At 53.9% G+C, this 115,343-nt stretch carries 97 protein-coding genes and 2 pseudogenes (1 of these 99 only partly in view); 38 read left to right on the top strand and 61 right to left on the bottom strand.

What is annotated here, in order from left to right; all coding sequences use genetic code 11:
- The 3 genes from feoB to J4728_RS15775 all read left to right on the top strand — a co-directional run.
- Positions 1-1,819, top strand: partial view of a Fe(2+) transporter permease subunit FeoB gene (gene feoB, locus J4728_RS15785; protein ID WP_208212044.1) — the 3' portion only. Its footprint begins 500 nt before the window's first position; only the last 1,819 of its 2,319 coding nucleotides appear in the window; the start codon falls outside the window, past its left edge; it ends in the stop codon at positions 1,817-1,819.
- A gap of 12 nt (positions 1,820-1,831) precedes the next feature.
- On the top strand, positions 1,832-2,068 hold the full coding sequence (gene feoC, locus J4728_RS15780; RefSeq protein WP_000157590.1) for a [Fe-S]-dependent transcriptional repressor FeoC: 237 nt from the start codon (positions 1,832-1,834) through the stop codon (positions 2,066-2,068).
- 234 nt (positions 2,069-2,302) lie between these two features.
- A complete protein-coding gene (locus J4728_RS15775) occupies positions 2,303-3,217 on the top strand; it encodes an Rpn family recombination-promoting nuclease/putative transposase (protein ID WP_000235955.1) in 915 nt (304 codons plus the stop codon).
- A gap of 35 nt (positions 3,218-3,252) precedes the next feature.
- Here J4728_RS15775 and bioH read toward each other — a convergent pair whose 3' ends face one another.
- On the bottom strand, positions 3,253-4,023 hold the full coding sequence (gene bioH / locus J4728_RS15770) for a pimeloyl-ACP methyl ester esterase BioH (RefSeq protein WP_000998144.1): 771 nt from the start codon (positions 4,021-4,023) through the stop codon (positions 3,253-3,255).
- A 37-nt stretch (positions 4,024-4,060) separates the two neighbouring features.
- On the opposite strand from bioH, the gene gntX reads away from it, so the two are divergent.
- The 3 genes from gntX (at position 4,061) to gntT (ending at position 7,071) form a co-directional block, all read left to right on the top strand.
- Positions 4,061-4,744, top strand: coding sequence for a DNA utilization protein GntX (gene gntX, locus J4728_RS15765; RefSeq protein WP_000958740.1), 684 nt, complete (start codon positions 4,061-4,063; stop codon positions 4,742-4,744).
- A 58-nt stretch (positions 4,745-4,802) separates the two neighbouring features.
- Positions 4,803-5,378 carry a Fe-S biogenesis protein NfuA gene (gene nfuA, locus J4728_RS15760; protein ID WP_000619387.1) on the top strand — a complete coding sequence of 192 codons (576 nt, stop codon included), beginning with the start codon at positions 4,803-4,805 and terminating at the stop codon, positions 5,376-5,378.
- Positions 5,379-5,754: 376 nt separating this feature from the next.
- Positions 5,755-7,071, top strand: a complete 1,317-nt coding sequence (gene gntT / locus J4728_RS15755; RefSeq protein ID WP_208212043.1) for a gluconate transporter — start codon at positions 5,755-5,757, stop codon at positions 7,069-7,071.
- Between the two features lie 118 nt (positions 7,072-7,189).
- On the opposite strand, the gene malQ is transcribed toward gntT, so the two are convergent.
- Together malQ and malP are read right to left on the bottom strand one after the other, a co-directional pair.
- Positions 7,190-9,268, bottom strand: a complete 2,079-nt coding sequence (gene malQ / locus J4728_RS15750) for a 4-alpha-glucanotransferase (RefSeq protein ID WP_208212042.1) — start codon at positions 9,266-9,268, stop codon at positions 7,190-7,192.
- 9 nt (positions 9,269-9,277) lie between these two features.
- On the bottom strand, positions 9,278-11,671 hold the full coding sequence (gene malP, locus J4728_RS15745; protein ID WP_208212040.1) for a maltodextrin phosphorylase: 2,394 nt from the start codon (positions 11,669-11,671) through the stop codon (positions 9,278-9,280).
- Positions 11,672-12,264: 593 nt separating this feature from the next.
- Here malP and malT point away from each other — a divergent pair.
- Positions 12,265-14,970, top strand: coding sequence for an HTH-type transcriptional regulator MalT (gene malT, locus J4728_RS15740; protein WP_208212038.1), 2,706 nt, complete (start codon positions 12,265-12,267; stop codon positions 14,968-14,970).
- Positions 14,971-15,111: 141 nt separating this feature from the next.
- On the opposite strand, the gene J4728_RS15735 is transcribed toward malT, so the two are convergent.
- The 4 genes from J4728_RS15735 to J4728_RS15720 form a co-directional block, all read right to left on the bottom strand.
- Complete coding sequence (locus J4728_RS15735; RefSeq protein WP_000220924.1) at positions 15,112-15,672, bottom strand: hypothetical protein; 561 nt, start codon at positions 15,670-15,672, stop codon at positions 15,112-15,114.
- Positions 15,669-16,703, bottom strand: coding sequence for an RNA 3'-terminal phosphate cyclase (gene rtcA, locus J4728_RS15730; protein WP_208212036.1), 1,035 nt, complete (start codon positions 16,701-16,703; stop codon positions 15,669-15,671). The genes J4728_RS15735 and rtcA overlap by 4 nt, the downstream gene beginning before the upstream one ends.
- Before the next feature lie 3 nt (positions 16,704-16,706).
- Entirely contained in the window at positions 16,707-17,921 is a 1,215-nt protein-coding gene (gene rtcB / locus J4728_RS15725) for an RNA-splicing ligase RtcB (protein ID WP_208212054.1), read from the bottom strand.
- A 347-nt stretch (positions 17,922-18,268) separates the two neighbouring features.
- Positions 18,269-19,822 carry a TROVE domain-containing protein gene (locus J4728_RS15720; protein WP_208212034.1) on the bottom strand — a complete coding sequence of 518 codons (1,554 nt, stop codon included), beginning with the start codon at positions 19,820-19,822 and terminating at the stop codon, positions 18,269-18,271.
- Positions 19,823-20,011: 189 nt separating this feature from the next.
- Here J4728_RS15720 and rtcR point away from each other — a divergent pair, with 189 nt between their 5' ends.
- On the top strand, positions 20,012-21,595 hold the full coding sequence (gene rtcR, locus J4728_RS15715) for an RNA repair transcriptional activator RtcR (RefSeq protein WP_208212032.1): 1,584 nt from the start codon (positions 20,012-20,014) through the stop codon (positions 21,593-21,595).
- Here rtcR and J4728_RS15710 read toward each other — a convergent pair.
- The 3 genes from J4728_RS15710 to glpE form a co-directional block, all read right to left on the bottom strand.
- Entirely contained in the window at positions 21,592-22,350 is a 759-nt protein-coding gene (locus J4728_RS15710; RefSeq protein WP_000815085.1) for a DeoR/GlpR family transcriptional regulator, read from the bottom strand. The two genes, rtcR and J4728_RS15710, sit on opposite strands and share 4 nt — an antisense overlap.
- Before the next feature lie 93 nt (positions 22,351-22,443).
- Positions 22,444-23,274, bottom strand: a complete 831-nt coding sequence (gene glpG / locus J4728_RS15705) for a rhomboid family intramembrane serine protease GlpG (protein ID WP_000928702.1) — start codon at positions 23,272-23,274, stop codon at positions 22,444-22,446.
- Positions 23,275-23,349: 75 nt separating this feature from the next.
- Positions 23,350-23,676 (bottom strand): thiosulfate sulfurtransferase GlpE, encoded by a 327-nt coding sequence (glpE, locus tag J4728_RS15700; RefSeq protein WP_000434523.1) that lies wholly within the window; start codon positions 23,674-23,676, stop codon positions 23,350-23,352.
- A gap of 198 nt (positions 23,677-23,874) precedes the next feature.
- Here glpE and glpD point away from each other — a divergent pair, with 198 nt between their 5' ends.
- On the top strand, positions 23,875-25,383 hold the full coding sequence (glpD, locus tag J4728_RS15695; protein ID WP_000448178.1) for a glycerol-3-phosphate dehydrogenase: 1,509 nt from the start codon (positions 23,875-23,877) through the stop codon (positions 25,381-25,383).
- 47 nt (positions 25,384-25,430) lie between these two features.
- Here glpD and J4728_RS15690 read toward each other — a convergent pair whose 3' ends face one another.
- The 3 genes from J4728_RS15690 to J4728_RS15680 form a co-directional block, all read right to left on the bottom strand.
- On the bottom strand, positions 25,431-25,976 hold the full coding sequence (locus J4728_RS15690) for a hypothetical protein (protein WP_000390367.1): 546 nt from the start codon (positions 25,974-25,976) through the stop codon (positions 25,431-25,433).
- A gap of 9 nt (positions 25,977-25,985) precedes the next feature.
- Positions 25,986-27,482: a PstS family phosphate ABC transporter substrate-binding protein gene (locus J4728_RS15685; RefSeq protein ID WP_243771292.1), complete on the bottom strand. Its 1,497-nt coding sequence runs from the start codon at positions 27,480-27,482 to the stop codon at positions 25,986-25,988.
- Between the two features lie 157 nt (positions 27,483-27,639).
- Positions 27,640-28,749, bottom strand: a complete 1,110-nt coding sequence (locus J4728_RS15680; protein WP_208212030.1) for a glycerol dehydrogenase — start codon at positions 28,747-28,749, stop codon at positions 27,640-27,642.
- 337 nt (positions 28,750-29,086) lie between these two features.
- On the opposite strand from J4728_RS15680, the gene J4728_RS15675 reads away from it, so the two are divergent.
- The 3 genes from J4728_RS15675 to J4728_RS15665 are packed head-to-tail and all read left to right on the top strand — an operon-like array spanning position 29,087 to position 33,082.
- A complete protein-coding gene (locus J4728_RS15675) occupies positions 29,087-30,421 on the top strand; it encodes an MFS transporter (protein WP_001518078.1) in 1,335 nt (444 codons plus the stop codon).
- A complete protein-coding gene (gene ilvD / locus J4728_RS15670) occupies positions 30,418-32,133 on the top strand; it encodes a dihydroxy-acid dehydratase (RefSeq protein WP_000078494.1) in 1,716 nt (571 codons plus the stop codon). The genes J4728_RS15675 and ilvD overlap by 4 nt, the downstream gene beginning before the upstream one ends.
- A 43-nt stretch (positions 32,134-32,176) precedes the next feature.
- Positions 32,177-33,082 carry a dihydrodipicolinate synthase family protein gene (locus J4728_RS15665; RefSeq protein WP_000192193.1) on the top strand — a complete coding sequence of 302 codons (906 nt, stop codon included), beginning with the start codon at positions 32,177-32,179 and terminating at the stop codon, positions 33,080-33,082.
- A gap of 43 nt (positions 33,083-33,125) precedes the next feature.
- Here J4728_RS15665 and J4728_RS15660 read toward each other — a convergent pair whose 3' ends face one another.
- From J4728_RS15660 to asd, 7 genes are all read right to left on the bottom strand, one after another.
- Positions 33,126-33,881, bottom strand: a complete 756-nt coding sequence (locus J4728_RS15660; RefSeq protein ID WP_000724553.1) for an IclR family transcriptional regulator — start codon at positions 33,879-33,881, stop codon at positions 33,126-33,128.
- A 177-nt stretch (positions 33,882-34,058) separates the two neighbouring features.
- Entirely contained in the window at positions 34,059-36,506 is a 2,448-nt protein-coding gene (gene glgP / locus J4728_RS15655) for a glycogen phosphorylase (RefSeq protein WP_000993424.1), read from the bottom strand.
- 19 nt (positions 36,507-36,525) lie between these two features.
- The gene (gene glgA / locus J4728_RS15650) at positions 36,526-37,959 is read right to left on the bottom strand and encodes a glycogen synthase GlgA (protein WP_208212028.1); all 1,434 of its coding nucleotides are present in this window, start codon (positions 37,957-37,959) and stop codon (positions 36,526-36,528) included.
- Positions 37,959-39,254 carry a glucose-1-phosphate adenylyltransferase gene (gene glgC, locus J4728_RS15645; protein WP_000253995.1) on the bottom strand — a complete coding sequence of 432 codons (1,296 nt, stop codon included), beginning with the start codon at positions 39,252-39,254 and terminating at the stop codon, positions 37,959-37,961. Before glgC ends, glgA begins: the two co-directional genes overlap by 1 nt.
- 14 nt (positions 39,255-39,268) lie before the next feature.
- A complete protein-coding gene (glgX, locus tag J4728_RS15640; protein ID WP_000192490.1) occupies positions 39,269-41,245 on the bottom strand; it encodes a glycogen debranching protein GlgX in 1,977 nt (658 codons plus the stop codon).
- Positions 41,242-43,428: a 1,4-alpha-glucan branching enzyme gene (gene glgB, locus J4728_RS15635; RefSeq protein ID WP_000098553.1), complete on the bottom strand. Its 2,187-nt coding sequence runs from the start codon at positions 43,426-43,428 to the stop codon at positions 41,242-41,244. Before glgB ends, glgX begins: the two co-directional genes overlap by 4 nt.
- Positions 43,429-43,805: 377 nt before the next feature.
- Positions 43,806-44,912, bottom strand: a complete 1,107-nt coding sequence (gene asd / locus J4728_RS15630) for an aspartate-semialdehyde dehydrogenase (RefSeq protein WP_000799937.1) — start codon at positions 44,910-44,912, stop codon at positions 43,806-43,808.
- 126 nt (positions 44,913-45,038) lie between these two features.
- Between asd and J4728_RS15625 the strand changes: the two are divergent.
- A pseudogene (locus tag J4728_RS15625) lies at positions 45,039-45,413 on the top strand (MarC family protein); the annotation flags it as partial.
- Here J4728_RS15625 and gntU read toward each other — a convergent pair.
- The 5 genes from gntU to J4728_RS15600 form a co-directional block, all read right to left on the bottom strand.
- Positions 45,336-46,676 (bottom strand): gluconate transporter, encoded by a 1,341-nt coding sequence (gene gntU, locus J4728_RS15620; protein ID WP_000105950.1) that lies wholly within the window; start codon positions 46,674-46,676, stop codon positions 45,336-45,338. The pseudogene J4728_RS15625 and the gene gntU sit on opposite strands and share 78 nt — an antisense overlap.
- The gene (gene gntK / locus J4728_RS15615; protein ID WP_023238369.1) at positions 46,673-47,206 is read right to left on the bottom strand and encodes a gluconokinase; all 534 of its coding nucleotides are present in this window, start codon (positions 47,204-47,206) and stop codon (positions 46,673-46,675) included. The genes gntU and gntK overlap by 4 nt, the downstream gene beginning before the upstream one ends.
- A gap of 138 nt (positions 47,207-47,344) precedes the next feature.
- Positions 47,345-48,340, bottom strand: a complete 996-nt coding sequence (gene gntR, locus J4728_RS15610) for a gluconate operon transcriptional repressor GntR (protein ID WP_208212026.1) — start codon at positions 48,338-48,340, stop codon at positions 47,345-47,347.
- A gap of 129 nt (positions 48,341-48,469) precedes the next feature.
- Complete coding sequence (locus tag J4728_RS15605; RefSeq protein WP_000639789.1) at positions 48,470-49,165, bottom strand: pirin family protein; 696 nt, start codon at positions 49,163-49,165, stop codon at positions 48,470-48,472.
- Positions 49,166-49,288: 123 nt separating this feature from the next.
- Positions 49,289-50,326: an oxidoreductase gene (locus J4728_RS15600; protein ID WP_208212024.1), complete on the bottom strand. Its 1,038-nt coding sequence runs from the start codon at positions 50,324-50,326 to the stop codon at positions 49,289-49,291.
- A 467-nt stretch (positions 50,327-50,793) separates the two neighbouring features.
- Here J4728_RS15600 and yhhY point away from each other — a divergent pair, with 467 nt between their 5' ends.
- The 5 genes from yhhY to J4728_RS15575 all read left to right on the top strand — a co-directional run bounded on the left by yhhY (position 50,794) and on the right by J4728_RS15575 (position 55,594).
- Positions 50,794-51,282 carry an N-acetyltransferase gene (yhhY, locus tag J4728_RS15595; protein ID WP_001290277.1) on the top strand — a complete coding sequence of 163 codons (489 nt, stop codon included), beginning with the start codon at positions 50,794-50,796 and terminating at the stop codon, positions 51,280-51,282.
- A gap of 264 nt (positions 51,283-51,546) precedes the next feature.
- Positions 51,547-52,761, top strand: a complete 1,215-nt coding sequence (locus J4728_RS15590) for a PfkB family carbohydrate kinase (protein WP_000667440.1) — start codon at positions 51,547-51,549, stop codon at positions 52,759-52,761.
- Positions 52,762-52,776: 15 nt separating this feature from the next.
- Positions 52,777-53,538, top strand: a complete 762-nt coding sequence (locus tag J4728_RS15585; protein ID WP_001066509.1) for a glutamine amidotransferase — start codon at positions 52,777-52,779, stop codon at positions 53,536-53,538.
- A 53-nt stretch (positions 53,539-53,591) separates the two neighbouring features.
- The gene (locus J4728_RS15580; RefSeq protein ID WP_001038948.1) at positions 53,592-54,563 is read left to right on the top strand and encodes a DMT family transporter; all 972 of its coding nucleotides are present in this window, start codon (positions 53,592-53,594) and stop codon (positions 54,561-54,563) included.
- A complete protein-coding gene (locus J4728_RS15575; RefSeq protein ID WP_001522156.1) occupies positions 54,560-55,594 on the top strand; it encodes a phosphotriesterase in 1,035 nt (344 codons plus the stop codon). Before J4728_RS15580 ends, J4728_RS15575 begins: the two co-directional genes overlap by 4 nt.
- 44 nt (positions 55,595-55,638) lie before the next feature.
- Here J4728_RS15575 and ggt read toward each other — a convergent pair whose 3' ends face one another.
- Positions 55,639-57,381 (bottom strand): gamma-glutamyltransferase, encoded by a 1,743-nt coding sequence (gene ggt, locus J4728_RS15570; protein WP_023193921.1) that lies wholly within the window; start codon positions 57,379-57,381, stop codon positions 55,639-55,641.
- Positions 57,382-57,506: 125 nt separating this feature from the next.
- Between ggt and J4728_RS15565 the strand changes: the two genes are divergently transcribed.
- Entirely contained in the window at positions 57,507-57,923 is a 417-nt protein-coding gene (locus J4728_RS15565; protein WP_000826041.1) for a DUF2756 family protein, read from the top strand.
- Positions 57,924-57,935: 12 nt separating this feature from the next.
- On the opposite strand, the gene ugpQ is transcribed toward J4728_RS15565, so the two are convergent.
- The 12 genes from ugpQ to livK form a co-directional block, all read right to left on the bottom strand.
- A complete protein-coding gene (gene ugpQ / locus J4728_RS15560) occupies positions 57,936-58,676 on the bottom strand; it encodes a glycerophosphodiester phosphodiesterase (RefSeq protein ID WP_202099980.1) in 741 nt (246 codons plus the stop codon).
- Positions 58,673-59,743, bottom strand: a complete 1,071-nt coding sequence (locus J4728_RS15555) for a sn-glycerol-3-phosphate import ATP-binding protein UgpC (protein ID WP_000907838.1) — start codon at positions 59,741-59,743, stop codon at positions 58,673-58,675. Before J4728_RS15555 ends, ugpQ begins: the two co-directional genes overlap by 4 nt.
- 1 nt (position 59,744) lies before the next feature.
- A complete protein-coding gene (gene ugpE / locus J4728_RS15550; RefSeq protein WP_000572196.1) occupies positions 59,745-60,590 on the bottom strand; it encodes a sn-glycerol-3-phosphate ABC transporter permease UgpE in 846 nt (281 codons plus the stop codon).
- Entirely contained in the window at positions 60,587-61,474 is an 888-nt protein-coding gene (ugpA, locus tag J4728_RS15545; protein ID WP_208212022.1) for a sn-glycerol-3-phosphate ABC transporter permease UgpA, read from the bottom strand. Before ugpA ends, ugpE begins: the two co-directional genes overlap by 4 nt.
- A 104-nt stretch (positions 61,475-61,578) precedes the next feature.
- Entirely contained in the window at positions 61,579-62,895 is a 1,317-nt protein-coding gene (gene ugpB / locus J4728_RS15540; RefSeq protein WP_000624747.1) for a sn-glycerol-3-phosphate ABC transporter substrate-binding protein UgpB, read from the bottom strand.
- Positions 62,896-63,153: 258 nt separating this feature from the next.
- Positions 63,154-63,522: a type II toxin-antitoxin system death-on-curing family toxin gene (locus tag J4728_RS15535; RefSeq protein WP_000174966.1), complete on the bottom strand. Its 369-nt coding sequence runs from the start codon at positions 63,520-63,522 to the stop codon at positions 63,154-63,156.
- Positions 63,519-63,740 carry a type II toxin-antitoxin system Phd/YefM family antitoxin gene (locus tag J4728_RS15530; protein WP_001535398.1) on the bottom strand — a complete coding sequence of 74 codons (222 nt, stop codon included), beginning with the start codon at positions 63,738-63,740 and terminating at the stop codon, positions 63,519-63,521. The genes J4728_RS15535 and J4728_RS15530 overlap by 4 nt, the downstream gene beginning before the upstream one ends.
- 131 nt (positions 63,741-63,871) lie before the next feature.
- Complete coding sequence (livF, locus tag J4728_RS15525) at positions 63,872-64,585, bottom strand: high-affinity branched-chain amino acid ABC transporter ATP-binding protein LivF (protein WP_000416114.1); 714 nt, start codon at positions 64,583-64,585, stop codon at positions 63,872-63,874.
- A 1-nt stretch (position 64,586) separates the two neighbouring features.
- Positions 64,587-65,354, bottom strand: a complete 768-nt coding sequence (gene livG, locus J4728_RS15520) for a high-affinity branched-chain amino acid ABC transporter ATP-binding protein LivG (protein ID WP_000082080.1) — start codon at positions 65,352-65,354, stop codon at positions 64,587-64,589.
- A complete protein-coding gene (gene livM / locus J4728_RS15515; RefSeq protein ID WP_000803764.1) occupies positions 65,351-66,628 on the bottom strand; it encodes a branched chain amino acid ABC transporter permease LivM in 1,278 nt (425 codons plus the stop codon). Before livM ends, livG begins: the two co-directional genes overlap by 4 nt.
- Complete coding sequence (gene livH / locus J4728_RS15510; protein WP_000003007.1) at positions 66,625-67,551, bottom strand: high-affinity branched-chain amino acid ABC transporter permease LivH; 927 nt, start codon at positions 67,549-67,551, stop codon at positions 66,625-66,627. The genes livM and livH overlap by 4 nt, the downstream gene beginning before the upstream one ends.
- 59 nt (positions 67,552-67,610) lie before the next feature.
- Positions 67,611-68,720, bottom strand: coding sequence for a high-affinity branched-chain amino acid ABC transporter substrate-binding protein LivK (livK, locus tag J4728_RS15505; RefSeq protein ID WP_000822976.1), 1,110 nt, complete (start codon positions 68,718-68,720; stop codon positions 67,611-67,613).
- A gap of 421 nt (positions 68,721-69,141) precedes the next feature.
- Here livK and panM point away from each other — a divergent pair, with 421 nt between their 5' ends.
- Both panM and J4728_RS15495 read left to right on the top strand, forming a co-directional pair.
- Positions 69,142-69,525, top strand: a complete 384-nt coding sequence (gene panM, locus J4728_RS15500) for an aspartate 1-decarboxylase autocleavage activator PanM (RefSeq protein ID WP_000778873.1) — start codon at positions 69,142-69,144, stop codon at positions 69,523-69,525.
- Complete coding sequence (locus J4728_RS15495) at positions 69,503-69,637, top strand: hypothetical protein (protein ID WP_001517957.1); 135 nt, start codon at positions 69,503-69,505, stop codon at positions 69,635-69,637. The genes panM and J4728_RS15495 overlap by 23 nt, the downstream gene beginning before the upstream one ends.
- An 83-nt stretch (positions 69,638-69,720) precedes the next feature.
- Here J4728_RS15495 and livJ read toward each other — a convergent pair whose 3' ends face one another.
- From livJ to ftsY, 5 genes are all read right to left on the bottom strand, one after another.
- On the bottom strand, positions 69,721-70,824 hold the full coding sequence (gene livJ / locus J4728_RS15490; protein ID WP_001839269.1) for a branched chain amino acid ABC transporter substrate-binding protein LivJ: 1,104 nt from the start codon (positions 70,822-70,824) through the stop codon (positions 69,721-69,723).
- A gap of 321 nt (positions 70,825-71,145) precedes the next feature.
- On the bottom strand, positions 71,146-72,000 hold the full coding sequence (gene rpoH, locus J4728_RS15485) for an RNA polymerase sigma factor RpoH (protein WP_000159621.1): 855 nt from the start codon (positions 71,998-72,000) through the stop codon (positions 71,146-71,148).
- A 245-nt stretch (positions 72,001-72,245) separates the two neighbouring features.
- Positions 72,246-73,301: a permease-like cell division protein FtsX gene (gene ftsX, locus J4728_RS15480; RefSeq protein WP_001081707.1), complete on the bottom strand. Its 1,056-nt coding sequence runs from the start codon at positions 73,299-73,301 to the stop codon at positions 72,246-72,248.
- Positions 73,294-73,962, bottom strand: a complete 669-nt coding sequence (gene ftsE, locus J4728_RS15475; RefSeq protein WP_000617729.1) for a cell division ATP-binding protein FtsE — start codon at positions 73,960-73,962, stop codon at positions 73,294-73,296. The genes ftsX and ftsE overlap by 8 nt, the downstream gene beginning before the upstream one ends.
- Positions 73,963-73,964: 2 nt before the next feature.
- Positions 73,965-75,440, bottom strand: coding sequence for a signal recognition particle-docking protein FtsY (ftsY, locus tag J4728_RS15470; protein ID WP_001118683.1), 1,476 nt, complete (start codon positions 75,438-75,440; stop codon positions 73,965-73,967).
- A 125-nt stretch (positions 75,441-75,565) separates the two neighbouring features.
- Here ftsY and rsmD point away from each other — a divergent pair, with 125 nt between their 5' ends.
- Together rsmD and J4728_RS15460 are read left to right on the top strand one after the other, a co-directional pair.
- Positions 75,566-76,162, top strand: a complete 597-nt coding sequence (rsmD, locus tag J4728_RS15465; RefSeq protein ID WP_000743275.1) for a 16S rRNA (guanine(966)-N(2))-methyltransferase — start codon at positions 75,566-75,568, stop codon at positions 76,160-76,162.
- Positions 76,152-76,421 carry a DUF1145 family protein gene (locus J4728_RS15460; protein WP_208212053.1) on the top strand — a complete coding sequence of 90 codons (270 nt, stop codon included), beginning with the start codon at positions 76,152-76,154 and terminating at the stop codon, positions 76,419-76,421. The genes rsmD and J4728_RS15460 overlap by 11 nt, the downstream gene beginning before the upstream one ends.
- 21 nt (positions 76,422-76,442) lie before the next feature.
- Here J4728_RS15460 and J4728_RS15455 read toward each other — a convergent pair whose 3' ends face one another.
- Positions 76,443-76,814, bottom strand: a complete 372-nt coding sequence (locus tag J4728_RS15455; protein WP_000042858.1) for a DUF2500 domain-containing protein — start codon at positions 76,812-76,814, stop codon at positions 76,443-76,445.
- A gap of 141 nt (positions 76,815-76,955) precedes the next feature.
- On the opposite strand from J4728_RS15455, the gene J4728_RS15450 reads away from it, so the two are divergent.
- From J4728_RS15450 to tcp, 3 genes are all read left to right on the top strand, one after another.
- Complete coding sequence (locus tag J4728_RS15450) at positions 76,956-77,582, top strand: lysoplasmalogenase (protein ID WP_000964735.1); 627 nt, start codon at positions 76,956-76,958, stop codon at positions 77,580-77,582.
- An 80-nt stretch (positions 77,583-77,662) separates the two neighbouring features.
- The gene (zntA, locus tag J4728_RS15445) at positions 77,663-79,861 is read left to right on the top strand and encodes a Zn(II)/Cd(II)/Pb(II) translocating P-type ATPase ZntA (RefSeq protein ID WP_208212020.1); all 2,199 of its coding nucleotides are present in this window, start codon (positions 77,663-77,665) and stop codon (positions 79,859-79,861) included.
- A 199-nt stretch (positions 79,862-80,060) separates the two neighbouring features.
- Positions 80,061-81,704 carry a methyl-accepting chemotaxis citrate transducer gene (gene tcp / locus J4728_RS15440; RefSeq protein WP_208212019.1) on the top strand — a complete coding sequence of 548 codons (1,644 nt, stop codon included), beginning with the start codon at positions 80,061-80,063 and terminating at the stop codon, positions 81,702-81,704.
- A gap of 23 nt (positions 81,705-81,727) precedes the next feature.
- Here tcp and tusA read toward each other — a convergent pair whose 3' ends face one another.
- Positions 81,728-81,973, bottom strand: coding sequence for a sulfurtransferase TusA (gene tusA, locus J4728_RS15435; protein ID WP_061837290.1), 246 nt, complete (start codon positions 81,971-81,973; stop codon positions 81,728-81,730).
- 169 nt (positions 81,974-82,142) lie between these two features.
- On the opposite strand from tusA, the gene J4728_RS15430 reads away from it, so the two are divergent.
- On the top strand, positions 82,143-82,808 hold the full coding sequence (locus J4728_RS15430) for a 7-cyano-7-deazaguanine/7-aminomethyl-7-deazaguanine transporter (protein WP_058116165.1): 666 nt from the start codon (positions 82,143-82,145) through the stop codon (positions 82,806-82,808).
- Positions 82,809-82,880: 72 nt separating this feature from the next.
- Positions 82,881-83,438 (top strand): DcrB family lipoprotein, encoded by a 558-nt coding sequence (locus J4728_RS15425; protein WP_001245277.1) that lies wholly within the window; start codon positions 82,881-82,883, stop codon positions 83,436-83,438.
- A gap of 3 nt (positions 83,439-83,441) precedes the next feature.
- Here the strand turns inward: J4728_RS15425 and J4728_RS15420 are convergent, their stop codons facing one another.
- Positions 83,442-84,701: an MFS transporter gene (locus tag J4728_RS15420; protein ID WP_208212017.1), complete on the bottom strand. Its 1,260-nt coding sequence runs from the start codon at positions 84,699-84,701 to the stop codon at positions 83,442-83,444.
- An 89-nt stretch (positions 84,702-84,790) separates the two neighbouring features.
- Between J4728_RS15420 and J4728_RS15415 the strand changes: the two genes are divergently transcribed.
- The 3 genes and pseudogenes from J4728_RS15415 (at position 84,791) to nikR (ending at position 86,963) form a co-directional block, all read left to right on the top strand.
- Positions 84,791-85,840, top strand: coding sequence for an AI-2E family transporter (locus tag J4728_RS15415; RefSeq protein WP_000179588.1), 1,050 nt, complete (start codon positions 84,791-84,793; stop codon positions 85,838-85,840).
- A 51-nt stretch (positions 85,841-85,891) separates the two neighbouring features.
- Positions 85,892-86,470: pseudogene (gene acpT, locus J4728_RS15410) on the top strand (4'-phosphopantetheinyl transferase AcpT).
- 91 nt (positions 86,471-86,561) lie between these two features.
- Entirely contained in the window at positions 86,562-86,963 is a 402-nt protein-coding gene (nikR, locus tag J4728_RS15405; protein WP_001190057.1) for a nickel-responsive transcriptional regulator NikR, read from the top strand.
- Positions 86,964-87,052: 89 nt separating this feature from the next.
- Here nikR and J4728_RS15400 read toward each other — a convergent pair whose 3' ends face one another.
- The 4 genes from J4728_RS15400 to J4728_RS15385 all read right to left on the bottom strand — a co-directional run bounded on the left by J4728_RS15400 (position 87,053) and on the right by J4728_RS15385 (position 93,484).
- Complete coding sequence (locus J4728_RS15400) at positions 87,053-88,177, bottom strand: ABC transporter permease (RefSeq protein ID WP_001214755.1); 1,125 nt, start codon at positions 88,175-88,177, stop codon at positions 87,053-87,055.
- Positions 88,177-90,918, bottom strand: a complete 2,742-nt coding sequence (gene rbbA, locus J4728_RS15395; RefSeq protein WP_208212015.1) for a ribosome-associated ATPase/putative transporter RbbA — start codon at positions 90,916-90,918, stop codon at positions 88,177-88,179. Before rbbA ends, J4728_RS15400 begins: the two co-directional genes overlap by 1 nt.
- The gene (locus J4728_RS15390) at positions 90,915-91,982 is read right to left on the bottom strand and encodes an HlyD family secretion protein (RefSeq protein WP_000359836.1); all 1,068 of its coding nucleotides are present in this window, start codon (positions 91,980-91,982) and stop codon (positions 90,915-90,917) included. Before J4728_RS15390 ends, rbbA begins: the two co-directional genes overlap by 4 nt.
- A 305-nt stretch (positions 91,983-92,287) precedes the next feature.
- Positions 92,288-93,484, bottom strand: a complete 1,197-nt coding sequence (locus J4728_RS15385; RefSeq protein WP_000439234.1) for an NAD(P)/FAD-dependent oxidoreductase — start codon at positions 93,482-93,484, stop codon at positions 92,288-92,290.
- A 230-nt stretch (positions 93,485-93,714) separates the two neighbouring features.
- On the opposite strand from J4728_RS15385, the gene pitA reads away from it, so the two are divergent.
- Complete coding sequence (pitA, locus tag J4728_RS15380; RefSeq protein ID WP_000902764.1) at positions 93,715-95,211, top strand: inorganic phosphate transporter PitA; 1,497 nt, start codon at positions 93,715-93,717, stop codon at positions 95,209-95,211.
- A gap of 139 nt (positions 95,212-95,350) precedes the next feature.
- On the opposite strand, the gene uspB is transcribed toward pitA, so the two are convergent.
- Positions 95,351-95,686 (bottom strand): universal stress protein UspB, encoded by a 336-nt coding sequence (uspB, locus tag J4728_RS15375; RefSeq protein WP_000626193.1) that lies wholly within the window; start codon positions 95,684-95,686, stop codon positions 95,351-95,353.
- Between the two features lie 387 nt (positions 95,687-96,073).
- Between uspB and uspA the strand changes: the two genes are divergently transcribed.
- On the top strand, positions 96,074-96,508 hold the full coding sequence (gene uspA, locus J4728_RS15370) for a universal stress protein UspA (protein WP_000323565.1): 435 nt from the start codon (positions 96,074-96,076) through the stop codon (positions 96,506-96,508).
- Positions 96,509-96,832: 324 nt separating this feature from the next.
- On the top strand, positions 96,833-98,305 hold the full coding sequence (gene dtpB / locus J4728_RS15365; RefSeq protein WP_001098275.1) for a dipeptide/tripeptide permease DtpB: 1,473 nt from the start codon (positions 96,833-96,835) through the stop codon (positions 98,303-98,305).
- Between the two features lie 91 nt (positions 98,306-98,396).
- Here the strand turns inward: dtpB and rsmJ are convergent, their stop codons facing one another.
- From rsmJ to J4728_RS15350, 3 genes are all read right to left on the bottom strand, one after another.
- Entirely contained in the window at positions 98,397-99,155 is a 759-nt protein-coding gene (gene rsmJ / locus J4728_RS15360; protein ID WP_001165134.1) for a 16S rRNA (guanine(1516)-N(2))-methyltransferase RsmJ, read from the bottom strand.
- A gap of 6 nt (positions 99,156-99,161) precedes the next feature.
- Complete coding sequence (prlC, locus tag J4728_RS15355) at positions 99,162-101,204, bottom strand: oligopeptidase A (RefSeq protein ID WP_000184178.1); 2,043 nt, start codon at positions 101,202-101,204, stop codon at positions 99,162-99,164.
- 162 nt (positions 101,205-101,366) lie between these two features.
- Positions 101,367-102,020, bottom strand: a complete 654-nt coding sequence (locus tag J4728_RS15350; protein WP_000469190.1) for a hypothetical protein — start codon at positions 102,018-102,020, stop codon at positions 101,367-101,369.
- 840 nt (positions 102,021-102,860) lie between these two features.
- Between J4728_RS15350 and J4728_RS15345 the strand changes: the two genes are divergently transcribed.
- Positions 102,861-103,703 (top strand): 23S rRNA (adenine(2030)-N(6))-methyltransferase RlmJ, encoded by an 843-nt coding sequence (locus J4728_RS15345; RefSeq protein ID WP_000954235.1) that lies wholly within the window; start codon positions 102,861-102,863, stop codon positions 103,701-103,703.
- Positions 103,704-103,807: 104 nt separating this feature from the next.
- Complete coding sequence (gene gorA / locus J4728_RS15340) at positions 103,808-105,160, top strand: glutathione-disulfide reductase (RefSeq protein WP_000160778.1); 1,353 nt, start codon at positions 103,808-103,810, stop codon at positions 105,158-105,160.
- A 46-nt stretch (positions 105,161-105,206) separates the two neighbouring features.
- Here gorA and fraE read toward each other — a convergent pair whose 3' ends face one another.
- From fraE to J4728_RS15315, 5 genes are all read right to left on the bottom strand, one after another.
- Positions 105,207-106,250 carry a fructose-asparagine asparaginase gene (gene fraE, locus J4728_RS15335; RefSeq protein ID WP_000702746.1) on the bottom strand — a complete coding sequence of 348 codons (1,044 nt, stop codon included), beginning with the start codon at positions 106,248-106,250 and terminating at the stop codon, positions 105,207-105,209.
- A 58-nt stretch (positions 106,251-106,308) separates the two neighbouring features.
- Positions 106,309-107,628 carry an anaerobic C4-dicarboxylate transporter family protein gene (locus J4728_RS15330; protein ID WP_000498935.1) on the bottom strand — a complete coding sequence of 440 codons (1,320 nt, stop codon included), beginning with the start codon at positions 107,626-107,628 and terminating at the stop codon, positions 106,309-106,311.
- 53 nt (positions 107,629-107,681) lie between these two features.
- A complete protein-coding gene (gene fraD / locus J4728_RS15325; protein ID WP_023237868.1) occupies positions 107,682-108,527 on the bottom strand; it encodes a fructose-aspartate kinase in 846 nt (281 codons plus the stop codon).
- Between the two features lie 63 nt (positions 108,528-108,590).
- Entirely contained in the window at positions 108,591-109,568 is a 978-nt protein-coding gene (gene fraB / locus J4728_RS15320) for a 6-phosphofructose-aspartate deglycase (RefSeq protein ID WP_010989080.1), read from the bottom strand.
- A 175-nt stretch (positions 109,569-109,743) separates the two neighbouring features.
- The gene (locus J4728_RS15315) at positions 109,744-110,463 is read right to left on the bottom strand and encodes a GntR family transcriptional regulator (protein ID WP_000572570.1); all 720 of its coding nucleotides are present in this window, start codon (positions 110,461-110,463) and stop codon (positions 109,744-109,746) included.
- A 326-nt stretch (positions 110,464-110,789) separates the two neighbouring features.
- Between J4728_RS15315 and J4728_RS15310 the strand changes: the two genes are divergently transcribed.
- Positions 110,790-112,439 carry an alpha,alpha-trehalase gene (locus J4728_RS15310; protein ID WP_000934257.1) on the top strand — a complete coding sequence of 550 codons (1,650 nt, stop codon included), beginning with the start codon at positions 110,790-110,792 and terminating at the stop codon, positions 112,437-112,439.
- A gap of 12 nt (positions 112,440-112,451) precedes the next feature.
- Here the strand turns inward: J4728_RS15310 and J4728_RS15305 are convergent, their stop codons facing one another.
- The gene (locus J4728_RS15305) at positions 112,452-114,041 is read right to left on the bottom strand and encodes an STY4199 family HEPN domain-containing protein (protein WP_000185026.1); all 1,590 of its coding nucleotides are present in this window, start codon (positions 114,039-114,041) and stop codon (positions 112,452-112,454) included.
- A 280-nt stretch (positions 114,042-114,321) separates the two neighbouring features.
- Between J4728_RS15305 and J4728_RS15300 the strand changes: the two genes are divergently transcribed.
- Positions 114,322-114,678: a glycoside hydrolase family protein gene (locus J4728_RS15300; RefSeq protein ID WP_001120251.1), complete on the top strand. Its 357-nt coding sequence runs from the start codon at positions 114,322-114,324 to the stop codon at positions 114,676-114,678.
- A gap of 11 nt (positions 114,679-114,689) precedes the next feature.
- On the opposite strand, the gene J4728_RS15295 is transcribed toward J4728_RS15300, so the two are convergent.
- Positions 114,690-115,286, bottom strand: a complete 597-nt coding sequence (locus tag J4728_RS15295; RefSeq protein WP_208212013.1) for a response regulator transcription factor — start codon at positions 115,284-115,286, stop codon at positions 114,690-114,692.
- Positions 115,287-115,343: the final 57 nt, after the last annotated feature.

Here is a 115,343-nt window from a genome sequence, read left to right as displayed (position 1 = left end):
CGCTAACGACAACGTCGAACTGGTGCATTATGCCCAGCCGCTGCTGCGCGAAGCAGGTTTCCTGGCCGACGCGATGGCCCAGGAGATGCCTTTACAACAGCGCCGCTGGCTGGGTCTGCAAATGCTGGAGGGCGATATCTACAGCCGGGCTTACGCAGGCGAGGCGGCGCAAAACCTGGACACCTCCCTGGCCCGTCTGAAGGACGAAATGGACGACCCGGCGCTGCATATCGCCGACGCCCGTTACCAGTGTATCGCCGCTATTTGCGACGTGGTCAGCAATACCCTGACAGCCGAACCCAGCCGCTTCACCAGGGCGGTCGATAAAATTATCCTGAACCGCTTCCTCGGCTTACCGATTTTTTTGTTCGTGATGTACCTGATGTTCCTGCTCGCCATTAACATCGGCGGCGCGTTACAACCCCTGTTTGATGCTGGTTCAGTCGCCATCTTTATTCATGGCATTCAATGGATTGGCTACACGTTGCACTTCCCGGATTGGTTAACCATCTTCCTGGCGCAAGGTCTTGGCGGCGGGATCAATACCGTCCTGCCGCTGGTGCCGCAAATCGGGATGATGTACCTGTTCCTCTCCTTCCTTGAAGACTCCGGTTATATGGCGCGCGCGGCCTTCGTCATGGATCGCCTGATGCAGGCGCTGGGACTACCGGGTAAATCCTTCGTGCCGCTGATTGTCGGCTTCGGCTGTAATGTACCTTCCGTGATGGGCGCCCGCACGCTTGACGCTCCGCGCGAACGCCTGATGACCATCATGATGGCGCCGTTTATGTCCTGTGGCGCGCGCCTGGCGATTTTCGCCGTCTTTGCCGCCGCCTTCTTCGGGCAAAACGGCGCGCTGGCGGTCTTCTCGCTATACGTGCTGGGTATTGTCATGGCGGTATTAACCGGCCTGATGCTGAAACATACCATTATGCGCGGCGAAGCCTCTCCGTTTGTGATGGAGCTGCCGGTTTACCACGTACCGCATATCAAGAGCCTGATCATCCAGACCTGGCAACGCCTGAAAGGTTTTGTACTACGCGCCGGTAAAGTCATTATCATCGTGAGTATTTTCCTGAGCGCGTTTAACAGTTTCTCGCTGAGCGGCAAAATCGTCGATAACATTAATGACTCCGCCCTCGCCTCTGTAAGCCGGGTCATCACACCAGTCTTTAAACCGATCGGCGTCCATGAGGATAACTGGCAAGCGACCGTGGGTCTGTTTACGGGCGCCATGGCGAAAGAAGTTGTCGTCGGTACGCTGAACACGCTCTACACCGCCGAAAATATTCAGGACGAAGCGTTTAATCCTGCCGACTTCCACCTCGGCGATGAACTGCTGGGCGCGGTTGACGATACCTGGCAAGGCCTGAAAGACACCTTTAGCCTGAGCGTACTGGCTAACCCGATCGAAGCGAGTAAAGGTGACGGCGAAATGGCGACCGGCGCGATGGGCGTGATGGATCAAAAATTCGGCAGCGCCGCGGCGGCGTACAGTTACCTGATTTTCGTCCTGCTTTACGTACCGTGTATCTCGGTAATGGGCGCTATCGCCCGCGAGTCCAGCCGCGGCTGGATGGGCTTCTCCATCCTGTGGGGGCTGAATATCGCCTATTCGCTCGCCACGCTGTTCTACCAGGTTACCAGCTTCAGTCAGCATCCGACGTACAGCCTGATCTGTATTCTGGCAGTGATCGTCTTTAACGTTGTGGTGTTAAGCCTGTTACGCCGCGCCCGCAGCCGTGTAGACATTGAACTGCTGGCAACCCGCAAAAACGTAAGTTCCTGTTGTTCGGGCACTGCGGGCAATTGTCACTAAGGGATGTAAAAAATGGCTTCATTGATACAGGTTCGCGATCTACTGGCGCTACGGGGGCGTATGGAGGCAACGCAGATCAGCCATACGCTGCACGCTCCGCAGCCCATGATCGACGCCATGCTGAATCAACTGGAGATCATGGGTAAAGCGGTACGTATCCCGGAAGAACCGGACGGCTGCCTTTCAGGCAGCTGTAAAAGTTGTCCGGAAGGTAAAGCCTGCCTGCGCGAATGGTGGACCTTGCGTTAGCCTTCGCCGGGTAGCGACGTAACGCGTCTTATCCGGCCTTTATCCCGCGTTATGTTGCCCGGTACGCGTCACGCTGCCGGGCAATTTTGCGTCATGCCTTCCACAAAGATGAAAGCGTTACCGCCGTGCGCATTTATCTCCCCACGCGCCTCGCAAGCGCACTAATCCTCTACTGCAATCAGCCCGGTCTGCGCGTAGTGTCACGCCATTGAACTTCACCGATGACGGATCGATATGGCGACCTCAACAACATCCACGCCGCATGACGCGGTATTCAAACAGTTTTTATGCCACCCCGATACTGCACGGGATTTTTTGGAAATCCATCTCCCGACGACATTACGTCAAATCTGTAATCTGAATACGTTACGGCTGGAGTCCGGTAGCTTTATTGAAGAGGATTTACGCCCCCATTATTCCGATATTCTTTGGTCGCTGGAAACAAGTGAAGGTGAAGGTTACATTTACGTGGTTATTGAACATCAGAGTACGCCGGACGCGCATATGGCATTTCGGCTGATGCGTTACGCAATGGCTGCAATGCAACGGCACCTGGAGGCCGGGCATAAGACGTTGCCGTTAGTGGTGCCAATGCTGTTTTATCACGGAAACCGCAGCCCGTATCCGTTCTCATTATGCTGGCTGGATGAATTTGCCGACCCGGTGATGGCGCGTAAGCTATACGCCACCGCCTTTCCTCTGGTCGATATTACGGTCGTGCCGGACGACGAGATTATGCGACACCGACGGGTCGCGCTGCTGGAACTCATACAAAAACACATCCGCCAGCGTGATCTGATGGGGCTTGTCGAACAGCTGGTCGCCCTGCTGGTTAAGGGATACGCTAATGACACCCAGCTTCAAAGTTTGTTTAATTACATGATGCACACTGGCGACGCCGCGCGCTTCAATACGTTTATCCGCCAGGTGGCTATGCGTATCCCACAGCATAAGGAGAAGATCATGACTATCGCAGACAGATTACGTCAGGAAGGACATCGTAACGGGTTACAGCAAGGCAAGCAGGAAGGCCAACGGCTCGCCGCATTGCGCATTGCCCGCTCCATGCTAAACGATGGTTTCGATCGCGATACCGTGCTTAGGGTTACCGGGCTGGCGCCTGCCGATCTGGCGTCTGAAAGCCATTAACCTTGCAGAATGGTCCGGGCCCGGCAACGCCCTGGTTACAGCGATGATTTTAGCGTCATCAGCGCCTGACAAAACGCCGCCGGATGCGAGATAAACGGCGCATGGGCCGCCTTCGCCATTATCTGTGATGTACTGTGCGGCCATAACGTATCGAGCAAAGGCACGATTTTACGCGGCACCAGACCGTCCAGATAACCATACAAACGCAAAAACGGCATGTTCACATTTTTAAGCGCTTCTCGTAGATCGACCGTTTTTAAGATTTCCAGTCCGCCATTGAGCACGTCTACATCCGGCATAGGCTGCGCCAGCACCACGCTTTTTAAGGTGCGGGCATCCTGACGCGCCGTCTCCGTCCCTAACGTTTGCAGCGCCAGAAAACGCTCCACCGTGCGCTGAAAATCGTCGCTAAGCTGCTGCTGGAATCCACCGAGGATTTCTGGTTTTATTCCCGGCCACCCCTCACGCGCGCTAAAGCATGGCGAAGAGGCGACTGTCACCAGCGCCTGAACGCGTTCAGGGTGGGTGAGCGCCATCTGACTCGCCACCAGGCCGCCCAGGCTCCAGCCAAGCCAGATAGCCTGGTCCGGCGCGTTTTTCGCTACCTGCGCCGTCATCTCTTCAAGCGTCATGGCGCCAAACCCCGAGCTGCGACCATAGCCCGGCAAGTCGACCAGATGCAGCGTAAAATGCGAGCCGAGTTCCTCGCGAATGCAATGCCATACCTCCGCGTTCAATCCCCATCCGTGCAGCAGCACAAGATGACAATTTCCCTCGCCGTAGGTCTGCCACCAGATGTCATTCATCAGTTACTGTTCTCTTTTGTCTAACAAGGATGCACCTATGCTAACAGTACCGGGATTATGCTGGCTATGCCGAATGCCGCTGGCGTTAAGCCACTGGGGGATTTGCTCCGTATGCGCGCGCGCCGTCCGCCAGCGCGTCAGCGTGTGTCCGCAATGTGGATTACCCGCCGGGCATCCTTCGCTCCCCTGCGGTCGCTGCCTGCAAAAACCACCGCCCTGGCAGCGTCTGGTGAGCGTCAGTAACTATACGCCGCCCTTGAGTTTACTGGTGCATCAGCTTAAATTTACCCGCCGTAGCGAAATTGCCGCCGCTCTGGCGCGTCTACTGTTGCAGGAAGTCCTCATGGCGCGCCGCAGCACTGGCTTGCAGCTTCCCGACAGAATCGTCAGCGTTCCGCTCTGGTCGCGCCGACACTGGCGGCGGGGATTTAACCAAAGCGATCTGTTATGCCAACCGTTAGCGCACTGGCTGGGCTGCGCGTGGGACAGCCAGACCATCACGCGGGTACGGGCAACCGCAACACAACATCATCTCAGCGCCAGGTTACGTAAGCGCAATTTGAAAAACGCGTTTCGCCTTGAATTGCCGGTACAGGGTCTCCATATGGTTATTGTGGATGATGTCGTCACTACCGGAAGTACCGTCGCGGAAATCGCGCAACTGCTTTTGCGCAACGGCGCAGCGACTGTCCAGGTATGGTGCCTGTGTCGAACCTTGTAGAGCCTCGATGATGGGCGTATTATAACCAACTAAAATAGTCAACTATTAGGCCATTACTATGATCCGTATTTCCGATGCTGCACAAGCGCACTTTGCCAAACTGCTGGCAAATCAGGAAGAAGGGACGCAAATCCGCGTATTTGTCATTAATCCCGGCACTCCTAACGCAGAGTGCGGCGTTTCTTATTGTCCGCCCGACGCCGTAGAAGCCACCGATACTGCACTGAAATTTGACCTGTTGACCGCTTATGTCGACGAGCTGAGCGCGCCCTATCTGGAAGACGCGGAAATTGATTTCGTGACCGACCAGCTAGGTTCTCAACTTACATTGAAAGCGCCAAACGCGAAGATGCGCAAAGTGGCCGATGACGCGCCGCTGATGGAGCGCGTGGAATATGCTCTGCAATCGCAGATTAACCCGCAGTTGGCGGGCCACGGCGGTCGCGTCTCGCTGATGGAAATTACCGATGAAGGCTATGCAATTCTGCAGTTTGGCGGCGGTTGTAACGGTTGCTCGATGGTTGACGTCACGCTGAAAGAAGGGATCGAGAAACAGTTGCTGAATGAATTCCCGGAACTGAAAGGGGTTCGCGATCTGACCGAACACCAGCGCGGCGAGCACTCATACTACTAAGATTTTCCCCGCATCCATGCCCGATGGCGCTTGCGCCTGTCGGGCCTTGTCTGCCCCACCGTAGGCCGAATAAGGCGTCTACGCCGCCATCCGGCTCTATCAACCACATCTCATAACAATGGCCCTTCTTCTTTCGCCGATAACATGACCTGTGTCTCATAATTTAAATTTTGCCTGCCAGGGTCATTTTCAACACCCATATGTTACCCGTATCATTCTTATGGGCACCTAACATCCATATAACATCTGACTACGCTCATTCGTTTCAACGGTAATCAGTATTGGTGCTATTGCGACTCTGTTCCCGTCGGGAACAACAGGAATTTGTCGTCGAAACAATGACGTTACCCATAACAAAGTAAAGGCCAGGTAAATCATGCCATTAGTCATCGTTGCTATCGGTGTTATCTTGTTACTTCTTCTGATGATCCGCTTCAAAATGAACGGATTTATCGCCCTTGTCCTGGTAGCGCTCGCTGTCGGGTTGATGCAGGGAATGCCTCTGGATAAAGTCATCGGCTCCATCAAAGCCGGTGTCGGTGGTACGCTTGGCAGTCTGGCCCTGATTATGGGGTTCGGCGCCATGCTGGGCAAAATGCTTGCCGACTTCGGCGGCGCTCAACGTATCGCCACTACCCTGATCGCGAAATTTGGTAAAAAGCATATTCAGTGGGCCGTAGTGTTAACCGGCTTTACCGTCGGCTTCGCTCTGTTCTATGAAGTGGGCTTCGTTCTGATGCTGCCGCTGGTATTCACCATTGCCGCAGCGGCGAATATCCCGTTACTGTACGTCGGCGTGCCGATGGCCGCGGCGCTCTCCGTCACACACGGCTTCCTGCCGCCGCACCCGGGTCCAACCGCAATCGCCACGATTTTCCATGCCGATATGGGTAAGACGCTGCTGTTTGGTACGATTCTGGCGATCCCGACCGTGATCCTTGCCGGACCGGTTTACGCCCGTTTCCTGAAAGGCATCGATAAGCCGATCCCGGAAGGCCTGTACAGCGCGAAAACTTTTACGGAAGAAGAGATGCCGGGCTTTGGCGTCAGCGTCTGGACGTCGCTGGTTCCGGTTATTCTGATGGCGATGCGTGCGATTGCCGAGATGATTCTGCCAAAAGGCCACGCTTTCCTGCCCGTTGCCGAGTTCCTGGGCGACCCGGTAATGGCTACGTTAATTGCCGTACTGATTGCGATGTTCACCTTTGGCCTGAACCGCGGGCGTTCCATGGATCAGATTAACGATACGCTGGTCTCTTCCATCAAAATTATCGCCATGATGCTGCTGATCATCGGCGGCGGCGGCGCGTTCAAGCAGGTGCTGGTCGATAGCGGCGTGGATAAATACATCGCTTCAATGATGCATGAAACCAATGTCTCTCCGCTGTTGATGGCGTGGTCTATCGCGGCGGTGCTGCGTATCGCGCTGGGCTCCGCGACTGTCGCGGCGATTACCGCAGGCGGCATTGCGGCGCCGCTGATCGCCACTACCGGCGTTAGCCCTGAACTGATGGTTATCGCAGTCGGTTCCGGGAGCGTGATTTTCTCTCACGTCAACGACCCGGGCTTCTGGCTGTTCAAAGAGTATTTCAATTTGACTATCGGCGAGACCATTAAATCCTGGTCGATGCTGGAAACGATCATCTCCGTCTGCGGCCTGATCGGCTGTCTGCTGTTGGGTATGGTGGTTTAAGCGAGGCGGCTTGTAGGCCGGATAAGGCAGCAATGTGCGCCAGGATTGCCTGATGGCGCTGCGCTTATCAGGCCTACGTGCTCTCACCATCATAAAGCCGGGGAAATCCCCGGCTTTATTACTTCTTCTTCGCGGCCGCTTTTCGGCGCTTATCCAAATCCTTAATCAGCTTGTTTACGCCCTCATCGGCAAACATCTGCTCCAGCGTGGCGGTGACCTTCCGTCGCCAGTTTTTATACTGATCGCTGGTGCCCGGTACGTTAACCGGATCGGCCATATCCAGCCAGTCCTCCGGCTGAAGCCCCAACAGACCGCTGTTACTGTCGGCGATGTAGCGCTGAAGCCCGCGATTTAGCGTTGGCGTCATAGACATTAACGATGCCTTATGCCCGGCGCGTTTTGGTAGACAGCCATATTTATGCAGCGCGTCCAATAGCCCCTGTTTCGCCCGCTCGCGATCCTCATACAGCCCGCGCAGAATCACTTCATCCGGATAAAGCCCCAAAGCTTTACCCAACGTCAGGTCACCGCATTCCCAATAGCCGCGCAGCGTGGGGAGATCGTGCGTCGAGGCGACAGCCATCGATTGTTGCGGATATGCGCCTGGCGCGCGGAAGTTTTTCTCAAGGTCATTTTCAAACCACAGCACTTTATAAGAATAGACCCCGCTATCGCGCAGCTTGCCGACAATCTCAACTGGCACCGTCCCCAGATCTTCGCCTATCACCATACAGCGGTGACGTTGGCTCTCCAGCGCCAGAATAGAAAGCAAATCATCTACCGGATAATGGACGTAAGCCCCCTGATCCGCTGTTTCGCCATACGGTATCCACCACAGGCGCAGCAACGACATGACATGGTCAATGCGCAACGCGCCGCAGTTTTGCATATTGGCGCGCAGCAGGTCGATAAAGGGCTCATACGCCCGGGCGACAATGATATGCGGGTCCATCGGCGGCAGCCCCCAGTTCTGACCGAGCGGGCCGAGGATATCCGGCGGCGCGCCGACAGATGCTTTCAGGCAGTACAGCTCCCGGTCGCACCAGGTTTCCGCGCCGCCTTCCGCTACGCCAACCGCCAGATCGCGGTACAGACCAATCGGTAGTTTAAAACTCTGGCAGGTATCCCAGCAGGCGGCGAATTGGCGCCAGGCCAGCCACTGAAGCCAGAGATAAAACTCCACCTCTTCGCGGTGCGCTTCACAGAATTGTTTTACAGCGGGAGACTCTACCGACTGGTACGCCTCCGGCCAGGCTGGCCAGCCCCAGCGCTGCTCATCCTCTTTCACCTGATACGCATGCAGCGCGTCGAATGCCGCCTGCCAGTAAAGGCTTTCGCCTTCGCGGGCGATAAAGTGACGAAACTCCGCCATTTGCGCATCGTCGCGAGCGGCAAAGCGCGTCCACGCCATCCGCAGCGCCGTGATTTTCAGCGCGGTAACGGTAGCGTAATCGACCCATTGCGCATCGCGCGCCTGTCGCAGCTGTTGCTGTGTGGCGGGCATTTGCCACCATGCCTGCGCCTCTTCGCTCAGGCGGAAATCTTCGACGGCGTTGACGTCGATATATATCACGTTCAGCCAGCGACGAGACGAGGGGCTGTAGGGACTGGCGCTCTCCGGATTCGCCGGATAAAGCGCGTGGATCGGGTTCAGGCCGATAAACGCGCCGCCGCGTGTCGCCACGTCGACCAGCATCGACTTCAAATCGCCGAAATCGCCAATACCCCAGTTTTTTTCTGAACGCAGAGTATAAAGCTGGACGCAGGCCCCCCACAGTTTTTTCCCCTCCAGCAGCGCCTGCGGCTCATAGCATCGCGGCGGGGCGACGATAATCCGGCAGTGCGTACGCTGTTCATCCTGGGTCAACGTCAGGGTGTGGTAGCCCTCCGGCAATGTAGCCGGAAGGTTAAGTTTTTTACCGCCCGTCACGCGCCCTTTGTAATGCACGCCCTCTTCCGTAGTCAGCAGCCAGGCAAACTCACCGCGCCCCTCTACCGGCAACGCCATTTTTTTACCCGCGGTATAAACCTTCACATTCGGCACGACCGCCTGTGGTCCTGTTGTCGTGCCGTGCATCGCCGCCAGCAAACGTCTCTTGGTTTCAGCGCCAATAGACTGCGGTTTGCCATGAGCATTGATGTAACTGGGGCTGATCCCCGCCGCCAGCGCGGCACTATCGAGACGTTTATTTTCCATCGCGCTCCCTTAGCGTTTTGCCTGCCAGATACGGGCCTGATAATCGCGAATAGAGCGATCGGAACTGAACATACCGCAGCGCGCGGTATTGAGGATCGCGGCGCGCGTCCACGCTTCCTGATCGCGATACAGCGCATCCACCTGCTTTTGCGCCTCGACATAAGCGGCGAAGTCCGCCATGACCAGGTACGGATCGCCCCCCTGTTTGCCGAGGCTATGCAGCATCTGGTCAAAGGCATGTTTATCGCCATCGCTGTATTGACCGCTTTCCAGCTCTTTTAGCACCGCATCCAGCACTTTGTCTTTTTTACGCCATTTCACCGGATCGTAGCCTTTGGCTTTGAGCGCCTTGACCTCTTCCACAGTATGGCCAAAGATAAAGATATTCTCTTCACCCACCTTCTCAGCGATTTCAACGTTAGCGCCGTCCAGCGTTCCCACAGTCAACGCCCCGTTCAGCGCCAGTTTCATGTTGCCGGTGCCGGACGCCTCTTTCCCGGCGGTAGAAATTTGCTCGGAAATATCCGCCGCCGGAATGAGCATTTCCGCCGCCGAGACGCAGTAATCCGGCAGGAAAACCACCTTCAGCTTATCACCCACCGCCGGGTCGTTATTAATGGCCTCCGCAACCTTATTGATAGCAAAAATGATGTTCTTCGCCAGGTAATAGCCCGGCGCCGCCTTCGCGCCAAACAGGAATACGCGCGGTACGCGGTCAGCCTGCGGGTTTTCGCGGATCTCTTTGTACAGCGCCAGAATATGCAACAGGTTCAGGTGCTGACGCTTGTACTCGTGCAGACGTTTGATCTGAATATCAAAAATCGCGTTGCTTGAAATCTCAATCCCGGTACGGGCCTTGATGAATTTCACCAGCCGTTCTTTGTTCGCCCGTTTGATGTCGCGATATTGCTGACGGAATGTGGCGTCGTCAGCGTATTTTTCGAGGTTGATCAACTGGTCGAGATCGTTAGCCCACTCTTTTTTCAGTGTTTTATCCAGCAACGCCGCAAGCTGCGGATTGCACTGTTTAATCCAGCGACGCGGTGTAATGCCGTTGGTGACATTGTGGAATTTGTTCGGCCAAAGCTGGTGATATTCCGGGAACAGATCTTTCACCACCAGATCGGAGTGCAGCGCCGCCACGCCGTTGACCGCAAAGCCGCTGACCACGCACATATTGGCCATGCGTACCTGACGGTCATGCACCACCGCCAGTTTTGCCCATACCTGCTTATCGCCAGGCCAGGTGTTATCGACCAGCGTCTTAAAGCGATCGTTAATCTGCTTGATAATCTGCATATGACGCGGCAACAGCGCTTTGATTAACCTCTCGTCCCAGCACTCCAGCGCTTCCGGCATCAGGGTATGGTTGGTGTAGGCGAAGGTTTTGCTGGTGATAGCCCAGGCGTCATCCCAGCTCAGCTGGTGCTCGTCAATCAGCACGCGCAGCAGTTCCGGAATGGCGATGGTCGGGTGAGTATCGTTCAACTGAATGACCTCGTAATCCGCCAGCTCATGCAGTTTGCGTCCGGCCAGATGATGGCGACGCAGAATATCCGCTACCGAGCAGGCGCACTGGAAGTATTGCTGCATCAGACGCAGTTTTTTACCCGCCGTGTGGTTATCGTTGGGATAAAGCACCTTCGTCAGTTTTTCCGCATCGATACCCTGCTGTTCCGCCCGCAGGAAAGCGCCGTCGTTGAATTTGGTCAGATCAAACGGATGCGCGTGGGTCGCCTGCCACAAACGCAGCGGTTGCGCGACGCCGTTACGATAGCCTAACACCGGCAGATCCCAGGCCTGGCCTGTAATCACAAAACCGGGCTCCCAGCGCCCTTCTTTGGTGACTTTACCGCCGATCCCAACCTGGACGTCCAGCGCCTCGTTGTGGCGGAACCACGGATAGCTGCCGCGATGCCAGTCATCCGGCGCTTCCACCTGCTTGCCCTCAACAAATGACTGACGGAACAGCCCATACTGGTAGTTCAGACCATAGCCCGTAGCGGACTGCCCGACGGTGGCCATCGAATCGAGGAAGCAGGCGGCCAGACGTCCCAGACCACCGTTGCCGAGCGCCGGATCGACTTCCTCTTCCAGCAGATCGGTCAGATTAATATCGTGCGCTTTCAGCACATCGCTAACGTCCTGGTACCACCCCAGATTTAACAGGTTATTTCCCGTCAGGCGGCCAATCAAAAATTCCATCGAAATGTAGTTCACATGACGCTGGCCTTTCGTCGGCTGCACTACCGGTTGCGCGCTCAGTAATTCCGCCAGTGCGCCGCTAACGGCCTGCCACCACTGACGAGGCGTCATGTCAGACGCTGACAGTAAACCGAAACGCTGCCACTGACGCGTCAGGGCGGCCTGGAATTGATCTTTATTGAAGGTTGGCTGTGACATAGGAAATCCGTCCTCGGGTAATAAAACAACGTTATCGCTAGTTTGCCAGGCTCGATGTTGACCTTCCTCCTCCCGGCAATGATTAGGGAGGGAGGAGGAGCGGGGATGAGCATAAAAGTGTGATCGCCGCCACTTACCCCTGTATAAACGCGCCGATTCCTGTCAACGACACCCAGTGTTACGCATAATCAAATGAATAAACAGAAATAACAGTAAATCGCGAAGGGGTATTTTCGAAGATTATATGAACGCCGAAATAGTTTCTTACCTGAAATATTCAGCAGCGGGAGGTTCACTAACTTAACATAATTAATTAAACGCCTGGTATCGCCATTGTGTTAAATCCGCATCCTGTCCAGGACATTATTTACAATAACGGAAATATGACCTCAGCCCAGCTCTGACGCTCGTTTCAACCGCGCCGAATACTTTTTTAATACCGTTATTTAGAATTGTGACAGAGTGCAAATTCAGACACATAAAAAGTCTGCTTAGCTTGCATTAAAATGCTTTCTGGCCGACCTTATATCTATTAATTACGAAGCGCAAAAAAAATCGCAGTTCCCCCCATTTCCCACAGTGAAGTGATTGCTATGTTGATTCCGTCTAAATTAAGTCGTCCGGTTCGTCTCGACCATACCGTGGTTCGTGAGCGGCTGTTGGCTAAACTTTCCGGCGCGAACAATTTCAGGCTCGCCCTGGTAACCAGTCCTGCTGGCTATGGGAAAACCACGCTTGTCTCACAGTGGGCGGCGGGCAAAAATGAATTAGGCTGGTACTCTCTCGACGAAGGCGATAACCAGCAAGAGCGATTCGCCAGTTACTTAATTGCCGCTATCCAACAGGCCACTGGCGGACACTGCTCTACCAGCGAAGCGATGGCGCAAAAACGTCAGTATGCCAGCCTGACGTCCCTCTTCGCACAGCTCTTTATTGAACTGGCGCAGTGGCATCGCCCGCTTTATCTGGTGATTGACGACTACCATTTGATTACCAATCCGGTGATTCACGACGCGATGCGCTTTTTCTTACGGCATCAGCCGGAAAATTTCACCCTGGTGGTGTTATCGCGTAATTTGCCGCAACTGGGCATCGCTAATCTGCGCGTGCGCGATCAGCTGTTGGAAATCGGCAGCCAGCAGTTAGCTTTTAACCATCAGGAAGCAAAGCAATTTTTTGACCGTCGCCTTTCGTCGCCCATTGAAGCCGCTGAGAGCAGCCGCATGTGCGACGATGTGGCCGGTTGGGCCACTGCGCTACAGTTGATCGCCCTCTCCGCGCGCCAGAACCATACCTCTGCGCATCACTCCGCCCGCCGTCTTGCCGGGATTAATGCCAGCCACCTTTCTGATTATCTGGTGGACGAAGTACTGGATAACGTGGATGTCAGCACCCGACATTTTTTACTTAAAAGCGCGATCTTACGCTCAATGAATGACGCGTTGATTGTGCGCGTGACCGGCGAAGAAAACGGCCAGATGCGGCTGGAGGAGATTGAGCGCCAGGGGTTATTCCTGCAACGCATGGACGACACGGGCGAATGGTTCAGCTATCACCCGTTGTTTGGTAGCTTTCTGCGCCAGCGTTGCCAGTGGGAACTGGCGGCGGAACTGCCGGAGATCCACCGTGCGGCCGCGGAAAGCTGGATGGAACAAGGTTTTCCCAGCGAAGCTATACATCATGCGCTGGCGGCGGGTGACGCGCAAATGCTGCGCGATATCCTGCTTAACCATGCGTGGGGGCTGTTTAATCACAGTGAACTGGCGCTGCTGGAAGAGTCATTAAAAGCGCTGCCGTGGGAAAGCCTGCTGGAAAATCCGCGGCTGGTGTTGTTACAGGCCTGGCTGATGCAAAGCCAACACCGCTACAGCGAAGTGAATACGCTGCTGGCGCGCGCCGAGCAAGAGATCAAAGGGGTCATGGACGGCACACTGCATGCTGAATTTAACGCGCTGCGCGCCCAGGTCGCCATCAACGACGGCAATCCGGAAGAGGCAGAGCGGCTGGCGAAACTGGCGCTGGATGAGCTTCCTCTCGCCTGGTTTTATAGCCGTATTGTCGCGACCTCCGTTCACGGCGAAGTGCTGCACTGTAAAGGCGATCTCAGCCAGTCTTTATCGCTGATGCAGCAAACCGAACAAATGGCGCGCCATCATGACGTCTGGCATTACGCGCTGTGGAGCTTAATTCAACAAAGCGAAATTCAGTTCGCCCAGGGATTCCTGCAGGCCGTATGGGAAACGCAGGAGAGAGCCTTCCAGTTGATCAAAGAGCAACATCTGGAACAACTGCCGATGCATGAGTTTCTGGTACGTATCCGCGCGCAATTGCTGTGGGCGTGGGCGCGCCTTGACGAAGCGGAGGCCTCGGCGCGCAGCGGTATCGCTGTGCTGTCCACCTTCCAGCCGCAACAACAGTTGCAGTGCCTGACGTTACTGGTGCAGTGCTCGCTGGCGCGCGGCGATCTGGATAATGCCCGTAGTCAGCTTAACCGACTGGAAAATTTATTAGGCAATGGCCGTTATCACTGCGACTGGATCTCTAACGCCGATAAGGTGCGTGTCATTTACTGGCAGTTAACCGGCGACAAAAAATCCGCCGCCAACTGGTTACGTCATACGCCCAAACCGGCGTTTGCCAATAACCATTTTCTGCAAGGGCAATGGCGGAATATCGCCCGCGCGCAGATCCTGCTGGGCGAATTCGAGCCTGCGGAAATCGTGCTGGAAGAGTTAAATGAGAATGCCCGTAGCCTGCGCTTAATGAGCGATTTAAACCGCAATCTGCTGTTACTCAATCAGCTTTACTGGCAATCCGGGCGGAAAAACGACGCCCAGCGCGTATTGCTTGATGCCTTACAGCTCGCCAACCGCACCGGATTTATCAGCCATTTTGTGATTGAAGGCGAAGCCATGGCGCAACAATTGCGTCAGCTTATCCAGCTCAATACGCTGCCGGAGATGGAGCAGCATCGCGCGCAGCGCATCCTGCGAGAGATTAACCAACATCACCGACATAAATTCGCCCATTTTGACGAAGGCTTCGTCGAGCGCCTGCTTAACCATCCGGATGTCCCGGAGCTTATTCGCACCAGCCCGCTCACCCAGCGTGAATGGCAGGTGTTAGGGCTTATCTATTCCGGTTACAGCAACGAACAGATTGCCGGCGAACTGGCGGTGGCCGCGACCACCATTAAGACGCATATCCGCAACCTCTACCAGAAACTCGGCGTCGCGCACCGTCAGGACGCGGTACAGCACGCGCAGCAGTTGCTGAAGATGATGGGGTATGGGGTTTAACGTGTGCCTGATGGCGCTTCGCTTATCAGGCCTGTAGAGTCATTTTAAAACATATTGATATTGCTGGTTTTGTAGGCCGGGTAAGGCGTAGAGGCGTAGCCGCCATCCGGCATAAACGTAAATCCAGACGCTGAGTTGGCTTCAGGCCCGATGGCCGTCGCTCAGCCGCAGGTTAAATGGCGCCCATCCATCCGGCGGGTCCCACTCACCACTGCCATAAATAATACCCTCCCGGATATCGTGAATAATGACGCCATCAATACCACACGGTTCCGATCGCCAGATAATGCCGGAACTCACGTGGATAAGAAACGTATACTGAAAGGTTGTGACCAGGAAATTCTCGCTCAGCGAGGCCTTATGATCCCAAACATCGGGTATTGAATAAATATGGCCAACATAATCATCAAGAAACAGGCTCTTAACCTGATGTGAATCCGTATCAAATAAGTGAACGTGCTGACCGTATAATATCGCAATAGTCTTATCATTATTCATGATGCCGCTGAAGCACTGCTCAACGATCCAGCGCCCCTCTTCCAGCGCGACAAAAAGACACAGCACGATAACCGGCTCGCCGTCCTGACTCACCAGCACTCTTCGCCGCATCGTTGAAGGGCCGGAAAAGGGATTAACATCCCTCTCCGGGATGGCGTCAGTAACGCGTTGTTCAGCATCAAGGAAATCAGCGTGGTATGTCATGATCCGCTATCCTTTTTACTTACCATAACCTGCACCATCTCCTTCGCCTCCTCCAGGTTGAACGTTACCGGCAAAAACCGTTCCACCACCGCAATATTGGTAAACAAGTGAGCGGAAGCCCGCGCCACGGTAAACGCGCCCTCGCCCGCCAGCGCCAGCGGTAAAATCAGCTGGTCGGCCAGATGCTCTCCCACCGCCGCCGGGCTTGCGAGATAGCGCCGCGCTTCATGCGCAACCTGGTTAGCTACCGCTTCCGCGCTGGTGCCTTTTACGCCGAACGCGGCGAACAGTTCGGTCAGTTGTTCGCTTTGAATCATCAGCGACAGCGCGTTGCCCGGCCCGCAGCCGCCTTCCAGCGCAACGACGTTTTTCTCCGCCTGCGGGAAGTGGGCTTCCAGCGTTGCGACTTCACGTTCGCCAACGTGGTAAGGAACCGCCGCCAGCAAAGCTTCAGCGGTGGTGCGCAGCGTCTCGCCGCGCGATATCAGCGTTAGCCCGCGTAAAGACGTTGCCGGTTCGACGACCGTCGCCGCCGCGCCGCCGCCTGCCGGATAAAAGCCGTGTTTTATCAGCGTGGTACGCTGGCTGATGCCCATCCTCGCCAACAGCGGCTCCCAGACGCGGCAAATAAAATCGGCGCTGGGCGCGGCCTGATTATGCGTCCCGCCGTGAACCTCCACGCGGGATGAACCGTCAGCAAACCATAGCGCGGGCAGGACGGTTTGCAGCACCAGCATACAACTGCCCGCGCTGCCAATCGCGAAACGGTACTCGCCGCCGCGAATCGGCCCCGGCGTAAAACGCAACTGTTGCGAGCCCAGCTCGTCGCCGTTCACCTGCGCGCCGCAGATTTCCGTTGCCGCTCGCACCGCCGTTAAATGCTGGCGTAGCAGCCCCGGTTTAGCGCGCCCGGCGCGGATGCCGCTCATTTCAAACGGCTGGCCGGTTATCATTGATAAACTCAGCGCCGAGCGCAAAATCTGCCCGCCGCCCTCTCCCTGTGCGCCATCCAGCGCGATGATCCTTGCCATTTTCTATCCTTTAACGCACACCACCTGCCGCAGGGCGTACATGATTTCCACCAGGTCAGACTGCGCCGCCATCACCGCATCAATATCTTTATACGCCATTGGGATCTCGTCGATCACGTCCGCATCTTTACGGCATTCGACATGCGCGGTGGCGCGAATCTGATCGTCAACGCTAAACAGTTTCTTCGCTTTCGTTCGGCTCATCACACGTCCGGCGCCGTGGCTGCACGAACAGAACGACTCTTCGTTACCCAGCCCGCGCACGATAAAGCTTTTCGCCCCCATCGAACCGGGAATGATACCGAACTCACCGCGCCGCGCCGAAACAGCCCCTTTACGCGTCACATAGATCTCTTCGCCAAAGTGCTGCTCTTTTTGCACATAGTTATGGTGGCAGTTGATCTCGTCCATATCGAGGGCGATCGGTTTTTCCACGCAGCTCTGGAGCGCCGCCAGCGCGTTTTCCATCATCGCCTCGCGGTTCAGGCTGGCGAATTGCTGCGCCCAGTGTACCGCTTTCAGGTAATCATCAAAATATTCGCTTCCTTCATTAAAATACGCCAGATCGCGGGACGGCAGCGTTTCTAACTGCTCCTGCATTTCTTGCTGCGCCAGGCCGATAAAATAGGTGCCGATGGCGTTACCGATCCCGCGCGAACCGGAGTGCAGCATGATCCATACCCGATCGGTTGCATCCAGACAGATCTCAATAAAGTGGTTACCGGTTCCCAATGTTCCCAGGTGCTTATAGTTATTGGTATTCAAAAAGCGCGGATATTTTTGCGTTAACCACTGATATCCCGCTTCCAGCTGCGCCCATTTTTCATCAACGTTGGCGGGCGGGTTTCCCCATGCGCCCACATCGCGACGCCCGCGTCCGGTGGTACGCCCGTGAGGCACAGCGGCCTCTATGGCGCTACGCAGCTCCGCCAGATTTTCCGGCAGATCGGCCGCCGTTAAGCTGGTACGCAGCGCGTTCATTCCACAACCGATATCCACGCCCACCGCCGCCGGAATAATCGCCCCTTTCGTCGGGATCACGCTACCGATGGTCGATCCTTTCCCCAAATGCACATCCGGCATAACGGCAATATGTTTGAAAATAAACGGCATTTTCGCCGTATTAATCAGTTGCTGACGGGCATCGTCTTCTACCGGTACGCCTTTGGTCCACATTTTTACCGGTGCGTTCTGGGTGGTCATCAATTCGTAATTCATCATTTTTTTCTCGTTTTAATCATTAGGGTGGCGACAAGTTTATGTGAATACACCGCTCTACCATTGAGCTACAGAGCCGGGCTCTGACGGGTCTCGAACCCGCAACAAATGTAGATCCACAGGCATTCGCCAAAATAGGGTGGCACGACAAGTTAAGGTGAATCACCCGCTCTACCGTTGAGCTACAGGGCTAAGCCCCGGCAGGGTTCGAACCTGCGTCTGGCCATACAAGGTGTAGATCCACCAGCATTCGTGCCTTCAGCGTTGCGCGACAAATTCATAGCCGGGATGATACGCATCGGGAAAGATGTAATCCCGGCCAGCATTCGCGCCGCGCTGAATACTCTTTACAGCGTCACGGCTTCAATCTCTTCCAGCCAGTGCGCGCTGCCATAGCGACCGTTAACAAAGTTATCTATCACCGTAAACACCTCGTCGCTGAAGCCGCCGACGTTCAAAATATCGCTTCGTTCCGCCGCCTGGGTGGTACCGTAAGGCAGCAGATCGATACACACCAGGCGCGCCTGCGGGTTGCGCTTTTTCAGTTCGATCCAGCATTCCATGGTGGCCGTTGAGCCATGGCGCGACTTATCAACCCACGATTCGTTATCCGACACCATAATCACCAGATCCACCCGCGCCCGCTCGTTCAACAACCTACGCAGCGGCGCGGAGCAGTTGGTGCCGCCGCCGCCAACCGCCGCCAGCTTTTGCGCGTTGTGCATAACCGACTGGCGCGCATCAAGCTGCACGTCAACCACATCGCATTCAAACGGCAGCACGCGGGCCTGCGGATGATTACGCAGCACGGCGGCGGCGATCAGCCCGGCAACGTCCACGCAGCGGATCTTACTGGTCGCCCCCTTGCGATAGCCGGTTATCGACGACTTCATCGACCCCGACACGTCCGGGCAGACCACCACATTGCCGTGAAACGGCGGAATGTTCTCCAGCGCGTACTCCATCGCCTGCGCTAAAGCCTCGCGAATAACCTGCGGCACGCCGCTTTGCAGATTGCTCCACGCCGACAGCAACTGATAAGGATAAACCCAGGACTGGCGCACCTGCGCTCTGTCCGCCAGCCGCTGCGCCACGCTGGCGGCAAGCGTTGTATTCTCAAACACGTCATGACGCGCCAGCGTATTCAAATTCATCCGCAACGTTTGCCAACTCATCCGCTGCGCCAGTTGTGCCCACTGTTCGCGACTCAGCGGCGCGTTGGTCAGCAGTAAAAACGGCACATCGGGTAAGGCCGCGCCCATGTCGCCTTCACGAAACGCCAGCAGCGCGCGCGTTTTTTCCGGCAGTTGCGTCTTATCGCACGGCTTACCAATCAGCCAGGCGAAGAAGGCTTCCTGCCACGCCGCTTGCGGCCGTGGGTGCACCATTTTGACGATATCCGCCAGCGACGGCGCATTGCCCACCGATGCCTGCAATAAACGCTCTTCGCTGGCGTTCTGCAACCAACGCTGCACCAGCTTCTTTGGCCGCGTCCCCAGCGAGCGCCGCCCGGTCACGCCGCTGCGTAACATTTGCACAAAGTTACGCAGCATCCGGCCATTGTTGATCACCCGCGCAAATACTACCGGCAGCAGCACCGAACCACGCGCCGCCAGAATGGCGGTCAACAGCGCGGGCATATCCTTCATCATCCCGCGTTCGCGGCCATAAATCGCCAGTTGCGCTAAAAACAGATCGTCGAGATCTTTCGCCGTCGCCAGAACATCATTTAGCTGCGCCTGGCCGCTGGCATAAAAAGTCTCGTTCATGCAGCCGGTCATCACCATTTGCGCCAGTTTATGGCGCGGGGTGAAGGCAAAGGCCGCTGCGCCTTGCTGATTGCTGGCGTTGGCCAGCGGCGCGTCCCTTAACAGCGAACGGAACAAAAGTGGATTAGCCATTTGTTTTTCCCATTTCCGTTATTCTCCATGCCAGAGTTATTGCAACCAGCGTGCCAGAAAATAAATTATTTTATAATTTATTGATTTTTAAAAAATTTATTTCTTTGGTATTCAGATGAAAGAAAAATGCCTGCACGGCAGCCATTAAAAAGCGATAAAATTATCTCGTCTTTTAGAAGGAAATCTAAGATGCGAAAAACGGTGGCCTTTGATTTTGTCGGCACGGTGCTCGACTATGCAGGACGCGGCAGTCAGCGTTGGGAAAAATGGCGCCCTACTTTGTGTCTGTGCCAGCAGGAGACGCTGGTCGTTCACCGCCTGGAACTGCTGTACGATGCCCGCTCTCGCTCGCTGTTTGAAGGATTAAAGAAGGATATCGCCAGCGTCTCGCCGGAAACGGACGTCGTCGGCGTAGAAATCGCGATCCGCAACCCGTGGGACTTCGAAGAGGTTTACGCCTGCCTGCACGATTTCGCCCGCAGCCATACCTTTCATCCCGAAGATGAAGACTATCTGATTCATATCACCACCGGCACCCACGTCGCGCAGATCTGCTGGTTCCTGCTGGCGGAGGCGCGCTATCTACCGGCGCGATTAGCGCAGACCTCGCCGCCGCGCAAAAAAGATAAACCGCATAGCACGGGCGACGTGACGATTATTGACCTCGACCTCAGCCGCTACAATGACATCGCCACCCGCTTCGCCCAGGAGCGGGAGGAGACGCTCAACTTCCTGAAGTCCGGCATTGCAACCCGCAACCCGTGTTTCAACCGGATGATTGAGCAAATTGAGCGCGTCGCGATGCGCTCCCGTTCGCCAATCCTGCTCAACGGCCCGACCGGCGCGGGCAAGTCGTTTCTCGCCCGTCGCGTCTATGAACTAAAACTGGCCCGCCACCAGTTCAGCGGCCCGTTTGTCGAAGTGAACTGCGCCACCCTGCGCGGCGACACGGCGATGTCGGCGCTGTTCGGCCACGTTAAGGGGGCGTTTACCGGCGCGAGAGAGGAACGTGCGGGACTGCTGCGCAGCGCCGACGGCGGCATGTTGTTTCTTGACGAAGTGGGAGAACTGGGCGCGGATGAACAGGCCATGTTGCTGAAAGCCATTGAAGAAAAACGCTTTTACCCTTTCGGCAGCGACCAGCAGGTCAGCAGCGATTTCCAGTTGATTGCCGGCACGGTGCGCGACCTGCGCCAGCGAGTAGCGGAAGGGACATTCCGCGAAGACCTGTACGCGCGCATTAATCTCTGGACCTTCGAACTACCAGGCCTGCGTCAGCGCCAGGAAGATATTGAACCAAACCTTGACTACGAACTGGAACGCCACGCGGCGCTAACCGGCGACAGCGTGCGTTTTAATACCGAAGCGCGCCGCGCCTGGCTGAGCTTCGCCACCTCGCCGCAGGCCGCCTGGCGCGGTAACTTCCGCGAACTCTCCGCCAGCGTCACCCGCATGGCGACGCTGGCGGACAACGGGCGAATCACGGTCGAAACGGTAGACGATGAAATCGCGCGTTTGCGCTATAGCTGGAATGACCATCGCCCCTCCGCGCTCGACGGATTGCCGGGCATTGACGCAACGGCGCTGGATCTGTTTGACCGTATGCAACTGGAAAACGTCGTTGCCATCTGCCGCCAGGCGAAAACCCTTTCCGACGCCGGGCGGCAGCTATTCAACGTTTCCCGTCAGGGGAAAGCCACGGTGAATGACGCTGACCGGCTGCGTAAATACCTGGCGCGTTTTGGTCTGACGTGGGACGTTTTACAGAATTAACACAGCTCCAGTTGGATATGGTTCTCCGTCAACACCTGCATCACGCCCGGCGGCGGCAGGGTATCGGTGTAGACCGCATCGACCATACTAATACTGCCCATGTTTACCATCGCGTTACGGCCAAATTTAGAGTGATCCACCACCAGCATCACGTGGCGCGAATTTTCGATAATCGCGCGCTTGGTGCGTACCTCATGGTAGTCAAATTCCAGCAACGAGCCGTCGCTATCAATACCGCTAATACCGAGAATGCCGAAATCGAGACGGAACTGGGCGATAAAGTCCTGCGTCGCTTCGCCAATAATGCCGCCGTCGCGGCTGCGGAGTTCGCCGCCGGCGAGGATAATACGAAAATCCTCTTTCGCCATTAGCGTGTTCGCTACGTTCAAATTGTTGGTCACGATCCGCAAATTACTGTGCCCTAACAGGGCGTGCGCTACGGCTTCCGGCGTCGTGCCGATATCAATAAACAGCGTTGAACCATTGGGAATCTGGGCCGCGACTTTGCGAGCGATGCGCTCTTTTTCTTCCGTTTGCGTCGCCTTACGATCGTGCCACGGCGTGTTCACCGAGCTGGAGGGCAACGCCGCGCCGCCGTGGTGGCGCAAAATCATATTCTGTTCCGCCAGATCGTTAAGATCCCGACGAATGGTTTGCGGGCTGACAGAAAAATGCTCCACCAGCTCTTCCGTACTGACGTACCCCTGTTTTTTTACCAGTTCAATGATCGCGTCATGCCGTTGTGTTTGTTTCATGAATAATCTCTGAAAGTAACCAACCTTGCGCCGGATAGCGGCATTCGCCCTACCCGGCCTGGAAAAATATCTCGACCACAGGCCGGATACGCCTCACGTTCGTTTTCGCGCATTCAGCGTATCAACAAAGGCCATCGCTAAACCGACGATAAGCCCGGCGATGTGCGCGCCGTTCGCCATAGACATGCCAAACCAGTCAAACCAACCAGCGACTATCCACAATAATGCAAAAATAATTAAGCCGCGCTGGAGGTAAATTCCGCTTTGCGGATCGCGCTCTCCACGCAGCCACACGTAGCCCATCAGCGCATAGACGACGCCAGACAGCCCGCCAAACCACGGGCCGCTAAATTTCTGCTGTACATAGCCGCTTAGCAGCGCGCTTATCACCGTAATGACGATTAATTTACCGCTGCCCAGGCGCTTCTCTACCGCCCCGCCGAGATACCACCACCACAGCAGGTTAAAAAGAATATGCATCAGTGAGAAGTGCATAAAGATATGGGTGAAGTAGCGCCAGACTTCAAATTTTAAAACCGGATCGAACGGCCACGCCAGCCATACCATCACCGTCTGATCGCCGATGAGACTCATCGCGATATAGACCAGCACGCAGGCGAGCATCACGATCCAGGTAACAGGGCCGGCTCGTTCACGCAGCGTGGCGAGAAAGGGAAAACGGCGGTAGCGTAGCCCGCTGTTAGTCTGCCCGGACTGCCAGCTAGCCGCCAGATAACGCGGATCGCCGGGATTTTCTATAAACCGCGCCAGCTCGACCCGCACACGTTCAGCCTGCGATTCATCCGCCAGCCAGATATCGCTTTGATTATGTTGCTGAATAGTAAGAATGACGCCCTGGGTGGCCATGTAATCAACAAATGCCTGCGCCACGCGAGGATTCGCAAAGGAAGTAATCATCAACATTATTGCTGTCGCTTAGTCCATACAAAAGAAGACAGTATATATACCCTTCTCGTCGGAGGCTGCATCTTTATGGGATTACGCGCCATTCGCGACATCGGCAGGGAAACGGCGATGCCAGGCCTCAAACCCGCCGTCAATGCTGTAAACCGCATCATAGCCTTGCTGGAGCAGATACTGCGCGGCGCCTTTACTACTGTTGCCGTGATAGCACATTACCATCACGGCGGTATCGAAACCATGCTCACGCATAAACGCGCCCAGCGTATCGTTAGTCAAGTGAAACGCCTGCGGCGCATGACCCATGGCATAACTTTGCGGATCGCGAATATCGACCAGCACCGCCGCGCCCTGGTGCAGTTTCTGATACGCCTCTTCTACAGTGATACATTCAAATTGTTCCATGAATCGCTCTTTCATTATTGCCGGTGAAGCCAATTAAGGCATTTTATCGCCCAGTGTACGTTGACGGAGTAGCTTAACGCCATAATGTTATACATATCACTCTAAAATGTTTTTTCGATGTTACCAATAGCGCGTTTCTTTGCTATTATGTTCTATAACGAACATTTTTGAACTTTAACGAAAGTGCAAGAGGGCAGCATGGAAACCAAAGATCTGATCGTGATAGGCGGGGGCATTAACGGTGCAGGCATCGCGGCTGATGCCGCCGGACGCGGTTTGTCCGTACTCATGCTGGAAGCGCAGGATTTGGCCTGCGCAACCTCTTCCGCCAGTTCGAAACTTATCCACGGCGGCTTACGCTACCTTGAGCACTACGAGTTCCGTCTGGTCAGCGAAGCGCTGGCAGAACGTGAAGTGCTGTTGAAAATGGCGCCGCACATCGCCTTCCCGATGCGTTTTCGTCTGCCGCACCGCCCGCATTTACGTCCGGCCTGGATGATCCGTATCGGTCTGTTTATGTACGATCACCTCGGCAAACGTACCAGTTTACCCGGTTCCACCGGTGTGCGGTTTGGCGCAGATTCGGTGCTCAAACCGGAAATCGTGCGCGGATTCGAATATTCCGACTGCTGGGTAGACGATGCGCGTCTGGTGCTGGCTAACGCACAGATGGTGGTGCGTAAAGGCGGCGAAGTCCTTACCCGTACTCGCGCAACCGCCGCTCGTCGGGAAAATGGCCTGTGGATTGTCGAAGCGGAAGATATCGACACCGGTAAAAAATATGTCTGGCAGGCGCGCGGACTGGTTAACGCCACCGGACCGTGGGTCAAACAGTTCTTCGACGAAGGGATGCACCTGCCGTCACCGTATGGCATCCGCCTGATCAAAGGCAGCCATATCGTCGTGCCGCGCGTCCATAATCAGAAGCAGGCGTATATTCTGCAAAACGAAGATAAGCGTATCGTCTTTGTCATTCCGTGGATGGAAGAGTTTTCGATCATTGGCACAACCGATGTCGAATATAAAGGCGATCCGAAAGCGGTAAAAATTGAAGAGAGCGAAATTAATTACCTGTTGAAGGTCTATAACGCGCACTTCCAGAAACAACTGGGGCGCGATGACATCGTCTGGACGTACTCCGGCGTCCGTCCGCTGTGCGATGATGAGTCCGACTCACCGCAGGCGATCACTCGCGATTATACCCTTGATATTCATGATGAAAACGGCAAAGCGCCGCTGCTTTCCGTGTTTGGCGGTAAGCTCACGACCTACCGTAAGCTGGCCGAACATGCGATGGAAAAACTGGCGTCTTATTATCCAGGCATCGGGCCGGCATGGACCAAAACGTGCGTACTGCCCGGCGGCGACATCGACGGCAGCCGCGAAGATTACGCGGCGAAGCTGCGTCGTCGTTATCCGTTCCTGACGGAATCGCTGGCGCGCCACTATTCGCGCACTTACGGCAGCAACACGGAGTGGATTCTCGGCGAAGCCACGTCGCTGCTTGATTTAGGCGAAGATTTCGGTCATGAGTTTTACGAAGCGGAACTCAAGTACCTGGTGGATCACGAATGGGTGCGCCGTACTGAAGATGCTATCTGGCGTCGCACCAAAGAAGGCATGTGGCTGACCGCCGAACAGCAGTCCCGCATCACCCAGTGGCTGGCGGCGTATGTTGAGAAACACCAACTTTCACTGGCGTCGTAATAAAATCCGGGGCGGTTTATACCGCCCTTTTTCGCCACATACCGCATTCACTCGCCGGATTTTGTACAGCCGGGCATATGATTAGTAATACGGTAGCGATCGACACTTATTTTGGTAATAAAGAAGGGTTTTGCCCGCGCTTCGCTATTCCAGAGAGTTTTCCCCGTTTTACACCAGCTTTTATGAGGAAAGTTGGCATAATGAACCACGCTCTCCTCCCCCAGCACGCTTTCAAAATGCGCGCGTTTATCACCGTCGGCCACGCTAAAGTCAGCATAAAAAAGATTGCTGTCCAGGTTAAACGTCATTTCTATTTCACTGGCGGAAGATGGAAAGAACACAGGTAGCCAGGTCCAGATACCGGATTGCTCGGGTATAGCGGCATAATCAGGAAAATAGCTTACCTGGCGATCATCGCAGGCGGTCAGCACAGCGACGATGATTAATGCTGCGCCACACCGGAGGACCTGATTAATCAGCTCAGCAACAATATCTTTATGCCACGAAGTGGATTCACGCCGTGCAATACGAATATCAGCGCCGCTGGCCGGGTCTACGCCTACCCGTTCCACATATAATTTAACATCTTCCATTTAGTCCCTTTATTTCGCGGCCGGATACAGCGGCACATATCCCACATCCTGCACCAACTGCTGCCCCTGCGGGCTTAGAAACCAGTCCACCAGCTTTTGTGTTTCCGCTGTGGGGTGTTCACGGGTGACCATATAAACATCAACCGTGTACGGGTAACTGCCGTTACGAATATTTTCAACCGTCGGCGCAACATCGTTTATCGCCAGTAATTTAATCTCTTTATTGCTGTGCATCTGCGTAGCGTAATAACGAAAGGTATAGCCAATGGCGTTGTGCGTATTGCGATACTCAGCCACGATATCCACCATTTCCCCCATCGCGGTTGCCACTGATGTTGTTTGCGCTGGCATCAGCTTTGTTTCTTTCATTACCTTCGCCAGCATCGCCGTTTGGCTGCCAGAGTTTTCCGGTCGCTGCCAGGGCTTAATGTCGATTGCCTCTCCGCCTACCTCATTCCAGTGGGTGATTCTTCCGCTAAAAATGCCGCGAATTTGTACATCACTCAACGATGACACGGGATTGTTTTGGTTGACGATAAACACAAACGCTTCACGTGCAAAGGGGGTGTAAACCAGTTTTACGCCACTGGCCTCGGCCAATTGCTTTTGAGCAGTGGAAGGCTGGGCGACAAAAATAAGATCGGCATTGCCGTTAAGGATATTTTGATAGGCTTCAATGGTTCCCTGGTTTTCAAGGTAGTCTTCAGGGCAGATATCATCCGGAAAGCGCGTAAGCGCATAAAAAGCCGAGGCGTATAACGGCAAGCCAGCCGTTGCGCCATCGAGCCGCGGCCAATTTTGGGTGAGCAGAAGTGTCGGTTCATCGCGCAGCCCGGTTAGCTTGTTGCCCCATGTGTGCGCCTGATAATCGCGGAAATAAAGATATTCACTGCTCTCGGGAGCGGGATACTTCACGGCATAAAGATGTGACTGGTATACGGCACAGCTCCCGAAAAACAGCAGGCAAATCACCAGCAGATTACGACAAGTGTAGCCCGCACCGCCGCGTAGCACTCCCCAACGCGCACCTCCATACCCTAATGCAAAACAGAGCTGCGAGCCAACCGGGATGAGCAACACTGCCCATACCCAGCCATTGAAAAAGGATATTACGCTGGGTACTAACCAAAGCGTTTGCACTACCTGGGCGATGGGTTTACGCCCTATCGCGCGAATATTAAGATCGGTGAGAAACATCAGGATGACCCACCCCATCAGCACCACCAGAGCGGGCATAAGCAGGCAGCAATCACGCCATTCTGGATTTACCTCTGATGCATTTCCCTTTCCCCATATCCGGCCACAAAGAAAAATTAACCCTGCGCCCAGAAGCGCTACCGGGATAATGGTCGCCTTCTCAATAGATTGCGCGACGGGGATACTATTTTCAAGAACGCTAATGCACGCCCACATTCCCCCCACGATAATCGTAATAATGTTCACCAGCAGCGGCACGCCGATAAACGCCATTATGATTGACAAAAAAAGCCAATTAGCATTTTTCATTTTTCTATCCGCTAATCCCTGCGATAGCGGAAGTATAAACCCGGTAGTCCTGAGCACCCCCCATGCATTTTTCTGAAATCGCGACGTTAAAACATTCACGATAGCGGCAGACAGAAGTTGAAAGTTCCGGCTGCCGTTTTTTATTTACAGGCTCACATTAACCTGCAAGATCGATCTTTTTCCGCGCCTGCCCAACAGCATCGGCGGCCCGCAATGCCGCCTGCACAGCCTCCGGCGTAATGGTAAACGGCTCGTTGTGCATCGTTTCCCCAGTTTGACAAGACGCCCTGGCAACGGCCAGCAGTTCATCAACGCTAACGCCAGCCAGACCAATATCCGCCAGCGTGGTGGGCAAGCCTATATCTTCACAAAATTGATAAACCTCCTCGATAAGCTCAGGCGCTCTATCGGTGAGCATAAGCATTGCCAGCGTGCCAAACGCAACCTTTTCCCCATGCCAGTATTTGTGCGTGGCGGGCAGTACTGTCAGACCGTTATGAATGGCGTGCGCCGCCGCCAGCCCACCGCTTTCAAAACCAAGCCCGGATAATAGCGTATTCGCTTCGATAACATGTTCGAGCGCCGGAGTAACCTGATGTTGTTCACAGGCAAGTTTCGCCAGGCGTCCATAGCGCATTAAGGTGGTGTAGCAAAAGCGCGCCAGCTCAAATGCGGTCATCGGTCCTGGCCTGGTGGTCATATTGCCGGCCCCTTTGATGCGGCAATCTTCCGCTTCAAACCAGGTTGCCAGCGCATCGCCTATCCCGGAAACCAAAAAGCGTACCGGCGCGGCAGCAATAATACTGCTGTCCACCAGCACAAGCGTCGGGTTACGTGGAATCATCAGGTAGCGTTTGAATTTCCCTTCTGGCGTATAGATAACAACCAGTGAACTGCACGGCGCATCCGTTGAGGCCAGAGTAGGAACCACGGCAATAGGCAGCCGCAGGCTGGCGCCGGTTGCTTTTGCCGTATCCAGGGTTTTCCCGCCCCCCATACCAACAATCACATCGGCGCCAATTTCCTGCGCGCGTGCGGAGATGCGAGCAATTTCCTCATCACTGCACTCGCTACTGAACACTTCGATATCAAATTCAATCACCCCGTGCAGTGCTGTTGCAACTGTATCCCGGTAGGTGTTGTGAACAACAGGATCCTGCAAAATCAGCGCCTTATGACCGAGTGCGGCCAATTCCTGCGGGAGATGCGTTGTCAACGCTCCTTTACCCTGAACATATCGTGACGGAAAGATCGCGGTAGTAACCATTGTTTCTCCTTAAAAAGCATTAAAGTTCAATATACAGAACACAAATTCCACATAAAGAATTTAATGCTGTTTACTCTGAACGCACAATGACCAGGTGAGAGCATAATCTTATCCTGTGAGGCAGCGCACAATTTTGGCTATGTATTAGACCGATGAGCAGTTTCCATTGGGTTATCCGCTCTTTCTCACCTTATCTCCGTTCATTTTTGAAGCAAATCACAAAATATAACCTTCCTTAGAGTATGGAATTGACGCTGTATGAATACGTCGGCATAGTGTCAATATGCAGAACAGCAGTTCCATATACAGAACACATTTTTGATACTAAAGGGATGCAATGATGAGCATTGAAATAGAGAAACCGACCACACGAGGGCGCTGGCTGCATATTATTCCAGCCACGATCCTCGTTTATATCGTGGCCTATATGGACAGGACCAATATCGCCATTGGGATAGCAGGCGGCATGGATGAAGATTTAGGCATGACGGCTTCTTTTGCCGGTCTGGTCGCCGGGATCTTCTTTATTGGTTATATCTTCCTGCAAATTCCCGGCGGTCAGATAGCCGAGCGGCTAAGCGCCAAAAAGTTAATTGCCTGGACAATCGTCGCCTGGGGGGGCTTTGCCCTGCTGACCGGTTTTGTTCAGACACCGACGCAGTTGTTGATTATCCGCTTTGTGCTCGGCGTGGCGGAAGGTGCTGTGTATCCCGCCATTCTGGCGCTGATTGGCCACTGGTTCCCAAATGAGGAGCGCGCCAGGGCTATCGCCTATTTCCAGATGAACCTGGCCGTCGCTTCTATTATTACCGGGCCGCTTTCCGGCTGGCTTATTGAAACCTACGGCTGGCGGGAGATGTTTATCATCGAAGGCTTGCTCTCTCTGGGACTGCTCTTTGTCTGGCTACCTTTGGTTTCCGATCACCCGCATCAGGCAAAGTGGCTGGATCCGAAAGAGCGCGCCTGGATCGAACAAAAATTGCTGGCCGATCGCGCGTTGAGTATTGGCGGAGAGCAAAGCAGCATTCGCGGCGTATTAAAAAGCATCAACCTGTGGAAGCTTGTCGGTATCTATTTCTTCGTACAGGTCGGCTTCTATGGCTTCGCGCTATGGATGCCAAATCTGATTAAACACCTGACCGGCAGCGGCATGACCATCGTTGGGGTACTCACCGCGGCACCTTACGTTCTGTGCATTATCGGTCAGTATTACATCGCCAAATGGTGTGATAAAACGATGAATCGCCGCCTTTACACGGCTATTCCTCTGCTGGGTTTCGCGGTCTGTCTCGCCCTCTCCTTATTACTGAAAGATAACGTCTGGCTCGCCTACGGCATGATGGTTATTTGCGGGTTCTTCCTGCAAGCCTATGCCGGTCCATTCTGGACGCTGCCGCCATTACTCTTCGCCCCCAACGTTCTGGGCGGCGTGCGCGGCACGATCAACGCCCTGGGCAACATTGGCGGCTTTATCGGTCCGTACCTCGTCGGGCTGTTAACGGTGACGTTCTCGCAAACAGCAGGAATGACCGTACTGGTTGCCGCCCTGCTTATCGCCGTTGGACTGCTTTTCAGCTTACCTTCTGTTACCGCTCGTCCTGCAGGTAGCAGCAACACACCTAACACCTCGACGCCGGGTGCGTCACTTAAACAGGAAGGAATCGCCAAATGAGCCAAAAATGTCAACATGCTCGCGACCTGTGGTCGCAGCTCGACGCCCTGCGTCTTGGAATGAATTACAGCAAAGAAGATGTCAATAAACTGCAGGTCCTGGTGGATGATTGCTATGGCGAAAGTCATCCGGGCAGTTTCCATCTTAACCAACTGGGCGATGAAGCCGTGCTGGGTGTTCATGAAAGCGGCGGTCGCGCGGTCCGTCACCATGTAACGGATATCTGCGACGGCTGGGGTCAGGGCCACGATGGGATGAACTACATACTGGCATCTCGAGAAGCTATTGCCAACATGGTCGAAATTCATGCCTCAGTGGTGCCTTATGATGCCGGTATTCTGATCTCAAGCTGCGATAAATCTATCCCGGCGCATCTGATTGCCGCCGCACGCCTGAACCTGCCGCTGCTGCATATTCCTGGCGGTTCTATGCGTCCGGCACCGAATATGAGTACTTCTGACCTCGGCGGGATCACTGCTAAGTTGAAGAAAGGCGAAATCGGCATTCAGCAAGTGGAAGCCATGCAGCAATGCGGTTGCCCCACCGCCGGAGCCTGCCAGTTTATGGGAACGGCCAGTACCATGCAGTGCATGTCGGAGGCATTGGGGCTGGCCCTGCCAGGCAGCGCTTTGCTGCCATCGACCCTGGCGGAAATTCGCCGCGTTGCCAGAACTGCAGGCCACCAGGCGCTGTATCTGGCGGAGAAAAATATCACCACCCATAAGATCCTGACTCCTGCGGCGTTTGAAAATGCTATCAAAGTCCATGCTGCTATTGGTGGCAGCACCAATGCGATGATCCACCTTCCGGCCATCGCTCATGAACTTGGATGGGAGCTGAAGCCCGAACTGTTTGATCGGATCAATAACGAAATCCCTTATCTGACCAATATTCAGCCCAGCGGTGAATACGTTACCGAAATGATGTGGTTCGCTGGCGGCGTGCCAATGGTGCAATGGTATCTGCGCGATTATCTGGATCTTGATGTTCTTACCGTGACTGGCCGTACGCTCGGCGACAACCTGGAAATGCTCCATCAATCTGGCTTCTTTACCCGCAACCACGGTTACCTCAACAATTACAAAGTCAGTCCGGAGGAGGTGATCCGTAAACCAGAAAATGCCACCAAAAAAGGGTCGATTGCGGTACTGAAAGGCAACATCGCGCCTGAAGGAGCGGTCATTAAATACGCGGCCTGTGCGCCGGATATGCACCACCATACCGGTCCTGCTCGGGTCTTTAACTCCGAAGAAGACGCTCAGCAGGCCATCATCCATAACCATATCGAACCCGGCGACGTCATTTTCATTCGCTACGAAGGCGCAAAAGGCTCTGGCGCACCGGAAATGCTGATGACAACCGATGCCATCGTGTATGACAAACGCCTCGACGGAAAAGTCGCATTGATTACCGACGGTCGTTTCTCTGGAGCGACCAGCGGGCCATGTGTCGGACACGTCTCGCCAGAAGCCGCTGATGGCGGGCCGATTGCCCTGGTGGAAGATGGTGATTTAATCGAAATGGATGTGAAAGGCCGCAAGCTCAATATTGTAGGGATCGACGGGATGCCTAAAACAGAAGAGGAAATACGCCGCTGTCTTGAAGAGCGTCGAGCAAGCTGGAAGAAACCTGATTATTCAAACCGTCGCGGCGTCTTTAAACAGTTCACCGCTAATGCAACATCATTAATGGCCGGAGCCTGGCTTAAATAATATCCCTGGCGGGCTACGGCTCGCCTGTTTTAAGGATCAATACATGACTCAGATTACGAAATTTCACGGCGTATTTCCGCCAGTTCCGACCATTGTTAATGCGCAGGGAGAGTTAGATAAAGTCGGCATGGCAACCTTGCTGGATCATCTTATTGCAAGCAAGGTCAATGGCGTATTACTGCTGGGCAGTGGAGGGGAATTTTGCCATATGACCAATGCGCTGCGTCTGGAAACCGCAGAGTTTTGCGTCCGTCATATTAACCGCCGTATTCCAGTACTATTAGGTATTAGCAGCACCAGCACGCAGGAAGTGATTGAGTATGGTCAGCATGCCGACCGACTCGAAGTCGATGCCGTGCTGGTACTCAATCCCTACTATGCCAGATTGACCGATGAGTATATTTATCATCATTTCAAAACCGTGGCTAATAACATAAAAAGCCCGGTGATTCTCTACAACTTTCCAGCATTGACGGGACAGGACCTTAGCGTTGATTTAATTACCCGGTTGGCGCAAGATCACCCCAATATTATCGGCATTAAGGATACCGTTGATAATATCAGCCATATTCGTGAAATCATCAATAATGTCAGGCCAGTGCGTCCGGACTTCGTTATTTTCTCCGGCTATGATGAATATATGATGGATACGCTTATCTTAGGCGGCAACGGCGGGATCCCAGCGACAGCGAACTTTGCGCCGCAGCTAACCTGCGGGATCTACCGCGCGTGGTGTGAAAAAGAGTATGAGACCATGTTCGGATTACAGCGCAGGCTGTCCGCGCTTTCCACTATTTACAGCCTGGATTCACCTTTCTTCGGGATAATCAAAAAGGCAATTCAGCTTAGCGGAGTCGATATTTCAACTCATGTAATGCCCCCCGTTTTGCCGGCAAATGAAGAACATATTTCGAATTTGAAGCAGATCTTACAGCGTGCGGGACTTTAAGCGATGACGAAAGCGGGCTTCTTGCCCGCTATGTCTTTTTATTTCAGCACATCAGACGCGTCAGGCTACGGCTGGCATCCATCATCAGCGTAGCAAGCGACTCGCGTTTATCATCGGGGATCTGGAACGTAACGCCGGATACGCTCAGGGCGGCGATCACTTTCCCCTGCGTATTGAATACCGGCACCGCAATGCAGCGCACGCCAAGGGAGTCTTCTTCGTTATCATAACCCCAGCCGCGACGGCGAATTCCTGCTAACTCCTGCTTAAGGATATTCACATCTGTGATCGTCGTATCCGTAAAACGCGTTAATATCTGATCTGGAGGCAGCAACTCCTCCAGCTCTTCCCCGCTAAGCCATGCAATCAGCACCTTCCCCAGCCCTGAGCTATGTAATGAGAGGCGCTTGCCCTCCCAGCTTCGAATCACAATAGCCTGTGGGCTTTCGACTTTCAGAAGATAAATGGGGGCATCGCCCTCCAGAACGCCAAGATGGCAGGTCAGGCCGGTGTTATCGCGAATCTCTTCAAGAATCGGTAACGCGATTTTTTTAATGTCATACTGTTCCGCCGCTTTATTACCTAATTCATACAGGCGTAGCCCCAGATAATACTTGTCTTTTTCCTGGCGTAATAACCCATGCTCCACCATGCCGTTGAGCAAAGATGAGGTACTGCTTTTCGCAATCCCTGAATTTTGATGGATCTGGGTAAACGTTGCGCCATCGCACTCCAGAAGGTAAGCAAATACGCGCATAATTTTATCGAGAGCCGGAATAGATGTCGTAATCTTTTTCATATTATTATCAATTAATTATGGATTTTTCTGCTAATACTATACACCAGTACTCAACCCTTTTTCCATGACAGAGACCAAGTGCCGCTAACAGATTCAGCAGACGAATATCGGCATACCCCCCGAATATACCACGATAAAAAACGGGGCCGTTTGGCCCCGTTCTCAAGCGTTAAACCGCTACAACCGCACCGGATCAATATGCCAGATATTTTCGGCATACTCTTTGATGGTTCTGTCCGATGAGAAGTAGCCCATATTGGCAATGTTGAGCATCGCTTTCGTCGTCCACTCTTCCGGGCGACGATACAACTCATCCACCTTATCCTGGCAGTCCACGTAGCTGCGGTAGTCCGCCAGCACCTGATAGTGATCGCCAAAGTTAATCAGCGAATCTACCAGATCGCGGTAACGGCCTGGCTCTTCCGGATTAAAGACGCCGCTACCAATCTGCGTCAGTACCTGATGTAGCTCTTCATCTTTTTCATAATAGTCGCGAGGCTTATAACCCTGCCTGCGCAATGCTTCCACCTCTTCGGCAGTATTACCGAAGATAAAGATATTCTCCTCGCCGACATGCTCCTGCATCTCTACGTTCGCGCCATCCAGCGTACCAATGGTGAGCGCGCCGTTCAGGGCAAATTTCATATTACTGGTGCCGGAAGCTTCTGTCCCTGCCAGCGAAATCTGCTCAGACAGGTCGGCAGCGGGAATGATCACCTGCGCCAGGCTGACGCTGTAGTTCGGGATAAACACTACTTTCAGCTTGTCGCCAATCTGCGGATCGTTGTTAATCACTTTCGCCACGTCGTTGATCAGATGAATAATGTGTTTTGCCATGTAATAGGCGGAAGCCGCCTTACCGGCAAAAATATTCACCCGCGGCACCCAGTCGGCCTCCGGATTTTCTTTAATGCGGTTATAGCGGGTAATGACATGCAGCACGTTCATCAGCTGACGTTTGTACTCGTGAATACGCTTGATCTGCACGTCAAACAGCGCCTTCGGGTTAACCACCACATTAAGCTGCTGCGCTATCACTACCGCCAGCCGTTTTTTATTTTCCAGCTTCGCCTGACGCACCGCATGATTGACCAGCGGATAATCACAATGCTGCTTCAGCTCGCTGAGCTGACTAAGATCGGTACGCCAGGTACGACCAATATTCTCATCCAGCACGTCAGACAGCGGCGGGTTTGCCAGCGCCAGCCAGCGGCGCGGCGTAACGCCGTTAGTGACGTTACAAAAACGGGTCGGAAAAATCTTCGCAAAATCCGCGAACAGCGACTGCACCATCAGGTTGGAATGGAGTTCAGAAACGCCGTTGACTTTATGGCTGACCACCACCGCCAGCCAGGCCATCCGTACCCGGCGGCCGTTCGACTCATCAATAATCGACGCGCGTCCAAGCAGGCTGGTATCGTTGGGATATTGCTCCTGCAACGTTTTCAGGAAATAGTCGTTAATCTCGAAGATAATCTGCAGGTGACGGGGCAGAATTTTCCCCAGCATATCGACGGGCCAGGTTTCCAGCGCCTCGCTCATCAACGTATGGTTGGTGTAAGAGAAGACCTGACAGCACACCTCAAACGCGTCGTCCCAGCTAAATTTATGTTCATCAATCAGCAGGCGCATCAGCTCCGGAATTGACAGCACCGGATGCGTATCATTGAGGTGAATGGCGATTTTATCCGCCAGATTCTCATAGGTTTTATGCAGTTGATAATGACGGTGCAGGATATCCTGCACCGTCGCCGAGACCAGAAAATACTCCTGACGCAGGCGTAGCTCTCGTCCGGAATAGGTGGAATCGTCCGGATAGAGCACCCGTGAAACGTTCTCAGAGTGGTTTTTATCTTCCACCGCCGCAAAGTAGTCGCCCTGGTTGAATTTACCGAGGTTGATTTCACTACTGGCCTGCGCATTCCACAGCCGCAGTGTGTTAGTGGCGTCGGTGTCGTAACCGGGGATGATCTGATCATACGCGACGGCCAGAATCTCTTCCGTCTCAATCCAGCGCGCTTTTTTACCTTCCTGCTGAATGCGCCCGCCAAAAAGCACCTTATAGCGCGTATTGTGGCGCTTGAACTCCCACGGGTTGCCATATTCCAGCCAGTAATCCGGAGACTCTTTTTGCCGCCCGTCGACAATATTCTGCTTAAACATGCCGTAATCGTAGCGAATGCCGTACCCGCGGCCCGGTAATCCTAGCGTCGCCAGCGAGTCCAGGAAGCAAGCCGCCAGCCGTCCTAAGCCGCCGTTGCCAAGCCCTGGGTCATTCTCTTCATCGATCAGCTCTTCGAGATCTAAGCCCATGGCCTCCAGCGCGCCTTTAACGTCGTCATAAATGCCCAACGAGAGCAGCGCGTTAGAGAGAGTACGACCAATCAAAAACTCCATCGACAGGTAATAAACCTGCCGGGTTTCCTGCGATAATTGGGCTCGATTAGAACGCAGCCAGCGCTCCACCAGACGATCGCGCACCGCGAACAACGTGGCGTTCAGCCATTCGTGTTTATTGGCAATGACCGGGTCTTTACCAATCGTAAACATCAGCTTATAGGCAATAGAATGCTTAAGCGCCTCAACGCTGAGAGTGGGCGATGCATAAGTAAACGGAGCATTCATATAAATGATTCCTGGATGACTATTTCAAGCGATAGTACAGCTCGCGGTATGATTTCGCGGCAACTTGCCAGCTAAAATCCATCGCCATCGCCTGCCGTTGTACAAACCGCCAAAGCGAAGGCCGTGACCACAACACAAAAGCACGCCGAATCGCGCGTAGCAACGACCAGGCGTTACTGTCTTCGAAGACAAAACCGCTGGCGATACCGTCCGCCAGATTTTCCAGCGAACTGTCGGAGACCGTATCGGCCAACCCCCCGGTACGCCGCACCAGAGGCAGCGTGCCATACTTTAAGCCATATAACTGCGTTAAGCCGCACGGTTCGAAACGACTGGGCACCAGAATAACGTCCGCGCCCCCCATAATGCGATGCGAGAAAGCTTCGTGATAGCCGATCTGTACGCCAACCTGCCCTGGGTGTTCCGCCGCCGCCGCGAGGAACCCTTCCTGAAGCACCGGATCGCCCGCGCCGAGTAGCGCCAACTGCCCGCCCTGCTCCAGCAGCCCCGGTAACGCCTCCAGCACCAGATCCAGACCTTTCTGGTTGGTCAGACGGCTTACCACGGCGAACAGCGGCACTTTGTCGTTAACCTTCAACCCCATCGCAATTTGTAGCTGACGTTTGTTTTCCGCCTTCTCTTCCAGGGTATCGCGCGTGTAGCGCGACGCCAGCAGCAGATCGGATTCCGGGTTCCAGATCTTCTCATCCACGCCGTTCAGTATGCCGGACAAGCGCCCTTCCAGATGACGCTGACGCAGCAGGCCTTCCATACCATAAGCAAACTGCGGTTCAGTAATTTCACGCGCATAGGTCGGGCTCACCGCCGTTATATGGTCGGCATAGTACAAACCGGCCTTCAAAAAGGAGAGTTGTCCGTTGAACTCCAGCCCATGCATATTAAAGAATGACCACGGCAGTTCGATGTCATCCATATGCTTTGCATAAAACATGCCTTGATAGGCCAGGTTGTGTACGGTAAAGACCGATTTCGCCGGCCGCCCGCGCGCCGCCAGATAGGCGGGCGCCAGCCCGGCGTGCCAGTCATGGGCGTGCACCACGTCGGAGCGCCAGAATGGATCAAGTCCGCAGGCCATTTCACAGCCGACCCACCCTAACAGGGCAAAGCGCAGCACGTTATCGGTATAGGCATATAAATTCGTATCGTGATAGGGACTGCCTGGACGCTCGTACAGATGCGGCGCGTCGATCAGATAAATGCCCACGCCGTTATAATGCCCGAACAGCAGCGATATCTTACCTGCGAAAGTATCGCGGCGGCTCACCACATGCGCGTCGGATATCCCCCGACGGATATCGGGAAATCCTGGAAGCAGAACGCGAACATCAACACCATCCGCAATTTGTGCCGCAGGCAACGCGCCTATCACATCCGCCAGCCCCCCAGTCTTCAGCAGGGGGAACATCTCTGAACATACATGTAAAACCTGCATTATCGCTCCTGTTTGACCTGCAGTTTGCGCAGCATTTCACGCGTGACCAGTACAATACCTTCTTCTGAACGGTAGAAACGACGAGCGTCCTCTTCCGCATTTTCACCAATCACCATGCCTTCCGGGATAATACAGGCACGGTCAATAACACAGCGACGTAAACGGCAGGAGCGCCCTACCCAAACCTCAGGTAACAACACTGCCGAATCAATATTACAAAAAGAATTTATTCTCACCCGTGGGAAGAGCACAGATTGCACCACCACCGAACCGGAGATAATGCAGCCGCCGGAGACCAGCGAGTTCAGCGTCATACCGTGGCTACCGGAGCGGTCCTGCACGAATTTCGCAGGCGGTAGCGATTCCATATGCGTACGGATAGGCCAGTTCTGGTCATACATATCCAGCTCCGGCGTCACCGAGGCTAAATCCAGGTTCGCCTTCCAGTAAGCTTCCAGCGTACCTACATCGCGCCAGTACGGTTCGGCTTGTGGATCGGACTGCACGCAGGAGAGCGGGAAAGGATGCGCGTAAGCCATACCTTCGCGGGTGATTTTGGGGATAATGTCTTTACCGAAATCGTGGCTGGAAGCGTCATCTTTATCGTCTGCCGCCAGCAATTCATACAGGTAATCGGCGTCAAAAACGTAAATGCCCATACTGGCCAGCGATTTGCTGGCGTCACCAGGCATTGCGGGGGGATTCGCCGGTTTTTCGACAAAATCAATAATCTTGTCGCTTTCATCGACCGCCATCACGCCGAACGCCGTCGCTTCTTTGATCGGCACCGGCATACAGGCCACCGTGCAACGCGCGCCCTTTTCAACGTGATCGATCAACATACGCGAGTAGTCCTGCTTATAGATATGATCGCCTGCCAGGATGACGACATATTCCGCTTTATAGCGACGAATAATATCCAGGTTCTGGGTCACCGCGTCTGCCGTGCCGCGATACCAGTTTTCGCCCTTCATACGCTGTTGAGCTGGCAGCAGATCGACAAATTCGTTCATCTCTTCGCTAAACAGTGACCAGCCGCGCTGAATATGCTGCACCAGCGTATGGGACTGATACTGAGTGATCACGCCGATACGGCGAATCCCGGAGTTCAGACAATTAGATAAGGCAAAATCGATGATGCGGAACTTCCCACCAAAGTGGACGGCTGGTTTGGCGCGTTTGTTCGTTAAATCTTTTAGACGCGTGCCGCGGCCGCCGGCCAGGATTAGGGCAACAGATTTCAATGGCAGCTGGCGCGCCAACATTACACGATCGTTCTTCTCTAAACTCACCATGATTAACTCCTTTTTTATCCTCTCTGGAACACACACAGTCCATGCGCAGGTCCCTGCCAGACCGCCGTTATCACCGGATTATCCTCTCCAGCGAATGGGGGAACGGCGCGCCATTCCCCTTCGGGTAAAACTATATCTGTCACCTCAAGCGTGGCATTTATCGCAATCAGAAAACGGTCCGACAACAGAATTTGCATCAGCTTAGGCCCGTTTTGCCACTCATCCGCACTCAAGGGTTGCGCGTTTTTATTTAGCCAACGCACGTTGCCATCGCCTTCTTCCCACCAGCTATCGCCGGTTAAAGCCGGTATCTGCTGACGCAAACGAATCAGCGCGGCGGTAAACGTGGTTAACCCACGATTTGCCTGCTGCCAGTCCAGCCAGGTTAAGGCATTATCCTGACAGTAGGCGTTATTGTTGCCGTGCTGGCTATGGCCGTGTTCATCGCCTGCCAGCAGCATCGGCGTTCCCTGAGAGAGCAGTAGCGTCGCCAGCAGGGCATGAATGCTGTCGCGCCGCCGCTCCATTAAATCAAGCGGACCGCCTAATCCTTCTTTACCATGATTGTCGCTGTAATTGCTGTTGGTGCCGTCGCGATTTTCCTCACCGTTCGCCTCATTGTGTTTCTGATTGAAACAGACGCAGTCCCGGAGCGTAAAACCGTCATGCGCCGTGAGCAGATTGACAGAGGCGCCGGGCGCGCGGCCATTGCGTTTAAACACATCGCTGGAAGCGGCGAAACGACAGGCAAACTCCCCGGTCGTCAGGTTACGCGGCAACCAGAATCGGCGGGCCGCATCGCGAAAATGATCGTTCCACTCGGCAAACGGTGGCGGAAAATTCCCGACCTGATAGCCGCCCTCGCCAATATCCCACGGTTCAGCAATCAGCTTGACCGTTGATAACACAGGACACGCTTTAATCGCGGCGAACAGCGGCGCATCCTGGCGAAACGTCGGCGTGCGCCCCATGACGGACGCCAAATCAAAACGAAAACCATCGACATGACAGGTTTCCACCCAATAGCGCAAACACTCGCACGCGTATTCCACCACGCCGGGATGGCTTAAATTGAGCGTGTTGCCGCACCCCGTCCAGTTGTGATAATCGCCATCGTCCCTTATCCAATAATAGCTACGGTTATCAATTCCGCGCAGAGAGAAGGTTGGACCGTCCAGATCCAGCTCGGCGCTATGGTTTAATACGATGTCCAGAATGACCTCAATCCCCGCGCGATGCAGCGCTTTCACCGCATCGCGAAACTCGTCCAGCGCAGTCTCGGGCGAACTGGCCCAGGCGGGATGCAGCGCGAACATCGCCATCGGGTTATAACCCCAATAATTGGTCAGCCCCATACGTTGCAGGCGCGGCTCGCTGGCAAACTGCGCCACCGGCAACAGTTCCAGCGCCGTAATGCCAAGCTGTTTGAAGTACGCCACCATGACCGGATGACCGAGCGCTTTATAGGTGCCGCGTATCTCCTGGGGGAGTTCCGGATGCAGGTAGGTAAGCCCTTTGACATGTGCTTCATAGATGACCGTTTTTCCCCACGGCGTGCGCGGCGCGGCGTCATCTTCCCAGTCATAATGGTCGCTGATTACCACGCTTTTCGGCGCCACCGCCGCGTTATCGCGGTAGTCCGGTTCATCGTGTCCGCCGTGCAACAGCGGATGATCTTTTAGTTCGCCCTCGACCCGGCGCGCATAAGGGTCAAGCAGTAACTTCGCCGGATTAAACCGATGCCCCTGCGCTGGTTGCCACGGGCCATGTACGCGATAGCCATAGCGCAAACCTGGCCTGGCGCCTGCCAGATAACCATGCCAGACATCGCCGCGACGTCCTGGCAGGTCATAGCGACGCTCATTCCCGCGGGAATCAAAAACGCACAGCTCTACGCGCTCCGCATGAGCGGAAAAGAGCGTGAAATTCACGCCATGACCGTCATACGTTGCGCCATGCGGCGTTGCTTCGCCGATCGCAAGCTGCGTCATTCCCCCTCCCGCATCAGCCAGATCGTCGCCAACGGCGGTAACGTCAGGCTAAGAGAGTGCTGACGGCCATGGCTTTCGATCTCATCGCTGTGCACCACGCCGCCATTGCCGGTGTTGCTACCGTGATAATGCATCGAATCAGTATTGAGAATTTCACGCCAGCGTCCCGGCTGGTTGATGCCAAAGCGGTAGTCGTGGCGAGGAACGGGCGTAAAGTTGCTGGCGACGATGATCTCGTTACCGGCTTTATCACGGCGTACAAAAATCAGTACCGAGCGTTCATTGTCATCGACCACCAGCCACTCAAAGCCGTAAGCATCAAAATCCAGCTCATGCAACGCTTTATGGTGGCGATAGGTGTGGTTGAGATCGCGTACCAGACGCTGAACCCCGTGGTGCCAGTTATCGCCCCCCTCCAGCAGGTGCCAGTCGAGGCTGGCGTCATGGTTCCACTCGCGTCCCTGGGCAAACTCATTCCCCATAAATAGCAGTTTCTTGCCGGGGAAGGCCCACATCCAGCCATAGTAGGCGCGCAGGTTGGCGAATTTTTGCCACGCATCGCCCGGCATACGATCGAGAATGGATTTCTTGCCGTGAACCACCTCATCGTGCGACAGCGGCAGAACAAAGTTTTCGGTATGGTTGTACAACATACCAAAGGTCAGCTTGTCGTGATGATACTGGCGGTACACCGGGTCCAGCTTCATGTAGTCCAGCGTGTCGTGCATCCAGCCCAGGTTCCACTTGTACCAGAACCCCAGGCCGCCCGTTTCCGGTGGACGCGTCACGCCAGAGAAGTCTGTCGACTCTTCCGCCATGCTGACCGCGCCGGGCACCTGCTCGCCAATAATGCGGTTGGTATTACGCAGAAACTCAATGGCTTCCAGGTTTTCACGACCGCCGAACTCGTTCGGTATCCACTCGCCCTCTTTGCGGCTGTAGTCGCGGTAGATCATAGAGGCCACCGCATCGACACGCAGCGCATCAATCCCAAAACGCTCCATCCAGTACAGGGCGTTGCCCACCAGATAATTACTGACTTCACGACGACCATAGTTGTAGATCAGCGTATTCCAGTCCTGGTGATAGCCCTCGCGCGGGTCGCTGTGCTCATAGAGGTGGGTGCCGTCAAACTCCGCGAGGCTAAATTCATCGGACGGGAAATGGCCCGGCACCCAGTCGAGAATGACGTTAAGGCCCGCCGCATGGGCCGCATTGATGAAATAGCGGAAGTCGTCCCGCGTACCAAAGCGGCGGGTCGGCGCGTAGAGTCCGGTCGGCTGGTAGCCCCAACTGCCGTCAAACGGATGTTCGTTGACCGGCAAGAGTTCAAGGTGAGTAAAGCCCATCCATTTGGCGTAAGGCACAAGCTGATCCGCCAGCTCACGATAGCTCAGCCAGAAATTGTTATCCGTATGGCGGCGCCATGAACCTAAATGCACCTCATAAATCGAGATCGGCGCATCAAACTGATTGGCTTTTTGTCGTTCTTCGCTTGGCGTCACTTTCTCCGGCAGTCCGCAAATCATCGACGCCGTTTCCGGACGCATCTGCGCCTCAAAAGCATAGGGATCGGCTTTAATGCGCAGATTACCATTCGCATCAAGCAGCTCGAATTTATACAGTTGTCCATTATGCGCGCCGGGGATAAACAGCTCCCAAATACCGCTCTCTTTGCGCAGACGCATCGGGTGGCGACGCCCATCCCAATAGTTGAATTGCCCGACAACCGAAACGCGACGAGCATTAGGTGCCCAGACGGAGAAACGGGTGCCGGTGACGCCATCCATCGTATCGGCGTGCGCGCCCAGCGTTTCATAAGGACGCAGGTGGGTGCCTTCCGACAATAGCCAGGCATCCATTTCCTGTATTAATGGACCAAAACGGTAAGGATCGTCGATGAGGTTCTGCTGTCCGTGCCAGGTCACGGCGAGCTGATAGCGAAAGAAATTTTTACGTCGGGGTAAAACGCCGCAGAAAAAACCGCGAGCGTCGAGACATTCCAGTTTGCCGACTTTACGTCCGGTTTTGGGTTCAATCACCCATACGTCGGTGGCGTCAGGTAAGAGGGCGCGAACTTCTAGTCCGGCTTGGGTCTGGTGCATTCCGAGTACGGAAAAAGGGTCCGCAAAATGTCCTGCAATTAGCGCATTAATCACGTCTCTATCGATACGACTGGACATGGTTTGTCATCCTGTTTTGTGGCGTCACTCCATCTCACTGAATTCAACATCAGGTAGTGACACTTCTTTGACCTGAACGGCGCAGCACACTGTGCATCCTATCTGCGTCGTCCTACCTTCAGGTTAGGCTTAATACCCGTGGGATTAAGCTACCCTTAAAGAATAGCCAATGCTCTGCTTAACTCCTGATAAAAATGAAACATCTGCGTTTACTCCTGTATTACGCAAAAAAAAGGGTGACGATGCACCCTACATATCAATCTGACGTCTGCTTGCCGACTACGCCTTATCTGGCGGATATTGCTGGATGGCGGCGCTGACGCGCCTTATCCGGCCTACAGAACCACACGCAGGCCCGATAAGCGCTGCAATAGCCACTACGCCAACTGGCGCAGCATTCGACGCAGCGGCTCGGCGGCGCCCCATAACAACTGGTCGCCTACGGTAAACGCCGACAAGAACTCTGGCCCCATGTTCAGCTTACGCAGACGACCAACCGGCGTAGTCAACGTGCCGGTCACCGCCGCCGGGGTTAATTCGCGCATAGTGATATCACGATCGTTCGGCACCACTTTCGCCCACGGATTATGTGCCGCCAGCAGTTCTTCCACCGTCGGAATGGATACCTCTTTTTTCAGCTTGATGGTGAACGCCTGGCTGTGACAGCGCAGCGCGCCGACGCGCACACACAAACCATCAACCGGAATCACAGCGGCAGTATTGAGAATCTTGTTGGTTTCCGCCTGGCCTTTCCACTCTTCACGGCTCTGGCCGTTATCGAGCTGTTTGTCGATCCAGGGGATCAGGCTTCCCGCCAGCGGTACGCCAAAGTTATCAACCGGCAGCTCGCCGCTGCGGGTCAATGCCGTAACTTTGCGTTCAATATCAAGAATTGCGGAAGACGGCGTCGCCAGTTCATCGGCGACATGGCCATACAACTGACCCATTTGGGTTAACAGCTCGCGCATATGGCGCGCGCCGCCGCCGGAGGCGGCCTGATAGGTCGCGACGGATACCCAGTCAACGAGATTATGGGCAAAGAGACCGCCCAGCGACATCAACATCAGGCTAACGGTACAGTTACCGCCCACAAAGGTCTTCACGCCATTGTTCAGGCCGTCGGTAATCACGTCCTGGTTGACCGGGTCGAGAATAATAATGGCATCATCTTTCATGCGCAGCGTAGAAGCCGCGTCAATCCAGTAACCCTGCCATCCGCTTTCGCGCAGCTTTGGATAAATTTCGTTGGTATAATCGCCGCCCTGGCAGGTCACGATGATATCGAGCGCTTTTAGCGCATCCAGATCAAAAGCGTCCTGTAGCGTGCCGGTGGAGGTGTCGCCGAAGGTGGGCGCCGCCTGTCCAAACTGGGAGGTAGAAAAGAAAACAGGGCGAATAGCGTCGAAATCGCGCTCCTCTACCATGCGTTGCATGAGAACAGAGCCGACCATTCCGCGCCAGCCGATAAAACCAACATTTTTCATAGCGTTTTTTTCCTGCAAAGAGATGTGCTGTGTATGCGCGCCAGTATCCTGTGGCGCATCCTTCACCATACAAAAAGCAGCCAAAGTCGCAAGTGAAATTAATCAATGATAGCGAAGCCATCAGTAATGCGACTTATCCTGCCTTACCGCGCAAGCAGAAAGTCCAGTGGCGATTATCAGGGAATTTGCGTTAGGAAGGGAATCATTTCCGTCGCTGTTTTATTGATCCTAATTATGGATCAGCGTAGAAATTTGCCTGCTTTTATGCGCGTACTGAAACATGGCGAGGCAAAATGTCGTTGGGCGATTGCCATGCACACCTCAATAAAAAAACCGGGTAGCGATTACGCCTTACCCGGCTTACGGTATCGATATGTGCCCGTTTCCAGGCCCGGTAAGCACAGCGCCACCGGGCAACAAGACTCAGCTCAGCAGTTGGAAAGCAATCATCCCGACAATCGCGCCGACCGTGCCGAGGATAGTTTCCATCATCGTCCAGGTCTTCAGCGTCTGCGCTTCGGTCGCGCCGGTAAATTTACCGAACAGCCAGAAGCCGGCGTCGTTAACATGAGAAACCACAATTGAACCGCCGGCGATACAGATAGAGAGCGCCGCCATCTGCGCGCCGGAGAAATTCAGTTGCTCTATGACCGGCATCACCAGACCGACCGCGGTTAAACACGCCACGGTCGCGGAACCCTGAATGATGCGCACCGCCGCCGCCAGCACAAAGCAGGTAATGGCAATCGGCAGTCCCATACCGGTTAACGCTTCGCCCAGCGCCGGGCCGACGCCGGAGTCAACCAGTACCTGTTTGAACACCCCGCCTGCGCCAATCACCAGCAGGATAATGCCCGCTGGTTGCAGCGCGTGGCCGCAGATTTCCATCACTTTGTCTTTCGGCATCCCCTGGCGCATCGCCAGGCCGTAAATCGCTACCAGACAAGCGACCAGAATCGCAGTGAAGGGGTGGCCGATAAACTCAAACCATTCATAAGCGGTGGAACCTTCCGGCACAAAGCGCGCGGCGATCGTTTTCAGTCCTACCAGCACCAACGGCAGCAGGATCAGCGACAGGCTGAAGCCGAAAGAAGGCATTTTGCCTTCGCCCAGATGCGGCTCGGTAATGTCGTCAGGAATACGCAGCTCAACGTAACGGCTGATAAAATTCCCCCACAGCGGCCCGGCGATAATCATGCCAGGAATGGCGGCGCACAGCCCAATCAGGATCATCCAGCCGAAATCAGCATGCATCTGGGAAGCCAGCAGCATCGGCGCAGGCCCAGGCAACAAAAACGCCGCGGCTGCCGCCACGCCCGCAAACAGCGGAATGACCAGCTTCACCAGGTTTGTGCCTGTATGACGCGCCATAGAGAACGCCACGCTTATCAGCAGCACAATCGCCACTTCAAAGAACAGCGGAAGCGCGCAAATCAGCCCGGCCAGGCCAATCGCATAGTGCGCGCGGTTATGGCCAAAGGATTTAAGCATCTTGACGGCTATCTGATCGACCGCGCCGGTTTCATGCAGAATCTTGCCGAACATCGCCCCCAGCGCGACCACAATCGCCAGGAATCCCAGCGTGCCGCCCATCCCTTTTTCCATGGTCGCGGCGATTTTATCAAGCGGCATCCCTGAAAAAAGCCCCGCGCCCATCGAGACGACCATTAACGCGACGAAGGCGTGCATACGCGCCTTCATCACCAAAAACAGCAGCAGTAAGACGGAACCGACGGCGGTTAAAACCAGTGTTAATGTACTCACAGCGTACTGCCTTTATTGATGACCTCAATGGTGCTCGCCACGACGCCTTCCAGCGGCTGGTCGATATCCACCACCAGAACATCGCGTTCGTCGGCACCCGGCTCTTGCAGCGTTTCAAACTGCGTCACCAGCATCTGGGTTTTGAAGAAATGACCTTTGCGCGCTTTCAGACGGCTTTCAATGACGTCGAAATCACCTTTCAGATAGATAAAGGAGAGGTTCGGGTTTCCCTTGCGCAGCAGGTCGCGATAGTGTTTTTTCAGTGCGGAACAGACGATCAGCGAGATTTTATTGGTTCGCTGCATCGCGAAAGCGGCGTCGTTCAGCGCCTGTAACCACGGTTTGCGGTCATCATCATTCAACGGCTCGCCGGAAGCCATTTTTTCAATATTGCAGCGCGGATGCAGAAAATCGCCGTCCAGAAACGCGGCATGAAGCTGATGCGCCACGGCGCTTGCGACAGCGGATTTACCGCTGCCTGATACGCCCATCAGAACGTAAACGTGGTGATCATGATTAGTCGTGCTCAAAGCGGGCCCCCACTCTACAAGTTGCAAAATTTGTTACGGGTAACTGTTATCGGTAACATTGTCCAACCGCACCATTCACGACGCAATGACCATTCGTGCCAAAAGTGAATAAGTGTGAGCTACTTCAAAGTTGTCAGACTAAATAGATCCGCCCGGTGACAAGGTGAAACCTAAATCTAACATTTTTGGCGTGACCATTTCGCCGCGAATGCGAGCCAACAGGCGTTCCGCGCCAATGCTGCCCATTCGCTCGCGCGGCGTCAGGACGCTTGCCAGACGCGGTTCCATCACCTGGCCGATGTCATGACCGTGGAACCCGGCGATCGCCATGTCGTCCGGGATTTTTAGCCCCAGGCGCTGGCATTCGAAGGCCGCCCCCACCGCCAGGTCATCGTTGGTACAAAAAATACCGTCAAGCTGTGGGTATTCACGTCGCGCCTGGCGCATGAGTTCGATACCGGAAGAGTAGGATGAAGATTGCTCCATCATCACACTGTAAGGAACCAGGCCTGAGTCCCGCATCGCCTGTTCATAACCCTTCTGCTTGATGATAGTACGTTCGTCGAGGCGCGCCCCCAGATAGGCGATATGACGATGACCACGCGCGATAATCGCGGCGGTCATCTGACGGGCGGCCTCGAAGTTGTCAAAACCAACGGCAATATCGAGACACGGCGACTGGCTGTCCATCAGTTCCACCACCGGAATCCCGGCGACTTCGATCATTTTTAAGGTGCGCGGCGTATGGGTACGCTCAGTGAGGATCAGGCCGTCGATATTCCAGGAGAGCATCGATTCCAGGCGCTCCTGCTCCATCTCCGGTTTATAGCCGTAGTGCGCCAGCATGGTCTGATACCCGTGCGCGTCGGTGACAGCCTCAATGCCGCGTAACACTTCCGCAAAGACCTGGTTGGTTAAAGACGGCAGCAGAACGCCAATGGCGCGGCTGGTGGCGTTGGAAAGAATGTCAGGCGCGCGATTAGGAATGTACCCGAGCTCATCAAGCGCAGCCGCAATTTTACCCCGCAGCGCGACGGAGACCTGCTCCGGATTACGCAAAAAACGGCTGACCGTCATTTTGGTCACGCCCACGCGGTCGGCTACATCCTGAAGTACGGGTCTTTTCTTTTTCATCGTCCTGAAAGGTATAAAAGGGATAGATTTGCCCAGTTTACCACGGACGTGCGGAATTAATGACAAACGATGAAAAGCCGGATGGCAACGCTTTCGCGTCTTATCCGGCCTACAAAAGGTTACAGCACGTTAGACTGGCGGCAGGTCAAACAGTAACACTTCGCTGTCGCTGTCGGCATGAATCGAGATTGCCTGCTCATCCCAAATCGCCAGGCCATCGCTGGTGGTGGCTTTAGTACCGTTAATAGTCACGTTACCTTTTACCACCTGTATCCAGACGCGGCGCTCAGCGGCAATCTGATGCACCGACTGCTCATCTTTGAGCAGCGCCCAGCGGTACAGCTCCATATCCTGGTGGACCTTCAGCGAACCATCGCGAGCATCTGGCGAAAGCACCAGTTGCTTGCCCTGCGCGGCGTCGAAGCGACGCTGTTCGTAGCGCGGCGTGATGCCGGTTTCTTGCGGAATGATCCAGATCTGGTACAGCCGCAGACGATCCGTTTTGCTCGGGTTGTACTCGGAGTGGCGAACGCCGGTCCCGGCGCTCATAATCTGGAATTCACCGGCCGGAACCTGTTCTTTATTGCCCATACTGTCCTGGTGTTCTACGGCACCTTCCAGCACATAGGTCAAAATTTCCATGTCTTTATGCGGATGCGTGCCGAACCCCTGGCCTGCGTCGATCACATCGTCGTTAATCACACGCAGCGCCGAGAACCCCATAAAGTTCGGATCGTAATAATCGGCAAAAGAAAAAGTATGCCAGGAGTCAAGCCAGCCATGATTCGCATGACCGCGGTCGTTTGCTTTGCGTAAGTAGATCATTGTGTTCATCCCCAGATGTTTTCGATGGAATAAGTGTGGACTCATTCCGTCCGGGATCATAGAGGGTGAAAATTGACTCCTCTGTTCAAAAAATATGAATAAGCGCAGAGGAGTCTGTAAGGGCTATTTAGCGAGGGTTATCGTCGCAGGCGATGCCTGTTCGAAAGCACGCTCGAGGATTTCCAGATTGGTAAGAACTTCAGATTCCTTGACGTAATTAGGCGTACCGACGGTCAACGTCTGGTACAGCGCATCATAGACGCGACCATAGTCACCCGTTTCCGGTTTCACCTCTTCTTTCACGGTCACGCCGTCATCGTTAACATATTCCAGCACGCCGACGGATTCGTCAGCGGCGAAACCGGGTTCACCGGGCATAATGTTCGCTTTCAGGCTGGTTTCTTGTTGATCGATACCGTATTTCACAAACGAACCTTTGGTGCCGTGAACAATAAACTTCGGATAGTCGATTTTCACCAGATGGCTGGTTTTAACGATAGCCTTCAAATCGCCATAAAACAGTTGCGCTTCAAAGGTGTCATCCGGATTCGCTTTATTACGCAGGCTACGAATGTCATACGCGACATGATCCGGGCGGCCAAATAGCGAAATAATTTGATCCATGGTGTGGACGCCAAGTCCATAGAATGCGCCGTCCTGCGGCAGGCCCGGTTTGGTTTCTGCTACCGGGCGGTAATAATCGAAATGGCTTTCAATTTCGACAATCTTGCCCAGTTTGCCGCTCTCTATCGCTTTTTTAGCCGTGAGAAAACAGGAATCAAAACGACGATTCTGATACGGCGTAACGGTCAGTCCTTTGCTTCGCGCCAGGTCGAACAACACTTTTGCCTCCGCCAGCTTCGGCGTGAAAGGTTTCTCAACCAGCACATTTTTACCCGCTTCCAGCGCGCGTTTGGCGTATTCGAAATGGCTGTCAGCATGCGTACAGACGATCACCAGCTTTACCTGCGGATCGCCCAACACCTCATCCAGATCGTTGGTGAAGTGAATATGTGAATACTGTGGCGCCTGCTCTTCCGGTTTAGCGTGACGACGGAAAATATGCGCGACATGCCAGGTATCTTTCTGATTCAGAACATAGGGGAGATGGTAACGGGTGGTGCTTTTGCCGAATCCAATAAATGCGCAGTGTAAGGTCATGAGACGATCCTTTTGAAGATGATTGTTTACACCATAGCGCAAAGCGTGAGGAGACTGAATGTTGGATTCTTTGCCGGATGCGGCGTTGCCTTTTTGGGCCTACAAAAGCAGATGCCTCAAGATCGGGCGTAAGTGGCGCAGGCAGATTATTCACGGCAAGCGCGCAGGGCCCGGAGCGTACTAAATGTACGTGAGGAGCACGAGCACTTCCCGGGGACAAAATGACAAGTAAGCCAGGCTGAAACAAAACCCAAAAAAAAAGCCAGCAAAAGCTGGCCAAAATAATACTGGAAGCAATGTGAGCAATGTCGTGCTTTCAGGTTCTCCGTAGGGGTTCCCCTGAATTCAAGGCAATAATAATCATTCTCATTCGCACTTGTCTACTTCTTTTTGCAAAAAAATGCAGTTGACGGAATTTTCTTTCTCAGCGAGTGTAAATACACAATTACCCCTGCAGGAGATAAGGAATGAGTGAAATAGTGATACGCCACGCTGAACCGAAAGATTACGACGCCATTCGTCAGATCCACGCCCAGCCGGAGGTGTATCACAACACGCTACAGGTTCCTCATCCTTCCCTCGAAATGTGGCAGGCGCGGCTAACCGAGCAAGCCGGGGTTAAACAACTGGTTGCCTGCATTGACGATATTGTCGTTGGCCATCTTTCTATTCAGGTCACCCAACGTCCCCGTCGCAGCCACGTGGCCGATTTTGGTATCTGCGTGGATGCCCGGTGGCACAATCGTGGCATTGCCAGCGCGCTGATCCACACCATGATCGACATGTGCGACAACTGGCTGCGCGTCGAGCGTATTGAGTTAACGGTGTTTGTTGATAACGAGCCCGCGGTGGCGGTGTATAAGAAGTACGGCTTTGAAATCGAAGGCACCGGTAAGAAATACGGCCTGCGCAACGGTGAGTACGTTGATGCGTACTTTATGGCGCGCGTGAAATAGCGCTTCCCCGCCCCACCCTGTGGGGCGAAACGTCACAAACCTTCACAACATCCCAATTATTGCAACCTACTTCCCCTATATCAAAACAATAACCACCTGAATTTCATGGTTATTGCCGCTTTAAGCTTTATCACCGTTTTTTCCGTAATTTTAGCAATATTAATATTACATTTTTGTTTTTTTTTGGTTTCTGCCATCACTTTATGGTGACAATCACAACAATATACTCCTCCCGGGACTAATTTAACCACGGTGAGGTAAAAAATGAAATTTGAACGCCATCATAGAATATTGAAGGAACTCAGTATTTCGGGAGTTGTAAAAGTTTCAAATCTGGCGAAAAGTCTCAAGGTAACAAAGGAAACTATTCGTTCAGATCTCAATGAACTTGCCGGACAGGGATATCTTACTCGCTGTCATGGTGGTGCATTTATTACCCTTGATTCTCTTGATAACGTCGCAAAAAATGAAATTGCTTATGTGCTGGAAAAATATGAATCAGCGCAGAAAATAAAAAAAGGTCTCTCTGCCATGAAAAATAATGTATGTGTTATTGGCTCGTTCAATGTTGATATCATCAGTTATCTACCGAGATTACCCTCAACGGGAGAATCATTGCTGGCCGATAAATTTATTTTTTCACCCGGCGGTAAGGGATGTAATCAGGCATTAGCAGCAAGCTATGCCGACTCTGATGTGCATTTTATTACTAAAGTCGGCTCAGATCATTTTAGTGATTACGCCATTAATTTTATAAACTCATCAAAAATCCATAAAAGTGTTATCTACCAGACCAAAGAAACACAAACAGGTACAGCAACCATCATGGTGAATGGAGATACCGGAGATAACGTCATCGCTATCTACCCTGGCGCCAACATGACAATTTCCCCTGATGAAATCACCATTCAGAAAGAAGCCATTGTTCATTCAGATATTGTTCTTGTCCAACTGGAGACGAATTACGAAGCGCTGCAGCAAACAATTCGTCTCGCACAAAAAAATGACATACCGGTCATCATCAATCCAGCGCCGTACAATGACATGGTTAACACCATCATTGATAACATTGACTATATTACGCCAAATGAAACGGAAGCCGGCCTGCTGGCCAATATGGCGGTTAATGATATCGAATCAGCCAAATGCGCGGCCAAAATTATTCACCAGAAAGGCGTCAAAAATACCATTATTACGTTAGGTAGCAAAGGTTCGCTTGCTTATGATGGCACACAATTCATCTATTCCCCGGCATTTCCGGCGGTTGTAAAAAATACTGCGGGAGCGGGTGACGCTTTCAATGGCGCACTCGCATCTGGTCTTGCAAAAGGAAAGTCACTGGCATCCGCATTGTGCTACGCCAGCGCATTTGCCTCACTTGCGGTTGAAACGCCTAATGCCTCTGATATGCCGGAAAACGACTCCGTTCTTCATCGTATTCAGGGTTCACATTACAAACAAACTATCTCTACTCACTAAATCAAGGAGCAGACTATGAACAATACGCAGAAAAAACTAAAGGTGCTCTTTATTGGAGAATCCTGGCATATTCATATGATTCATTCAAAAGGTTATGACAGTTTCACCTCCAGTAAATATGAAGAAGGCGCTACATGGTTACTGGAATGCTTGAGGAAAGGCGGCGTTGATATTGATTACATGCCTGCCCACACAGTACAAATTGCCTTTCCAGAGAGTATTGACGAATTAAATCGTTACGATGTGATTGTTATTAGCGACATTGGTAGTAATACCTTCCTGTTGCAAAACGAGACATTTTATCAGCTAAAAATAAAACCAAACGCTCTGGAGTCCATTAAAGAGTACGTCAAAAATGGCGGTGGACTACTCATGATTGGCGGCTATCTGTCGTTCATGGGTATTGAGGCAAAAGCCAATTATAAGAACACCGTTCTTGCTGAGGTTCTGCCAGTTATTATGCTTGATGGCGATGACCGGGTAGAAAAGCCCGAGGGTATCTGTGCTGAGGCTGTCTCACCTGAACATCCTGTTGTTAACGGGTTCTCAGATTATCCGGTATTTCTTGGATATAACCAGGCCGTCGCCAGAGACGATGCCGATGTCGTATTAACAATAAATAATGACCCATTGTTAGTGTTCGGTGAATACCAACAGGGTAAAACCGCCTGCTTTATGAGTGACTGCTCCCCACACTGGGGAACCCAGCAGTTTATGTCATGGCCGTTTTATACCGACCTGTGGGTCAACACGCTTCAATTCATCGCCAGAAAATAAAAAACAATGGAGTAACGAAAGTTACTCCTTTTATAAAATATAAGGATTGATGTATGAACAAGAATAAGTACTCAACCCCCTTACTGATGCTTGCCACCATCTTAGCCGGTATGCTTTCCCCGATGCAGTCTGCCGTTAATGGGCAGTTAGGACATTGGTTACAAGACGGTAATGCTTGCGCAGTAATCTCGTTTGCCAGCGGTCTGGTCGTCATGTTTTTTATTATTATTGCGCGCAAAGAAACACGCCAGCAATTCGCCTCAATCCCTACTCTGATTAAAAAGAGAAAAATCCCGCTATGGAATTGGTTTGCAGGATTATGCGGGGCGATGGTCGTATTTTCTGAAGGCGCATCCGCCAGCGCGCTGGGCGTTGCCACCTTTCAAACGGCATTAATTTCCGCTCTGCTTCTTTCCGGCCTGCTGTGCGACCGTTTTGGCATCGGTGTGGAGGAGAAGAAATATTTTACGCCATGGCGCATTACTGGCGCATTATTCGCCGTTATCGCCACCATTTTTGTCGTGTCGCCACAGTGGCACTCAACCTCGTTTATCCTGCTCGCTATCCTCCCCTTTTTGGCAGGGTTACTCGCTGGCTGGCAGCCTGCGGGAAATGCGAAAGTCGCCGAGGCAACGGGCTCCATGCTGGTGTCCATTACATGGAACTTCATCGTCGGCTTTTGTGTCCTGGGCGCGGCGCTGGCGATACGTATCGCATTAGGCCATGTCACCATTCAGTTACCCGATACATGGTGGATGTATCTCGGTGGTCCGCTGGGTCTGCTGTCCATCGGGCTAATGGCGATTCTGGTGAGAGGCTTAGGGCTATTGATGCTGGGCGTAGCGTCAACAGCAGGCCAACTGCTTGGCTCAGTGCTAATTGATGAATTGATCCCTTCATTAGGCAATACGGTCTACCTGGTCACCATCATCGGTACGCTGTTCGCGTTAGTCGGTGCGATTGTGACCACCATCCCTGAATACAGAGCATCCAAAATGGCGCAAAGAATAGAGGTGTCAGAATGAAAGGTTTCCTGCAAACCGTAACAGGCCCGGTGGCGCATACGGATATGGGGCTGACGCTACCGCATGAACATCTGTTTAACGATCTGTCTTCGGTCGTAGACGAGCCACATTATGCTTTTTCACAGCAACTGGTGGGAAAGAAAGTCAGTGCTGACCTGCAGTGGGGGCTGAAACACGACCCATACTGCTGCGCCGATAACATGGACCGCAAAGAGATTGATGATGTTATCTTCGAAATCAATAATTTTATGTCTTTAGGCGGCAGGACGATTGTCGACGCCACCGGATCAGAATCCATTGGACGGGATGCCTCAGCGCTGCGAGAAGTTGCCTTAAAAACGGGTTTGAATATCGTTGCGTCATCCGGACCTTATCTGGAGAAATTTGAAAGCACCCGGATCCATAAACCTGTTGAGCTGTTAGCCTCACTCATTGATAAAGAACTGAATCAGGGTATTGGCGAGACGGATATTCGCGCTGGCATGATCGGTGAAATCGGCGTATCCCCCGCGTTTACCCAAGCGGAGCGTAACAGCCTGCGGGCAGCGTCTCTGGCACAATGTAACAACCCCCAAACGGCAATGAATATCCATATGCCGGGGTGGCTGCGGCTGGGGGATGAGGTGCTGGATATCGTGCTGGAAGAAATGAACGTCTCTCCGGCAAAAGTCTCGCTGGCGCATTCGGACCCTTCAGGAAAAGATGTCGTCTATCAACGTAAAATGCTCGACCGTGGCGTATGGCTTGAATTTGACATGATTGGTCTGGACATCACCTTCCCAAAAGAAGGTGTCGCGCCGGGCGTTCAGGAGACCGCAGATGCAGTAGCGAATCTGATTGTACTGGGTTACGCCGACCAAATCGTTTTAAGCCATGATGTTTTTCTCAAACAGATGTGGGCGAAAAATGGCGGAAATGGCTGGGGGTTTGTCCCGAATGTCTTCCTCGCCTATCTGGCTGCTCGCGGAGTAGACAACGATACTCTGCGCAAGCTTTGTATTGATAATCCAGCCCGATTACTCACGGCATAATCTGCAAATAGCCCGGTGTCTGACACCGGGCCTGGAATTAAAAATCAGTATCCCGCCGTTAAATCATCCACCGAACGCGGGTCAGACGCACCGTACAGTTCGCCATCCGGGCCAACCATAATACTTTGGGTACTGCCCATCGCTTCTTTCAGCGCCACTTTCTGCCCTTTCTGTTCCAGCAACTTCAGCGTATCGGGACTGAAGCCCTTTTCTACCCGCAGTTCGTCCGGCAACCATTGATGATGGAAACGCGGCGCGTTGGTCGCTTCCGCGACGTTCATGCCAAAATCAATGCTGTTCACTACCATTTGCAGCACAGTAGTGATGATTCGACTCCCGCCAGGACTGCCGGTCACCAGCCAGGTTTTGCCCTCTTTAACGACGATAGTGGGCGACATCGACGACAGCGGACGTTTTTTTGGTTCGACCGCGTTAGCATCGCCGCCCACCAGGCCATAAACATTAGGTACACCGGGTTTAGCAGAAAAATCATCCATTTGATTATTCAGCAGAATACCGGTATTTCCCGCCACAATTCCTGTGCCGAAGGTGGTGTTCAGGGTATAGGTCACCGCCACAGCATTGCCGTCTTTATCCACCACCGAGAAGTGGGTGGTCTGGTTGCTTTCATACGGGGCGAGCTTGCCCGGTTTTATCTGGCTGGAAGGTTTGGCCTTGTTGATATCAATTTGATCGGCCAGCGTTTTCGCATAGGCTTTGTGGGTCAGCGCCTGCCACGGCACTTTCACAAAGTCCGGATCGCCCAGATACTCTGAGCGGTCAGCGTAGGCGTATTTTTCCGCTTCCGCCATGATTTGCATGGCATCGGCGCTGCCAAAGCCGTACTTCTTCATGTCGAAGTTTTCAAGAATATTAAGGATCTGTACGATGTGAATACCGCCCGAGGACGGCGGCGGCATGGAGAAAACCTGATACCCGCGATAGTCACCGCTGATTGGCGTACGCTCAACGGCTTTATAGCTGGCTAAATCCTCTTTGGTCATCAGACCGCCGTTCTTCTGCATTTCCCCGGCAATCTGGTCGGCAATCGCCCCTTTATAAAACGCAGCCGGGCCGTTTTCGGCAATCATTTCCAGGCTTTTCGCCAGATTCTTCTGGACCAGCTTATCGCCTTTTTTCAGCGGCTCGCCGTCTTTCCAGAAAATGGCTTTGCTGTTCTCATGGTTGGGGATCACTTCGCTGCCGTAAGTTTTTAAGTCGTCGGCCAGCGCATCGTTAACCACAAAACCCTCTTCCGCCAGCTTCATCGCCGGACGCACCACTTTATTCAGCGGCATCGTGCCGTATTTCTCCAGCGCCAGCGAGAACCCCGCCACAGTACCCGGCGTACCGGATGCCAGATGCGACGTCAGCGACTTTTTCGCATCGGCGTTACCCTGATCGTCGAGGAACATATCACGGGTCGCGCCAGCAGGCGCCATTTCACGAAAATCGATCGCCGTGGTAGCGCCATCTTTAGTGCGCAGCAGCATAAATCCTCCGCCGCCCAGATTCCCGGCTTGCGGATGCGTGACAGCCAGCGCATAGCCCACGGCGACGGCGGCATCCACGGCATTACCGCCCTGCTTTAAGATATCCACGCCAACCTGCGTCGCCATTGCATCCACGGACGCCACCATCCCTTGCGTCGCCCGCACAGGATGAAAGACATCTTCTTCAACACCATAGGAGACTGGCGGCGCGACGGGAGGATTGGCCACCGCGCTAAACGTCCCCCCGGCCAGCAGAGCGGCGATCGCCACCCAGCGCATAAACGTTGGTTTCATCGTTGTTTTTCTCCAGATAAATGGGTGTATGTCCCGTTTAATCCTGGCCCACAACGCTTAAAAAATCATCATCATGGCGAAATAGAGGTACACTTAAAAAGAGGCCTCATCGGGAGGAGACGACAATGAAACGCTTACTACTTATTACGGCTTTGTTACCCTTTGCTGTATTGGCCCAGCCAATTAACACTATGAATAATCCTAATCAGCCAGGTTATCAGATTCCCAGCCAGCAGCGTATGCAGACGCAGATGCAAACGCAGCAGATTCAGCAGCAGGGTATGTTGAAACAACAGATGCAAACGCAGGCGCGCAGCCAGCAGCAAAATCTACAGTCGCAGTTGAATGCCAATACGCAGCGGGTTCAGCAGGGACAGCCGGGCAACGGTATGCTCGGTCAGCAAACGCTGCCCAATACGCAGGGCGGAATGCTCAGCGGCAGCGGAAATCCGGACCGGATGCTAAACCATTCCCAGCCAATGTTGCAGCAGGACAGCGGGACGCCGCAGCCTGACATCCCGCTGAAAACCATCAGCCCTTAAAACTGACGGCCCTTAAAACTGAAAGTGAGGGCCGATGTCATCAATGCGATCGGTGCAGATACAATCCACGCCCCAGCGCAGCAGCTCTACCGCCCGCTGGGGCTGATTGACGGTATACACCAGAATCCGCAGACCCGCGGCTTTAATCTCTTGCACTCGCGTCTCATCGAGTAATTTATGGTTGAGATGGAGGGAAACACAGCCCAGACGGGTCGTCAGTTCACGCCAGTCTTCACGCCATTTATCCAGCAGTAACCCGCGCGGCAGTTCAGGTGCTGCCGCCTGCGCCGCTTCCAGCGCCTCTATCTCAAAGGAAGAAAGCAGCGGCGGCGTCATCCCGGCCCACAGTTCGCGGGCGGCCAACGCCACGACGCGTCCTGTTAGCCTTCCGCTCCCCGTTGTCGGTTTGATCTCAATATTCGCCATCATGCCGTGTTTACGGCAGCGCTCCGCCACCTGCGAGAGCAACGGCAGCGGCTCGCCTTTAAATTCGCCGCTAAACCAACCGCCAGCGTCCACACGCAATAAATCCTGCCAGTTCAACTCGCCCGCCACGCCCCAACCATTGCTGGTGCGCTCCAGGTTATCGTCATGCAGCAGGAAAATTTCGCCGTCTTTCGACAGCTTGGCATCAAACTCAATCATGGTGTGCCCGTATCGCGCGCCCACGTCAATCGCCGCCAGAGTGTTTTCCGGCGCCAGTTTACCGCCGCCGCGATGGGCGACAATGTGGGGATAAGGCCAGTTACTCATACACGTTGTCCTGTTTCGCCATCAAAAAGATGCCGCTGATGTTCCGGCAGATGCAGCCATAGCGTACTGCCCGCCGCCGGGCGCTGCTGATGCGCCAACCGCACCACCAGTTTCTGATCGCCCCAGCGCCCATGCGCCAGATTATCCGCGCCCAGAATCTCCAGCGTATCTACCGTTAGCGGCACGCCGCCTTCCGCCTGCGAGCTTAACGCAATATGCTCCGGTCGGATACCCAGCGTCATGTTACGTCCGGCATGACCCCGATAGTCCGCACCTATCGGTAACGCCAGACCGCCAGGCAATTCGAAACGGTCGCCGGAAGCGCTGATAACGCCATCCAACAGGTTCATCGCCGGGCTGCCGATAAAGCTCGCCACGAAGCGACTGGCCGGTTTTTCATATACCTCTACCGGCGTGCCAATCTGTTCTGCGACACCTTTATTCATCACCATCACCCGCTGGGCCAGCGTCATCGCCTCTACCTGATCGTGAGTAACATAGAGCGAGGTGGTACGAAGACGACGATGCAGATGCTGTAACTCCAGACGCATCTGCACGCGCAGCTTGGCGTCGAGGTTAGAGAGCGGTTCGTCGAATAAGAAGACTGCCGGCTCGCGGACGATCGCGCGCCCCATTGCCACGCGCTGCCGTTGACCGCCGGAAAGCTCGCGTGGACGGCGTTTAAGCAGGCCGTCCAGCTCCAGAATGCGCGCCGCCTCCCGCACGCGTTCTTCAATATGCGCTTTGCTCATACCGCGAATTTTTAGTCCCCACGCCATGTTCTCCTCTACGCTCATATGGGGATAGAGAGCATAGTTCTGAAATACCATCGCGATGCCGCGATCTTTGGGCTCCATCTCGGTGACCCGTTTGCGATCAATCCAGATATCGCCGCTGGTCACGCGTTCCAGACCAGCCACCATCCGCAACAACGTTGATTTGCCGCAGCCGGACGGCCCGACCATCACGATAAATTCGCCATCCGCCACGTCCAGCGTCAGCGGTTGAATGACTTGGGTTTTGCCGTCCCAGCTTTTGGTTACTGCCTGTAGTTTTAAACCAGCCATTTTATTTCTCACTGTCCACTAAACCACGCACAAACGCCCGTTGCATGGCTAACACAATTACGACCGGAGGGATAAGGGTGAGCAGCATTGCCGCCATCACCTGGTTCCATTGCGTGGTACCTTCGCCGGTGGCGATCATCCCTTTGATACCCGCTACGGCAGTGCCAAGATTCACGTCGGTGATAATCAACAGCGGCCACAGATACTGGTTCCAGCCGTAGATAAAGGTGATGACGAATAACGCCGCCAGGTTGGTTTTTGACAGCGGCAACACGATGTCGCGGAAAAAGCGCATCGGCGACGCGCCGTCAATACGGGCCGCCTCCACCAGTTCATCCGGAAGCGTCATAAAGAACTGACGAAACAGGAAAGTGGCGGTAGCGGACGCCATCAGCGGTAGCGTCAGACCGGCATAGCTGTCGAGCATTTTCAGGTTGGCGATCACTTCCACCGTCGGGAAGATACGCACTTCAACCGGCAGCATCAGGGTGATAAAAATCATCCAGAAGAACAGGTTACGCAGGGGAAAACGAAACCAGACGATGGCGAATGCGGAAAGCATAGATACCGTGATTTTGCCTACCGTAATGCTGAACGCCATAATGAAACTGTTAAGCATCATCAGCCAGAATGGCGCGCTATTAACACCGACGCCGTTGACCCAAATAGTTTTGATATTCTCCAGTAACTGCGTGCCGGGAAGCAGCGTCATCGGCGTCTCAAACACCGCGCGGTCGTCCAGCGTCGCCGCGACAAACGCGACATACAGCGGAAACAAAATGACCGCGATCCCCAGAATCAGCATGGTATGACTGAATATTGTCAGCCCGCGACGATTCTCTATCATTGGTAACGCACCTTACTTTCCACATAGCGGAACTGCACCACCGTCAGAATGATGACGAGGAACATCAACACCACCGACTGCGCGGCGGACGCCGAGAGATCCAGGCCGGTAAACCCTTCGCGATAAATCTTATAAATCAGCGTCGTAGTGGCTTGTACCGGCCCGCCGGCGGTCGCGGCGTCGATCACCGGGAAGGTGTCGAAAAAGGCGTACACCAGGTTGACCACCAGCAGGAAGAAACTGACCGGCGCAATAAGCGGCAAAGAAAGCCGGAAGAAACGACGAATCGGCCCGGCGCCGTCAATGGCCGCCGCTTCCACCAGCGAGCGGGGAATGGATTGCAGCGCGGCAAAGAAGAATAAAAAGTTGTAACTAATCTGCTTCCAGACTGACGCAAATACCACCAGGAACATCGCCTGACCGCTGTTTTGCGCGTGGTTCCAGTCATAGCCGAATTCGCCAAGGAAATGGGTGATTAATCCCCGCCCCGGGTTAAACAGGAAAATCCACAATACGGCGGCGACGGCGGGCGCGACGGCATAAGGCAGCAGCATCAGCGTCTGATAAAAACGGCTGCCGCGCGCCACGTAATCCACCAGGGAGGCGAAAAACAGCGAGACCAGCAGGCCGCTAAACGTGACCAGCGCGCTGAATTTAATCGTCGTCCAGAAGGCGTCGAGATAATAACTGTCGTGAAAAAGCGCGACGAAATTCTCCAGCCCGACAAATTGGCTGGAAAAACCAAACGGATCGACGCTTTGCAGCGAATACCACAGCGCTTCGCCCGCAGGCCAGACAAAGAAAATAACGGTGATAACCAACTGCGGGGCAACCAGTAAATACGGCAGCCAGCGCGAGCGGAACACCGGACGGAATGATGACATGAAGGTTCTTTTCCTGGAAGGTGCCGGATGGCGGTGCAAGCACCTTATCCGGCCTACAAACGCTGTAGGCCTGATAAGCGCAGCGCCACCAGGCACTTATACACTTAAGATTTGCTCGCTTTCTCAAAACGACGCAGTAACTGATTCCCGCGATCCACCGCGGTATCCAACGCCTGTTGTGGGGTTTTCTTCCCGGTCCAGACGCTTTCCAGCTCTTCGTCCACGATGGTACGAATCTGCGGCATATTGCCCAGACGCAAGCCTTTGGTGAAGGGTAACGGCGGCTTATTCAACATCTGGCGAGTGGCGATATCCGCACCGGGGTTTTTATCGTAATAACCCTGCTCGCGGGTCAGCTCGTAGGCGGCGGTGGTAATCGGCAGGTAGCCGGTTTTTTGATGCCATTCAGCAGCGTTTTCCGGTTTTGCCAGGAAGTCGAGGAATTTGGCGACGCCGGTATAGGTTTCTTTATCTTTACCCTGCATGACCCATAGGCTGGCTCCGCCGATAATGGCGTTTTGCGGCGCGCCCTTGATATCAGCGTCGTACGGCATCATACCCACGCCATAGTTAAATTTGGCATACTGGCGGATATTGGCGAGCGAGCCGGAGGACGCGGTTGTCATCGCGCAGTCACCGTTATAAAACTTCTCGGTAGACTCGTCCTTACGCCCAACATAGCTAAAATCGCCTTTTTTATTCATCTCTTCCAGCAGCGCGATATGTTTCACCTGCTCTGGCTTATTAAACTCCAGCACCGCATCTGTACCGTCAAAACCATTGTTTTTACTGGCGAAGGGGAGACCGTTCCAGGCGCTGAAGTTTTCCAGTTGGATCCAACCTTGCCAACCGCTGGCGTAACCGCATTTCATGCCTGCCGCTCTCAGTTTCGCGGTATAGTCAGCCAGCTCCTGCCAGGTTTTCGGCGGCTGTTCCGGATCTAAACCGGCTTTCTTAAAGGCGTCTTTGTTGTAGTACAGTACCGGCGTGGAGCTGTTAAAGGGCTGGGAGAGCAGATGCCCGCTTTTAGCATCGGTGTAGTAGCCTGCAACGGTTGGTACAAACTGGGACTCGTCAAAGTTAATACCGGCGTCTTTAAACACTTCATAAACCGGCTTAATGGCTTTCGAGGCCATCATGGTCGCTGTCCCAACCTCATAAACCTGCAATATTGCCGGCGCGTTGCCGGTACGGAATGCCGCGATCCCGGCGCTCAGGTTCTGTTCATAGTTCCCCTTATAGACCGGAACGATTTTGTAATCCGGATTGGCCTGGTTGAAACGTTGCGCCAGTGAATCAACTTCTTTGCCTAACTCCCCTTCCATTGAATGCCAGAATGGAATAGTGGTGACGGCCAACGCCTGACCCGTAAATGCCAGACTCAGCGCCAGTCCTAAAGCTGTATGTCGTAACGATATCATCGGTTATCTCTCTTTTTGTGCCGGGATGCGCGATATCACGCGTTTTATGTTCGCGGGGGTAACATGACATGCTCGAATGACAGAAAAATAACTTTTTTATTACAAAAAAAAGATAGTAAGGCGACAGAGAGATGGCAAGGCAGTGAAAGCGCCGGAAAAGAAAAGTGGGAGCTACGGCACGAATAGGTACGACGTTATTCTCGGGGGTGGCGCACACGCCGTAACCCAACCAGACGGAGCGTCGCCGGGATTAACGTCTCAGGCACGTAAGCGAACGGCAATTTGTTCCAGCGTAAGCCGCCCTGCCGCCGCATCGACTGTCATATCGACAAAATCCGGATTCGCAGCGAGTGAGATCCCGTTACGCTTTAAAAACAGCAGCGTAATAAATAAGGCGGTGCGTTTGTTACCATCATTGAAGATATACCCACGGGATATAGTGAGCAAATGCATTGCCGCCAGCAGCCACACGTCGGTCACCCCTTCATATTCGATTTGATTGAGTACCCGATACATTAGCGCTTCCGCGCGGCCAGGATCAGGCATGCCTGTTACACCAGGCGTAACGCGGAGAAGCCTGTCGTGAAACTGAATTATCTCTTCCGCTGAGATAAGTTGTAGGGTCATTTATCCGCCAGCTTCCTGAGCTCATTGCCATGAACCGCCATAATGGCAGCAAACTCATCATCCATTCGCGCCGTCTGATAACGCTCAAACTCCTCGGCGCTGATGATCACTGCGGACTTATGCCCACGACGCGTGATGGTGACAGGGCCCGCCGTTACCGCGCTTTCCAGGACTTCGGCCAGATTTTGCCGCGCTTCGCTATAGTTAACCGTACGCATAAACATCTCCCCAGTTGTACATGTTTATTGTACAACAAACATGTACAAAAAAAGAGCCATCAGGCTCTTTTGAAAAATTTTACCGCTTGCCGTTACCGGGGGGCGGCGCACGCGCTTCCCCCTGGCACAGTCTAACCGCCCAGATAGGCGCTGCGCACCGCTTCGTTCGCCAGCAGCGCATCACCGGTATCGGATAGCACTACGTGGCCGTTTTCCAGCACATAACCGCGGTCGGCGAGCTTCAGCGCCTGGTTGGCGTTCTGCTCGACAAGGAAGATAGTCATACCCTGCTCGCGCAACTGCTCAATGGTGTCGAAGATCTGCTGGATGATGATCGGCGCCAGCCCCAGCGACGGTTCATCCAGCAGCAATAGCCTCGGCTGGCTCATCAGCGCGCGGCCAATCGCCAGCATCTGCTGTTCGCCGCCGGACATGGTGCCCGCTCGCTGGATACGGCGCTCATGCAGGCGCGGAAACAGCTCGTACACCCACTTGATACGCTCCTGAAACCGATCGCGCTCGGCAAAAAAACCGCCCATCGCCAGGTTCTCTTCTACCGTCATCCGCGAGAAGACGCGCCGCCCTTCCGGCACTATCGCCACCGCTTCACGCATGATTTTCGCCGTCTGCCAGTCGGTTATGTCTTTACCGTCAAACACCACCCGTCCGCTGGAGGCGCGCGGATCGCCGCACAAGGTGCCAAGCAGCGTCGTTTTCCCCGCGCCGTTAGCGCCAATCAGGGTAACGATTTCCCCCTGGTTGATGTGCAGACTGACGTCGTGCAGCGCCTGAATCTTGCCGTAGTGGGCGCTGACTTTTTCAAACGTTAACATCGTTTTTTCCATCTTATGCCTCGCCCAGATAAGCGCGGATGACGTCCGGGTTGTTGCGGATCTCTTCCGGCGTGCCGTTCGCCAGCGGCGTGCCCTGGTTCACCACGTAAATGCGATCGGAAATGCCCATCACCAGCTTCATATCGTGTTCAATCAGCAAGATAGTGGTGTTGTGATGGTTACGTAGTTCGGCAATCAGCTCATCCAGCTCTTTGGTCTCTTTCGGGTTAAGGCCGGCCGCCGGTTCGTCGAGCATCAGAATTTCTGGCTGCGTCACCATGCAGCGGGCAATCTCCAGCCGGCGCTGGTCGCCGTAAGCCAGATTACTGGCCTGGCGGTTGGCATGTTCCAGCAGGCCAATACGCTCAAGCCAGGTCGCCGCGCGGTCCAGCGCTTCGCTTTGCGCGCGGCGGAAAGCGGGCGTTTTCAACAGGCCGGAAAAGAGGCCCGTTTTCAGTTGCTGGTGCTGCGCCACCAGCAAGTTTTCAATCACCGTCATTTCGCGAAACAGGCGCACATGCTGGAAAGTACGTACCACGCCCATGCGGGCGATCTGCTGGCCCGGCAATCCTTCCAGATGCCGCTCGCGCAACATGATCGTACCGCCTGTCGGCTTATAAAAACCGGTCAGGCAGTTAAACACCGTCGTTTTACCCGCGCCGTTAGGGCCAATCAGCGACACAATTTCCCGCTCACGCAATTCCAGCGATACATTGTTGACCGCCAGCAAACCGCCAAAGCGCATCATCAGGCCGTTAACCGCTAATAATGGCTGACTCATGCCTGCTCTCCTTTCGCCTGACCACTTTTCAGCTTCAACTGCGGACGCGTCATCGGCAGCAATCCCTGCGGGCGCCAGATCATCATCAACACCATCAAACCGCCGAGCATCAACATGCTGTATTCGTTGAAGTCGCGCATCAATTCGCGCGACACCACCAACAGAACCGCCGCCAGGATCACCGCAAACTGCGAGCCCATTCCGCCCAGCACCACAATCGCCAGCACGAAGGCGGATTCGGCGAAGGTGAAGGATTCCGGGCTGACAAAGCCCTGGCGGGCGGCAAACAACGTCCCGGCGAAACCGGCAAACGCGGCGCTGATAGTAAAAGCGGTCAGCTTGATGCGCGTCGGGCTTAAACCTAATGAGCGACAGGCGATCTCATCTTCACGCAACGCTTCCCACGCCCGGCCCAGCGGCATACGCAGCAGGCGGTTAATGACAAACAGCGACAAGACCACCAGCAACAGGGCCACCAGATAGAGGAAAATGACCCGGTCGGATGGGTCGTACTTCACGCCAAAGAAATTGCTGAAGGTATCCCAGCCGCCTTCTCGGGTGTTGCGGCTAAACTCCAGACCAAACAGCGTCGGTTTGGGGATCTGGCTGATGCCGTTCGGGCCGCCGGTAATTTCAGTGTTGTTGAGCAACAGGATACGGACGATTTCGCCGAAGCCGAGCGTCACAATCGCCAGATAGTCGCCGCGCAGGCGCAGTACCGGGAAGCCGAGCAGGAAACCGGCGGCGGCGGAGACCAGTCCCGCCAGCGGCAGGCAGGTCCAGAAACCCAAACCGTAATAGTGGTTGAGCAGCGCAAAGGTATAAGCGCCGATGGCGTAAAAGCCTCCGTAGCCCAATACCAGCAGGCCGGACAGCCCCACCACCACGTTCAGCCCCAGACCGAGGATGATATAAATCATGGTCATAGTGGCGATATCAACGCTACCGCGCGACACCATAAACGGCCACGCCACGGCGATAACCAGTAGCGCCATCAGAAACAGCTTTTGCTTAACGGTGGAGCCATCGATCGCCGGCAGAATAAACTTCGGTCCGGAGACGTGCTTCACCGCTTTCTGGAACATCGGACGCAGCAACTGAAAGAAAAAAACCACTGCCGTACCGATAAAGATCCACTGCCAGCGGATGTCGGCGGCGGTATCCACCACCAGTTTGGTGCCGTCCAGCTCCAGTTGTACGCCCATGAAGACGCCAGCCAAAACGAAGAACATCGCCGCAGAGAACAGAGCCATCGCAATATGCATCGGTTTCATACTTTCTCTACCTCCGGACGCCCCAGGATACCGGTCGGCATCACCAGCAGTACCAGAATCAGCAGAGCGAACGACACGACATCTTTATATTCGGTACTTAAATATGCAGACGAGAGCGCTTCGGCGACGCCCAAAATCAGACCGCCGATCATCGCGCCCGGAATGCTGCCAATCCCGCCCAGCACCGCCGCGGTGAACGCTTTCATCCCGGCCATAAAACCGATGTAGGGGTTAATCACGCCATAGAACTGGCCGAGCAGCACGCCCGCCACCGCCGCCATTGCCGCGCCGATAACAAACGTTAGCGCAATGACGCGGTCGGTATTAATGCCGAGCAGGCTGGCCATTTTCAGATCCTCCGCGCAGGCGCGGCAGGCGCGGCCCATCCGGGAGTAGCGAATGAAAATGGTGAGCGCCAGCATAGCCAGAAAGGTGACTATCCAGATAACCGCCTGCATGGTGGTGATGGACGCGGAAAAGTTTTCGCTGCTGCCCACAATCCACTGGCCGTTAAACAGGCTGGGTAACGCCACGTCGCGCGAACCTTCCGTCAGGCTGACGTAGTTTTGCAGAAAGATGGACATCCCGATGGCGGAAATCAGGGCGATCAGGCGCTTGGAGTTGCGCACAGGCCGGTAAGCGACTCGCTCGATACTCCAGCCGTAGGCGCTGGCAATAATAATCGCGCCGATAAATCCGGCGGCCACCAGGAGCCAACTAGTGTCTATTCCCATCATCATTAGCGCGGCGATGATCATAAAAGAGACGTAGCTGCCGATCATATACACCTCGCCATGAGCGAAGTTGATCATGCCGATAATGCCGTACACCATCGTATAACCGATAGCAATCAGCGCGTAGGTGCTCCCCAGCGTGACGCCGTTAAACATCTGCTGCAAGAAATAGAGAAACTGCTCGGACATAAGGTAACCTTTTTAAACCCGCCCGGCGTGCGGGCGGTGGGATAACTTATCTTCTGGCATTACTTCGCGACGGTTGACGAGCCGTCGGCGTGCCACTGGAAGACGCCAAATTCAAATCCCTTAAGATCGCCTTTTTCATCCCATTTCAGCGGCCCAATAACGGTATCAGCCCCGTTCGCTTTAAGATCTTTCACCAGATCCAGCGGAGCATGGCTGGCGCTACGCGTCATTGCGGTCGCCAGCGACTGGACGGCGGCGTAGGTGATCCAGACATACGGACCGCTGGGATCTTTCTTGTCGGCTTTCAGCGCCTCGACAATCGCTTTATTCGCCGGGTCCTGATCATAACGTTTTGGCATCGTCACCAACATGCCTTCCGCCGCACCGCCCGCAATATTGGACAGCGACGCGTTACCCACGCCTTCCGGCCCCATAAATTGCGTTTTCAGGCCATTAGCCCGCGCCTGGCGCAGCATCTGCCCCATTTCCGGGTAGTAGCCGCCGTAATACACAAAGTCGATATTCTCTTTTTGCAAGCGAGCAATCAGGGCGGAGAAATCTTTTTCACCGGCGGTAATACCATCAAAAAAGACAATATTGGCATTGCCCTGCTTCAGGCCATCCTGCACGGAGCGCGCCAGTCCTTCGCCGTATTGCTGTTTATCGTGAATGATAGCGATACGCTGCGGTTTCACCGTTTCCAGGATGTATTTCGCGGCCGTTGGCCCCTGGGAGGAGTCCAGTCCGGCGGTACGCATAATGTACTGATAGCCGCGCTGGGTCAGCTCCGGGTTAGTCGCCCCCGGGGAGATCATCAGAATACCTTCATCTTCATAGATATCGGATGCTGGCTGAGTAGAAGAAGAACACAAGTGACCAATAACGTACTGAATACCGTCGTTAACGATTTTGTTGGCCACCGCCACCGCCTGTTTTGGATCGCAGGCATCATCGTACTCTACGCCGACCAGCTTATCGCCTTTAATACCGCCTTTAGCGTTGATGTCTTTAATGGCCTGGCGCGCGCCGTTAAATTCCATATCGCCCCATTGCGCTACCGGGCCGGACATCGCCCCGACTATGGCGACTTTAATATCATCTGCCATTGCCCCCTGCGAGACTGCTAATGCAACAATCCCTGCGATTATTGTTTTCGCTTTCCGTTTCATGTGCCTGTATCCCCATTCGTGATGTTATATGTTTTGTTTTTTGCTGGTTAAAAAGCAGACTGTACTTTTTATAAATGGTGCGCTTTTTACTGACTCATTAATGAGTTAGCGCAGCATTTAAAGCATAATAAGATTAAAATCTCTATTTTTCAGTCTATTAAGAAAAGATAATATTCTGCTTTTCGTTATAGATAAACAAAAAAAAGCACGCTTGTCAGCATAAAATAACGGCACATTAAGCGGAATAATTCACTAGCATTCAGGGAATTATGCTGCCTGTTTTCCATTCTCTAATGCTTCAAACTGTAATTATCGTTGTTAAAAAATTAATAACCTGGTAAATGACACAAAAAAGAGAAAGCATCTGGCCTGCCTGTTTCGGTACACTGATCGCATCTTTTGAAATCGGGACAAGCCGTCGATGAAGCTGACCATTCTTCGTTTAGAACACTTTAGCGCTCAGGATCAGATCGATCTGGGCAAAATCTGGCCGGAATATTCCGCCTCCTCATTAAGCGTAGATGAAACGCACCGGATTTATGCCGCGCGGTTTAACGAGCGTTTGTTGGGCGCCGTAAGAGTGACGCTGAGCGGAACGCAGGGCGCGCTGGATTCCTTACGCGTGCGTGAAATCACCCGTCGCCGCGGCGTCGGGCAATACCTGGTAGAAGAAGTCATCCGCGATAATCCCAACGTCTCGTCGTGGTGGATGGCGGATGTCGGTGTTGAAGACCGCAGCGTGATGGCCGCGTTTATGCAGGCGTTAGGTTTTACCGCCCAGCATGACGGCTGGGAGAAGCGCTAAAAGAAAGCCGGATGGCGCTGACGCTTATCCGGCCTACATGCCGGGAGAAAAGATAAAAACCACCTCGCAATTTTCCAAGAATTTCGCGTTGCAGGCAGGCGGCAAGTTATGAAATCCCCGGGAGCTTACATAAGTAAGTGACCGGGGTTGAATAACGTAGCCAACGCACCTGCAGCGCGAAAGGCGCCAGGAAAATCACTTGGCGTCCGTCGCCGTACCATTCGCATGCCAGTCAAACACGCCGAACTCAAATCCTTTCAGATCGCCTTTCTCATCCCACGACAGCGGTCCCATTACGGTGTCGACCGTGGCGCCTTTCAGGTATTTGGCGATTTCCGCCGGATCGTCGGAGTGGTTCAGCCCCGCCTGCAACGATTGCAGCGCGGCGTAGGTGGTCCAGACAAACGCGCCGCTAGGATCTTGTTTCTTGGCTTTGATAGCATCCACAATCGGTTTGTTCGCCGGGACCTGGTCGTAGTTCTTCGGTTTGGTGACCAGTAAGCCTTCCGCCGACTCTCCGGCGATGTTAGACAGCGACACGTTCGCCACCCCTTCCGGCCCCATAAACTGGGTTTTCAGCCCTGCGGCGCGAGACTGACGCAGGATCTGCCCCATTTCCGGGTGATAACCGCCGTAGTAGACAAAGTCGATATTCTCTTTTTTCAGACGCGCTACCAGAGTGGAGAAGTCTTTTTCGCCGGCGGTGATGCCGTCAAAGAATACGACGTTAACGCCGCCTTTCTTCAGACCGTCCTGCACCGCGCGCGCCAGCCCTTCGCCGTACTGCTGCTTATCGTGGATAATCGCGATGCGCTGCGGTTTTACCTTCTCCAGAATATACTTTGCCGCCGTTGGCCCTTGGTCAGAGTCCAGACCGGTGGTGCGCAAAACCAGCTTATAGCCGCGCGCGGTCAGCTCCGGCGCGGTCGCCGCCGGGGTTATCATCAGGATGCCTTCGTCTTCGTAGATATCAGACGCTGGCTGTGTGGAAGAGGAGCATAAGTGTCCGATAACATACTTGATGCCGTCGTTCACCACTTTGTTAGCGACAGCTACCGCCTGTTTCGGGTCGCAGGCGTCGTCATATTTCACCGCGACGAGCTTATCGCCTTTAATACCGCCTTTCGCATTGATATCGGCAATTGCCTGCTCCGCACCGGTAAATTCCTGGTCGCCATACTGCGCCACCGGACCGGACATCGCGCCGACAACCGCGACTTTAATGTCCTCTGCGAATGCCATATGGCTTAATGACAGGGCGATACATCCTGCCAATAACGTTTTACCCTTCATATTCATCCTGATAATCCCCATTATTCTGGTTGTTACGTGTGTTGTGGTGTTATTGTTCAGCACTTTATTTCGATTATTGGCTAGCTACCCGTGCTTTAGCAGCATACTCTGCTAAAACATACCCGATTTTTATTATTTTGGAATAGCTAAATTTACATTCAGATAACAGATTTGTGTCGGTGGGGGAGAGGAAGGGTCCGTAGGCCCGATAAGCGAAGCGCCATCGGGCAAACGTGTTGCCGGATGGCAGGGTAAACGCCTTATCCGGCCTACAAAAAACAAAACCCCCGAATTCACATTCGAGGGTTCATTGGCAATTCGCGAAGATTACGCTTCGATCGCAGCGCGAAGCTTTTTCATGGCGTTCTTTTCAAGCTGGCGCACACGCTCAGCGGAGACGCCGTAACGATCGGCCAGCTCCTGCAACGTAGACTTATTGTCTTCGTCCAGCCAGCGAGCGCGGATAATATCCTGGCTACGCTCGTCGAGCCCCTGCATCGCGTCGGTCAGTCGGTTGGCGGCCTGCTCTTCCCAGTTATCGTCTTCAATGCCGTCGGCAAAGTTAGACGATTTATCCTGCAGATACAGCACCGGCGCCATTGGCTGGCTGTCGGACTCATCGTCCGAAGACATGTCAAACGTCATGTCCTGCGCCGCCATACGCGACTCCATCTCACGCACGTCTTTACTGGAAACACCCAGTTCGCGCGCCACCATTTCAACCTCATCCTGATTAAACCAGCCCAGACGCTGCTTGGTTTTACGCAGATTAAAGAACAGCTTACGCTGCGCTTTCGTGGTTGCGACTTTAACGATACGCCAGTTACGCAGCACGTATTCGTGAATTTCTGCTTTAATCCAGTGTACGGCGAAGGAAACCAGGCGCACGCCTACTTCCGGGTTAAAACGACGTACGGCTTTCATCAGGCCGATGTTGCCTTCCTGGATCAAATCCGCCTGCGGCAGACCATAGCCCGCATAGTTACGAGCAATATGAACAACAAAGCGCAGGTGAGACAGGATCAGCGTTTTAGCTGCTTCCAGATCGCCCTGGTAATGCAGCCTTTCAGCCAATGCCCGCTCCTCGTCAGCCGATAACATCGGCCACGCGTTCGCCGCCCGGATATAAGATTCCAGGTTGCCAACAGGGGCTAAAGCTAAATTTTGCATTTCTTTGGTCATTCAAATCCTCTCAATCAGTATTGCCTGGCACCGTCAGCGAGCAACAACCGTGCCAAAGCCGATGAGCAACGAGAATATCACCCACTCTTTTATCAGACAGTGATTTTATCCACAAGTTCAATGTAACACTGTGCATAATTTGCACAAATCTTGTGACATAAAGATGACGCGCGGGGAAGAGACAACAGGGACTCTTTCCCTGCGAACGGAAGCCCATTGCAGGGAAAGATTATACCACGATTTTATCAATCGGGAGTAAAGTGACGTAAATGTTGCACCGTGGCCAGCCAGGCGGCGATCCAGCCAATCATGGAACAGACCAGCAGCAGCAACAGGCACTCATCGAACGATAAGCCATTGAGATCAAACTTCGTGCCGAAGACCTGCGCCACTTCAGTCACCGCCGATGATAAACGCATCACCAAAATTTCAGACAATATCAGTGAAAGAAACGCGCCGGAAAAACCGAGCAACGCGCCGCCGTAGAGGAACGGACGCAGGATAAAGCCATCGGTCGCGCCAATCAGCTTTTGCACGTTAATGGTATCGCGACGGGCAAAAATGCTCAGGCGCACGCTGTTGCCGATAACGAGGAAGACCGCCGCGACCATCAGCACGCCGATCATCGCCGACACGCGGCCCACCAGCCCGGTGAGCGCCGCCAGGCGCGCAAACCAGCTATCATCCATGCGGACTTCGTCAATGCCGTTAATCTGCGAGATACGGTCGCGCAGCGTATTAAGCGAGGCGGTACTCTGGAAGTCCAGCTTGGGGATCACCACCGCCACTGCCGGCAGCGGGTTCTCTTCCAGCATGTCCAGCGCGCCGCCAAAACCCGACCAGTTGCGGAATTCTCCCAGCGCGTCCTCACGGGACAGGTAGTTGACCTTTTCAACGCCCTGCTCGGCCTGAAGCTGCCCAACAACCCGCGCCGCCGCATCATCATCCAGCGTTTTTTGCAGATAAACGGTGATCTGCGGCGACGGATAATACTGAGTCGCCGCCTGGTTGACGTTCTTATAGACCATGTAACAGACGCTGGGCAGCGTCAGGGAGATGGCGATCACCATCACCGTCAGAAACGTCGCCAGCGGTTTGCTTTTCAGATCTTGCAGCGCGCCGTGCCAGGCATAGCGCACCTGTTCATTAAAGACATTCGTTTTACGTGAGTTCGGTTTCGGCGTCGGCTTCTGGCGTCCTGGCGCGTTGCGCCCGCCGCCTGTTCCGCCGCGAGACTTACGCAGTCGATCCAGCCGTCCGCCGAACTGCCTGATTTGGTTAATCGCGTCGCGCCTATTCATTGGCCAGGCCTCCATGCAGATGTCCATCGCTCAGGACGAGCTGCCTATAGGAACGACGGGAGATAAGTCCAATATCGTGCGTCGCCATCAGTACCGTCACCCCTACGCGGTTAAACTCTTCAAACAGACGTAAAATCCCTTCCGACAACGCGTCGTCCAGGTTCCCGGTCGGTTCATCCGCCAGCAATACCGCTGGCTTATTGACCACCGCGCGGGCGATGCCCACGCGCTGTTGTTCGCCTCCGGAGAGTTGAATCGGGAAGTTTCTCGCTTTGTCCAGTAGTCCAACCTTATCCAGCGCCGCCGACACACGACGACGGATATCATCGCCGCTGGCACCAGCAATGATTAACGGTATCGCCACATTGTCATAGACCGTGCGATCCATCAGCAGATGGTGATCCTGGAAAATCATCCCAATCTGGCGGCGCAAAAACGGCACTTCGCGGTTTTTCAGACGCGTAATATCATGCCCGCTGAAGAAGATTTTGCCGGCGCTGGGCCGCTCAATCCCACAGATTAGCTTCAGCAGGGTACTTTTCCCCGCGCCGGAGTGGCCGGTCAGAAACGCCATCTCGCCTGGCCGCATATGGAATGTCACTCCCTGCAGCGCTTGTCTCCCGCCGAGATAGGCCTTGCTGACATGTTCAAAGCGAATCATTGTTAATCCTCTCGGGCAAAAAGTGCCTCAATAAAATCGTCCGCCTTAAACGGACGCAAATCCTCGATACGTTCGCCCACGCCAATGTAACGGATAGGAATGCCAAACTGGTCAGCTACCGAGAAAATCACCCCGCCTTTCGCCGTACCGTCCAGCTTGGTCAGGGTAATACCGGTTAAGCCTACCGCTTCATGGAACAGTTTGGCCTGGCTTACCGCGTTCTGTCCCGTGCTGGCGTCAATGGTCAGCATAACTTCATGTGGCGCTTCTTCGTCCAGCTTTTTCATGACGCGAACGATTTTTTTCAGCTCTTCCATCAGGTGCGACTTGTTCTGCAGACGCCCTGCCGTATCGGCAATTAACACATCCACATTACGCGCCTTCGCGGCCTGGATAGCGTCAAAAATCACCGAGGCGGAGTCCGCGCCGGTATGCTGGGCGATAACCGGAATGTTGTTACGCTGTCCCCAGACCTGTAGCTGTTCGACCGCCGCCGCGCGGAAAGTATCCCCCGCCGCCAGCATCACTGATTTACCCTGCTGCTCAAACTGGCGCGCCAGTTTACCGATAGTAGTGGTTTTACCCACGCCGTTCACGCCAACCATCAGAATAACAAAAGGCGTTTTACCTTCAATATTAAGCGGTTCGTCTACCTTCGCCAGAATCTCGCCCATCTCGTCTTTCAACAGACCATACAGCGCCTCGGCATCTTTAAGCTGTTTGCGGCTGGCGCCTTCCGTCAGATTAGCGATAATCTTACGCGTGGTTTCCACCCCGACATCAGCGATGAGCAACTGCTCTTCCAGCTCCTCGAACAAATCATCGTCGATTTTCTTGCCGCGGAACAGACTGATAAATCCGGAACCGAGATTTTCTTTGGTTTTCAGCAGACTGCGTTTCAGGCGGGCAAAGAAACCTTCTTTAGTCGGTTTTTCCTGCTCCTGAACGATCGCTTCCACCGGCTCGTCTTCTTCCGCCGGCGGAACAACCATCACCGCCTCTTCCGCCGCCTGAGCGGCCAGCGCCTGCGCTTCCAGCTCTTCGTCGGTGAATTTCGCCGCGTTTTCGCCCTCTTCTTCTACCGCGGCAATGACCTCTACGGTTTCCGCTTCGGCCTGCCACTCTTCCGGCGAGATAGCCTCGTCTTTGACCTCTTCCGGCAGCGGCAATTCCTCGCGTTCCACCGCGATCTGCGGCGCTGCCATCTCAATGGCCGCCGCGGGCTCCGGCTCTACCGGCTGCGGTTTTTCGCTCTCCTGAACTTTCTCAGTAACGTCCACCACCTCTTCCGCAAAGGCTTCTGTTTCTGCTTTGCTGTGCGCGGGCGTTTGCGCGTCTACGTCTGCCGCCGTTTCAACAGGGGGCTCAACCGGTCGTTGTTCCTCAACAATCTGCTGTTCTTCGGTCTGTTCCTGCTTCTGCTCTTTATCACCGAAGCCCAACCAGGAAAAGAAGCCACGTTTTTTCTGTTTTGCCATCTGCGACTACACCCCTCGCGGCGCTATATACATGGAAGCTAAAAAAATGATGAAATAGTCTATCACTTAACTTAATTCACATCACCGCCTGGAATAACTTGCAACAGGCGGTTCGAGCAAGAGAAATGAAAAAACCGACTCACTCTGGCAGCGGCCAAATCCGCATTATTGGCGGGCAATGGCGTGGCCGTAAATTACCGGTTCCGGACAGCCCGGGTCTGCGTCCCACCACCGATCGCGTGCGCGAAACGTTATTTAACTGGCTGGCTCCGGTAATGGTAGACGCCCATTGTCTGGATTGCTTTGCCGGCAGCGGCGCGCTGGGTCTGGAAGCGCTATCGCGTTATGCGGCCCAGGCAACGTTACTGGAAATGGATCGCGCCGTATCGCAGCAGTTGCAAAAAAATCTGGCGACGCTGAAAGCCAACAATGCTCGCGTCGTCAATACCAATACTCTGGCCTTCCTCAGCCAGCCGGGGACGCCGCATCACGTCGTCTTTGTCGACCCGCCGTTTCGTAAAGGGCTGCTGGAAGAGACGTTACAATTGCTGGAAACCCAGGGATGGCTGGCCGACGACGCGCTAATCTACGTAGAAAGCGAGGTGGAAAACGGTCTGCCGCCCGTTCCGGCGAACTGGGCATTGTATCGAGAAAAGGTGGCCGGACAGGTCGCTTATCGTCTGTATCAGCGCGACGCGCAAGGAGAAAATGATGTTGATTAATCTGGGCCGCTTATTAATGCTCTTCGTGTGGGCATTTTTGATTCTTAATCTGGTGCATCCCTTCCCGCGCCCGCTCAATATCTTCATCAACGTGGCGTTGGTGTTCATGGCGCTGATGCACGGTATGCAACTGGCGCTACTGAAATCAACGATACCGAAAGCGGGTCCGCAGATGACGACGGGAGAGAAAATCCGCATTTTCCTGTTCGGCGTGTTTGAGCTGCTGGTCTGGCAGAAGAAGTTTAAGAACAAAAAATAACGTTTGCTGCCGGATGACGGTTTATTCGTTATCCGGGGTACGGCTAACAAACCCGACGAACCGCGTTCCCTTATAGTTCAGCGTACCTTGATCACCCACCGTCAAAGCGTGGTACTGCTGCGCTTGTAAACGGAAAGTTTTTTCCAGACCGCCATTGAGCGGCTTAAAACTGACCTCATAGCGCATACTGGTTCCCGCCGGGCTCACTTCCTGCTGGCGAGAGCGTCGGTCGTTAACCGGCTTCTCCCGTTTACTGCTGACCACGACCTGCTTTTGCTGTAACGGCGCCGCCTCATTAGCGGCTTTTTCCCGCCGTTGCTGAACGAAGCGAAACGACGCGGCAACTACGATTAATGCGATGATTATAATGAAGAAAAGCGGTGGCTTACTCATACTGTTAACCTGTCAGAAAATGCGGAAATAAGCATACCCTGCCCGTTATAGTGTTGTCATCTGACCGTCACGGCCTCTACACTGAATAATAGAGCCGCAAGCATACCGTTTGCGAAAAAATAACGAATTCAAGGAATTAAGATGCTTTGGTCGTTTATCGCTGTCTGCCTGTCCGCATGGCTGTATGTGGACGCCTCCTATCGCGGGCCAGCCTGGCAACGCTGGGTTTTTAAGCCCGTCACGTTATTACTATTGCTGTTACTGGCCTGGCAAGCGCCGATGTTTGACGCCATCAGTTATCTTGTGTTGGCCGGACTGTGCGCCTCGCTGGTCGGCGATGCGTTAACGCTCTTGCCGCGTCAACGCCTGCTGTACGCCGTCGGGGCATTTTTCTTATCGCATCTGCTCTACACCATTTATTTTGCCAGCCAAATGACGTTGTCGTTCTTCTGGCCGCTGCCGCTGGCGTTACTGATAGTCGGCGCGTTGCTTATCGCCGTTATCTGGACGCGACTGGAGGAGCTACGCTGGCCGGTGTGTACTTTTATCGCCATGACGCTGGTCATGGTCTGGCTGGCGGGCGAACTGTGGTTCTTCCGCCCAACGGCGCCAGCCCTTTCGGCCTTTACCGGCGCGACGCTGCTGTTTATCGGCAATATCGTCTGGCTGGGTAGCCATTACCGCCGCCGTTTCCGGGCGGATAACGCGATTGCCGCCGCCTGCTACTTTGCCGGACACTTCCTGATTGTTCGCTCGCTGTACCTGTAAATAATAGCGCTTGACTCTGGAGTCGACTCCAGAGTGTATCCTCCGGTTAATGAGAAAATTATCATCAACCGGAGGACGTTATGTCGACCCCTGATACCGATGGCAAAAAAGTCCCGCCCTTTACCTCCTTCAGATTAGCCCCGGCGATACAGAAGGCCGATAGCTGCTGCTGCGAAGAACATTGCGCGTCCAGCGCGCCTGTTTCTACTGCCGTGGCAGGCACGCGCTATACCTGGAAAATCTCCGGCATGGACTGCGCCGCCTGCGCCCGAAAAGTGGAGAATGCGGTCCGCCAAATTCGCGGCGTCAACCAGGCGCAAGTGCTGTTCGCCACCGAAAAGTTAGTGGTCGATGCCGACGCCGACCTCCGCGCGCAAATTGAACGCGCCGTACAGAAGGCGGGTTATACCTTGCGTAGCGAAGATTCGCGCGACGCCGCGCCTGAATCTCGTCTTAAAGAGAACCTGCCGCTTATTACGCTGATCATTATGATGGCGATAAGCTGGGGGCTGGAGCAATTTAACCACCCGTTCGGCCAACTGGCCTTTATCGTCACCACTCTGGTCGGTCTGTATCCTATTGCCCGCCAGGCGCTGCGGCTGATGAAAAGCGGCAGTTGGTTCGCTATTGAAACGCTGATGAGCGTCGCCGCCATTGGCGCGCTGTTTATAGGCGCGACGGCGGAGGCAGCAATGGTATTGCTGCTGTTCCTCATCGGCGAGCGCCTGGAAGGATGGGCCGCCAGCCGCGCCCGTAAAGGCGTCAGCGCGTTAATGGCGCTTAAACCGGAAACGGCGACCCGTCTGCGCGACGGCGTACGGGAAGAGGTCGCTATTAATACCCTGCGACCGGGCGATATTATCGAAGTCGCCGCCGGGGGGCGTTTACCCGCCGACGGTAAACTGGTTTCCGGTTTCGCCAGCTTTGATGAAAGCGCGCTCACCGGCGAGTCTATCCCGGTGGAGCGCGCAACGGGCGACAAAGTCCCGGCAGGCGCGACCAGCGTTGACCGTCTCGTCACCCTGAAGGTGCTATCTGAACCTGGCGCCAGCGCGATTGACCGTATCCTGACGCTGATTGAAGAGGCGGAAGAGCGCCGTGCGCCCATTGAGCGGTTTATTGACCGTTTCAGCCGCATCTATACGCCAGTCATTATGGTCATCGCGCTGCTGGTGACGCTTATTCCGCCGCTGATGTTCGATGGCGGCTGGCAGGAGTGGATTTATAAAGGGCTGACGCTGCTGCTCATCGGTTGCCCGTGCGCGCTGGTGATCTCCACGCCCGCGGCCATTACCTCCGGGCTGGCGGCGGCGGCACGGCGCGGCGCATTGATTAAAGGCGGCGCAGCGCTGGAGCAACTGGGCCGTATCACGCAGGTCGCCTTTGATAAAACCGGTACGTTGACCATTGGTAAACCACGGGTGACGGCGATTCATCCGGCAAGCGGTATCAGCGAGGCTGAACTGTTGGCGCTGGCGGCAGCCGTAGAACAAGGCGCTACGCACCCGCTGGCGCAGGCTATTGTCCGCGAAGCGCAGACACGCGATCTGGCGATCCCGACGGCGGAATCGCAGCGAACGCTGGCCGGCACCGGAATTGAAGCGCAGGTTAACGGCGAACGTATTCTGATTTGCGCGGCGGGAAAACAGCCTACGGCAGCGTTTGCCGGGCAAATTAGCGAACTGGAAAACGCCGGGCAGACGGTGGTTCTGGTGCTGCGTAACGAGACCGTTGTTGGCGTCCTCGCCCTCCAGGATACGTTGCGTGACGATGCGCGCGACGCCATCCGCGAACTGCATCAGTTAGGCGTTAACGGCGTGATTCTGACCGGCGATAACCCACGGGCGGCGGCAGCGATTGCCGGCGAGCTGGATCTGGCGTTTAAAGCCGGACTACTGCCGGAAGACAAGGTGCGGGCAGTCACCGCCCTTAACCAACAAGCGCCGCTGGCGATGGTGGGCGACGGCATTAATGATGCGCCCGCGATGAAAGCCGCCAGTATCGGAATTGCGATGGGCAGCGGTACTGACGTCGCGCTGGAAACGGCTGACGCCGCCCTTACTCATAACCGTCTGCGCGGGTTAGCGCAGATGATTACGCTGGCGCGCGCTACCCACGCGAATATCCGGCAGAACATCACCATTGCGCTGGGGCTGAAAGCTATTTTCCTGGTGACGACGCTACTTGGTTTTACCGGGCTATGGCTGGCAATCCTGGCGGATACGGGAGCCACGGTATTGGTGACCGCCAACGCGCTACGTTTGCTGCGTAAAAACTAATCTTCTCCCGCCCGGCGGCGTCGTGTCGCCGGGTTATCCCGCGATATTCCTTTCTTTGTACATATTATTCACGCGAAAATTATTTATTTTCTATTACTTATCAAACCATTAATCAGAAATAGCGTGATTTGATGTAAGGTTAATATTTATCCAACCGATATTGATCATACCGTCTACAAAATAAGGAATGTTAGGCACTATGAAAAATATCAAAGTCATCACCGGCGTTATCGCGACGCTGGGCATATTTAGCGCCTTATTGTTGGTGACAGGAATACTGTTTTATTCCGCCGTCAGCAGCGATCGGCTGAATTTCCAGAATGCGAGCGCGCTGAGTTACCAACAACAGGAACTGGGCGGCAGTTTTCAGACATTGATCGAAACCCGCGTCACCATTAACCGCGTGGCGATACGCATGTTAAAAAGTCAGCGCGATCCCGCCTCACTGGACGCCATGAACACGCTGTTAACCAACGCTGGCGCGTCGCTCAACGAAGCGGAAAAGCATTTCAACAACTACGTGAACTCCGAAGCGATCGCGGGCAAAGATCCGGCGTTGGATGCCCAGGCCGAAGCCAGCTTTAAGCAGATGTATGACGTTTTGCAGCAGTCTATCCACTATCTTAAAGCCGATAATTACGCCGCCTATGGCAACCTTGACGCGCAAAAAGCGCAGGATGACATGGAGCAGGTATATGACCAGTGGCTCTCTCAAAATGCGCAATTAATAAAATTAGCCAGCGATCAGAATCAGAGCAGCTTTACCCAGATGCAATGGACGCTGGGGATAATTCTACTTATCGTACTCATCGTGCTGGCGTTTATCTGGCTGGGGCTGCAACGCGTTCTACTCCGCCCGCTGCAACGGATTATGGCGCACATTCAAACGATCGCCGACGGCGATCTTACCCATGAGATAGAGGCCGAAGGACGCAGTGAAATGGGCCAACTGGCCGCCGGTCTTAAAACGATGCAGCAGTCGTTAATCCGTACCGTCAGCGCGGTGCGCGATAACGCGGACTCTATCTATACTGGCGCAGGCGAAATTTCCGCCGGCAGCAGCGACCTCTCTTCCCGTACCGAACAACAGGCCTCGGCGCTGGAGGAGACCGCCGCCAGCATGGAACAGTTAACCGCCACGGTACGGCAAAACACCGATAACGCACGACAGGCGACGGGTCTGGCGAAAACCGCATCAGAAACCGCGCGTAAAGGAGGACGCGTGGTGGATAACGTAGTGAACACCATGAACGATATCGCCGAAAGTTCGGAAAAAATCGTGGACATCACCAGCGTGATTGACGGTATCGCCTTCCAGACTAATATCCTGGCGCTGAACGCCGCGGTAGAAGCCGCCCGTGCCGGCGAACAGGGGCGAGGATTCGCGGTCGTGGCCGGAGAGGTACGCACGTTGGCCAGCCGTAGCGCGCAGGCCGCCAAAGAGATCAAAGTGCTGATTGAAAACTCCGTGTCGCGCATTGATACCGGCTCTACGCAGGTACGCGAAGCGGGAGAAACCATGAAAGAGATCGTCAACGCCGTGACCCGCGTGACCGATATTATGGGCGAAATCGCCTCTGCCTCCGATGAGCAAAGCAAAGGCATTGAGCAAGTGGCGCAGGCGGTATCGGAAATGGACAGCGTGACGCAGCAAAACGCCTCGCTGGTAGAGGAATCCGCAGCAGCGGCGGCGGCGCTGGAAGATCAGGCTAACGAACTTCGTCAGGCGGTCGCCGCGTTCCGCATCCAGAAACAACCTCGTCGGGAGGCGTCGCCGACGCCGTTAAGCAAAGGTTTAACGCCGCAGCCCGCCGCAGAACAGGCGAACTGGGAAAGCTTCTAATCAGAATGCTATCTGCCGTGCGGTTAATGCGCTTTACGCAATAAATAGCGGTACGGCAGACCCTCCGTCTCTTGCGCCAGCAAATCGTGTTCCATAAAGGTACAGAACCCCGGAATATCACGCGTCGTCGCCGGATCGTCGGCGATAATCAGCAATGTTTCGCCAGTTTGCATGTTGCGCACCGTTTTGCGCACCATCATTACTGGTTCAGGGCAACGCAGCCCCAGGGCGTCAAGCGTATGGTCAGGGGAGAAAAACAGATCGCTCATCTTCGTCTCAATGGTAGAAAAACGGCGATATTTTACGCCCATCTTCGTCAGTAAGCCAGGCAGGTTAACGATTGCGTGAAAATTAGCCATTGCAATGCCAGCGCAAAACAGTATTATGCGGCGGTTCTTTATTGGGTTCCCTCACCCCATCCAACAAAAAGGTCACAATATGACTCCGTTTACACAATCACAGCGCGTAAAAGCGTTGTTCTGGCTATCGCTATTCCATTTACTGGTGATCATTTCCAGTAACTATCTGGTGCAGCTCCCCATCACTATTTTTGGTTTCCACACGACCTGGGGCGCGTTTAGTTTTCCTTTTATTTTTCTTGCCACCGATCTTACCGTGCGTATTTTTGGCGCATCGCTGGCGCGCCGCATTATCTTCGCCGTCATGATCCCCGCGCTGCTGGTGTCGTATGTGGTGTCATCGCTGTTCTATATGGGCGCCTGGCAAGGTTTCGCCGCGTTGGCGAACTTTAATCTGTTTGTCGCCCGTATCGCCGCCGCCAGCTTTATGGCCTACGCGCTGGGACAGATCCTTGATGTCCATGTGTTTAACCGCCTGCGCCAAAATCGTCGCTGGTGGCTGGCGCCGACCGCGTCAACGCTGTTTGGCAATATCAGCGATACCCTTGCCTTTTTCTTCATTGCGTTCTGGCGAAGCCCCGATGCCTTTATGGCCGAACACTGGATGGAAATTGCGCTGGTGGATTATTGCTTTAAGGTGCTCATCAGCATTATTTTCTTCCTGCCGATGTACGGCGTTCTACTGAATATGTTGCTGAAAAAGCTGGCAGATAAATCTGAAATTTCCCCATTACCGGCAAGTTAAAGGTTCGTTTTCCGAGTTGTGATAAGATGAGCGAATGAGCCGTTATGGCCGTTTATCGAAAGGAAGAAGTCAATGCGCAATTTGGTTAAATATGCCGGTATTGGCCTGCTGGTTATGGGGCTTGCGGCCTGTGATAACAACGATACAAAAGCGTCGGCAGAAAGCGCCGCCGCAGAAAGTCAGGCCTCCGGCCAGCCCATCAGCCTGATGGATGGCAAACTCAGTTTCTCGCTGCCGGCGGATATGACCGATCAAAGCGGTAAGTTGGGCACCCAAGCGAATAATATGCACGTTTATTCTGACCCGACGGGCCAGAAAGCGGTGATTGTTATTGTCGGCGATAATACCGATGAAGCGTTGCCGGTGCTGGCGAACCGCCTGCTTGAGCAACAGCGTAGCCGCGACCCGCAGCTTCAGGTCGTCACCAATAAGTCTATTGAGCTCAAAGGCCATACGTTGCAACAACTGGACAGCATTATCTCCGCGAAGGGCCAGACGGCGTATTCTTCCATCGTGCTGGGTAAAGTGGATAACCAATTGCTGACGATTCAGGTCACGCTGCCTGCGGACAATCAGCAAAAAGCGCAAACCACGGCTGAAAACATCATCAATACGTTAGTTATTAAGTAACCTTCACGACGATGATGCGGCCTCCGACAGTGCAGACGGAGGCCGTTTTTTTAAGCGCCAGGTCAGCAATAGCGCCATCGCTACCAGCCCGGCTGCCGCCAGATAAATCACCGGCACGCCCGCCCAGGTCATCACCAGCCCCGCCAGCGGCCCGGTAACCCCCAAAGACATATCCATAAAGACGGTATAGGTCGCCAGCGCCGCACCCTGGTTCTGCGGCGGCACGGCTTTGACGGCCACCACGCCCAGCGCTGGAAAGACCAGCGAAAACCCCATCCCCGTGAGTAAAACGCCGATTTTTGCCATCCACGGCATGGCTGCCGTCCCCACCAGTAACAGACCAATAATCTCCACGCCAAAGCAGATCATGGCGACATTCAACCCGCCTAAGCGATTGATGCCGTTAGGGAACAGCAAACGCGTGCCGACAAACGCGACGCTAAATAACGTGAGCGCAAAGGCGGCGCCATCCCAGCCTTTAGCATCATAAAATAAGGTAATAAACGTCGCGATGACGCCAAACCCTGCCGAGGCCAGCGCCAACGCCATACCATACAGCCAGACACGTCCCAGCACCGCGCGAAACGGTAGCGGCTTGCCTTTGTTCGCCTTCACCGACGGACGTGAAAGCGCTAACAGTATCGCGAACAGCGCCACGCCCATCACCGTTAGCGCCAGTCCCTGTAACCCGCCCCAGGCATAACACAGCACGCCCAGCGGCGCGCCCATCGCCATTGCGCCGTAGGTGACGATACCGTTCCAGGAGATAACCCGACCAATATGCAACGACCCGACGACGCCGACGCCCCACAGTGTCGAACCGGTGCCGGCAAAACTTTGCCCAATCCCCAAAATCACGCGACCCAGCCCCAGTAGCAACAAACTGATCATCGGCCAGGCGCTGGCGATATCCGCCAGCAGGTAGCCGAGTCCGCTTAAAAAACAGCCGCATAAGCCAAAGACAACGATTTTTTTCGGCCCTAATACATCCGCATACCGCCCGGCATGGGGACGGCTTAACAGAGTGGCGAAGTATTGCAGGCTGATAATAAGCCCCGCCCAGAACGCGCTGAATCCCATCGCATCATGCACATAGCCGGGCAAGACGGCGAGCGGCAGGCCGATGGTCAGGTAGCTGGCAAAGTTAAACATCACAATGGAGACAATACGCAGATTGAGGCGCAATCCGTTTAGCGCCGGTTCAGCGACGGGTTCGGGCATGAGTATCACCGCATTTTTACAACATGTTTTCTTTTCTATCATGGCGCGCGGTGAAAATCAGTAGTGAGATTCAGATTATCGGTATCAGGGCAGCCGCTACACTTAGAAAAAAACACAACAAGGAAAACTTCATGGCAACCGCTCAACCCGACAAAACGGGTATGCATATTCTGCTGAAACTGGCCTCCCTGGTTATTATTCTCGCCGGGATTCATGCCGCGGCGGATATTATTGTACAACTCTTGCTGGCGCTCTTTTTCGCCATCGTTCTTAACCCATTAGTGACCTGGTTTATTCGTCGGGGCGTGAAGCGACCGCTGGCGATTACTATCGTGGTGGTCGTCATGCTGATCGTGCTTACCGCGCTGGTGGGTGTACTTGCCGCATCGCTTAATGAATTTATCGCTATGCTGCCTAAATACAGCAAGGAGCTGACGCGTAAAGTCTTACACCTTCAGGAGTTAATGCCCTTCCTGAATTTACATATGTCGCCGGAACGTATGCTCCGCGGGATGGATTCCGATAAAATCATGCTCTTCACCACAACATTAATGACCGGCGTATCGGGCGCGATGGCAAGCATTGTGCTGCTGGTGATGACCGTGGTTTTTATGCTGTTTGAGGTGCGTCACGTGCCTTATAAATTACGTTTCGCGCTAAACAATCCACAAATCCATATTGCCGGCCTGCACCGCGCCCTGAAAGGCGTCTCGCATTATCTGGCGCTGAAAACGCTGCTCAGTCTATGGACGGGCGCGATTATCTGGCTGGGGCTGGCGTTAATGGATATTCAGTTTGCGCTAATGTGGGGCGTACTGGCCTTTTTGCTCAATTACGTTCCTAATATCGGCTCGGTGATTTCCGCCGTTCCCCCCATGATTCAGGCGCTGTTATTTAACGGTTTTTACGAGTGCGTACTGGTCGGCGCGCTCTTTTTGGTGGTCCATATGGTGATTGGCAACATTATGGAGCCACGCATGATGGGCCATCGTCTGGGAATGTCCACGCTGGTGGTATTTCTTTCGTTATTGGTCTGGGGATGGCTATTAGGCCCGGTCGGGATGCTCTTGTCCGTTCCTTTGACCAGCGTCTGCAAAATCTGGATGGAAACCACTAAAGGCGGCAGCAAACTGGCGATCTTACTGGGGCCAGGCCGACCGAAAAGCCGTTTACCGGGATGAGGCGACAGATGCTACAATCTCCTCTTCTTCATAGGCAACGTTGGTCCTGATATGTACCAGATCGTTCTGGGAAAAGTGTCAACATTAAGCGCAGGTCAATTGCCCGACGCGTTAATCGCTCAGGCGCCGCAGGGCGTTCGCCGGGCAAGCTGGCTGGCCGGGCGCGTGCTGCTTTCCCGTGCGCTCTCGCCGCTACCGGAGATGGTGTATGGCGAACAGGGTAAACCGGCTTTTTCCGCCGGAACGCCGCTGTGGTTTAACCTCAGCCATAGCGGCGACACTATTGCTCTGTTGCTTAGCGACGAAGGTGAAGTCGGCTGCGATATTGAAGTGATCCGCCCGCGCGATAACTGGCGTTCGCTGGCAAATGCGGTATTCAGCCTCGGCGAACATGCTGAAATGGAAGCGGAACGTCCGGAGCGACAACTGGCGGCCTTCTGGCGTATCTGGACGCGTAAAGAAGCCATCGTAAAACAACGCGGCGGCAGCGCCTAGCAAATCGTCAGCGTGGACAGCACGTTGCCCTCTGCCTTGTCGGTCAGCCAGTGTCAGCTCAATACGCTCAGTCTGGCAGTCTGTACCCCCACACCGTTTACGCTGACGCCGCAGACGATAACGAAAGCGCTATGACACATTAATTTTTCCCTCTGGCGGCGGACGTGTGTTACAAAATGCGGAGCTTCCCATGCGCCGACGCGCCATACCAAAAGGTTTAAGTCAGATGCAACGTGTCACCATCACCCTCGATGACGATTTACTGGAAACGCTGGACAGCCTGAGCCAGCGACGCGGCTATAACAATCGCTCCGAAGCGATCCGTGATATTCTGCGCGGCGCTCTGGCGCAGGAGGCCACTCAGGAACACGGCACACAGGGTTTCGCGGTACTTTCATATGTTTATGAACATGAGAAACGGGATTTAGCCAGCCGCATCGTCTCCACCCAGCATCATCATCATGATTTATCCGTCGCCACGCTGCACGTCCATATCAACCACGATGACTGTCTGGAGATCGCCGTTCTGAAGGGCGATATGGGCGACGTACAGCATTTTGCCGATGATGTTATCGCCCAGCGCGGCGTGCGCCACGGCCACTTGCAGTGTTTGCCGAAAGAAGACTAACGCCGGGGGCGCTTCGCTTGCCCGGCCTACGTTCGCACGTCTGTCGTTTGTAGGCCGGATGAGGCGCAGCCGCCATCCGGCAATAATGTTTACGCCATTGTGCCAATCGTTTTTCTGAAGCGTAACAGCGCTATCAGGAAGAACACGCCGCCTATCGCCAGCAGGGTCAGGAACTGCGGCCAGACGATACTCAAACCTGCGCCGCGATAAAGAATAGCCTGGGCAAGGCTGACAAAATGCGTCGTCGGCATGGTCAGCATAATATCCTGCACCGCCTGCGGCATACTTTCGCGCGGCGTGGAACCGCCGGAAAGCATTTGTAGCGGTAACAGTACCAGAATCATTAATAACCCCAGTTGCGGCATCGAACGGGCGATGGTGCCCATAAAAATCCCAATTGAAGTGGTGGCGAACAGGCTCAGCGCCACGCCCAACATAAACAATGGGATCGATCCTTCAATCGGTACGCCAAGTACGCCTTTCACCATCAGCATCAAAGACAAACCGGAAACCACCAGCACAACCAGCCCCATCGACCATACTTTTGCCATCATGATCTCAAAGGGCGTGACCGGCATCACCAACAGATGCTCTACAGTGCCGTGTTCTCGCTCGCGGATCAGCGCCGATCCGGTCAGCACTATCGCCAGCATGGTAATGTTGTTGATAATCGCCATCACGCCGCCAAACCACGCCGGGTCCAGATTCGGGTTAAAGCGCATCCGAATCTCCAGCGACACAGGCTGAACGCTATCTCCCCGCGCGCGCGCCACAAAGCTGTTGACCTCGCCGCTAATAATATTCTGGATATAACTGTTGCCGGTAAACGCCTGGCTCATGCGCGTCGCATCGACGTTAACCTGAATATCAGGCTGACGTCCGGCCAGCACATCACGCTGGAAATTCGGCGGAATGTTGACCGCAAAGGTATAGCGTCCGGCATCCAGTCCGGCATCCATTTCCGTTGCCGTAATCATCTCCGGCGGCAGAAACCACGGGCGGTAAAAACTATTCACAATACGGTTCGACAACTGCGACTGATCCATATCGGCGATGGCGATAGGGGCAAGATGCAACGAACCGGGCAGGACGGTAGCGGAGGAGTAAACCGAAATCGTAAAGGCGAAGACGATCAGCGCCAGCATCGCTTTGTCGCCCAGCAGACTGCGCAGTTCTTTAACGCCGAGATTATAAATATTACGTAATCCGCGCATTACCCCTCCTGTTTTTTCAGCAGCAGAATGCTCAGACCCATCACCACCGGGACGGCAATCAGTAACGGCATAAATAACGGCCAGAGATCGGACAGATCCAACGCTTTGGAAAACGTCCCGCGCGCGATCGTCAGAAAATGGCTGGTCGGGTAGATCTCGCCGATCCATCTTCCCGGTCCTTCCAGCGAAGCCACCGGATCGATCATGCCGGAAAATTGTGTTGCCGGAATGAGGGTAATAATCGACGTCCCAAAAATAGCGGCGATTTGGCTCTTCATAAACGTGGAGATCAGCAGCCCCAGACCGGTGGCGATGATGACGTAAAGTAGCGCCGCGAGGGTAAGCGTGAGAAAGCTGCCTTTCAGCGGCACGCCGAACACAAAGACCGACAGCGCGCACAGTAGCAAGAAGTTCAGCATACCCAGCGCGATATACGGCAGTTGTTTACCCAGCAAAAATTCGCTGCGCGTCGTCGGCGTTACGTACAGATTAATTATCGACCCCAGCTCTTTCTCCCGCACCACGCTCAGGGCGCTAAGCATTGACGGGATCATCATGAGCAGCAGCGGAATGACCGCCGGAACGATAGCGGGCAGACTTTTCACATCCGGGTTATAGCGATAGCGCGTTTCAATGTTGAGCAGCCCGGTCTGTTTAACCGGGTTCGGCTGACGACTTGCCGCCTCCTGCAGCCAGCTTTGGTGCATCGCCTGAACGTACCCCTTCACCGTCTCGGCGCGGCTGGGCATGGCGCCATCCACCCAGACGCCAATCTGCGCTGGCGTACCGCGAGCAATATCGCGGCCAAAATTAGGCGGGCTCTCAATGGCAACCGCCAACTCTCCCGAACGCATCCGCCGGTCAAGCTCGTCATAGCTGGCGAGCGGCGGCTGTTCGATAAAATAGCGCGATCCCGCCAGATTGAGCGACCATGCCTGGCTGCTGACGGTTTGATCGCGATCGAGTACGGCAAAACGCAGGTTCTCCACGTCCATACTGATGCCATAGCCCATAATCAGCATCAGAATTACCGTTCCCAGCAGCGCCAGCGTCGAGCGTACCGGATCGCGGCGTAGCTCCAGCGCTTCGCGGCGACTGTAGCTGAACAAACGCCGGAAGCTCAATCCCTGCCGCGACGGTTTACCTGACGCGGCGGGCGTCTGGGATGGCGGTATTGGGGTTTCAGGCGCCGCTCCCGCAGCTTCCTGTAGCCAGGAAATAAACGCCGCCTCCAGATTGGCCGCGCCCCGCTGTTGCATCAATTCCTGCGGCGTACCGCTGGCGAGCACTTTACCGGCGTGCATCAATGACATTCGGTCGCAACGTTCCGCTTCGTTCATAAAATGGGTCGAGATAAAAATCGTCACCTTATCCTGACGCGAAAGATCGACCATAAGCTGCCAGAACATATCCCTGGCGACCGGATCAACGCCGGACGTTGGCTCATCAAGAATCAGCATTTCCGGGCGATGGATCACCGCTACCGCCAGCGATAAACGCTGGCGGATACCGAGCGGCAACGAAGCGGGGAGCGTATCTTCCACCTCCGTTAGCATAAAGCGTTCGATCATCTGCGCGACGCGCGCCGGGATCTCCGCTGGCGGAATATGAAACAGGCGGGCATGAAGTTCCAGATTCTGCCGCACGGTGAGTTCGTTATAGAGCGAAAAAGCCTGCGACATATACCCGACCCGGCGACGGGTGTCGATGTCGTTCGGGTCTACCGGCTGGCCAAATAGCCAGGCCTGGCCTTCGCTGGCGGGAAGCAGACCGGTCAGCATTTTCATGGTGGTCGATTTGCCGCAACCGTTTGAACCGAGGAAGCCAAAAATCTCGCCGCGCGGAATACGGAAATTAACATGGTCAACCGCGACGAACTTACCGAAACGCATGGTCAGATCTTTCGCCTCAATGGCAATCTCTTCCTGCTCAGCGTGATACGGCGGGATCACCACTGGCTTATGCGCCTGGCGCTGCGCTTCTGGCAACAGGGCGATAAACGCCTGTTCCAGCGTCGCGCTATGGGTTTCTGCCCGCAGTTGCTGCGCGCTGCCGGTTGCCAGTATCTCGCCCGCATTCATCGCCACCAGCCAGTCAAAACGCTCCGCCTCTTCCATATAGGCCGTTGCGACCAACACGCTCATATTGGTCTGCCGTTGGCGGATACTGTCGATTAAGTCCCAGAACTGAGCGCGGGAGAGCGGGTCCACGCCGGTGGTAGGCTCATCAAGAATCAGCAATTCCGGGTCATGAATCAGCGCACAGCACAGCCCCAGCTTTTGTTTCATCCCACCGGACAGCTTCCCGGCAGGACGGTCACGAAACGGTGCCAGGCCCGTGCTGTTCAGCAGCTCGGTAATACGCGCTTCACGTTCAGCTTTGTCATGACCAAAGAGACGAGCAAAAAAATCGACGTTCTCATAAACCGATAACGTGTGATAAAGGTTTTTCCCCAGCCCCTGCGGCATCCAGGCGATGCGCGGACAGACGTCGCGGCGATGTTTCGCATCGCGCATATCCCCGCCCAGGACGATAACGTTCCCTTGCTCAATCACCCGCGCGCCAGAAATCAGCGACAGCAGGCTCGACTTACCCACCCCGTCCGGACCAATCAGCCCGACCATACTACGGGCGGGAATGTCCAGCGTGATATTGTTCAGCGCGGCTGTTTTTCCGTAATGCTGGCTCACCCCCTCAAGCTGCGCCACGGGAGGAACAGGCACCAGCGTCAGCGACGTCATTGCGACAGCCTCACGCTTAGAGCGTCAGGCCAGGGCACGCGCTCATCCAGACGAACCCAGGCCATTCCCGGCAAACCGGTTTTGACATATTCCAGATGCTGTCGCAGTAGCTCTGGCGGAATACGCGCTTTGACGCGGAACATCAGCTTCAGTCGTTCATCGTGGGTTTCCACGGTTTTGGGCGTGAACTGCGCCACGCTGGCGACAAAACTGATCGTCGCCGGAATACGCAGATCCGGCGCGGCGTCCAGCACCAGTCGCGCTTCGCCGCCGATCTTCAACAACCCCGCCTGTTCGGTCGGCAGGAAAAATGTCATATAAACATCGCTGAGATCGACCATGTTCAACACCCGGCCGCCAGCCGATAACACTTCGCCCGGCTCCGCAACGCGGTACTGCACGCGTCCATCGCGCGGCGCTTTTAATTCGCTGTCGTCGATGTCGGCGACAATACGCCGCTCGGTCGCCTGCGCCGCTTCCACGCGCGTTTGCGCCTGGATAATACTGGTACGCGCCGCTTCAATCGCCGCTTTTGCCGCAGATACCTGCGCTTTGGCGGTCTCCAGGGCGGCGCGCGCGCTTTCCGCCGCCGCGCGATCGTCATCTAACTGTTGTACAGATACCGCGCCACGCTGCGACAGCGAACGAGAACGCACGTGACGTTTAGAGACGGAGTCCAGCTCAGCTTCCCGCTGTTTGACGACCGACTGCGCGGCGCGCATTTCACTCTGGCGTTGCTCCAGCAAAGCACGGGCGGCGGCAACCGCGCTTTCGGCCTCTTTAATCTGCGCAATCGCCTCCAGCCGCTGCTCCTGCAGCACGCGGGTATCCATTTTCGCCAGCACCTCGCCCTGACGAACGAACTGCCCTTCCGAAACGAGGATGGTATCAATACGCCCGGCAATCTTAGTGGCAATATCCACTTCGGTGGCTTCAATTCTGCCGTTGCTGGCGGCAAACCCCTCCGGTATTCCCGCAGGGCGCAGCATCCACCAGGCTATCGCGGCCACCGCCACAAGAATCCCCGCTCCCCACCACACCAGATGACGCTTCATTTTGTCCATAATCGACCCGCCGTAATCCCTGTTGTCTAACCATGCGTGTCACAAAGTCCGCCGGGCGTGCGCTCAGCGGGGGTTTCCATTCGGGATAAGAATGAAAAAAGAAAAGGGGCCAGACGACGAACAGACGCCGATGAAGCGCTCGCCGTCAAAGGGAGTGAATGATGTAGGTACCCGGAAAAGAGGGAGTAATGTTGTCATCATCAGCGTTCCTGGCCGTAAATGAAACACGCATACTCATAACTGCTATAAATCGATACTAACACCTCTGTCCGGGATGTCTATTCGCTTATTGTTTGTAATGGTACTTAGCGTTTTGCCGCCAAATCCTGCGCACAGGCCCAAGCGCTCGACCACGCCCACTGGAAGTTATAGCCGCCCAACCAGCCGGTGACGTCCATCACTTCGCCGATAAAATAGAGGCCCGGCACGCGGCGCGCTTCCATAGTCCGCGATGATAGTTCGTTTGTATCCACGCCGCCCAGCGTCACTTCCGCTGTCCGATAGCCTTCGGTGCCGTTAGGCTGCACTTGCCAGGCCGTAAGCGTGTCAACCAACGCCTGCTGGTCACGAACGTTCAACTGCCTGAGCGATACATCCGGGATCTGCCCCAACTGTTGTAAACACTCCACCAACCGTTTCGGCAGATGCATCGCCAGCGTGTTCTTCAGACTCTGGTTCGGGTGCGCGTTACGCTGTTCATTGAGAACGTCTTCCAGCGAGAGATCCGGCAATAAGTTAATGCTCACTAACTCGCCCGGTTGCCAGTAGCTGGAAATCTGTAAAACGGCGGGGCCGGACAGCCCACGATGGGTAAAAAGTAGGTTTTCCCGAAATACCGTGCCATTGCGGGCGGTAATCACGCAGGGCACAGAGACGCCAGACAGCGTCTGGAGCTGTTCTAACAGCGGCTTATGTAGCGTAAAGGGCACCAGCCCGGCGCGCGTCGGCAACACCTTGAGACCAAACTGTTCGGCGATTTTATAGCCAAACGGTGATGCGCCAAGCCCCGGCATCGACAGGCCGCCGCTGGCAATCACCAGCTTTTGCGTAGTCACCGTCTCGCCGTTCAACGCCAGTACGAAACCCGACTCATCACGCTCGACGCTCAATACCTCGCTACGCAGGCGCATCGTTACGCCGCCTTTGTCGCACTCGGCAACCAGCATATCGACAATGCGTTGGGCGGAATCATCGCAAAAAAGCTGTCCCAGCGTTTTCTCATGCCAGGCTATCCCATACCTGCCGACCAGATCGATAAAATCCCACTGGGTATAGCGGGCTAATGCTGATTTGCAAAAATGGGGGTTCTGGCTCAAATACGCAGCAGGCTCAACATAAAGATTAGTAAAGTTGCAGCGCCCACCGCCGGACATGAGGATTTTACGTCCTGGCTTCTTGCCATTATCGATGAGCAGCACGCGGCTACCCGCCTGTCCTGCCTGCGCGGCGCAAAACATGCCCGCTGCGCCAGCGCCTATAATAACGGCATCAAACCTTTCCACGTCGCCTTCCTCTCTCAAATTCGGGCGGGAATTGTAAAGTTTCCTCAGTGGTCGCACCAGCGCGAAAAGCGCCTGAAAATGGTATTTATCTGAAATATATAAGATAATTCTTTAGTGATATCAAACAAAGCACGAAGTACATCAAAAAAAGTCTATATTTCACTTTGCCCGCGCCGCCAAAGTCACTGATAATGCGCCGCGTTCATGTCCTCAAAATGGCGTAACGTCCTATGCTACATTTGTTTGCTGGCCTGGATTTACATACCGGGCTTTTATTATTGCTTGCTCTGGCTTTTGTGCTGTTCTACGAAGCGATTAACGGCTTCCATGACACAGCCAATGCAGTCGCAACCGTGATTTACACCCGTGCGATGCGTTCGCAGCTGGCGGTTGTCATGGCGGCGGTGTTTAACTTTTTTGGCGTTTTGCTGGGGGGTCTCAGCGTGGCGTATGCCATTGTGCATATGCTACCGACGGATCTCCTGCTCAACATGGGTTCCGCGCACGGCCTCGCTATGGTCTTTTCCATGTTGCTGGCGGCGATTATCTGGAACCTCGGTACCTGGTATTTCGGGTTGCCGGCGTCCAGTTCCCACACGCTGATTGGCGCCATTATCGGCATCGGTTTAACCAATGCGATGATGACCGGCACGTCAGTGGTGGATGCGCTTAACATCCCGAAAGTTATCAATATTTTCGGTTCACTCATTATCTCCCCTATTGTCGGTCTGGTATTCGCCGGCGGTCTGATTTTCTTGCTGCGCCGCTACTGGAGCGGTACTAAGAAACGCGCCCGTATCCACCTGACGCCAGCCGAACGTGAAAAGAAAGACGGCAAGAAAAAGCCGCCGTTCTGGACGCGTATCGCGCTGATCCTCTCAGCTATCGGCGTGGCGTTTTCGCATGGCGCGAACGATGGTCAGAAAGGCATTGGCCTGGTCATGCTGGTGCTGATTGGCGTCGCGCCTGCGGGTTTCGTGGTCAATATGAATGCCTCCAGCTACGAAATCACCCGTACGCGCGATGCTATCAACAATGTCGAAACGTACTTTGAGCAGCGTCCTGACCTGCTGAAAGCCGTCACCGGCGTTGACCAACTGATTCCGTCTCCTGAACCAGGCGCGACTGAACCGACTGAATTCCACTGCCATCCGGCTAACACCATTAACGCGCTTAACCGTGCGAAAGGGATGCTGGCAAACGTGGAAAGCTACGACAAGTTAAGCGTTGAACAGCGTAGTCAGTTGCGTCGCATTATGCTGTGCATTTCCGACACGACCGATAAAGTCGTGAAATTGCCTGGCGTAAGCAGCGATGACCAGCGCCTGCTGAAAAAGCTGAAGACCGATATGTTAAGCACCATTGAGTATGCGCCGGTGTGGATCATTATGGCAGTGGCGTTGGCGCTGGGTATTGGTACGATGATCGGCTGGCGTCGCGTGGCGACCACTATCGGCGAGAAAATTGGTAAAAAAGGCATGACGTATGCGCAGGGAATGTCGGCGCAGATGACGGCGGCAGTCTCTATCGGTCTTGCCAGCTACACCGGTATGCCAGTTTCTACCACTCACGTACTCTCCTCTTCAGTGGCGGGAACCATGGTCGTTGATGGCGGCGGGTTGCAGCGTAAAACCGTGACCAGCATTCTGATGGCCTGGGTATTTACGTTACCGGCGGCGATTATTCTTTCCGGCGTGCTGTACTGGCTTTCCCTGAAGATTATTTAAGCCAAATGGGCCGGATAGCGCTGTCACTAATCCGGCCTGTCAGGATGAAACGACACAGGCCTGATAGGCCGCTACAAGCGGCGTCATCCGGAGGCTTATCTAATACGAGCGGGTCAGGAAACTGGCCCGCTTTTTTTATTCAGTGCCAAATCATGAGCGCAATCAAGCTCACCACCACCAAACCGCATAACGCGCTGGTCAGCAGAAACTGGCGGCGCACGCGTTCACAACGGCGAATAAATTCTTCATCATGATGATCGCGATAGCGCTGAGCGTAGATATACCATACCAGGCGCACCTGTTTGTTGGGCTGACCATGCGTGGTAAAGAAGCCGCCGCCATCGACATATTGATAGAGCAAAGGATCGCAACCACGAAGTACCACTAACAGTGCGCGTAGCGATGAGAAATAGCGCGCCATATTAACAATGCAAACGACACATAAAGCCCAGAATAGTGAGACGGTGCTTATCATATCTCCTCCCCGGCGACCCGCCCACGGAGTTCCTCTCCGGGACTACCGCTCCCCGATACCCTGCCAGACAATCAGTGAAAGAGTACTACGAAAGCCGTCCATATTAGCGCTCCGCATTCGAACGGCTCTTATACACATTGTAGGAGATCAGTTAATTTTTTTACCAGAAGGTTAATCACTATCAATGCAATTCCCTGAAAATTTTGTTTAACTAACTGGCAAGCAAGGCAGATTGACGGATTATCCTGGTCGCTATAATGTAAGGATAGTTATGGTAAACGGCTGAGCTAGCCCCGCGCATAGAGTTCGCAGGACGCGGGTGACGCGGCGGCATAAGAAACGCCAGTAGCTCAATGGTCATCGACAACTTATGGAAGGAGTAACACTATGGCTTATAAACACATTCTTATCGCAGTTGATCTCTCCCCGGAAAGTAAAGTTCTGGTTGAAAAAGCGGTCTCTATGGCGCGCCCCTACAACGCGAAAATCTCCCTCATCCACGTTGACGTGAATTATTCAGACCTGTACACCGGTCTGATTGACGTCAATCTGGGCGATATGCAGAAACGTATCTCCGAAGAAACCCACCACGCGCTGACCGAGCTGTCTACCAACGCTGGCTACCCTATCACTGAAACCCTGAGCGGTAGCGGCGATTTGGGCCAGGTGCTGGTTGACGCCATCAAGAAATACGATATGGATCTGGTCGTTTGCGGTCATCACCAGGACTTCTGGAGCAAACTGATGTCTTCTGCGCGCCAGCTGATCAACACCGTTCACGTTGACATGCTGATTGTGCCGCTGCGCGACGAAGAAGAGTAATACTTGCCGTGCCGGCTGGCGGCTAAGACCGCATCTGGTCTATAGTCAATCAGGTTGGCCTGAACCATCAGGCAAATTCCGGCTATCAACAACAACGCCCGCTTATGTGGGCGTTTTGTTTATCCCCCCTTCTTCGCAGTACTCAGTACATCATTCCATCACACCAAACATAATTAGTGTGATCCACTAATTAGTTTGCGTATCATTTGCATAATAACCTATTGATCAGGCTAATAACCGCAGTCTATATCAGGGTAAGACTTTTCGGCGCGTTTTGATATACGCGTTCATACGTTTCGGGATGGCATTAAAAGGCGAAGGAATATGAATACAACTGCACCTACGGGCTTGCTGCAGCAACCTCGTCCATTCTTCATGATCTTTTTTGTAGAATTATGGGAACGATTTGGCTATTACGGCGTCCAGGGCATCCTGGCGGTCTTTTTCGTTAAACAATTGGGTTTTTCTCAGGAACAGGCCTTTATTACCTTTGGCGCTTTTGCGGCGCTGGTTTATGGCCTGATCTCCATCGGCGGCTATGTTGGCGACCATCTGTTAGGGACTAAACGCACCCTGGTCCTGGGCGCGATTGTGCTGGCGATTGGCTATTTTATGACCGGCATGTCGCTATTAAATCCCGATCTGATTTTTATCGCACTGGGTACGATTGCCGTGGGCAACGGGTTATTTAAAGCCAATCCCGCCAGCCTGCTCTCTAAATGCTATCAGCCTAAAGATCCCCGGCTGGATGGCGCTTTCACCCTGTTTTATATGTCGATTAACATCGGTTCTTTGTTATCGCTATCGCTGGCGCCGGTGATTGCCGATAAATTTGGCTATGCGGTGACCTATAATCTGTGCGGCGCTGGTTTAATTGTTGCGCTTCTGGTGTACTTCGCCTGCCGTGGCATGGTGAAAAATATCGGTTCTGAACCGGATCATAAACCGCTACGTTTTCGCAATTTGCTGCTGGTACTACTCGGCACCGTCGTCATGATTTTCCTCTGCGCCTGGCTGATGCACAACGTTAAGATTGCCAATCTGGTGCTCATCGTCCTTTCTATCGTCGTCACTATTTTCTTCTTTCGCGAAGCGTTTCGTCTGGATAAAACCGGCCGCAATAAAATGTTCGTGGCGTTTATTCTGATGATTGAAGCCGTGCTGTTTTACATTCTGTATGCGCAGATGCCTACCTCGCTGAACTTCTTTGCGATTAATAACGTGCATCATGAAATTCTTGGATTCGCCATTAACCCGGTGAGTTTTCAGGCGCTGAACCCATTCTGGGTGGTCGTCGCCAGTCCGGTACTGGCAGCGATTTACACCCGACTGGGTAGCAAAGGCAAAGATCTAACTATGCCGATGAAGTTTACGCTCGGCATGTTCCTCTGCGCGCTGGGTTTTCTGACCGCCGCCGCCGCCGGGATGTGGTTTGCCGATGCGCAAGGACTGACGTCACCGTGGTTTATCGTGCTGGTGTATCTGTTCCAGAGTCTGGGCGAGTTGCTGATTAGCGCGCTGGGACTGGCAATGGTCGCCGCTCTGGTGCCGCAGCATCTGATGGGCTTTATTCTGGGAATGTGGTTCCTGACCCAGGCCGCCGCCTTCCTGCTCGGCGGTTATGTGGCAACCTTCACTGCCGTACCGGAAAACATCACCGATCCGTTGCAGACGCTGCCCATTTATACCGGCGTCTTTAGCAAAATTGGTCTGGTAACGCTGGCGGTCACCGTGGTGATGGCCATTATGGTGCCGTGGTTAAACCGAATGATTAATACGCCAGGTACCGAACAGTAATACTCAGTGCCGGATGCGGCTTACGCCTTATCCGGCCTACAAATAATTGAGAATCGTAGGCCCGATAAGCGCAACGCCATCGGGCAATCCGTTACTCCGTCAGAGGGGTTCCGGCATAAATATCAAACCGATGCCCTTTGGTAACGATGGCGTTGGGCGTCGCGACATCCGCCAGCGGCGGCGCATAATCGGGACGTTTGACCACCACGCGTTTGGTCGCCAACTGACGCGCCGGTTCCAGCAGTCCGTCGGCGTCGAGATCCGGCCCCACCAGCGACTGAAACACCCGCATCTCTTTCTTCACCAGCGCGCTTTTCTGCCGGTGAGGAAACATCGGATCGAGGTAGACCACCTGCGGGCGCGGCGTGATATCGGTCAACGCCGTCAGGCTGGAAGCATGAATCAACTGCAAACGCTCCTGAAGCCAGCCGCCAATATCCGCATCGGCGTAGCCGCGCGTCAGACCGTCATCGAGCAACGCGGCGACCACCGGATTACGCTCCAGCATCCGCACGCGGCAACCGACGGACGCCAGTACAAACGCATCGCGCCCCAGTCCGGCCGTGGCATCAACCACATCCGGCAGATAATCGCCTTTGATACCGACAGCTTTCGCCACCGCTTCGCCGCGCCCGCCGCCGAACTTACGTCGATGGGCCATCGCGCCGCCAACAAAATCGACGAAAATGCCGCCGAGCTTCGGTTCGTCGCGCTTGCGCAGCTCCAGATGTTGCGGCGTCATCACCAGCGCCATCGGGTTGTCTTCGTCATGCTCCAGTCCCCAGCGGGCAGCCAGAACAGATAAGGCGCCGTCTGTGGCGCCCGTTTCATCCATTAAGCAGATTTGCACGTAAAATCAGCCTTTAATCCCGTAATGCTCCAGCATCGCGTCCAGTTGTGGTTCACGGCCACGGAAGCGTTTAAAGAGTTCCATCGGCTCTTCAGAACCACCACGAGTCAGGATGTTATCAAGGAACGACTGACCGGTCTCACGGTTGAAAATGCCTTCCTCCTCAAAGCGGGAATAAGCGTCCGCCGCCAGTACGTCGGCCCACAGATAGCTGTAGTAGCCTGCCGCATAGCCGCCAGCAAAGATATGGCTGAATGCATGTGGGAAGCGGCCCCATGTCGGTGACGGCACCACGGCGACCTGTTTTTTAATTTCAAAGAGCGTCTCAAGAATTTTCGCTCCTTGCTGCGGGTTAAATTCCGCATGCAGACGGAAATCAAACAGACCGAACTCCAGTTGACGCAGAATAAACAGCGCCGCCTGATAGTTTTTCGCCGCCAGCATTTTATCCAGCAGTTCCTTCGGCAGCGGTTCGCCGGTCTCATAGTGGCCGGAGATAAACGCCAGCGCTTCCGGCTCCCAGCACCAGTTTTCCATAAACTGGCTTGGCAGTTCGACCGCGTCCCACGGCACGCCGCTGATACCGGAGACCCCGGCGGTCTCAATGCGGGTCAGCATATGATGCAGGCCATGACCAAACTCGTGGAACAGGGTGATCACTTCGTCATGGGTAAACAGAGCGGGTTTACCGTTCACCGGACGGTTGAAATTACAGGTCAGATAAGCGACCGGCTTTTGCAATGTGCCGTCCGCCTTACGCATCTGGCCGACACAGTCGTCCATCCACGCCCCGCCGCGTTTGTGTTCGCGCGCGTACAGGTCAAGGTAGAAGCTGCCGCGCAGCTCGTTATTTTCGTCATACAGTTCAAAGAAACGCACTTCCGGGTGCCAGACATCAACGTCAGTACGCTCTTTGGCAGTGATGCCGTAAATACGTTTCACCACTTCAAACAGGCCATTCACGGCTTTGTTTTCCGGGAAGTACGGACGTAGCTGCTCATCGCTGATGCTGTACAGGTGCTGTTTTTGCTTTTCACTGTAGTACGCGATATCCCACGGTTGCAGTTCCTCAACGCCAAATTCGGCTTTGGCGAAGGCGCGCAGCTGGGCCAGCTCTTTTTCCCCCTGCGGACGGGCGCGTTTCGCCAGATCGGTTAAGAAATCGAGCACCTGCTGCGGATTTTCCGCCATCTTGGTGGCCAGTGACTCATGGGCATAATTTTCGAAGCCCAGCAGTTGCGCCAGTTCATGGCGCAGCGCAAGAATTTCTTCCATCACCGGGCTGTTATCCCACTTACCGGCGTTCGGCCCCTGGTCGGAGGCACGAGTGGAATAGGCGCGATACATCTCTTCACGCAACGCCTGGTTGTCGCAGTAGGTCATCACTGGCAGATAGCTCGGGATATCCAGAGTCAGCAGGTAACCTTCCTGCTCTTTGGCTTCCGCCTGGGCTTTAGCGGCGGCGAGCGCGCTTTCCGGCATTCCCGCCAGCTCGGCTTCGTCGGTGATGAGCTTCGTCCAGCCCATGGTGGCATCGAGCACATTATTGCTGTACTGGTTGCCCAGCTCAGACAGGCGGGTGGCGATTTCGCCGTAACGCTGCTGTTTCTCTTTCGGCAGGCCGATGCCGGACAGTTCAAAATCACGTAGCGCGTTATCAACCGCTTTCTTCTGCGCGGTATTCAGAGTGGCGTAATGATCGCCGTCGCGCAGGTCGCGGTACGCGTTGTACAACCCTTCATGCTGGCCAACCCAGGTGCTGTATTCCGACAACAGCGGCAGCGTCTGTTCGTAGGCTTCACGCAGCTCCGGGCTATTTTTCACCGAGTTTAAGTGGCTAATTGGCGAGAAAATACGCCCCAGAACATCGTCGGCTTCCGCCAACGGCTGGCAGAGGTTTTCCCAGCTATACGGCGCGCCATGCGCCACAACGCCTTCTACCGCCGCCCGGCAATCGGCCAACGCTTTGGTGACCGCAGGCACCACATGCTCCGGTTTAATTGCAGAAAAAGGCGGCAGTGAAAAAGACGTTAGTAATGGATTGGTCATATGCGCAGTCCTGGTCTAAAAAAGAAATGAAGCGCTCTATCGCGCTTTCGCTATGGATCTAGAATGGGGGATAGTTGGGGGAATTTCAATGATGGTGGGCGCTCATTTCACCCGTGCAGCAACGCCAGCATCCGAACGTAGGCATTGCTGCTGAATCCAATTTTAACGACTGAAGATCAGTAGCTGTAGCGGCATAGTGACAATATCCAGCGCCAAAGTTACCGGCAGCAACACTCTGCCAAATTTTGCCCCGGACATACTGCGCTGATACTGATAGAACTCAACGGTGAAAGGATGGTAAAACGCTAGCTGCTGAGTAACGCTCTGATCTTTATTTTTCTGATGGATAGTCCCCTTCAGGTCCATGACGGATAGCGTGCAATTTACCGCGCCGTCTGCACAAATAAACCCATAGCCTACCGCCGCCAGTTTATCTTTCTCGTCCACCCAGGCGTAAGTCACATTGACTTCACCCGTAAACTCCTTCTTATCTGTATCAATCAGGAATTTAACACCATCCTTTACTCGCATTTTATCCCGGCGAATAGTCGCATCTTTTAACAGCGCCACCACATTATCGCCGCCCTGGGTCAACAGGTAGTCAAAATGTTCGCCAACAAACACCCAGCCCGTTTTCCCGTTGCTATCTTTACCTAAGGAAAGCGCGGTAACGGTATCCGATTTCCAGGTAGACTGATGACGATTGCCATCTTTATCGGTGGCAAGTATCAGCCCAAATGAAAGACAGCCCGACAGCGAACAGCAAACCAGTAATAAAAACAGCGTGCGAACGACACATTTTCCATAATGGAACATCAATGAATCCTTTCTTTTCTATTATTAGCGCTATCGTTTTAATCAAATAAACAAGGTAAAACCAGCACTATCATCATAATAAAAACGATTTCAGAATAAGACCCGACAGGGGTAAGTCGGTGGACGCGTCGCGGCATGATTAGCGTTAAATTCAGATAGGTTTTTCATGGGCGTTTTTCTGAAAACAGGGCCGTGGCATCAATCGTTGTCATTTTTGCGCAAACTGCCCATGTATAATATTCTCAACTTTTTCGTTTCTGGAATACAAGGATTGTATATGACCACGTTATTACAGGTTATTGTACTGATATTTATTGTTTTCTTTATTTTCCCTGGGCGAAAAATTTTCCGTCGGAGTAAGCATCTGCAAGATGGCCGTAAATTAATTTCATCTTCTTCGCTGATGCTGCGAAAATTTGGCAGTTCTCGCGGCTATAACGCGGATTACTACTTTGACATGCAGTACTCTATGAAGTCGCGGACGGTATCACCACCGCGATACCACTCACCAGCATTATTGAGGCGAAACCGGGAACAACGAGAGTCAGTGGTCGTTCAGTCTGGTCAGTCGACTGGATAACAGCGGAAGGGCAAAGAAAACAGACGCGCTTCCTTCATAACTACACCCTATTCAATCGAAATTTTGCCACCTTCCTTAAGACCGTGAAACAGGCCAATCCAGACGCCTGCATCACTTCATTGACGTTATTTACGCTCTGACGCCACAGCCTACTTGTTTTTCCTCCTGGCCAACGGCGATAAAAGCGCAAGAGCGGTAATCTCTACGGATCTGCGGTAAACTATCGGCTAACTTGTTTACTTCCCGGAATATCTGCATCCATGCTCAGTTATCGTCACAGCTTTCACGCTGGCAACCACGCCGACGTCCTTAAACATACCGTTCAGAGCCTGATCATCGAGTCGCTAAAAGAGAAAGAAAAACCGTTTCTCTATCTGGACACGCACGCGGGCGCGGGGCGTTATCAGTTGGGCAGCGAACATGCTGAACGTACCGGAGAGTATCTGGAAGGCATCGCCCGTATCTGGCAGCAGGACGATCTGCCCGCCGAACTGGAACCGTATATTAGCGTCGTAAAACATTTCAACCGCAGCGGGCAGTTACGCTACTACCCGGGCTCCCCGTTAATCGCCCGCCAGTTGCTGCGTGAGCAGGACAGTCTGCAACTCACGGAATTGCATCCCAGCGACTTCCCACTGTTGCGCGCGGAGTTTCAAAAAGACAACCGCGCCCGCGTGGAACGCGCTGACGGCTATCAGCAACTGAAAGCCAAATTGCCGCCGGTTTCCCGCCGCGGTCTGATCCTCATTGACCCGCCTTATGAAATGAAAACCGACTACCAGGCGGTAGTCAGCGGCATCAGCGAGGGTTATAAACGTTTCGCCACCGGGACATACGCGCTATGGTATCCGGTGGTGCTCCGCCAGCAAATTAAGCGCATGATTCATGAGCTGGAGGCCACCGGCATCCGTAAAATCCTGCAAATTGAGCTGGCGATCCGCCCGGACAGCGATCAGCGCGGGATGACGGCGTCCGGTATGATCGTGGTTAACCCGCCGTGGAAACTGGAGCAGCAGATGAACAACGTGCTACCGTGGCTGCACAGCAGGTTGGCGCCAAACGGTCACGGACACACTTCGGTAAGCTGGATCGTGCCGGAGTAATCACAGCCATCGGTGGAACCTTTCACCTTCAGGTATACAATCGCGAATATTTTGGCGGGTAGCGCAGAATCTATCCGTCCGACAACGAACATAAAGGAGCGGTCATGACCAAACACTATGATTACATCGCTATCGGCGGCGGCAGCGGCGGTATCGCCTCGATTAACCGCGCCGCTATGTACGGCCAGAAATGCGCGCTCATCGAAGCCAAAGAGCTGGGCGGTACCTGTGTTAACGTGGGCTGCGTGCCGAAGAAAGTGATGTGGCATGCCGCGCAGATTCGTGAAGCGATTCATCTGTATGGCCCGGACTACGGTTTTGACACCACGATTAATCAGTTCGACTGGAGCAAGCTGATTGCCAGCCGTACCGCGTATATTGACCGCATCCATACTTCATACGACAACGTGCTGGGCAAAAATAACGTGGATGTGATTAAAGGCTTTGCCCGCTTTGTCGATGCCAAAACCATTGAAGTGAACGGCGAAACCATCACCGCCGACCATATTTTGATCGCTACCGGCGGCCGTCCGAGCCATCCGAGCATTCCAGGCGTGGAATACGGCATTGATTCCGACGGTTTCTTTGCGCTGTCTGCCTTGCCGGAGCGCGTCGCGGTGGTAGGCGCAGGTTATATCGCTGTTGAACTGGCTGGCGTTATCAACGCGCTAGGGGCGAAAACGCATCTGTTTGTCCGTAAACATGCGCCGCTGCGCAGTTTTGACCCGATGATTAGCGAAACGCTGGTTGAGGTGATGAACGCCGAAGGCCCGCAACTGCATACTCACGCCGTGCCGAAAGCGGTGGTAAAAAACGCCGACGGCAGTCTGACTCTGGAACTGGAAGATGGCCGCAGTGAAACCGTTGATTGCCTGATCTGGGCCATTGGTCGCGAACCGTCGACCGACAATATTAATCTGGCGGCAGCGGGCGTGAAAACCAATGAAAAAGGTTACATCATTGTCGATAAATTCCAGAATACCAACGTTGAAGGCATTTACGCCGTTGGCGATAACACCGGCGCAGTGGAGTTAACGCCAGTCGCCGTCGCCGCCGGTCGCCGTCTCTCCGAACGCCTGTTTAACAACAAGCCGGACGAGCATCTGGACTACAGCAACATCCCGACCGTGGTCTTTAGCCATCCGCCTATCGGCACCGTCGGGTTAAGCGAGCCGCAGGCGCGCGAGCAGTACGGCGACGAGCAAGTGAAAGTCTATAAATCATCGTTTACCGCTATGTATACCGCGGTGACGACGCACCGCCAGCCGTGCCGTATGAAGCTGGTCTGCGTCGGGCCGGAAGAAAAAATTGTGGGTATCCACGGTATCGGCTTCGGCATGGATGAAATGTTGCAGGGCTTCGCAGTGGCGCTGAAGATGGGCGCTACCAAGAAAGACTTCGATAATACCGTCGCTATTCACCCGACCGCATCGGAAGAGTTTGTGACCATGCGTTAATATCTTGTGCGCCCATCTTCGAGGGTGGGCGCACAGGCCTTCATGATTAATACGTACTGAAATAACTCTGGATCAGTTCCGGATTACGCGTCTGAGTTAATGCCGTCATCAGTAACACCCGCGCCTTCGCCGGGTTGAGCGAGTCAGACACCAGCCCTGGCTGCCCTTTATCCAACGGTACTACGCCGTTTCCGGTGCGGGAAGCGCGCACCACGATAATCCCGGCTTTCTCCGCTTTTTTAATCCCCGCGTCGCTGCGTACCGAGACCGAACCTGCGCCGGTTCCGGCATAAATAATACCGTCCGCGTGATGGGCGATCGCCGCATCATACATATATTCCGGGTCGTCCTGATAGCCGTAAATAATCACCACATTGGGTAATTTTTTGATATTACGTACGTCAAAAACAGATCGCAGGGTATGAATTTTTTCCACCCGCGTTTCGAACTGTGGCTGACCATTAACGATGACCCCCAGATAGCCCTCTTCCGGCGCTTTAAAGGTATCCAGAGTCGTGGCATTAGTTTTCGTCACAAAGCGAGCCGAACCAATACGATCGTTTAAAACCACCATCACACCGCGTCCCTTCGCATTCGGGTCAGCAGCCACCGTGACCGCTTCCAGCAGGTTCATTGCGCCATCGGCGCTGATTGCCGACGCGGGCCGCATTGCAGCGGTAAACACCACCGGTTTGTCGCTTTTCACGGTCAAATTAAGAAAGTAGGCGGTTTCATCGAGCGTGTCAGTGCCATGAGTAATGACCACACCGTCAACATCGTCCCGCGCCAATAACGCATTTACCTTCTGTGAAAGTTTCAGGATAATATCGCTGGTCATATTTTCGCTACCAATATTCGCCACCTGCTCGCCGTCAACGCGAGCGATATTATTCATTTCCGGCACGGCGTTTATTAATGTTTGCACGCCAAGTTCACCGGATTTATATCCGGCGGTTTGTGTATTATTGGCTGCCGTCCCGGCGATAGTGCCGCCTGTCGCGAGAATAACAATATGCGGTAGTGACGTTGAGCTAAATACACAGTGGCTGATGAGCAGCAACACGGCGGCCATGAAAACTCTGATTTTCATTTTCTTCCTCTGAATTAAAAATAATAAGTGACGTGTGCTATAAAAACATGAATAACAATCAGGCCAGAACCATTTTTCCTATTAACAGCCCGACAATGACCGAGACAATTACGTTAACTAATCCCGGACGCATAAAACTATGGTTAAGCACATATTTGCCGATACGCGTCGTACCGGTATCGTCAAACGCCAGCGCCGCCAGACACTGCCCTGCCACCGGAATAAAGAAATAGCCGTTAACGGCAGGCCAGGAGCCGATTAACGCATAAGCGGGCAACCCTAACGCCAGCCCCAGCGGCAACAAAATTAACGTCGTTGCCGCCTGGCTGCTGACCATAGCGGACACGAAAAACATCATAATGGCGATAAGCCAGGTATGCTGTTGCAATAGAGTTTGCACTTCTGCCTTAATCAACGCGATATGACCATTCACGAACGTCTCACTCATCCAGGCCAGGCCGAAGGCGCAGACAATCGCCAGCGCGCCCGCCCGAAATACCGTACCGCTGATAATCTGATCGACCTGCGGCCGACATAACAACACAATCAGGCAGGCAAAAGAGAGCATCGTAATCTGGATAGCGGCGGACATCGAAAGCGGTTGTAGCCCTTTCGCTGTTTCCACCATGGGCCGCAGCGCCGGAATCAGTCCTAACAGAACGATAACGATCGCGCTGGTCAGAAATAACGCCACCGACAATTTGGCGCGCGAAGTGACCACCGTATTTTTACTTTCTTTCTGCGCAGGTTTAATTAACCCTTCAGCAAGCCGACGTTGATATTCCGGATCGTCTTTTAACTCTTTTCCTTTATTAAAGGTCGCTATTGCCCCCATCGCTACACCGATTAACGTGGCGGGCACGCAAATCATCATTATGGTTGAAATAGAGACGCCCAACGGCGCCATTAAACCAATCATCGCCGCCATGGCGGCAGATATAGGACTGGCGGTGATCGCCTGTTGCGATGCGATAACGGAAATAGATAAAGGACGTTCCGGTCGAATACCTGAATCCCGTGCGACTTCAGAAATAACCGGTAGCAAGCTATAAACGACATGCCCCGTTCCTGACATAAAAGTGAAGATATAACAGATAAACGGCGCTAATAACGTAATGTAACGCGGGTGGCGACGCAGAATTTTTTCCGCCAGTTTGACCAGTAAATCCAGCCCGCCGGAGGCCTGTAAAGAAGCGGCCGCCAGGACAACAGAAAGAATAATCAGAATAACATCAATCGGTGGCGTAGAAGGCGTCAGGCCAAAAATAAAAACCATCACGCCGACGCCTAACCCGCCGACCATCCCTAAAAATACGCCGCCGATCCTGGCGCCTATCATCAGGGCCACAAGGATAAAACATAATTCCGTCCAAAACATACTTCCTCCTGGGTTATCTGGAGTGAGTGTCGCTTTACATTGAGGGACGTAACCTATTGTGCAAACGGTTTACCAAAACCAAATGCGCCGTAATGAGATAAAACCTGCGCCGCCGATTTCCCGCCCTGCCGCATGGCGCGTAACACGCTTTCTTTATCGGGTTCCGCCATACCCGATTGCAAAATGGAAAGCAAAAAACCGGTTAAGAAGGCGTCGCCTGCGCCCAGCGTATCGACAGGTTCGATATAAACAGGTTGCCACTCCAGATAATCCGCGCCGGAAAAATAATAAACTTTTTCATGCCCGCAGGTGGCAATAATATGCCGACAGCCATAACGATAAAGTTTATTGAGTTTTATTTTGATTTCATCTGGCGATAACCCGCTACAGGAGACAAATCCATAATCTACCCACGGGCATACCTTTTCAAAATAGTCGTCTGTACCGCGCCCGGAAAAATCAAAAGAGAGTAAGACGGTTTGTTGTTTAATTTTCTCCAGTTCCGATTCCAGGTGGCCGTTAATACTGGAATGGACTAAGGTAAATTGTGATATATAACGAAGATCGTCGTCAGACAAGCTAAAAGGATGTTCCCGCAATACGCCGTTTTTGTTGCTGGCGACAAATTGCCGATCGCCATGCGTGAGACGGATACAGGCATACCCATTTTCGCCGGTATAATGGCGGCTGTGAGAGATGTCTATCTGTAGCTGGTGTAATACATCCTGTACGTGCTGCGCGGCGTCGTCATTGCCAAACGCCCCCATAAACGCGCTGGGGATGTCTGCTAATTTCGCATAGACAGCAAAATTTAATGCATTACCGCCGGGGTACATGATGCCGGAATGCAGGTATTTATCGACAACGTTGTCGCCAATACCCAATACGCTGATGCTCATCATTATTCCTTGTTTGTCTTTACAATAAAAAGCGTCCCTGCTTTTTTATCCATCCTGATGTAATTAATATTCCACTTTCCACATATAGCGGCGCGTCGTTAACGGATGCTGACGCGCCTCAGCTAACGCCCGATTGTAAACGGGATAAACGTTATTAAAGAGAGAGTGGTTAAAGTAATCAATAACCGTGGTTTTAATGGTCGATAGCCCCAGTTCTTTCGCATCGACAACTTCAATCCGGCGACCATATTTTTTCAGGAAGTTTAACGCGCGTTCATCCACCGCCCGCGTATTGCCCTCGGAAAACTGGAAGAAGAAAGGCGTATTCGCATCGGTAATTTCAAAGGGCCCGTGGAAAAACTCACCGCTATGAATACAGGCGGAATGTATCCATTGCATTTCCATAAAGATACAGATGCTCTGCAGGTAGGCTGCGCCATAGCCTGCGCCGCTGGCGACGGTGTAAATGACTTTATCGTCTTTATATTCCTGCGCGAACGCCTGCGCACGCTCCGCTACCTGCTCGCAAGCGCGCCAGACGATACGGTTGATTTTGCTGACGCCATCCTGAAAATCGTCGTAGTGCGCATACCCTTCCGTCTGCTGGAGCAGTTCGACCGCACTCAGCAGGCCTTTCATCGTTTTCTCTCCGGCAATATCTTTACCGTCGCCAAACGTGTACGTTTCCACATAGTCGCAATGCGCCACCAACGGTGAATCCATTATCCAGGTTAAACCAATGACCGGCGCGCCGTGCTGACGGGCGATTTCAGCCGCTTTAATTGTCTCTGGCGTATTACCTTTGTGGGAGGCGACAACCACAACGGCATTTTCTCCCAGCGCTACCGGCGGGTTGTTAATAAATTCTCCGCTGTTATACAGACCGACAGTCAACGCTTTCGCTTCTTTTTCTAAAAATGCTTTCGCCGGATAGAACGCCGCATAAGAACCGCCGCACGCCACGTAATAGACGTGTTTAACGCCTCCTTTCTCTGCCTGGCTGGTCACAATATTGCTAACTGTCTCTTTCATACCCATCATGCTTTCCTCTGGTTCCATCAATGATACAGGCGAGGATTCGCCATAAATGACTCATAATGTATTATTATTTTTATATGACATTTAAAGACATTTGATCAAGATGGAAACCAAAAAAAATCGGGATCCGCGATCTGGATCCCGATTCAGCCTGCTCTTCGTTAGCGTAATGCTGACATCATACGGTAAACCGTATTTTATCGCCGACAATCAACTGTTGCGAAACGCAGGAGAGTTCTCCTTTGTTATCAATCATTTCACTTTTTATCAGGATCAGCGGATAACCCTCGTTGACGCCAAGATAATGGGCGACTTCAAAGCTGGCATAAACCAGTTCGATCATCTTACGGGAGTGGGTAAACCATAAATGGTATTTCTCGCGTAAGCATTCATACAAAGAGTGATTATTAAGATCTTCGTCCAGCAAAAACGCAAAACGTGGGGGAAGATGTACGGTTTCCAGCGATACCGCCACATCGTCGGCATAGCGGATACGTTCAATGACGACCGCTTTTTCGCCATCGTTCATATTCAGTAACGCTTTTGTCTCATCGTCTACCGATTCAAAAACGGATTTGATGGTGCGTGACCCCGGGCGACGTCCCTGGGACTGGCATAACTCGCTGAAACTCATGATGCCGGTCATGCTGCGCTGAAATTTCTCACCAGAGACAAAGGTGCCTTTGCCGGAGACACGGGTCAGCAAATTTTCACGCGTCAGCGCATCCAGCGCCTTACGGACCGTGACCCTGCTCACCTGCCAGCGCACGCTCAGTTCATTTTCCGTCGGGATCTGCTGGCCTGGTTTATACTCTCCACGCGCAATAGCCTCTTTTAAGGCGTCTTCAAGCTGCTTATAAAGCGGTTTGGCGCTTTTACTGTCGGGTTGCTCGATCATTTGTATCCATTTGTATTATCATGGTGCCATAGCTTGTATTATAACTATTTACGTTACCTTTGCTTGTGAATCCACGCCATGCGGTGACGTAGTGATACCGCTATGAAACGAATGTTCTGATTTTAGGTCTGGGGAGGGCGTCATGAAAATAGGATTTTCGCAATACTATTCAGTAAGTTATGAAGTGTTTTTTCTTGAGAGGTAAATTGCAAAATGTGATCTACCGCACACTTTGCCACTCAGGTATCGAAGCGAATGTCTACGCTTAATAGACAGCCGGGCAACACCCGTATCTTTTACGACGCAAGCCGGAGGTCCTTGTCATTATGCTCAACCAGAAATTAAACCCCACGCCTTCTGAAGATCTGACTATTGATGTCGATCTGCTTTATGAAACAGACCCGTGCGAGTTAAAGCTGGATGAAATGATCGAGGCGGAACCGGAGCCGGAGATGATCGAGGGGCTTCCCGCCTCTGACGCCCTGACCCCTGCCGATCGGTATCTCGAACTGTTCGAGCATGTACAGTCAACAAAACTGTTTCCAGACAGTAAAACGTTCCCGGACTGCGCGCCGAAGATGGACCCGCTTGATATCCTGATCCGCTACCGTAAGGTCAGACGCCACCGTGATTTTGACTTACGCCGCTTCGTCGAGAACCATTTCTGGCTACCGGAAACCTTATCCAGCGAGTATGTCTCTAACCCCGAAAACTCGCTCAAAGAACATATTGACCAGCTTTGGCCGATACTGACGCGCGAACCGCAGGATCATATTCCGTGGTCTTCGCTGCTGGCGCTACCGCAATCCTATATCGTGCCGGGAGGCCGTTTTAGCGAAACCTATTATTGGGACTCTTATTTTACCATGCTGGGTCTGGCGGAAAGCGGGCGCGAAGATTTACTTAAATGTATGGCGGATAATTTCGCCTGGATGATTGAAAACTATGGCCATATTCCCAACGGCAACCGGACCTATTATCTGAGCCGCTCGCAGCCGCCGGTTTTCGCCCTGATGGTTGAACTGTTCGAAGAAGATGGCGTGCGCGGCGCGCGGCGTTATCTCGACCATCTCAAAATGGAATACGCCTTCTGGATGGACGGCGCCGAATCGCTGGCGCTCAACCAGGCTTATCGCCACGTTGTGCGGATGCCGGACGGTTCCCTGCTGAACCGCTACTGGGACGATCGCGACACGCCGCGCGACGAGTCCTGGCTGGAAGATGTCGAAACTGCAAAACATTCCGGTCGTCCGCCCAATGAAGTCTACCGGGATTTGCGCGCCGGGGCGGCGTCCGGCTGGGACTATTCTTCACGCTGGCTACGCGATGCGGGCCGGCTTGCCAGCATACGTACGACCCAGTTTATCCCTATCGATTTGAACGCTTTTCTGTATAAACTGGAGAGCGCTATCGCCAATATTTCAGCACTGAAAGGCGAACGTGACACCGAGGCACTATTTCGCCAGAAAGCCAGCGATCGACGCGCCGCCGTGAACCATTATCTGTGGGATGATGAAAACGGCTGTTATCGGGACTATGACTGGCGACGCGAAGAAATGGCGCTCTTTTCCGCCGCCAGTATCGTGCCGCTGTATGTCGGTATGGCGAACCACGAGCAGGCCGACCGTCTGGCAAATGTGGTACGCAGCCGTCTGTTAACGCCCGGCGGGATTATGGCGACCGAATACGAAACCGGCGAACAGTGGGATAAACCGAACGGCTGGGCACCGCTGCAATGGATGGCGATTCAGGGCTTCAAACGGTATGGCGACGATATGCTGGGCGATGAAATCGCCCATAACTGGTTAAAAACAGTGAACCATTTTTATCAGGAGCACCATAAACTGATCGAGAAATACCATATTTCCGGCGGTACGCCCCGCGAAGGCGGCGGGGGCGAGTATCCGCTACAGGATGGGTTCGGCTGGACCAATGGCGTGGTGCGCCGCCTGATTGGCCTTTACGGAGAGCCTTAACCTGCTCCGGGCTCAGTGAATCGCATCATAAATGGCTGACTGAATTTTCAGCCATTTTTTATTGTCTGCGCTGGGCCGGGCCTGAGCGCGCAGCCGGGCCTGCTCCGTATCGTACTGCTGGCGCGTCACAACAGCCGGAACGGTGCAAAACGTTTGCAAATAGGTTTTATGCATCGCGGTCAGCGGCGCGCCGCTCGACATGTCATGACTTAACGTTGTGATAAATCGTCGGCAGGGTTTGACCTCATCCATCAGCGCGGGATAACGCAACAACAGTTGCAGCACCTCGGTATGTCCTGCCGCAAACGCTTGCTCCGTCCACGCGAGCTGCCAGTTCATTCCCCCCTGGAGGAACAGCGCCGTCACCCGCGTATCATTGCGCTCTATCGCCGCCCGCATGGTAAACGCATCCCAGGTAATCCCCATATGATTGAGCGTTTCCCGCGCGGAAGGCGCCTCGCGCGGCGGTTCATCCTGCGCCATTGCGGGAGCTTGCCCGTTATCGGAGCCTGGCGACGACGAACTAAATAGCCAGAACGCGCCCGCCAGTATCGCCAGCGTCATGACGCCAACCCCGCCCCACAAAGCGCCGGAAATAAGTTGCTCACGCTCTTCAGGCGTACGCGGAGGCCGCTTACGCGGTGGTTCTATGCTCTCGCTAATCTCATGCTTATCTCCCCCGGCCTGCCGATCTTTAAGCCGCGCGGTTTCCCAGAACTGGCGCAATTCACGTTCATCCGCCAGCAGAAACGAAGCGGGATTCACGCGGGTACGTTTTTCGGCATAGGCGCGCTGGATGGGCCGAACGATTTGCTGATACTGAACGTTTAGCAGCATAAGCTGCGCTGAGGTGAGCGGCTGCCTGGCGATAACCTCGTTTCGCGCGAGGCGGCAATCATCCAGAAACATACGCAGAGTGGTGCGCGACTCGGCGAACAGCGTTAACGCTGAGGCGTCATTAAAAATTCTGACGTAATGTCGGGCAAACAATTTTTTATCGACCACCATAAGCGCCAGTTCGCTAAACAACATGCCCTCCAGCGCATGTTGATCTTCTCCCTGTTTTAACCACTGGCGCAAACGGTCCGGGCCAAAATGTTGCTTGAGGTAGTGATTCAGAGACGCCCGATCCGGCCATGCGCGCGCAATAAGCGCTTTTAACGTCAGTTCTATCGCCCGAAGCTGACGCTGCGCCTCAAGATGCGCCTCCTGGTCGGGTTCTTCCAGCTCAGTTTGATAGGTCAGTAGCGGCTGCTGCTGACGTAGATGCTCCAGCGAGGTGACAAAACGCAACGCGGCAAGGAGTTGATTTTCGCTCACCTCTTGCCCGCTGTCATACTGGGGAACATGCTGCTGAAGGTGACGCAGTTGCAGCATAAACTGGCTCAACTGCGCGTCATTTATCCGCAATTTTTTCGCCACCGCGCCCCAACCGCCCAGGTTAAGACGCGCCTGCTCAAGTTGTTCCATGAACCACCGGGGCTCTTTTCCCTCGGTGGTATGAATACCCAGCAGCAGCAGGATTTCTATTGATGCCTGGCGGATAATCCCCAGGCTATGTTCAAAAGGCGCGCGTGTCGCCTGCGAAGCGCTATTCGTCATTATCTTCCCTAAAAAGACGATCCCGCGACGAGATCTTCGTTTTCTTTTAATTATGTTTTTTCATAGATATAACAGATTCAGCCACATTTCAGTGACTTAATCTTAATGATTGCAAATTTATAAGAAGATCGGTTACTAACCAAAAACATCAGTTTTTCATTCTGCCAACGCGGCGTGACGCTGAACGGCATAGACCTTTTCCCTGCCTGCGTTTGGCCGTCTGACCACTAGCCACGCGTGCAGCACACTTTATAATCGCGCTTTTTATGAGAAAGATGCCATGCCGCACATTTCATCTCGCTTTAGCTCCGCCTGCATCGCGTTTATTAAACAGTGGCAGGGTCTGTCGCTGGAAAAGTATCGCGATCGGCAGGGTAACTGGGTGATTGGTTACGGGCATATGTTGACGCCGGATGAGACGCTGACGTTCATTACGCCCGACCAGGCGGAGGCATTCTTGCTGGATGACCTCAATAGCTGCGATATGCTGCTACAGAATTGTTTGCCGGAACTTAATGATCGGTTTCAACGCGAAACGCTTATTGCGCTGATGTTCAGCATCGGACATCAGCGTTTTTTATCATTAATCAATACGGGTGATATTTCACAGCCAGAAATAAGCGGACTGCGAATTTAACGTCGTTAATTCTATTCATTTAACATCATGGCGGCCTGGGTACGATTTTTTACATCCAGCCGCCGGTAAAGCGACTCCAGATGCGCTTTAACCGTCCCGGTACTAATATTTAACGCCCGCCCAATTTGTTTATTTGATTCTCCTGCGGCAAGCATCTGTAAAATTTCCCGCTGGCGGGCGCTTAACGCTTTTATATCACGGGACTCCAGCTCCGTTGAATTTAACCAATCCCCCGGTAAAAACATCATCCCGCGAGCGACAGCATTGAGCGCAAGGACAAAGGTTTCGGCATCAGAATCGCGTGGCACCACGGCCTGAACGTTAAATTGCATGACTTCATGCAGCCACTTTTGACTGCCATCCATCGCCGTGATAATAATCTTCACCTCCGGAAATTGCTGCGCGATTCTTTGTAACACCTCGCGGCAAAATTCAGCATCCAGGCCGCTATCCAGCATGACCAGCGCATCCGGCGCGCTTTCTATTTTTTGCCAGAGTTCTTCTGCCTGACCGACACTCTGGATACTTATTCCTGGAATGTGCTGCTGCAAACTGATTTTCATTCCATGAATAAATATTGACTGCCTGTCAAACATGATTACCTGCATTACTTTTCTCCACCTGGGTAAGATAATAGTCTCAAGATGAGGAAGGGTATTACCCGT

It is taken from the genome of Salmonella sp. 32070601201500089SM (assembly GCF_017573605.1).
In the GTDB taxonomy this organism is placed as follows: domain Bacteria; phylum Pseudomonadota; class Gammaproteobacteria; order Enterobacterales; family Enterobacteriaceae; genus Salmonella; species Salmonella enterica.
Note: the sequence above shows the minus strand (reverse complement) of the source record. Positions and strands in the feature narration are given on the sequence as shown.

What these genes read in the sequence shown, in the direction of transcription:
- bioH (WP_000998144.1), bottom strand. Translation starts at nt 4,023, where the DNA reads ATGAATGACATCTGGTGGCAGACCTACGGCGAGGGAAATTGTCATCTT.
- malT (WP_208212038.1), top strand. Translation starts at nt 12,265, where the DNA reads ATGTTGATTCCGTCTAAATTAAGTCGTCCGGTTCGTCTCGACCATACC.
- J4728_RS15330 (WP_000498935.1), bottom strand. Translation starts at nt 107,628, where the DNA reads ATGTTTTGGACGGAATTATGTTTTATCCTTGTGGCCCTGATGATAGGC.
- J4728_RS15430 (WP_058116165.1), top strand. Translation starts at nt 82,143, where the DNA reads ATGACTCCGTTTACACAATCACAGCGCGTAAAAGCGTTGTTCTGGCTA.
- gntR (WP_208212026.1), bottom strand. Translation starts at nt 48,340, where the DNA reads ATGAAAAAGAAAAGACCCGTACTTCAGGATGTAGCCGACCGCGTGGGC.
- nikR (WP_001190057.1), top strand. Translation starts at nt 86,562, where the DNA reads ATGCAACGTGTCACCATCACCCTCGATGACGATTTACTGGAAACGCTG.
- J4728_RS15720 (WP_208212034.1), bottom strand. Translation starts at nt 19,822, where the DNA reads ATGGCTAATCCACTTTTGTTCCGTTCGCTGTTAAGGGACGCGCCGCTG.
- J4728_RS15455 (WP_000042858.1), bottom strand. Translation starts at nt 76,814, where the DNA reads ATGAGTAAGCCACCGCTTTTCTTCATTATAATCATCGCATTAATCGTA.
- J4728_RS15580 (WP_001038948.1), top strand. Translation starts at nt 53,592, where the DNA reads ATGAACAAGAATAAGTACTCAACCCCCTTACTGATGCTTGCCACCATC.
- feoC (WP_000157590.1), top strand. Translation starts at nt 1,832, where the DNA reads ATGGCTTCATTGATACAGGTTCGCGATCTACTGGCGCTACGGGGGCGT.
- pitA (WP_000902764.1), top strand. Translation starts at nt 93,715, where the DNA reads ATGCTACATTTGTTTGCTGGCCTGGATTTACATACCGGGCTTTTATTA.
- dtpB (WP_001098275.1), top strand. Translation starts at nt 96,833, where the DNA reads ATGAATACAACTGCACCTACGGGCTTGCTGCAGCAACCTCGTCCATTC.
- uspA (WP_000323565.1), top strand. Translation starts at nt 96,074, where the DNA reads ATGGCTTATAAACACATTCTTATCGCAGTTGATCTCTCCCCGGAAAGT.
- livF (WP_000416114.1), bottom strand. Translation starts at nt 64,585, where the DNA reads ATGGAAAAAACGATGTTAACGTTTGAAAAAGTCAGCGCCCACTACGGC.
- ftsX (WP_001081707.1), bottom strand. Translation starts at nt 73,301, where the DNA reads ATGAATAGGCGCGACGCGATTAACCAAATCAGGCAGTTCGGCGGACGG.
- J4728_RS15690 (WP_000390367.1), bottom strand. Translation starts at nt 25,976, where the DNA reads ATGGAAGATGTTAAATTATATGTGGAACGGGTAGGCGTAGACCCGGCC.
- J4728_RS15495 (WP_001517957.1), top strand. Translation starts at nt 69,503, where the DNA reads ATGACGGCTGGGAGAAGCGCTAAAAGAAAGCCGGATGGCGCTGACGCT.
- rtcA (WP_208212036.1), bottom strand. Translation starts at nt 16,703, where the DNA reads ATGGCAAGGATCATCGCGCTGGATGGCGCACAGGGAGAGGGCGGCGGG.
- ugpE (WP_000572196.1), bottom strand. Translation starts at nt 60,590, where the DNA reads ATGATAGAGAATCGTCGCGGGCTGACAATATTCAGTCATACCATGCTG.
- J4728_RS15315 (WP_000572570.1), bottom strand. Translation starts at nt 110,463, where the DNA reads ATGATCGAGCAACCCGACAGTAAAAGCGCCAAACCGCTTTATAAGCAG.
- zntA (WP_208212020.1), top strand. Translation starts at nt 77,663, where the DNA reads ATGTCGACCCCTGATACCGATGGCAAAAAAGTCCCGCCCTTTACCTCC.
- ugpQ (WP_202099980.1), bottom strand. Translation starts at nt 58,676, where the DNA reads ATGAGTAACTGGCCTTATCCCCACATTGTCGCCCATCGCGGCGGCGGT.
- J4728_RS15735 (WP_000220924.1), bottom strand. Translation starts at nt 15,672, where the DNA reads ATGACATACCACGCTGATTTCCTTGATGCTGAACAACGCGTTACTGAC.
- tusA (WP_061837290.1), bottom strand. Translation starts at nt 81,973, where the DNA reads ATGAGCGATCTGTTTTTCTCCCCTGACCATACGCTTGACGCCCTGGGG.
- ggt (WP_023193921.1), bottom strand. Translation starts at nt 57,381, where the DNA reads ATGAAACCAACGTTTATGCGCTGGGTGGCGATCGCCGCTCTGCTGGCC.
- livH (WP_000003007.1), bottom strand. Translation starts at nt 67,551, where the DNA reads ATGTCCGAGCAGTTTCTCTATTTCTTGCAGCAGATGTTTAACGGCGTC.
- J4728_RS15305 (WP_000185026.1), bottom strand. Translation starts at nt 114,041, where the DNA reads ATGACGAATAGCGCTTCGCAGGCGACACGCGCGCCTTTTGAACATAGC.
- prlC (WP_000184178.1), bottom strand. Translation starts at nt 101,204, where the DNA reads ATGACCAATCCATTACTAACGTCTTTTTCACTGCCGCCTTTTTCTGCA.
- gntT (WP_208212043.1), top strand. Translation starts at nt 5,755, where the DNA reads ATGCCATTAGTCATCGTTGCTATCGGTGTTATCTTGTTACTTCTTCTG.
- J4728_RS15390 (WP_000359836.1), bottom strand. Translation starts at nt 91,982, where the DNA reads ATGGACAAAATGAAGCGTCATCTGGTGTGGTGGGGAGCGGGGATTCTT.
- rsmD (WP_000743275.1), top strand. Translation starts at nt 75,566, where the DNA reads ATGAAAAAACCGACTCACTCTGGCAGCGGCCAAATCCGCATTATTGGC.
- J4728_RS15685 (WP_243771292.1), bottom strand. Translation starts at nt 27,482, where the DNA reads ATGAAAAATGCTAATTGGCTTTTTTTGTCAATCATAATGGCGTTTATC.
- J4728_RS15555 (WP_000907838.1), bottom strand. Translation starts at nt 59,743, where the DNA reads ATGGCTGGTTTAAAACTACAGGCAGTAACCAAAAGCTGGGACGGCAAA.
- J4728_RS15450 (WP_000964735.1), top strand. Translation starts at nt 76,956, where the DNA reads ATGCTTTGGTCGTTTATCGCTGTCTGCCTGTCCGCATGGCTGTATGTG.
- tcp (WP_208212019.1), top strand. Translation starts at nt 80,061, where the DNA reads ATGAAAAATATCAAAGTCATCACCGGCGTTATCGCGACGCTGGGCATA.
- J4728_RS15300 (WP_001120251.1), top strand. Translation starts at nt 114,322, where the DNA reads ATGCCGCACATTTCATCTCGCTTTAGCTCCGCCTGCATCGCGTTTATT.
- ugpB (WP_000624747.1), bottom strand. Translation starts at nt 62,895, where the DNA reads ATGATATCGTTACGACATACAGCTTTAGGACTGGCGCTGAGTCTGGCA.
- J4728_RS15530 (WP_001535398.1), bottom strand. Translation starts at nt 63,740, where the DNA reads ATGCGTACGGTTAACTATAGCGAAGCGCGGCAAAATCTGGCCGAAGTC.
- J4728_RS15660 (WP_000724553.1), bottom strand. Translation starts at nt 33,881, where the DNA reads ATGAAAAAGATTACGACATCTATTCCGGCTCTCGATAAAATTATGCGC.
- panM (WP_000778873.1), top strand. Translation starts at nt 69,142, where the DNA reads ATGAAGCTGACCATTCTTCGTTTAGAACACTTTAGCGCTCAGGATCAG.
- glgC (WP_000253995.1), bottom strand. Translation starts at nt 39,254, where the DNA reads ATGGTGAGTTTAGAGAAGAACGATCGTGTAATGTTGGCGCGCCAGCTG.
- J4728_RS15600 (WP_208212024.1), bottom strand. Translation starts at nt 50,326, where the DNA reads ATGACCTTACACTGCGCATTTATTGGATTCGGCAAAAGCACCACCCGT.
- J4728_RS15605 (WP_000639789.1), bottom strand. Translation starts at nt 49,165, where the DNA reads ATGATCTACTTACGCAAAGCAAACGACCGCGGTCATGCGAATCATGGC.
- rtcR (WP_208212032.1), top strand. Translation starts at nt 20,012, where the DNA reads ATGCGAAAAACGGTGGCCTTTGATTTTGTCGGCACGGTGCTCGACTAT.
- J4728_RS15460 (WP_208212053.1), top strand. Translation starts at nt 76,152, where the DNA reads ATGTTGATTAATCTGGGCCGCTTATTAATGCTCTTCGTGTGGGCATTT.
- livJ (WP_001839269.1), bottom strand. Translation starts at nt 70,824, where the DNA reads ATGAATATGAAGGGTAAAACGTTATTGGCAGGATGTATCGCCCTGTCA.
- J4728_RS15345 (WP_000954235.1), top strand. Translation starts at nt 102,861, where the DNA reads ATGCTCAGTTATCGTCACAGCTTTCACGCTGGCAACCACGCCGACGTC.
- malP (WP_208212040.1), bottom strand. Translation starts at nt 11,671, where the DNA reads ATGTCACAGCCAACCTTCAATAAAGATCAATTCCAGGCCGCCCTGACG.
- J4728_RS15310 (WP_000934257.1), top strand. Translation starts at nt 110,790, where the DNA reads ATGCTCAACCAGAAATTAAACCCCACGCCTTCTGAAGATCTGACTATT.
- J4728_RS15585 (WP_001066509.1), top strand. Translation starts at nt 52,777, where the DNA reads ATGAACAATACGCAGAAAAAACTAAAGGTGCTCTTTATTGGAGAATCC.
- J4728_RS15295 (WP_208212013.1), bottom strand. Translation starts at nt 115,286, where the DNA reads ATGCAGGTAATCATGTTTGACAGGCAGTCAATATTTATTCATGGAATG.
- ugpA (WP_208212022.1), bottom strand. Translation starts at nt 61,474, where the DNA reads ATGTCATCATTCCGTCCGGTGTTCCGCTCGCGCTGGCTGCCGTATTTA.
- livK (WP_000822976.1), bottom strand. Translation starts at nt 68,720, where the DNA reads ATGAAACGGAAAGCGAAAACAATAATCGCAGGGATTGTTGCATTAGCA.
- J4728_RS15420 (WP_208212017.1), bottom strand. Translation starts at nt 84,701, where the DNA reads ATGATAGAAAAGAAAACATGTTGTAAAAATGCGGTGATACTCATGCCC.
- gorA (WP_000160778.1), top strand. Translation starts at nt 103,808, where the DNA reads ATGACCAAACACTATGATTACATCGCTATCGGCGGCGGCAGCGGCGGT.
- glgA (WP_208212028.1), bottom strand. Translation starts at nt 37,959, where the DNA reads ATGCAGGTTTTACATGTATGTTCAGAGATGTTCCCCCTGCTGAAGACT.
- asd (WP_000799937.1), bottom strand. Translation starts at nt 44,912, where the DNA reads ATGAAAAATGTTGGTTTTATCGGCTGGCGCGGAATGGTCGGCTCTGTT.
- J4728_RS15775 (WP_000235955.1), top strand. Translation starts at nt 2,303, where the DNA reads ATGGCGACCTCAACAACATCCACGCCGCATGACGCGGTATTCAAACAG.
- uspB (WP_000626193.1), bottom strand. Translation starts at nt 95,686, where the DNA reads ATGATAAGCACCGTCTCACTATTCTGGGCTTTATGTGTCGTTTGCATT.
- glgX (WP_000192490.1), bottom strand. Translation starts at nt 41,245, where the DNA reads ATGACGCAGCTTGCGATCGGCGAAGCAACGCCGCATGGCGCAACGTAT.
- fraB (WP_010989080.1), bottom strand. Translation starts at nt 109,568, where the DNA reads ATGATGGGTATGAAAGAGACAGTTAGCAATATTGTGACCAGCCAGGCA.
- J4728_RS15675 (WP_001518078.1), top strand. Translation starts at nt 29,087, where the DNA reads ATGATGAGCATTGAAATAGAGAAACCGACCACACGAGGGCGCTGGCTG.
- J4728_RS15665 (WP_000192193.1), top strand. Translation starts at nt 32,177, where the DNA reads ATGACTCAGATTACGAAATTTCACGGCGTATTTCCGCCAGTTCCGACC.
- rtcB (WP_208212054.1), bottom strand. Translation starts at nt 17,921, where the DNA reads ATGAATTACGAATTGATGACCACCCAGAACGCACCGGTAAAAATGTGG.
- rbbA (WP_208212015.1), bottom strand. Translation starts at nt 90,918, where the DNA reads ATGACGTCGCTGACGCTGGTGCCTGTTCCTCCCGTGGCGCAGCTTGAG.
- nfuA (WP_000619387.1), top strand. Translation starts at nt 4,803, where the DNA reads ATGATCCGTATTTCCGATGCTGCACAAGCGCACTTTGCCAAACTGCTG.
- J4728_RS15575 (WP_001522156.1), top strand. Translation starts at nt 54,560, where the DNA reads ATGAAAGGTTTCCTGCAAACCGTAACAGGCCCGGTGGCGCATACGGAT.
- J4728_RS15415 (WP_000179588.1), top strand. Translation starts at nt 84,791, where the DNA reads ATGGCAACCGCTCAACCCGACAAAACGGGTATGCATATTCTGCTGAAA.
- ftsY (WP_001118683.1), bottom strand. Translation starts at nt 75,440, where the DNA reads ATGGCAAAACAGAAAAAACGTGGCTTCTTTTCCTGGTTGGGCTTCGGT.
- rpoH (WP_000159621.1), bottom strand. Translation starts at nt 72,000, where the DNA reads ATGACCAAAGAAATGCAAAATTTAGCTTTAGCCCCTGTTGGCAACCTG.
- livM (WP_000803764.1), bottom strand. Translation starts at nt 66,628, where the DNA reads ATGAAACCGATGCATATTGCGATGGCTCTGTTCTCTGCGGCGATGTTC.
- fraD (WP_023237868.1), bottom strand. Translation starts at nt 108,527, where the DNA reads ATGAGCATCAGCGTATTGGGTATTGGCGACAACGTTGTCGATAAATAC.
- livG (WP_000082080.1), bottom strand. Translation starts at nt 65,354, where the DNA reads ATGAGTCAGCCATTATTAGCGGTTAACGGCCTGATGATGCGCTTTGGC.
- malQ (WP_208212042.1), bottom strand. Translation starts at nt 9,268, where the DNA reads ATGGAAAATAAACGTCTCGATAGTGCCGCGCTGGCGGCGGGGATCAGC.
- J4728_RS15565 (WP_000826041.1), top strand. Translation starts at nt 57,507, where the DNA reads ATGAAACGCTTACTACTTATTACGGCTTTGTTACCCTTTGCTGTATTG.
- ilvD (WP_000078494.1), top strand. Translation starts at nt 30,418, where the DNA reads ATGAGCCAAAAATGTCAACATGCTCGCGACCTGTGGTCGCAGCTCGAC.
- J4728_RS15535 (WP_000174966.1), bottom strand. Translation starts at nt 63,522, where the DNA reads ATGACCCTACAACTTATCTCAGCGGAAGAGATAATTCAGTTTCACGAC.
- J4728_RS15425 (WP_001245277.1), top strand. Translation starts at nt 82,881, where the DNA reads ATGCGCAATTTGGTTAAATATGCCGGTATTGGCCTGCTGGTTATGGGG.
- yhhY (WP_001290277.1), top strand. Translation starts at nt 50,794, where the DNA reads ATGAGTGAAATAGTGATACGCCACGCTGAACCGAAAGATTACGACGCC.
- ftsE (WP_000617729.1), bottom strand. Translation starts at nt 73,962, where the DNA reads ATGATTCGCTTTGAACATGTCAGCAAGGCCTATCTCGGCGGGAGACAA.
- fraE (WP_000702746.1), bottom strand. Translation starts at nt 106,250, where the DNA reads ATGAAAATCAGAGTTTTCATGGCCGCCGTGTTGCTGCTCATCAGCCAC.
- J4728_RS15680 (WP_208212030.1), bottom strand. Translation starts at nt 28,749, where the DNA reads ATGGTTACTACCGCGATCTTTCCGTCACGATATGTTCAGGGTAAAGGA.
- glpD (WP_000448178.1), top strand. Translation starts at nt 23,875, where the DNA reads ATGGAAACCAAAGATCTGATCGTGATAGGCGGGGGCATTAACGGTGCA.
- glgP (WP_000993424.1), bottom strand. Translation starts at nt 36,506, where the DNA reads ATGAATGCTCCGTTTACTTATGCATCGCCCACTCTCAGCGTTGAGGCG.
- J4728_RS15400 (WP_001214755.1), bottom strand. Translation starts at nt 88,177, where the DNA reads ATGCGCGGATTACGTAATATTTATAATCTCGGCGTTAAAGAACTGCGC.
- J4728_RS15590 (WP_000667440.1), top strand. Translation starts at nt 51,547, where the DNA reads ATGAAATTTGAACGCCATCATAGAATATTGAAGGAACTCAGTATTTCG.
- gntX (WP_000958740.1), top strand. Translation starts at nt 4,061, where the DNA reads ATGCTAACAGTACCGGGATTATGCTGGCTATGCCGAATGCCGCTGGCG.
- glgB (WP_000098553.1), bottom strand. Translation starts at nt 43,428, where the DNA reads ATGTCCAGTCGTATCGATAGAGACGTGATTAATGCGCTAATTGCAGGA.
- J4728_RS15350 (WP_000469190.1), bottom strand. Translation starts at nt 102,020, where the DNA reads ATGTTCCATTATGGAAAATGTGTCGTTCGCACGCTGTTTTTATTACTG.
- glpG (WP_000928702.1), bottom strand. Translation starts at nt 23,274, where the DNA reads ATGTTGATGATTACTTCCTTTGCGAATCCTCGCGTGGCGCAGGCATTT.
- J4728_RS15710 (WP_000815085.1), bottom strand. Translation starts at nt 22,350, where the DNA reads ATGAAACAAACACAACGGCATGACGCGATCATTGAACTGGTAAAAAAA.
- glpE (WP_000434523.1), bottom strand. Translation starts at nt 23,676, where the DNA reads ATGGAACAATTTGAATGTATCACTGTAGAAGAGGCGTATCAGAAACTG.